At 55.7% G+C, this 115,343-nt stretch carries 111 protein-coding genes (2 of these 111 cut by a window edge); 83 read left to right on the forward strand and 28 right to left on the reverse strand.

All coding sequences use genetic code 11. From position 1 onward, the window contains the following. Positions 1-296 carry the 5' end (the start) of a septal ring lytic transglycosylase RlpA family protein gene (locus KP705_RS04375; RefSeq protein WP_308267186.1) on the reverse strand. The gene continues 322 nt to the left of window position 1, outside the view, so only the first 296 of its 618 coding nucleotides appear in the window; the start codon lies at positions 294-296; its stop codon lies off the left edge, out of view. Between the two features lie 155 nt (positions 297-451). Here KP705_RS04375 and aroQ point away from each other — a divergent pair, with 155 nt between their 5' ends. From aroQ to KP705_RS04395, 4 genes are read left to right on the forward strand one after another with little or no spacing between them, the layout of a single operon-like run. Continuing rightward, positions 452-901: a type II 3-dehydroquinate dehydratase gene (gene aroQ, locus KP705_RS04380; protein WP_023943307.1), complete on the forward strand. Its 450-nt coding sequence runs from the start codon at positions 452-454 to the stop codon at positions 899-901. Then, positions 898-1,353 carry an acetyl-CoA carboxylase biotin carboxyl carrier protein subunit gene (locus KP705_RS04385; RefSeq protein ID WP_203547725.1) on the forward strand — a complete coding sequence of 152 codons (456 nt, stop codon included), beginning with the start codon at positions 898-900 and terminating at the stop codon, positions 1,351-1,353. The genes aroQ and KP705_RS04385 overlap by 4 nt, the downstream gene beginning before the upstream one ends. Further along, on the forward strand, positions 1,353-2,702 hold the full coding sequence (gene accC, locus KP705_RS04390; RefSeq protein ID WP_046901132.1) for an acetyl-CoA carboxylase biotin carboxylase subunit: 1,350 nt from the start codon (positions 1,353-1,355) through the stop codon (positions 2,700-2,702). Before KP705_RS04385 ends, accC begins: the two co-directional genes overlap by 1 nt. Positions 2,703-2,717: 15 nt before the next feature. Beyond that, positions 2,718-3,287: an NIPSNAP family protein gene (locus KP705_RS04395; RefSeq protein WP_046901133.1), complete on the forward strand. Its 570-nt coding sequence runs from the start codon at positions 2,718-2,720 to the stop codon at positions 3,285-3,287. Between the two features lie 102 nt (positions 3,288-3,389). On the opposite strand, the gene KP705_RS04400 is transcribed toward KP705_RS04395, so the two are convergent. Beyond that, entirely contained in the window at positions 3,390-4,064 is a 675-nt protein-coding gene (locus tag KP705_RS04400; RefSeq protein WP_215764103.1) for a YfdX family protein, read from the reverse strand. Between the two features lie 438 nt (positions 4,065-4,502). Here KP705_RS04400 and edd point away from each other — a divergent pair, with 438 nt between their 5' ends. From edd to KP705_RS04470, 14 genes are all read left to right on the forward strand, one after another. Further along, positions 4,503-6,350, forward strand: a complete 1,848-nt coding sequence (edd, locus tag KP705_RS04405; RefSeq protein WP_046901135.1) for a phosphogluconate dehydratase — start codon at positions 4,503-4,505, stop codon at positions 6,348-6,350. Between the two features lie 12 nt (positions 6,351-6,362). Then, complete coding sequence (gene eda, locus KP705_RS04410; protein ID WP_099213145.1) at positions 6,363-6,986, forward strand: bifunctional 4-hydroxy-2-oxoglutarate aldolase/2-dehydro-3-deoxy-phosphogluconate aldolase; 624 nt, start codon at positions 6,363-6,365, stop codon at positions 6,984-6,986. 214 nt (positions 6,987-7,200) lie between these two features. Further along, positions 7,201-7,764, forward strand: a complete 564-nt coding sequence (locus tag KP705_RS04415) for a metal-dependent hydrolase (RefSeq protein WP_080951476.1) — start codon at positions 7,201-7,203, stop codon at positions 7,762-7,764. Continuing rightward, positions 7,761-9,338, forward strand: a complete 1,578-nt coding sequence (purH, locus tag KP705_RS04420; protein WP_046901137.1) for a bifunctional phosphoribosylaminoimidazolecarboxamide formyltransferase/IMP cyclohydrolase — start codon at positions 7,761-7,763, stop codon at positions 9,336-9,338. Before KP705_RS04415 ends, purH begins: the two co-directional genes overlap by 4 nt. Next, positions 9,335-9,688, forward strand: coding sequence for a hypothetical protein (locus KP705_RS04425; RefSeq protein WP_046901138.1), 354 nt, complete (start codon positions 9,335-9,337; stop codon positions 9,686-9,688). Before purH ends, KP705_RS04425 begins: the two co-directional genes overlap by 4 nt. Before the next feature lie 526 nt (positions 9,689-10,214). Further along, positions 10,215-11,069 (forward strand): hypothetical protein, encoded by an 855-nt coding sequence (locus KP705_RS04430; protein ID WP_152659238.1) that lies wholly within the window; start codon positions 10,215-10,217, stop codon positions 11,067-11,069. A 13-nt stretch (positions 11,070-11,082) separates the two neighbouring features. Then, positions 11,083-11,805 carry a flagellar hook assembly protein FlgD gene (locus KP705_RS04435; RefSeq protein ID WP_046901140.1) on the forward strand — a complete coding sequence of 241 codons (723 nt, stop codon included), beginning with the start codon at positions 11,083-11,085 and terminating at the stop codon, positions 11,803-11,805. A 164-nt stretch (positions 11,806-11,969) separates the two neighbouring features. Next, complete coding sequence (gene fliF / locus KP705_RS04440; RefSeq protein ID WP_046901141.1) at positions 11,970-13,637, forward strand: flagellar basal-body MS-ring/collar protein FliF; 1,668 nt, start codon at positions 11,970-11,972, stop codon at positions 13,635-13,637. Between the two features lie 2 nt (positions 13,638-13,639). Then, a complete protein-coding gene (locus KP705_RS04445; RefSeq protein ID WP_203547716.1) occupies positions 13,640-14,653 on the forward strand; it encodes a flagellar motor switch protein FliG in 1,014 nt (337 codons plus the stop codon). Beyond that, positions 14,650-15,321 (forward strand): hypothetical protein, encoded by a 672-nt coding sequence (locus KP705_RS04450; RefSeq protein WP_215764104.1) that lies wholly within the window; start codon positions 14,650-14,652, stop codon positions 15,319-15,321. Before KP705_RS04445 ends, KP705_RS04450 begins: the two co-directional genes overlap by 4 nt. 5 nt (positions 15,322-15,326) lie before the next feature. Further along, entirely contained in the window at positions 15,327-15,659 is a 333-nt protein-coding gene (gene fliN, locus KP705_RS04455) for a flagellar motor switch protein FliN (RefSeq protein ID WP_099213153.1), read from the forward strand. Between the two features lie 146 nt (positions 15,660-15,805). Further along, positions 15,806-17,887 carry a flagellar biosynthesis protein FlhA gene (flhA, locus tag KP705_RS04460; protein ID WP_374195551.1) on the forward strand — a complete coding sequence of 694 codons (2,082 nt, stop codon included), beginning with the start codon at positions 15,806-15,808 and terminating at the stop codon, positions 17,885-17,887. A gap of 125 nt (positions 17,888-18,012) precedes the next feature. Then, positions 18,013-18,855 (forward strand): carbon-nitrogen hydrolase family protein, encoded by an 843-nt coding sequence (locus KP705_RS04465; RefSeq protein ID WP_046901146.1) that lies wholly within the window; start codon positions 18,013-18,015, stop codon positions 18,853-18,855. Positions 18,856-18,860: 5 nt separating this feature from the next. Next, the gene (locus tag KP705_RS04470) at positions 18,861-19,619 is read left to right on the forward strand and encodes an NAD kinase (RefSeq protein ID WP_046901147.1); all 759 of its coding nucleotides are present in this window, start codon (positions 18,861-18,863) and stop codon (positions 19,617-19,619) included. A 5-nt stretch (positions 19,620-19,624) separates the two neighbouring features. On the opposite strand, the gene KP705_RS04475 is transcribed toward KP705_RS04470, so the two are convergent. From KP705_RS04475 to KP705_RS04485, 3 genes are read right to left on the reverse strand one after another with little or no spacing between them, the layout of a single operon-like run. Next, positions 19,625-20,557, reverse strand: coding sequence for a 2-hydroxyacid dehydrogenase (locus tag KP705_RS04475; RefSeq protein WP_215764106.1), 933 nt, complete (start codon positions 20,555-20,557; stop codon positions 19,625-19,627). A 17-nt stretch (positions 20,558-20,574) separates the two neighbouring features. After that, positions 20,575-21,066, reverse strand: a complete 492-nt coding sequence (locus KP705_RS04480; RefSeq protein WP_046901149.1) for a low molecular weight protein-tyrosine-phosphatase — start codon at positions 21,064-21,066, stop codon at positions 20,575-20,577. Further along, positions 21,048-22,028 (reverse strand): AEC family transporter, encoded by a 981-nt coding sequence (locus KP705_RS04485; RefSeq protein ID WP_046901150.1) that lies wholly within the window; start codon positions 22,026-22,028, stop codon positions 21,048-21,050. The genes KP705_RS04480 and KP705_RS04485 overlap by 19 nt, the downstream gene beginning before the upstream one ends. 160 nt (positions 22,029-22,188) lie before the next feature. Between KP705_RS04485 and KP705_RS04490 the strand changes: the two genes are divergently transcribed. Then, entirely contained in the window at positions 22,189-22,500 is a 312-nt protein-coding gene (locus KP705_RS04490) for a hypothetical protein (RefSeq protein ID WP_215764107.1), read from the forward strand. 302 nt (positions 22,501-22,802) lie between these two features. Here KP705_RS04490 and KP705_RS04495 read toward each other — a convergent pair whose 3' ends face one another. Next, on the reverse strand, positions 22,803-24,686 hold the full coding sequence (locus tag KP705_RS04495; RefSeq protein ID WP_152659239.1) for a hypothetical protein: 1,884 nt from the start codon (positions 24,684-24,686) through the stop codon (positions 22,803-22,805). 1,449 nt (positions 24,687-26,135) lie between these two features. Here KP705_RS04495 and KP705_RS04500 point away from each other — a divergent pair. The 5 genes from KP705_RS04500 to holA all read left to right on the forward strand — a co-directional run bounded on the left by KP705_RS04500 (position 26,136) and on the right by holA (position 33,195). Next, positions 26,136-28,274 carry a hypothetical protein gene (locus tag KP705_RS04500; RefSeq protein WP_215764108.1) on the forward strand — a complete coding sequence of 713 codons (2,139 nt, stop codon included), beginning with the start codon at positions 26,136-26,138 and terminating at the stop codon, positions 28,272-28,274. A gap of 74 nt (positions 28,275-28,348) precedes the next feature. Beyond that, on the forward strand, positions 28,349-28,930 hold the full coding sequence (locus KP705_RS04505) for a DUF3576 domain-containing protein (RefSeq protein ID WP_080951478.1): 582 nt from the start codon (positions 28,349-28,351) through the stop codon (positions 28,928-28,930). Positions 28,931-28,937: 7 nt separating this feature from the next. Next, positions 28,938-31,535 carry a leucine--tRNA ligase gene (gene leuS, locus KP705_RS04510; RefSeq protein WP_046901154.1) on the forward strand — a complete coding sequence of 866 codons (2,598 nt, stop codon included), beginning with the start codon at positions 28,938-28,940 and terminating at the stop codon, positions 31,533-31,535. A 2-nt stretch (positions 31,536-31,537) separates the two neighbouring features. After that, the gene (locus KP705_RS04515) at positions 31,538-32,194 is read left to right on the forward strand and encodes a lipoprotein (RefSeq protein ID WP_046901155.1); all 657 of its coding nucleotides are present in this window, start codon (positions 31,538-31,540) and stop codon (positions 32,192-32,194) included. Continuing rightward, positions 32,194-33,195, forward strand: coding sequence for a DNA polymerase III subunit delta (gene holA / locus KP705_RS04520; RefSeq protein WP_046901156.1), 1,002 nt, complete (start codon positions 32,194-32,196; stop codon positions 33,193-33,195). The genes KP705_RS04515 and holA overlap by 1 nt, the downstream gene beginning before the upstream one ends. A gap of 89 nt (positions 33,196-33,284) precedes the next feature. Here the strand turns inward: holA and KP705_RS04525 are convergent, their stop codons facing one another. Further along, on the reverse strand, positions 33,285-35,765 hold the full coding sequence (locus KP705_RS04525; RefSeq protein ID WP_046901157.1) for a TonB-dependent siderophore receptor: 2,481 nt from the start codon (positions 35,763-35,765) through the stop codon (positions 33,285-33,287). Between the two features lie 173 nt (positions 35,766-35,938). On the opposite strand from KP705_RS04525, the gene KP705_RS04530 reads away from it, so the two are divergent. Continuing rightward, complete coding sequence (locus tag KP705_RS04530; protein WP_046901158.1) at positions 35,939-37,156, forward strand: L-dopachrome tautomerase-related protein; 1,218 nt, start codon at positions 35,939-35,941, stop codon at positions 37,154-37,156. Positions 37,157-37,214: 58 nt separating this feature from the next. On the opposite strand, the gene KP705_RS04535 is transcribed toward KP705_RS04530, so the two are convergent. The 4 genes from KP705_RS04535 to minC form a co-directional block, all read right to left on the reverse strand. Further along, complete coding sequence (locus tag KP705_RS04535; RefSeq protein ID WP_046901159.1) at positions 37,215-37,577, reverse strand: YidB family protein; 363 nt, start codon at positions 37,575-37,577, stop codon at positions 37,215-37,217. 82 nt (positions 37,578-37,659) lie between these two features. Then, positions 37,660-37,944 carry a cell division topological specificity factor MinE gene (minE, locus tag KP705_RS04540; RefSeq protein ID WP_046901160.1) on the reverse strand — a complete coding sequence of 95 codons (285 nt, stop codon included), beginning with the start codon at positions 37,942-37,944 and terminating at the stop codon, positions 37,660-37,662. After that, positions 37,941-38,759: a septum site-determining protein MinD gene (gene minD, locus KP705_RS04545; RefSeq protein ID WP_046901161.1), complete on the reverse strand. Its 819-nt coding sequence runs from the start codon at positions 38,757-38,759 to the stop codon at positions 37,941-37,943. Before minD ends, minE begins: the two co-directional genes overlap by 4 nt. Positions 38,760-38,916: 157 nt before the next feature. Further along, positions 38,917-39,654, reverse strand: coding sequence for a septum site-determining protein MinC (minC, locus tag KP705_RS04550; protein ID WP_046901162.1), 738 nt, complete (start codon positions 39,652-39,654; stop codon positions 38,917-38,919). Positions 39,655-39,733: 79 nt separating this feature from the next. Between minC and KP705_RS04555 the strand changes: the two genes are divergently transcribed. The 48 genes from KP705_RS04555 (at position 39,734) to KP705_RS04790 (ending at position 82,038) form a co-directional block, all read left to right on the forward strand. After that, entirely contained in the window at positions 39,734-40,402 is a 669-nt protein-coding gene (locus KP705_RS04555) for a glutathione S-transferase family protein (RefSeq protein ID WP_046901163.1), read from the forward strand. Continuing rightward, positions 40,383-41,591 carry an aminoacetone oxidase family FAD-binding enzyme gene (locus KP705_RS04560; RefSeq protein ID WP_046901164.1) on the forward strand — a complete coding sequence of 403 codons (1,209 nt, stop codon included), beginning with the start codon at positions 40,383-40,385 and terminating at the stop codon, positions 41,589-41,591. Before KP705_RS04555 ends, KP705_RS04560 begins: the two co-directional genes overlap by 20 nt. 97 nt (positions 41,592-41,688) lie before the next feature. After that, positions 41,689-41,940 (forward strand): hypothetical protein, encoded by a 252-nt coding sequence (locus KP705_RS04565; RefSeq protein ID WP_232309210.1) that lies wholly within the window; start codon positions 41,689-41,691, stop codon positions 41,938-41,940. Positions 41,941-41,986: 46 nt separating this feature from the next. After that, on the forward strand, positions 41,987-43,213 hold the full coding sequence (locus KP705_RS04570; protein WP_046901165.1) for a DNA recombination protein RmuC: 1,227 nt from the start codon (positions 41,987-41,989) through the stop codon (positions 43,211-43,213). Positions 43,214-43,269: 56 nt separating this feature from the next. Continuing rightward, a complete protein-coding gene (locus tag KP705_RS04575) occupies positions 43,270-43,992 on the forward strand; it encodes a response regulator transcription factor (RefSeq protein ID WP_046902023.1) in 723 nt (240 codons plus the stop codon). Further along, entirely contained in the window at positions 43,979-45,403 is a 1,425-nt protein-coding gene (locus tag KP705_RS04580) for a HAMP domain-containing sensor histidine kinase (protein ID WP_046901166.1), read from the forward strand. Before KP705_RS04575 ends, KP705_RS04580 begins: the two co-directional genes overlap by 14 nt. Before the next feature lie 170 nt (positions 45,404-45,573). Beyond that, complete coding sequence (locus tag KP705_RS04585; RefSeq protein ID WP_046901167.1) at positions 45,574-48,741, forward strand: efflux RND transporter permease subunit; 3,168 nt, start codon at positions 45,574-45,576, stop codon at positions 48,739-48,741. 59 nt (positions 48,742-48,800) lie between these two features. After that, complete coding sequence (locus KP705_RS04590; RefSeq protein ID WP_046901168.1) at positions 48,801-50,027, forward strand: efflux RND transporter periplasmic adaptor subunit; 1,227 nt, start codon at positions 48,801-48,803, stop codon at positions 50,025-50,027. Further along, a complete protein-coding gene (locus tag KP705_RS04595) occupies positions 50,027-51,655 on the forward strand; it encodes an efflux transporter outer membrane subunit (RefSeq protein WP_200898347.1) in 1,629 nt (542 codons plus the stop codon). The genes KP705_RS04590 and KP705_RS04595 overlap by 1 nt, the downstream gene beginning before the upstream one ends. Before the next feature lie 107 nt (positions 51,656-51,762). Next, complete coding sequence (gene rplK, locus KP705_RS04600) at positions 51,763-52,197, forward strand: 50S ribosomal protein L11 (RefSeq protein ID WP_046901169.1); 435 nt, start codon at positions 51,763-51,765, stop codon at positions 52,195-52,197. Between the two features lie 4 nt (positions 52,198-52,201). Continuing rightward, entirely contained in the window at positions 52,202-52,894 is a 693-nt protein-coding gene (gene rplA, locus KP705_RS04605) for a 50S ribosomal protein L1 (protein ID WP_046901170.1), read from the forward strand. A gap of 312 nt (positions 52,895-53,206) precedes the next feature. Then, positions 53,207-53,725, forward strand: a complete 519-nt coding sequence (gene rplJ / locus KP705_RS04610; RefSeq protein ID WP_046901171.1) for a 50S ribosomal protein L10 — start codon at positions 53,207-53,209, stop codon at positions 53,723-53,725. 66 nt (positions 53,726-53,791) lie between these two features. Continuing rightward, entirely contained in the window at positions 53,792-54,163 is a 372-nt protein-coding gene (rplL, locus tag KP705_RS04615; protein WP_046901172.1) for a 50S ribosomal protein L7/L12, read from the forward strand. Between the two features lie 242 nt (positions 54,164-54,405). Next, on the forward strand, positions 54,406-58,578 hold the full coding sequence (gene rpoB, locus KP705_RS04620) for a DNA-directed RNA polymerase subunit beta (protein ID WP_046901173.1): 4,173 nt from the start codon (positions 54,406-54,408) through the stop codon (positions 58,576-58,578). Positions 58,579-58,658: 80 nt separating this feature from the next. Further along, positions 58,659-62,975, forward strand: coding sequence for a DNA-directed RNA polymerase subunit beta' (rpoC, locus tag KP705_RS04625; RefSeq protein WP_215764109.1), 4,317 nt, complete (start codon positions 58,659-58,661; stop codon positions 62,973-62,975). Between the two features lie 386 nt (positions 62,976-63,361). After that, positions 63,362-63,733: a 30S ribosomal protein S12 gene (rpsL, locus tag KP705_RS04630; RefSeq protein ID WP_010502158.1), complete on the forward strand. Its 372-nt coding sequence runs from the start codon at positions 63,362-63,364 to the stop codon at positions 63,731-63,733. Between the two features lie 12 nt (positions 63,734-63,745). Then, the gene (rpsG, locus tag KP705_RS04635) at positions 63,746-64,222 is read left to right on the forward strand and encodes a 30S ribosomal protein S7 (RefSeq protein ID WP_046901175.1); all 477 of its coding nucleotides are present in this window, start codon (positions 63,746-63,748) and stop codon (positions 64,220-64,222) included. Positions 64,223-64,334: 112 nt separating this feature from the next. Then, entirely contained in the window at positions 64,335-65,525 is a 1,191-nt protein-coding gene (gene tuf, locus KP705_RS04640; protein ID WP_046901176.1) for an elongation factor Tu, read from the forward strand. A 120-nt stretch (positions 65,526-65,645) separates the two neighbouring features. After that, the gene (gene rpsJ, locus KP705_RS04645) at positions 65,646-65,954 is read left to right on the forward strand and encodes a 30S ribosomal protein S10 (protein ID WP_007282720.1); all 309 of its coding nucleotides are present in this window, start codon (positions 65,646-65,648) and stop codon (positions 65,952-65,954) included. 10 nt (positions 65,955-65,964) lie between these two features. After that, a complete protein-coding gene (rplC, locus tag KP705_RS04650; RefSeq protein ID WP_046901177.1) occupies positions 65,965-66,648 on the forward strand; it encodes a 50S ribosomal protein L3 in 684 nt (227 codons plus the stop codon). Positions 66,649-66,659: 11 nt separating this feature from the next. Next, positions 66,660-67,274, forward strand: a complete 615-nt coding sequence (rplD, locus tag KP705_RS04655; protein WP_046901178.1) for a 50S ribosomal protein L4 — start codon at positions 66,660-66,662, stop codon at positions 67,272-67,274. 41 nt (positions 67,275-67,315) lie between these two features. Then, the gene (locus KP705_RS04660; protein WP_174694852.1) at positions 67,316-67,612 is read left to right on the forward strand and encodes a 50S ribosomal protein L23; all 297 of its coding nucleotides are present in this window, start codon (positions 67,316-67,318) and stop codon (positions 67,610-67,612) included. A 15-nt stretch (positions 67,613-67,627) separates the two neighbouring features. Beyond that, positions 67,628-68,458 (forward strand): 50S ribosomal protein L2, encoded by an 831-nt coding sequence (gene rplB, locus KP705_RS04665; protein ID WP_046901180.1) that lies wholly within the window; start codon positions 67,628-67,630, stop codon positions 68,456-68,458. Between the two features lie 16 nt (positions 68,459-68,474). Beyond that, positions 68,475-68,753 (forward strand): 30S ribosomal protein S19, encoded by a 279-nt coding sequence (gene rpsS / locus KP705_RS04670; RefSeq protein ID WP_007282725.1) that lies wholly within the window; start codon positions 68,475-68,477, stop codon positions 68,751-68,753. A gap of 2 nt (positions 68,754-68,755) precedes the next feature. Beyond that, a complete protein-coding gene (gene rplV, locus KP705_RS04675; RefSeq protein ID WP_046901181.1) occupies positions 68,756-69,163 on the forward strand; it encodes a 50S ribosomal protein L22 in 408 nt (135 codons plus the stop codon). A 3-nt stretch (positions 69,164-69,166) separates the two neighbouring features. Further along, a complete protein-coding gene (gene rpsC / locus KP705_RS04680; RefSeq protein ID WP_046901182.1) occupies positions 69,167-69,844 on the forward strand; it encodes a 30S ribosomal protein S3 in 678 nt (225 codons plus the stop codon). A gap of 55 nt (positions 69,845-69,899) precedes the next feature. Continuing rightward, the gene (rplP, locus tag KP705_RS04685) at positions 69,900-70,316 is read left to right on the forward strand and encodes a 50S ribosomal protein L16 (RefSeq protein WP_007282728.1); all 417 of its coding nucleotides are present in this window, start codon (positions 69,900-69,902) and stop codon (positions 70,314-70,316) included. Between the two features lies 1 nt (position 70,317). Next, complete coding sequence (gene rpmC / locus KP705_RS04690; protein ID WP_010502114.1) at positions 70,318-70,551, forward strand: 50S ribosomal protein L29; 234 nt, start codon at positions 70,318-70,320, stop codon at positions 70,549-70,551. Between the two features lie 13 nt (positions 70,552-70,564). Next, positions 70,565-70,837, forward strand: coding sequence for a 30S ribosomal protein S17 (rpsQ, locus tag KP705_RS04695; protein WP_010502113.1), 273 nt, complete (start codon positions 70,565-70,567; stop codon positions 70,835-70,837). A gap of 12 nt (positions 70,838-70,849) precedes the next feature. Beyond that, positions 70,850-71,218, forward strand: a complete 369-nt coding sequence (rplN, locus tag KP705_RS04700; RefSeq protein ID WP_007282731.1) for a 50S ribosomal protein L14 — start codon at positions 70,850-70,852, stop codon at positions 71,216-71,218. Then, positions 71,218-71,538, forward strand: coding sequence for a 50S ribosomal protein L24 (gene rplX / locus KP705_RS04705; RefSeq protein WP_046901183.1), 321 nt, complete (start codon positions 71,218-71,220; stop codon positions 71,536-71,538). Before rplN ends, rplX begins: the two co-directional genes overlap by 1 nt. Positions 71,539-71,549: 11 nt before the next feature. Next, on the forward strand, positions 71,550-72,113 hold the full coding sequence (gene rplE, locus KP705_RS04710; RefSeq protein WP_046901184.1) for a 50S ribosomal protein L5: 564 nt from the start codon (positions 71,550-71,552) through the stop codon (positions 72,111-72,113). A 134-nt stretch (positions 72,114-72,247) separates the two neighbouring features. Further along, the gene (gene rpsN / locus KP705_RS04715; protein ID WP_007282734.1) at positions 72,248-72,553 is read left to right on the forward strand and encodes a 30S ribosomal protein S14; all 306 of its coding nucleotides are present in this window, start codon (positions 72,248-72,250) and stop codon (positions 72,551-72,553) included. Between the two features lie 12 nt (positions 72,554-72,565). Beyond that, positions 72,566-72,964, forward strand: coding sequence for a 30S ribosomal protein S8 (gene rpsH, locus KP705_RS04720; RefSeq protein ID WP_010502111.1), 399 nt, complete (start codon positions 72,566-72,568; stop codon positions 72,962-72,964). 10 nt (positions 72,965-72,974) lie between these two features. Further along, the gene (rplF, locus tag KP705_RS04725; protein WP_046901185.1) at positions 72,975-73,511 is read left to right on the forward strand and encodes a 50S ribosomal protein L6; all 537 of its coding nucleotides are present in this window, start codon (positions 72,975-72,977) and stop codon (positions 73,509-73,511) included. Further along, entirely contained in the window at positions 73,511-73,873 is a 363-nt protein-coding gene (gene rplR, locus KP705_RS04730; RefSeq protein ID WP_046901186.1) for a 50S ribosomal protein L18, read from the forward strand. Before rplF ends, rplR begins: the two co-directional genes overlap by 1 nt. A 12-nt stretch (positions 73,874-73,885) precedes the next feature. Continuing rightward, positions 73,886-74,458: a 30S ribosomal protein S5 gene (gene rpsE / locus KP705_RS04735; protein WP_046901187.1), complete on the forward strand. Its 573-nt coding sequence runs from the start codon at positions 73,886-73,888 to the stop codon at positions 74,456-74,458. Next, on the forward strand, positions 74,451-74,639 hold the full coding sequence (gene rpmD, locus KP705_RS04740; RefSeq protein WP_046901188.1) for a 50S ribosomal protein L30: 189 nt from the start codon (positions 74,451-74,453) through the stop codon (positions 74,637-74,639). Before rpsE ends, rpmD begins: the two co-directional genes overlap by 8 nt. 1 nt (position 74,640) lies before the next feature. Further along, entirely contained in the window at positions 74,641-75,126 is a 486-nt protein-coding gene (gene rplO, locus KP705_RS04745; protein ID WP_046901189.1) for a 50S ribosomal protein L15, read from the forward strand. Positions 75,127-75,222: 96 nt separating this feature from the next. Beyond that, the gene (gene secY, locus KP705_RS04750; RefSeq protein WP_046901190.1) at positions 75,223-76,596 is read left to right on the forward strand and encodes a preprotein translocase subunit SecY; all 1,374 of its coding nucleotides are present in this window, start codon (positions 75,223-75,225) and stop codon (positions 76,594-76,596) included. Beyond that, positions 76,593-77,174, forward strand: a complete 582-nt coding sequence (locus tag KP705_RS04755; RefSeq protein WP_046901191.1) for an adenylate kinase — start codon at positions 76,593-76,595, stop codon at positions 77,172-77,174. The genes secY and KP705_RS04755 overlap by 4 nt, the downstream gene beginning before the upstream one ends. A 217-nt stretch (positions 77,175-77,391) precedes the next feature. Continuing rightward, positions 77,392-77,769, forward strand: a complete 378-nt coding sequence (gene rpsM / locus KP705_RS04760) for a 30S ribosomal protein S13 (protein WP_046901192.1) — start codon at positions 77,392-77,394, stop codon at positions 77,767-77,769. Between the two features lie 58 nt (positions 77,770-77,827). Next, positions 77,828-78,220 carry a 30S ribosomal protein S11 gene (gene rpsK / locus KP705_RS04765; RefSeq protein ID WP_007282744.1) on the forward strand — a complete coding sequence of 131 codons (393 nt, stop codon included), beginning with the start codon at positions 77,828-77,830 and terminating at the stop codon, positions 78,218-78,220. 130 nt (positions 78,221-78,350) lie between these two features. Next, positions 78,351-79,370: a DNA-directed RNA polymerase subunit alpha gene (locus KP705_RS04770; RefSeq protein ID WP_046901193.1), complete on the forward strand. Its 1,020-nt coding sequence runs from the start codon at positions 78,351-78,353 to the stop codon at positions 79,368-79,370. A gap of 28 nt (positions 79,371-79,398) precedes the next feature. Then, positions 79,399-79,818: a 50S ribosomal protein L17 gene (gene rplQ / locus KP705_RS04775; protein ID WP_046901194.1), complete on the forward strand. Its 420-nt coding sequence runs from the start codon at positions 79,399-79,401 to the stop codon at positions 79,816-79,818. A gap of 334 nt (positions 79,819-80,152) precedes the next feature. Next, positions 80,153-81,469: an MFS transporter gene (locus KP705_RS04780; protein ID WP_046901195.1), complete on the forward strand. Its 1,317-nt coding sequence runs from the start codon at positions 80,153-80,155 to the stop codon at positions 81,467-81,469. 112 nt (positions 81,470-81,581) lie between these two features. Next, entirely contained in the window at positions 81,582-81,815 is a 234-nt protein-coding gene (locus tag KP705_RS04785) for a hypothetical protein (RefSeq protein WP_046901196.1), read from the forward strand. 52 nt (positions 81,816-81,867) lie between these two features. Further along, positions 81,868-82,038 (forward strand): DUF1328 domain-containing protein, encoded by a 171-nt coding sequence (locus KP705_RS04790; RefSeq protein ID WP_007282750.1) that lies wholly within the window; start codon positions 81,868-81,870, stop codon positions 82,036-82,038. A gap of 70 nt (positions 82,039-82,108) precedes the next feature. On the opposite strand, the gene KP705_RS04795 is transcribed toward KP705_RS04790, so the two are convergent. From KP705_RS04795 to KP705_RS04810, 4 genes are read right to left on the reverse strand one after another with little or no spacing between them, the layout of a single operon-like run. Continuing rightward, a complete protein-coding gene (locus tag KP705_RS04795) occupies positions 82,109-83,644 on the reverse strand; it encodes an efflux transporter outer membrane subunit (RefSeq protein WP_046901197.1) in 1,536 nt (511 codons plus the stop codon). Beyond that, on the reverse strand, positions 83,644-86,922 hold the full coding sequence (locus tag KP705_RS04800) for an efflux RND transporter permease subunit (RefSeq protein WP_215764110.1): 3,279 nt from the start codon (positions 86,920-86,922) through the stop codon (positions 83,644-83,646). Before KP705_RS04800 ends, KP705_RS04795 begins: the two co-directional genes overlap by 1 nt. After that, on the reverse strand, positions 86,919-90,104 hold the full coding sequence (locus tag KP705_RS04805; RefSeq protein WP_215764111.1) for an efflux RND transporter permease subunit: 3,186 nt from the start codon (positions 90,102-90,104) through the stop codon (positions 86,919-86,921). Before KP705_RS04805 ends, KP705_RS04800 begins: the two co-directional genes overlap by 4 nt. A 24-nt stretch (positions 90,105-90,128) precedes the next feature. Further along, on the reverse strand, positions 90,129-91,472 hold the full coding sequence (locus tag KP705_RS04810; RefSeq protein WP_046902026.1) for an efflux RND transporter periplasmic adaptor subunit: 1,344 nt from the start codon (positions 91,470-91,472) through the stop codon (positions 90,129-90,131). Between the two features lie 290 nt (positions 91,473-91,762). Between KP705_RS04810 and KP705_RS04815 the strand changes: the two genes are divergently transcribed. The 4 genes from KP705_RS04815 (at position 91,763) to KP705_RS04830 (ending at position 94,592) form a co-directional block, all read left to right on the forward strand. Continuing rightward, complete coding sequence (locus KP705_RS04815; RefSeq protein WP_046901199.1) at positions 91,763-92,053, forward strand: CsbD family protein; 291 nt, start codon at positions 91,763-91,765, stop codon at positions 92,051-92,053. Positions 92,054-92,115: 62 nt separating this feature from the next. After that, the gene (locus KP705_RS04820) at positions 92,116-92,739 is read left to right on the forward strand and encodes a DUF4339 domain-containing protein (RefSeq protein WP_046901200.1); all 624 of its coding nucleotides are present in this window, start codon (positions 92,116-92,118) and stop codon (positions 92,737-92,739) included. Between the two features lie 147 nt (positions 92,740-92,886). Next, on the forward strand, positions 92,887-93,510 hold the full coding sequence (locus KP705_RS04825) for a ribonuclease HII (RefSeq protein WP_046901201.1): 624 nt from the start codon (positions 92,887-92,889) through the stop codon (positions 93,508-93,510). Next, on the forward strand, positions 93,507-94,592 hold the full coding sequence (locus KP705_RS04830) for a DNA methyltransferase (RefSeq protein ID WP_046901202.1): 1,086 nt from the start codon (positions 93,507-93,509) through the stop codon (positions 94,590-94,592). The genes KP705_RS04825 and KP705_RS04830 overlap by 4 nt, the downstream gene beginning before the upstream one ends. 82 nt (positions 94,593-94,674) lie before the next feature. Here the strand turns inward: KP705_RS04830 and KP705_RS04835 are convergent, their stop codons facing one another. The 5 genes from KP705_RS04835 to KP705_RS04855 all read right to left on the reverse strand — a co-directional run bounded on the left by KP705_RS04835 (position 94,675) and on the right by KP705_RS04855 (position 102,116). Continuing rightward, on the reverse strand, positions 94,675-95,286 hold the full coding sequence (locus KP705_RS04835; protein ID WP_046901203.1) for an ankyrin repeat domain-containing protein: 612 nt from the start codon (positions 95,284-95,286) through the stop codon (positions 94,675-94,677). Between the two features lie 77 nt (positions 95,287-95,363). After that, on the reverse strand, positions 95,364-97,412 hold the full coding sequence (locus KP705_RS04840; RefSeq protein WP_046901204.1) for a hypothetical protein: 2,049 nt from the start codon (positions 97,410-97,412) through the stop codon (positions 95,364-95,366). Continuing rightward, positions 97,409-100,159, reverse strand: coding sequence for a DUF4159 domain-containing protein (locus tag KP705_RS04845; RefSeq protein ID WP_215764112.1), 2,751 nt, complete (start codon positions 100,157-100,159; stop codon positions 97,409-97,411). The genes KP705_RS04840 and KP705_RS04845 overlap by 4 nt, the downstream gene beginning before the upstream one ends. Continuing rightward, complete coding sequence (locus KP705_RS04850) at positions 100,156-101,082, reverse strand: DUF58 domain-containing protein (protein WP_215764113.1); 927 nt, start codon at positions 101,080-101,082, stop codon at positions 100,156-100,158. The genes KP705_RS04845 and KP705_RS04850 overlap by 4 nt, the downstream gene beginning before the upstream one ends. 5 nt (positions 101,083-101,087) lie before the next feature. Continuing rightward, positions 101,088-102,116, reverse strand: a complete 1,029-nt coding sequence (locus KP705_RS04855; RefSeq protein ID WP_211503296.1) for a MoxR family ATPase — start codon at positions 102,114-102,116, stop codon at positions 101,088-101,090. Positions 102,117-102,210: 94 nt separating this feature from the next. Between KP705_RS04855 and KP705_RS04860 the strand changes: the two genes are divergently transcribed. Genes KP705_RS04860 through KP705_RS04870 form a run of 3 tightly spaced genes read left to right on the forward strand, consistent with a single transcriptional unit; the run spans position 102,211 to position 105,811 of the window. Next, positions 102,211-102,798, forward strand: coding sequence for a DUF1285 domain-containing protein (locus KP705_RS04860; protein ID WP_215764114.1), 588 nt, complete (start codon positions 102,211-102,213; stop codon positions 102,796-102,798). Further along, positions 102,795-104,000, forward strand: a complete 1,206-nt coding sequence (locus tag KP705_RS04865) for a CCA tRNA nucleotidyltransferase (RefSeq protein WP_215764151.1) — start codon at positions 102,795-102,797, stop codon at positions 103,998-104,000. Before KP705_RS04860 ends, KP705_RS04865 begins: the two co-directional genes overlap by 4 nt. A 56-nt stretch (positions 104,001-104,056) precedes the next feature. Continuing rightward, on the forward strand, positions 104,057-105,811 hold the full coding sequence (locus KP705_RS04870; protein ID WP_215764115.1) for an ABC transporter ATP-binding protein: 1,755 nt from the start codon (positions 104,057-104,059) through the stop codon (positions 105,809-105,811). On the opposite strand, the gene KP705_RS04875 is transcribed toward KP705_RS04870, so the two are convergent. From KP705_RS04875 to KP705_RS04900, 6 genes are all read right to left on the reverse strand, one after another. Further along, positions 105,769-106,281: an RNA pyrophosphohydrolase gene (locus tag KP705_RS04875; protein ID WP_211513419.1), complete on the reverse strand. Its 513-nt coding sequence runs from the start codon at positions 106,279-106,281 to the stop codon at positions 105,769-105,771. The two genes, KP705_RS04870 and KP705_RS04875, sit on opposite strands and share 43 nt — an antisense overlap. Then, positions 106,278-107,381, reverse strand: coding sequence for a divergent polysaccharide deacetylase family protein (locus KP705_RS19995; RefSeq protein ID WP_215764116.1), 1,104 nt, complete (start codon positions 107,379-107,381; stop codon positions 106,278-106,280). The genes KP705_RS04875 and KP705_RS19995 overlap by 4 nt, the downstream gene beginning before the upstream one ends. Positions 107,382-107,411: 30 nt before the next feature. Next, the gene (locus KP705_RS04885; RefSeq protein WP_099213195.1) at positions 107,412-108,878 is read right to left on the reverse strand and encodes a S41 family peptidase; all 1,467 of its coding nucleotides are present in this window, start codon (positions 108,876-108,878) and stop codon (positions 107,412-107,414) included. A gap of 125 nt (positions 108,879-109,003) precedes the next feature. Continuing rightward, complete coding sequence (locus tag KP705_RS04890; protein WP_046901214.1) at positions 109,004-110,293, reverse strand: murein hydrolase activator EnvC; 1,290 nt, start codon at positions 110,291-110,293, stop codon at positions 109,004-109,006. After that, positions 110,280-111,818 (reverse strand): 2,3-bisphosphoglycerate-independent phosphoglycerate mutase, encoded by a 1,539-nt coding sequence (gpmI, locus tag KP705_RS04895; protein ID WP_046901215.1) that lies wholly within the window; start codon positions 111,816-111,818, stop codon positions 110,280-110,282. The genes KP705_RS04890 and gpmI overlap by 14 nt, the downstream gene beginning before the upstream one ends. Positions 111,819-111,941: 123 nt before the next feature. Further along, positions 111,942-112,133 carry a CsbD family protein gene (locus KP705_RS04900; protein WP_046901216.1) on the reverse strand — a complete coding sequence of 64 codons (192 nt, stop codon included), beginning with the start codon at positions 112,131-112,133 and terminating at the stop codon, positions 111,942-111,944. A gap of 147 nt (positions 112,134-112,280) precedes the next feature. On the opposite strand from KP705_RS04900, the gene msrB reads away from it, so the two are divergent. From msrB to KP705_RS04915, 3 genes are all read left to right on the forward strand, one after another. Further along, positions 112,281-112,700, forward strand: a complete 420-nt coding sequence (msrB, locus tag KP705_RS04905; protein ID WP_046901217.1) for a peptide-methionine (R)-S-oxide reductase MsrB — start codon at positions 112,281-112,283, stop codon at positions 112,698-112,700. Further along, the gene (upp, locus tag KP705_RS04910) at positions 112,697-113,335 is read left to right on the forward strand and encodes a uracil phosphoribosyltransferase (RefSeq protein ID WP_046901218.1); all 639 of its coding nucleotides are present in this window, start codon (positions 112,697-112,699) and stop codon (positions 113,333-113,335) included. Before msrB ends, upp begins: the two co-directional genes overlap by 4 nt. Positions 113,336-113,430: 95 nt before the next feature. Beyond that, positions 113,431-113,718 (forward strand): DUF1330 domain-containing protein, encoded by a 288-nt coding sequence (locus KP705_RS04915; protein WP_046901219.1) that lies wholly within the window; start codon positions 113,431-113,433, stop codon positions 113,716-113,718. A 72-nt stretch (positions 113,719-113,790) separates the two neighbouring features. Here KP705_RS04915 and KP705_RS04920 read toward each other — a convergent pair whose 3' ends face one another. Then, positions 113,791-115,017 (reverse strand): threonine ammonia-lyase, encoded by a 1,227-nt coding sequence (locus KP705_RS04920; RefSeq protein WP_046901220.1) that lies wholly within the window; start codon positions 115,015-115,017, stop codon positions 113,791-113,793. Next, on the reverse strand, positions 115,017-115,343 hold the 3' portion of the coding sequence (gene greA / locus KP705_RS04925) for a transcription elongation factor GreA (RefSeq protein ID WP_046901221.1). It continues 147 nt past the right edge of the window; only the last 327 of its 474 coding nucleotides appear in the window; the start codon falls outside the window, past its right edge; it ends in the stop codon at positions 115,017-115,019. The genes KP705_RS04920 and greA overlap by 1 nt, the downstream gene beginning before the upstream one ends.

Raw genomic sequence — 115,343 nt, forward strand, 5'->3', positions numbered from 1 at the left:
TCATTTGTGTTGAAGATCGTCCCGCTACTGGTGCGACGTCCGTGGAAATGACGACCATACCAGCTCGCCATGCCATGCTGCGTCCAGGACGCGGCCTTGTGAGCCCGGTTTGCTAGCGCGGATCGAACAGAGGCTGCCCAGCTGGTCCGGACCGTCCCCGCTGCATCACCAGAAGAATCGTCTGCTGCATGGGCAGTCGTTCCACCTGCAATTCCGGCAAGCGCGAGTGCAAATGTCATGCTGCGCAGGGGAGACAGTCGACGGGATGAGCGAATGGCAGGCGGGGCAAATTTCACTAGACTGGTATCTTCTCCAGTGGACGAAAACGGGCTTGAGCCGTGCTTCCTAGCACAAAACCATGGGCCTGTCCCCCTTTTGAAGCCTGCGAAGACGGCAGGATTAGGGCGATGACGCTTTCATGACGGCTCCGAAAGTGCTATCGCGCGGCCAGATGAAACGTCCTCTCATTGCCGTTCTGAACGGTCCGAATCTCAATATGCTGGGTCTACGCCAGCCTGGAATCTACGGTCACGCTACGCTCGACGATGTCGAGCAGGTGTGTATTCAGGCTGCTGAACGCCTCGATGTCGCGATCGATTTTCGCCAGACAAACGGTGAGGGAGAACTTGTGTCCTGGGTGCAGGAGTGTCGCGGCCGCGCTGATGGAATCGTGATTAATCCTGCTGCTTATGGGCATACCTCGATTGCCCTGCTCGACGCGCTTCTTGCTGTTGAGTTGCCGATAGTTGAGGTTCATATTTCCAACATTCATCGCCGGGAGCCATTCCGCCATCATACCTACGTCTCGCAGGCCGCCATCGGTGTGATCTGCGGCCTCGGCGTCAGGGGATATGCGCATGCGCTTCAGGCAATAACCGACATGATCGAAGACGAAGGATGAGCCGCATGCTCGTGGACAAGGATGCCATTCGGGCATTGGCCGATATTCTGACGCAGACCGGCCTGACCGAAATCGAGATCTCCGAAGCTGATAGTCGCATTCGTGTGGCGCGCAACGTCAACGTGGTTCAGGCTGCTGCACCAGCCGTTGCGGCCGCTCCCGCCGCAGCACCAGCCGCTGCTCCTGTTGCGGCACCTCCGGCTGATCCTGCCAAGCATCCTGGTGCGGTTCCCAGCCCGATGGTGGGTGTCGCCTATCTGGCGCCGGATCCGGCTTCCCCGGCCTTCGTTCAGGAAGGTCAGACCGTTTCTGCCGGTCAGACGATCATGCTGATCGAAGCCATGAAAACCTTTAACCAGATCAAGGCTCCTCGCTCCGGTACCCTGACAAAGTTTTTTGTCGAGTCTGGGCAGCCTGTTGAATTTGGCGAAGCTCTGGCGATCATCGAGTAATGATTTCTAAAGTCCTTATTGCCAATCGAGGCGAGATCGCGCTGCGTATCCAGCGCGCCTGCCGTGAGATGGGCATCAAAACCGTGGCTGTGCATTCGACGGCAGACGCCGATGCAATGCATGTGCGTCTTGCCGATGAGGCCGTCTGCATCGGTCCGCCGAGTGCGCGCGATTCTTATCTGAATGTCGCTGCCATTCTGTCCGCCGCCATGATTACGGGCGCGGATGCCATTCATCCGGGTTATGGCTTTCTGTCAGAAAATGCCGAGTTCGCCGAGACCGTTGAAGAGCATGGTCTGGCGTTCATTGGCCCGACGGCGGAGCATATCCGCACGATGGGCGATAAGATCACGGCTAAGACGACCATGCGTGCGCTTGGCGTGCCGCTGGTGCCAGGCTCCGATGGAGCACTGGTCGATATTCAGGCCGCCCGTGAAGTCGCCGAGAAGGTCGGTTATCCGGTCCTGATCAAGGCCGCTGCCGGCGGTGGTGGTCGCGGCATGAAGGTTGCGCAGACGGCAGACGATATCGAGGAAGCCTGGTCGGTAGCTCGTGCAGAAGCCCGTGCCGCCTTCGGCAATGACGAGGTCTATCTCGAGAAGTATCTTGATCGCCCGCGTCATATCGAGCTTCAGATCCTTGGCGATGCCCATGGCAACGTGGTGCATTTCGGCGAGCGTGACTGCTCCCTCCAACGTCGTCACCAGAAGCTGCTTGAAGAAGCCGGTTCCCCGGCTCTGACGGATGCCGAACGTGAAGAAATCGGTCGGACCTCGACCGAGGCTCTGGCTCGCATGGGCTACCGGAATGCTGGCACGCTTGAGTTCCTGTATCAGGATGGCCAGTTCTGCTTCATCGAGATGAATACCCGCCTTCAGGTGGAACATCCGGTGACGGAAATGGTGTGCAGTGTCGATCTGGTGCGTGAGCAGATCCGTATCGCTGCTGGTGAGCAACTCGGTTATACGCAAAAGGACATCAAGATGTCCGGCCATGCGATCGAGTGCCGCATCAACGCCGAAAACCCGGAAACTTTTGCGCCGAGCCCGGGCACGGTCAATGTTTTCCATGCCCCAGGTGGCCTTGGTGTGCGAATGGACAGCGCCATTTACGCTGGCTATCGCATCCCGCCTTACTACGACAGCATGATTGCCAAGCTCATCGTTCATGCGCCGACGCGTCAGGAAGCCATTGCCCGCATGCAGCGTGCTCTGGATGAATGTGTGGTGGATGGAGTGGAAACGGTTATTCCGCTTCATCGGAAAATTCTGGCGGATCCGACTTTCCAGAAAGGTGACTACACAATTCACTGGCTGGAAAACTTTGTCGCCGCCCAGACCAAATCCTGAAGCGGAGATAACGTGATGAGTTATGTAGAGACCATCTTTCTGGACGTTCAGCCTGGGCATATCCCGCAGGTGGTCTCTGCTCTCTCAGGTTTTGAGGGGGTAGGGGCATGGGTGACCGAAATAGGTCGCCTGAACCGCATTACCCTTCTCAGGACAGCGCAGACCTACGAGGCGCTCTTGAATGGCCGTCCAGACGTCTTGTCTAGCCTGCCTCATGAGAACCTGGTTCGGGTGGAAGTGACGTCTTGGCGCGCCATCACGCCTGTCGCCAGCCCCGGCTCTTATGGAAGTGTCTATGAATGGCGCTGCTATGAGGCCAAGGCGGATGGCATGCCTGACGTTGAGGAGCGCTTCCTCGCTGCGGTGCCGGAAAGAGAAGCGGTCTCCCCGCTGACGTGCACACTCGTCTCTCTTGAGGGCACGCCGCGCATTGCGCATCTGTGGCCTTATGCAGACCTGAATGCACGATCAGAAAAGAGGGCCGCTGCTGTGGCTACCGGAAGCTGGCCGCCAAAAGTCGCGCCGTTTCTGACGCGAATGGAAAGCGAGATTCTGCTGCCATTGGCGATCTCTCTCTGGAACTGAAGTGTTCGGTCTTTAGTGTCCGTATTCAAAAAAGGCGGCCTGCAGAATATGCAGGCCGCCTTTTTTTGTTTCTGGTTCCGCGCGTTAGATGTGCGCGAGAGCTTACTTCTTGGTCGGATTTGCTGGGGCCAGTGTCGTAACGAAGTCTTCGGACACGAACACAATGGAATCCAGAGCTTCATCCAGAGCCTCTACGGCCTGTTGCGGATGGCGACCTTCCGTGAAGACAGTTGCCCGATTGATTGCACCCTGGAACGGAGCAATCGGGGCTAGGGCGAGAATGAAGTCCGCATTCTGGCCAACGACTTTCATTGTCTGGGCAGCTGAGTCCGTATCACCGTTCTTCAGCTGAGCATTTGCAGATGCGACGGCTGCTTTCTGCTCCGGGGCAAGGGTCTCGCTGGCAATGAACTCACCACCCACGGGTAGCCAGTCAACCTGGCCGGAGACCGCATGATGCGTTGAGGAAAGTGGGTGCTGTGGGGCTGCGTGCAGATCGTTCTCTGCGGCCTGGAACTTCTGACTGGCCGTTGTTGCGGCTGTCAGTCGCTTCTGGGCGTCGTAAAGAGCCGGAATGGCCGCATCTGTCTGTCCGGCACTCAGGATCTGACGTGCCTTGAGAATGTCCGTAACGGCGCGTTGTCCGTCAGCAGAGAGGTGATGGAATGCCCGGTGGGCTTTGAAAGATTCCCAGTCCTTATGAAGAGATCCGGCATGCGCTGGCATGGCGGAGAGTGTCAAAGCTGCTGATGCAAGGATGGGAAGTAGAATTCGCATGATGAGATCCTAGTGGATATAAAATCAATATCGAGAAACATAAAAACATAATTCAGAATCTATCAAATGAAAGTTGATTTATATTTCATCATTAATCCGGATCAATTTCGTTCTGATTTCCTGTGGCAGGAATTCATTTTGAGTATTTGCTCATCATCGCATCTGCGTATATGAAAATACATAATATTGAAAATACTGGGTAAATCTGAGTTTGTACTTTATTTTCATTTTTTCGAAAAAAAACGGTTTAAATGAAAAGATAAAAAGCCATTCTGAGAAATAAAAATAATAAATTTTCTCGGAAAGGCATTGTGAGGTGTTGCTGTTCCAGGTTCGGTTCCGTATGAAAGTAGCCCCTTCACGAGGCTGTGTCTTTCAGCGGAAAGAGCGTTTTTTCCGTCTGGCAGCGCGTGTGTCAGTCGAGCAGCGAGTGTTCCAATGTCTTTGAATTCCGTCGTCGAGAGCGTGACCGCCCGGATCATCGAGCGTTCGAAAGTCTCCCGTCGCCGTTATCTTGCTCTGATGGAGCGAAACCGGGCCAAAGGCGTCTCCCGCCCACGCCTGGCCTGCGGAAACCTCGCTCACGCCATTGCTGCGGCTGCGTCTGACAAGCCGGAGCTTATGCGTCCGGCCAGCACGAACCTCGGGATTGTGACAACCTACAACGACATGCTGTCGGCGCATCAGCCGTATGGACGTTACCCGGACCAGATGAAGCTGTTCGCCCGCGAAGTTGGGGCAACTGCTCAGATCGCCGGTGGTGCGCCAGCAATGTGTGATGGCGTGACGCAGGGACAGGAGGGAATGGAGCTTTCCCTGTTCTCCCGTGACGTTATTGCCATGTCCACGGCTGTCGGCCTGAGCCACGGCATGTTCGAAGGTGTCGCGCTTCTGGGGATCTGTGACAAGATTGTCCCGGGCCTCCTGATGGGGGCTCTGCGTTTCGGGCATCTGCCGACAATGCTGATCCCGGCCGGCCCTATGCCGTCAGGCCTTCCTAACAAGGAAAAGCAGCGGATCCGTCAGCTCTATGTGCAGGGCAAGGTCGGGCAGGACCGTCTGATGGAAGCGGAAAACGCGTCCTACCATAGCGCTGGCACATGCACCTTCTACGGCACGGCCAACACGAACCAGATGATGGTTGAGATCATGGGTCTCATGATGCCGGATTCTGCCTTCATCAATCCGAACACGCCGCTTCGGCAGGCCATGACGCGCGCAAGCGTGCATCGTCTGGCGGAAATCAGCCTGAATGGCGAAGATGTCCGCCCATTGGCGCAGTGTGTTGATGAAAAGGCCATTGTGAATGCGGCAGTCGGATTGCTGGCAACCGGCGGTTCGACCAATCACACCATCCACCTGCCTGCCATTGCCCGAGCTGCTGGTATCATCATTGACTGGGAAGATCTGAGCCGCCTCTCAGCCGCAGTTCCGCTGATGACGCGCGTTTACCCCAGTGGCTCTGAGGACGTGAACGCCTTCAATCATGTGGGTGGTATGCCGACACTGATTGCTGAGCTTTCCCGTGCCGGCCTTCTGCACACGGACATCATGACGGTCTCGCGCGGCGGATTTGCCGATTATGCCTGCCGTGCCAGCCTGCAGGATGACGAAGTCGTTTACACGCATGCCAAGCCATCGCTGGACCGTGACATTCTCCGGGACGTCAAAGAGCCGTTCAAGGCTGATGGTGGTATCAAGCTTATGCAGGGCAATGTCGGTCGTGGCATCTATAAAAGTAGTGCCATTGCTGAAGAATTCCTGACCATTGAAGCCCCGGCGCGCGTTTTCCATGATCAGCATGATGTCGCCACGGCGTTTCAGAATGGTGAGCTTGAGCGGGATGTCGTCGTTGTTGTGCGGTTCCAGGGGCCAGAAGCCAACGGTATGCCGGAACTGCACAAACTGACGCCAACGCTCGGCGTGTTGCAGGATCGGGGCTACAAGGTGGCTCTTCTGACAGACGGACGGATGTCAGGTGCGAGTGGTAAGGTGCCTGCTGCTATCCATGTCGGCCCGGAAGCTCAGGTTGGGGGCCCGATTGCCCGCGTTCGGGATGGTGACATGATCCGGGTGTGTGCCGTAACGGGGCAGATTGAGGTTCTCGTCGATCCAGCAGAATGGGAGGCACGCGAACCTGTTGCGCCGCCGCCGCCTGCTCTCGGAACCGGACGTGAGTTGTTTGCTCTTATGCGTTCGGTGCATGATCCGGCCGAAACCGGTGCATCGGCCATGCTGGCCCAAATGGATCAGGTAATCGAAGCCGTTGGCGACGCCATTCACTAAGGACCAAATTTCATGACTGATACTGCCAAACTTGATGCTGTCATGACCCGCTGCCCGGTTATTCCGGTGCTGGTGGTCAATGATGTTGCACAGGCTCGTCCCTTGGCTGAAGCGCTGGTCGCTGGTGGCCTGACCACTCTGGAAGTGACGCTGCGGACGCCTTGTGCGCTCGAAGTGATCGAGGAAATGTCCAAGGTTGAGGGTGCGTTTGTTGGTGCCGGCACTGTGTTGAACCCGACGGATCTGGAGCGTGCAGTGAAGGCTGGCTCCCGCTTTATCGTGAGCCCTGGCTTAACCGCACCGCTGGCTGACGCTGCCCGCGACCATGACATGCCTTTCCTTCCGGGCGTCGCAAATGCTGGTGACATCATGCGCGGTCTGGATCTGGGCCTGACACGCTTCAAGTTCTTCCCGGCTGTGACCAATGGTGGCATTCCGGCGCTGAAGAGCTTGGCCAGTGTATTTGGCAATGTCCGCTTCTGCCCGACGGGCGGCATCACTGAAGGGAGCGCTCCGGACTGGCTGGCACTTCCTTCTGTATCCTGTGTCGGCGGATCGTGGATTACGGCAGGTGAGTTCGACGCAAAGACGGTGACGCAGCGTGCTACCGCTGCTGCTCTTTTGCGCCAGAGCTAAGATCCCTTGTAAATTATTCGCTCCATTGAAAACAGGAAGGCGGTCTGGAAGTTATCCGGATCGCCTTTCTTTTTTTCATTGAGGGCCTGTTTCTCTGCTTGAGAACGGATAAAGAACATTCCCAGAAGAAGAGGGGATGGAATTTATGAATATCTTTGCAGGAAAAGGGGTTAGGGCCCTTTCCGATAATGTCCGAATCGGATCATAAGAGCCCGTGACTGGACGTTCTCATCTCCTGATTGGCGGATTTGCTGTTTTGTGTGCGATGCGCTGGCATGTCTTGTCACCTGAGCCTTTTTCGGTCTGTACAGGGTTGCTGGGTAGCCTGCTTCCAGACATTGATACGGAGCGCTCCATGCTTGGGGCCCGGGTCAAATTTCTGTCCCGTTTTCTGGCGCGGACGTTTGGTCATCGTGGGATAACGCATTCCGGTGTTGTATTGCTTTTGATCGCCGCTCTGGTTGGGACTTTTATGAGGGAAGGTGCGCTGCGAGGCCCGATTGGTGCTCTTTTACTGGGCGTTGCCACCCACATTGCGGCTGACCTGCCAACCGGTGGCTGCCAGCTTCTGGCGCCCCTTAGCCGGTCCAGACTGTCTTTCTGGCCCTATGTCCGCACAGGCGGTCTGGGCGAGATCATGCTTCTTCTGCCTACTCTTTTTCTATTAGGGTGGGCAGGGTTCGCGGGACGTGATCCATTTGGTGGTCACGCTCCTTACGTCGTGCATCACCAGCGGTTGCACGGACATGTTTTGAAGGATATTGCATTTCCATCATGACTGAGACCCGACTCCCCGTCCGTCGCGCCCTTCTCTCCGTTTCTGACAAGACGGGACTGATTGAACTGGGGCGCGCGCTTGCCGCCCACGGTGCAGAACTGCTTTCGACGGGGGGCTCGGCAAGGGCGCTGCGTGAGGCGGGTCTGACTGTCAAAGATGTTTCAGAACATACGGGCTTCCCCGAAATTCTTGACGGTCGTGTCAAGACGCTGGTGCCGCAGGTTCATGGCGGCATCCTTGCACGTCGTGACCTGCCGGCTCATCTGAGCCAGATGGAAGAGCACGGCATCGTGCCAATCGATCTGGTCTGCGTTAACCTGTATCCTTTCGCAGCTACGGTTGCATCCGGCGCGGGCGATGAAGACTGTATCGAGAATATCGATATTGGCGGCCCGGCCATGATCCGTGCTGCGGCCAAGAACTTCGATCATGTCACGATCCTGACGTCTCCTCAGCAATACGGTGATTTCGTTCAGTCTCTGGACGCGGGTGGAACGTATTTGAGCGAGCGTCGTGATTATGCCGGTGCTGCGTACGCCCATACGGCGTCTTATGACGGTATGATCTCCCGTTGGTTCGCGGAACGTGCTGGCGAATTGTTGCCTCCTGTTCTGACGCTCAGTGGCTCCCGCGACGAGCTTCTGCGTTATGGTGAAAATCCGCATCAGAAAGCTGCTTTCTACCGTGATGGCAGCACACGGGCGGGCATTGCCACGGCTCGCCAGGTGCAGGGCAAGGCGCTGAGCTACAACAATCTGAATGACACAGATGCAGCGTTCGAGGCTGTTGCCGAGTTTGATGCGCCGACTGTCGTGATCGTCAAGCACGCCAATCCATGCGGTGTGGCGTCTGCTGAAACGCTGGAACAGGCATGGATCGCGGCGCTGCGTTGTGATCCGGTTTCGGCATTTGGTGGCATCGTAGCTGTGAACAGAACGCTAGATGCAGAAACTGCTCAACGTATCAGTGCGATTTTCACGGAAGTGATTGTTGCCCCGGATGCGGACGCCCAGGCTATTGAAATTCTTTCTCGCAAGAAGAACCTGCGTCTATTGCTCACTGGCGGAATGCCTGATCCGGAAGCTGATGGGCTGGCTTTTCGCTCTGTCGCCGGTGGTTTTCTGGCGCAAAGCCGGGATGCAGGCCGCGTCCTTGAGAGCGATCTGAAGGTCGTCACCAAACGCGCGCCCACGGAAACGGAGATGAAAGATCTCTTGTTCGCGTTCCGAGTGGCCAAGCACGTGAAATCCAACGCGGTCATTTATGTTCGCAACAATGCGACTGTCGGGATTGGTGCGGGGCAGATGTCCCGTGTTGATAGTGCGCGCATTGCTGCTCGCAAAAGCGAAGATGCTGCAAATGTTGCGGGTGAGACTGCCCCGTTGACCAAGGGATCTGTGGCCGCATCGGATGCGTTCTTTCCGTTCGCAGATGGCCTTGAGAGTGTTGTTGCTGCTGGTGCTGTGGCTGTGATTCAGCCCGGTGGCTCAATCCGCGATCAGGAGGTGATCGACGCTGCAGATGCAGCTGGAATCGCCATGGTCTTCACTGGCATGAGGCATTTCCGGCATTGAAACCTTTCGCTCTCGCAAGCCTGCTTCTGGCTTTCTCCGCCCCGATGGTCGCCGAGGCCGCGCCATGTCTGTATGACATGTCACCGCTGCCCGTCACGAAAGGGATTGTTTCCCGTATTACGCCTACAGGTGTGATGCTGCGTGATGGGACGACTGTCATTCTTCCAGAGGAACTTCTGGCAGGTGTACGTCTGGCACAGCCTCTTGCGGTGAGGGGGCTCGTGGCAGCATCGACCCACACAGTGCAGGCTTTTGCACTTGATGGCGTTCCGCCAGTTTGCCCGGCGCCAGCAGCAGTTACGCGAGGGCCATTTCCTGGTTCTCCTGGATACGATCACATTCAGAACTGAGTTTTGTGCGCGGCCTCTTTGAAAGGGCCGCGTATAAACCTTTTATTTACGTCTGCCGTGCCACTCTCCTTACCGGTTGTTTCCCCGGGAACTGGAGGGCTTGTCATTGTCGCAGATTTTGTCCGCAGCAAAGCCGGGAATAACGACTGGTGGCAGCACGTTTCCTGTTGGTGCACCACTCGCCTCAGAAGAACGGTTTCAGGATTTTCTGAAAAGTTACGTTCATGAGAAGACTCCGTCCTCTGACTGTGCCGCTCTCTCTCGTAAAAATACGCCGCGGTTGCAGAGTGAAAAGAACGTCCAGATAAACAGAGGGTCTGAGTTCGCCAAGGATCAGCCTGTTTCAACAGAGAACCGCGAGGTCTCTCGAAGTTTAAAACCTTTGAGCTCAGCGACGAAGGTCTCTGCACAGCCTGTCCGTTCGAATTCACTTCCAGAAAAATCTTCGAAAATATCGAACCCGGTCAACATTGCTCGACGCGGATCAGAGCTATCCGCTCATAAATTTTCGACGGATGCATCCTTCATGGAAGCTCCCGAAGTGTCTTCATCGGTGCAGCAAAACGACGTCGTAGACGAGCCTGTGACGACAGAAGAACCTGATCTGGGCCAACACGCAGAACAATTCGCACAGTGTGCGTCGGATCTAGAAGGCGACAACGGCCAGAGTTCGATGTCTGATTTGTCTCTTGGTGTCGCCTCTTTTGATGGCGCGTCGAAATCCACGATAGACCCACTTGAGGTCAAGGAAGACAGGACAGTCTCTGAAATAGAGAGTGTGAATGTGGCGTCTCCCACGTCGGCAGAAAATATTCATGTCTTGCAGGCGTCGAATGCCGAGACTTCGGAATCACTCTTGGAGCTTCCATCCCCGGAATTACAGAATTCCGGCTCCGAACATACGAGCGTTTCAAGCTCCACACGGGACGAAGCCAGCCCGTCATCCTTGAATGGCCCTGTCATTACTCATCAGGCAACGGATCAGCGCCTCAATACCCAGATCGACATTTTCCTGGAACATGACGGCAAGATTCGGATGTCCGTTGCTGAGGACAAAGGGGGTGAACGCCACATCCATATTCTGGCTGAAAATTCGGAGGCGCTCCGTAGTCTTTCTACAAATAAAGAAAGCTTATTGTTGTCGCTGAACCAGAACCTCGTGTCGGCCTCCGCAGATCAGCCTGTGATATCTACAGAGGTCAGTTTTGGTTTACTGGGATCTTTCTCGCAGGACTATCCAACAAATTCCGGCCGGGATGAGGGTCAGAAACGGCCCTTCACGGCTTGTGGTTCCTCTGAGACTTCGTCTGAAGATCTCAGTGAGAACGCCTCTGTTTCTCCTCGAAAATTTTTGCGCGGTGTTGTTGATCTGACCGCTTAAAGGACGCTTTTTAATGGTCTCTTCTGTCACGTCATCATCGCTTCTGAACCAGGCTGTCTCGGCGGCCAAGTCAAGTGCGTCATCTCAGGCGTCGAGTGCATCAACATCCACAGCAAGTAGTGTGGGCAGCGCTGCACTGTCTTCCATGGCAGGGAATTTCAATCAGTTTTTAACACTTCTGACCACTCAACTTCAGCATCAAGACCCCAGTAATCCAACCAGCACGGACAGCTTCACCAGTGAGTTGGCGCAGTTTGCAGGCGTGCAGCAACAGGTTGAGACCAATACTAATCTTACCAGCCTGATTTCTGCCACGCAGGACACTCAGATCACGTCTGGTATTGCGCTAGTCGGTAAAACAACGACAGCCACGACGGCTTCGCTGCCCTTACAAAGCGGTAAGGCTAGCATGACATTTACAGCGGAGCAGGCTGGGCCTGTAGCCATTGCCGTGACCGATGCGAGCGGTCAGGTTGTCAAAACCGACACGATGACGGCCACTGCGGGGACAAATTCCTGGTCTTGGGACGGAAATGATAACAGCGGACAACAAATGTCTGATGGTCAGTATTTCGTAGCTGTTGAAGGGACCGGGACGAGTGGAGAAACGGCATCTTTCCCGACAACAGTTTCCGGTACTGTTACAGGTCTGACACGGACATCGAGCGGCGTTAACGTGCAGATGGGAAGTGCGACTGTTCCGCTGAGTGATCTGGACGGATTTTCAGGAGCCTGAACAGTCAGGGCGGAAAATTCTATCGTTTTAAGCGTCCGTTAACCTTTTCTGTCCACAATGTCTGTCAGTGATTGCAGCAGGACAGGGTGAACGCGCATGTGGGCAGGGCTTGAGGCATCTCCTGAAAAAGCTTGTACGCAGATGACCGTATGGTGGGCGATTAAGTGAAGGCTCTTCTCGCAAATCTGAAGCAGCTAGGCCTCCCACGGCTGGCTGCTCTGGGGGGAGTGGGGGCGGCGCTGCTTGTGTTGCTCGGAGTTCTGGTTATGCACGGGGCAAATTCCACTACTGGACTGCTCTATCGAGATCTGGACCCCAGAGAAGCTGGTGAGATCGTAGATCAGCTTGCTAAGGCGCATATTGCGTATCGCCTGCAGGATCAGGGGGCGACGATCATGGTCCCTGATGACGAGGTGGCAAAAGCACGCCTTCTTCTTGCGAAAAGTGGCCTGCCGTCTGGCGGGTCGGTCGGATACGAGATTTTCGATAAGGGAAACAGTTTTACAGCCACGCAGTTTGAGCAAACGATCAACGAGACGCGTGCGCTGGAAGGGGAATTGGAGCGATCAATCCGCTTGATCCACGGTGTTCGCAATGCTCGTGTTCACCTTGTTCTGCGGCACAGAGAGCTTTTCTCTACGAATGAGCAGGGCGCCCAGGCAAGTGTGCTTCTTTCAATGGAAGGCGCCCGCCGTTTGGATGAGGAAAGTATTGCGGCGGTCGTTAACCTGGTTTCTGCGGCGGTACCGGGGTTAGAGGCGCAGAATATCTCACTCGTAGACAATCGCGGGCATGTCCTGCTGCGCCAGGGCGCGGGAAGCGTCGATGGTAATCAAACGGCAGAAATGCAACGGCAGGCGTTGGAACAACGCATTTCCCGTGAAGTTGAGGACATGTTGGGAGCTTCTGTCGGCATAGGGCGTGTGCGGGTGGAAGCGACCGTGGCGATGAATAATGATCATGTGCGGGAAACTCAGGAAAGTTACGACCCTGACCAGCAGGTTCTTCGTTCTCAGCAAACCAAAAATGACAAAAGTATAAACACACAAGGAACAGCAAATACGACGGTCGGAAACAATCTACCGAATGCTAACGCCGGTCAGCCGCAGAACGGAAGTCAAAGCAGCAGGCAAGAGCAAACGGATAATTACGAGATTGGTAAAAAGGTTCGGACCCTAGTTCAGGATCAGCCGCGCATTTCTCGTATCAGTGTTGCTGTCATGGTTGACGGAGCCGTTCAGACGGACGTGAAAGGTCAACATGTCTGGCAGCCACGAAATACTCAGGAGTTGGAAAGACTAACGGCTCTGACCAAGACTGCCATTGGGTTCGATCAGGCTCGTGGCGATGTTGTTACCGTAATGTCGATGCAGTTTTCGGATATCGAAGCGACAATGCCCGCGCCCCAACAGACGTTTCTGAAGGGAATTTTGAGCCGCTCAAATGAAATGGAAGCTGCGCGTTTCGGTATTTTTGCTTTGTGTCTATTGATGGTGCTTTTCTTTGTCGTACGCCCCTTGTTGCGTCCCCCTGGGGGCGGGCTTCCGGCCGGGCAGCTTCTTTCTGAAGCAAGCAGTGGCGGAGTTTCTCTGCCTGAGTTGGGGGGCACACTGGCGACTGAGGCGGGGAACCCGACAGCTCTTTTGGCTGCTCCATATGATGCCACAGTGCCTCTAACAGAGAGTGACGAAGAGACGGTGGCCGTGAGTGGCGTTTCCGGCCGTATTCGAGCGTCCTCTGTTCAGCGGGTGGTAGACCTCGTGGAAACGCATCCTGCGGAAAGTATTGCACTGATGCGCAGTTGGCTGATGCCGAGACAGGAGGGGCACTAAAAATGATTGGGCTGGAAAAATCTGTCACGGGTGCGCAGAAGTCCGCCATTCTGATGATGGCATTAGGAGAAGAAAACTGCGCTCGCTTGTTTGAGCAGATGCACGAAGAAGAAATTCGAGAAATTTCTGCCGCCATGTCTCAGCTTGGAATGGTCTCGGCAGAAACTGTCGAAAGCGTCTGTCACGAATTCAGCCGGAGCCTCGGGTCTTCAGAAGTTTTGATTGGTGACATCGAAACAACAGAACGATTGCTCAAAAATACGCTCCCCGCTGGGCGAGCCGCGGCCATCATGGAAGAAATTCGTGGTCCTGCCGGGCGAACTATGTGGGACAAACTTGGAAACGTCTCAGAGGCAGTGCTCGCAAACTATTTAAAAAATGAATACCCGCAAACGGTCGCAGTTATTCTTAGCAGGATCAAGGCAGCGCATTCGGCGAAAGTTCTCGCCCTGCTTCCTGAAGAATTTTCGCTCGATGTCATGACGCGGATGCTGAAAATGGAAAATGTGCAGAAAGGTGTTTTGCACAGCGTGGAGCAGACATTAAGATCCGAGTTTGTCTCTAACCTTCCTCGTGGTTCGCATAGAGACAGCCACGAAGTTCTTGCAGACATCTTCAATAATTTTGATCGAAGACTTGAAGAACGCTTTATGACGGCCTTGGATGAACGCAGTCATGATGATGCGGAACGAATTAAAAGCCTCATGTTTACTTTTGAGGAATTGGCTCAGGTTCCTGTAGAGGGCCTTATGGTGTTGCTTAATCAGATTGCACGCGAAAGCTTGCCGATCGCTCTTAAGGGTGCAAGCGAGAAACTGCGAAGTGCATTTCTTGCGGCAATGTCTGAGCGTGCAGGGCGTATTCTTATAGATGAAGTTGAAGCATTAGGCCCTGTGCGCGTTAAGGACGTCGATGCGGCACAGAGTGATATTCTGCTTGTCGCCAAAGTTCTCCTTGATCGTGGGGAAATTGAACTTCTGGATCAAGAACAGGCCGCGAATGAGATGCTCGTATGAGTATTCCTGATTTCGACCGCCGCGATCAGGTGTCCAAAGTTCTTTACGCTGAAGATTTCGACATCCCGGTTTTGTCTCCAGCCGAACCGGAACCTGTCTCAAATCTGTCCTCTTCGGAAATAACCACACCTGAACTCTATACTGCCGAAGATTTAGATTTTGCGTGCAGGCAGGAAAAAGAACGAGTGTCTGCACTCGAACGAAATTTTTATGAAAAAGAAAAGTATGAATGGAAGAACTGTATTGAGAACAATTCTTTAAATATTATAAAAAAAATTTCTGATCAGATAAATCAATGTGCACAGCAAGCCGCTGAAGATTCTTCAATTGCCATTTTTTCTCATCTAGCTAAAATTTTTCCATCCCTTTTGGAGAATTATGGCCCCAGAGAACGGGATGTATTGATTGATAAAATCATGCCAACCCTCAGAGAGGCTGGGCGCATCCGAATAGAAGCTAAATCTCAGGAAATTCAGCATTTATTAACGTTGTGTGAGCGAGAAGGAGTGGAAGTGATTGATTGTCGTGCAGATGACACTTTGGCTTCGGGAGATTTTCGAATTTTTTGGGCGACAGGAAAGGCTTGCCGAGAGGCAGGAACCTTGGTGCAGGAAATTTTGAAAATATTTTCTCTAGATAAAGTTTTACCTGCAGTTAGCGCGGAATAATTGAAATGACTGATACACAGAATAATTTCGATCTTGACGACGTCGAAGCAGTATCGGCTCAGTCTGTAGAGCCGCCGCGCTTCGCTCATGACCTTGAAGCGATCTACGATATCCCTGTAACGGTCAGTGCAGTTCTGGGGCGTGCAAATATGCAGGTGAGCCAGTTATTACGCTTGGGGCGAGGGGCTGTTGTGGAGCTTGATCGAAAGGTTGGTGATTCGATCGACATTCTTGTAAATAATCGTCTGATAGCTCGTGGTGAAGTCGTGATGGTCGATGAGAATAGACTTGGTGTAACCATGACGGAAATTATCAAATCTGGAAAAGTTAAAAACTGAAAAAATTTCCTAATATTTAACTTATATGGATATATTTTCTCTCTAAGATAAAAATTTAATCAGGTAAGACTATTATTATGAACACATCAGAAGGGGTTCTTTCTTCCTTCGTGAAAAAGACCTCTCTCTCTGGTTATTTTCAGAAAATGCCCTTGCCTGCTTGGTTGCAAGGAGGGCAGCGCTGGCTGCCGGGAACGGATGTTGGATTGGCACTGGCTGTTGCCGGATTGCTTTCAGTTCTCGTTTTGCCGCTACCGACATTCATTCTGGATGTCGGGCTGGCCCTCTCAGTCACGGCGTCCGTACTTGTCCTGATGGTCGCTTTGTTTTTAACGCGACCACTCGATTTCACCTCTTTCCCGACATTGCTGCTTCTCACAACATTGCTCCGTCTGTCGCTGGAGGTTGCGACAACCAGACTTATTCTTAGTCACGGTTATGAGGGGATGTATGCGGCTGGCCATGTTGTAGCTGCCTTCGGAGGTTTTCTGATGGGAGGTGACGTCGTAATCGGCGCGATCCTGTTTGCAATCCTCCTAGTTGTGAATTTTATGGTGATCACAAAGGGGTCTGGGCGTATTGCTGAAGTGGCAGCACGCTTTTCGCTGGATGCCATGCCTGGAAAGCAGATGGCGATTGATGCTGAACTGTCTTCTGGCGCCATCAGTGACAAAATTGCGCGGCAGCGCCGTAAAGAACTCCAGGAAGAAAGTGGGTTCTATGGAGCGATGGATGGTGCGGCCAAGTTCGTCCGTGGAGATGCAATCGCGAGTTTGATCATTACGGCCATCAATATTGTCGGAGGGTTAGCCATCGGCATTGGGCGTCATGGGATGTCTGTGGCGGATGCTGCATCTGCGTTTACGACTTTGACGATCGGCGATGGCCTGGTTTCGCAAATTCCAGCTCTGCTTGTCTCTACGGCCTCGGGTATTGTGGTGACCAAGGGAGGTACTGAAGGTGCGGCGGACGTAGCATTGGTGCGGCAACTTGGTGGCAACCCCAAACCCCTTGCTCTGGCAGCTGGCTCAGCGGCTGTCCTGTCATTAATGCCCGGTTTGCCGACGCTTCCCTTTCTTGGTTTGGCAGCTCTTGCAGGAGGAGGGGCGTGGTTGCGACATCGCTCACCTGTTAAGGATCAAGCTGCTGAAGAGGATGCTGTCAGCCTTCCTGAAAACACGCAGTCTGGTGAGCCCCCCATTACCGAAAGCCTCCGCGTCGACCTGCTACGTTTAGAGTTGGGCTTTAATTTGCTCTCAATTGCGAGCGGTGATGGTGCCCGGTTGACTGAACAAATCAAGGTTCTCAGAAGAACAATTGCTGGAGAAATGGGATTTATTCTTCCCCCCGTCCGTATTCAGGACAATCTTCAGCTTTCATCTGACGCGTATGCTGTAAAAATTAAAGAAATCGAAATTGGACATGGAGAAGTACGGATTAGTCGAATTTTGGCGATGAATCCGAAAGGAGGTTTGCCAGACTTGCAGGGTGAGGAAACGCGAGAGCCGGCATTTAATCTCCCTGCATTGTGGATTGATCAAAGTGAACGAGAGAATGCGATTATCAAGGGATATACGGTCGTTGATCCAGCAAGCGTCATTATTACGCACCTAACTGAGTTGGTTCGGGAAAACATGGCTGACCTCCTGTCTTATTCCGAGACACAGAAACTGCTGGATGACATGCCAAGAGATCAGCAGAAACTGATTGTCGATCTTATTCCGTCTCAAGTGTCAGTGAGTGTTGTTCAGAGAGTTCTACAAAGTCTCCTTGCCGAACAGATTTCAATTCGTGATCTGTCGGGTATTTTAGAGGCGCTTCAGGAAGGCTGTGGGCAAGGTCTTAAATCTGTACTGGCGTTGACCTCACATGTTCGGACCCGTTTGGCGCGTCAGATCAGCTTCGCTGTTACCGGACCAAAGGGCTATATTCCTGTTTTGACACTAAGCCCCGATTGGGAAGTCGTGTTGTCAGAGAACATGATTGGTCCTGCAGATGATCGCCAGTTGGCGCTCCCGCCATCTCGCCTTAACGAACTGGTAGGAAAACTGAGGCAGGCTTTGGATGTAGCTTTGGGGCAGGGTGAAAACCCGGTTATTCTTGTCGCCGGGGGGATGCGTCGTCCTATACGAATGATTGTGGAACGCATTCGCCCAGCGACCATGGTTCTCTCGCAAACAGAAATTTCTACTCGCGCAAAGATACGGACCGTCGGGGTCATTCAGTAAGAACCCAAGAGTGCATGGCTCTCGTGGGTTGCAAGCTGCGATCTGAGTCTAAGGGTGTACGGGCTTACCTCGGACTTTGTGATCGCTTATGGTCTCTGGTCATTGCTAAAGGGAATGTACCGACCATGCGTGTTGCACTGATCCAAATGGCTCCTTCGGCTGACCGGGATGCAAATATTGCTCAGGCTCAGCATCTCGTGGCGGATGCAGTAAAAGCCGAAAATCCTGTCTTGGTGGTTTTGCCAGAGGTGTGGAGTTGCCTGGGCGGGACGGCTGAGACCAAGCATGCCAGCGCTGAGCAACTCCCTGCTCCGGGAGAGTCAGGTGGTCCGCTGTATGAGGCTTTGCGCACAATGGCCAAAGAGCATGGCATTTGGGTTCATGGTGGCTCAATCGGAGAAACCGTTTCGGGTGAGGGAAAAGATAAATTGGCGAATACATCGCTGATCTTTGACCCTCACGGCAATGAATGCGGACGGTACAGGAAAATTCACCTTTTTGATGTGGTCACGCCGAATGGGGATGGTTATCGGGAGAGTGATAACTATGTGCCAGGCGACAGCGTAGAGGTTGTAGATATTTCAGGCGTCCCGACAGGTCTCGCCATTTGCTACGATTTGCGTTTTGCTGAGCTGTTTCTTGCATTGCGGGCCGCAGATGTGGCGATGATCATCTTGCCTGCTGCGTTTACACAGCAGACAGGGGAAGCTCATTGGGAAATCCTGATCCGGGCACGTGCGATAGAAACGCAGGCCTGGGTCATTGCCTGTGGGACAGCCGGTTGGCATACGGATGCTGCTGGAAACGAGCGTCAGACGTATGGTCACTCCATGATTGTAAATCCATGGGGCGAGGTTGTTCTGAAACTGGGCGGCGAAGCCACTTGGGGAACTGCCGATCTCGATTTCGATCAGGTGCGTCAGGTGCGTGAACGTATGCCAATTCAGGCAAACAGGCAGTTGATCTGATCCGTATGAAAATTGCTTTTGTAGCGGCGTCAACAGACGCCGCCCAGGATGCACTCGCAGTTCTGGTCGCTCGCTATGGGAACGTTCCGCTTGAAAGCGCTGATGTGGCTGTCAGTCTGGGGGGCGATGGCTTTATGCTCGAAACGCTTCATCGTGTTCTTGGGCTTGAATTGGCCGTGTACGGTATGAATTACGGAACCATCGGGTTCCTTATGAATACGCCCAATGAGGATAATCTACCGGAACGCCTGTTAAATGCGCAGCCTTCCTTACTGCATCCGCTGCATATGACGGCGAGGACAGTTAATGGAGAGGTGTCTGAAGCGCGGGCGTTTAATGACGTGTTCCTCTTTCGCCAGACACGCCAGACATCCCGTATTCGTATTGAGGTTGATGGCAGGACAAGGCTGGAAGAGTTGATTTGTGACGGGGTCATTGTTGCGACCCCTGCGGGATCGACGGCGTACAATCTTTCCGCGCATGGCCCCATCGTGCCTCTGAGTGCGAACATCTTACCATTAACGCCAATTTCTGCTTTCCGCCCCAGACGTTGGCGGGGTGCTCTCCTGCCATCGACGGCTGTAGTCAGACTGACGTTGATGGACACAGACAAGCGACCGACGGCCGCAGTTGCAGATTTCAAGGAAATTCGTGATGTGGCTGAGGTGATTGTCAAAGAGGACCGCAAGCTGCATGCCACGGTCCTCTTCGATCCAGATCATGGGTTGTCCGAGCGTATTATCGCTGAACAGTTTCTGGAGTAGCTGTTTTACAGGATGGGTGTCAGTAACGGCTTACCGTCAAAGTGCGCGATGAGATTGTCGACCATCAGGTTGCCCATAATGGTTCGCGTTTCTACGGTTGCCGATGCTTGGTGAGCTTGTAGGACCGTATTATCAAGCTTGAAGAATTCGGGATTGATATTTGGTTCATTCTGGAACACATCCAGTCCTGCGCCTGCAATCCGATTTTCTTGCAAAGCTGACAGCAAAGCTGCCTCATCGACAACCGATCCGCGGGCAATGTTGATGAGAACGCCGTCTGGCCCGAGAGCTTCAAGAATTTCCGCATTAACCATATTGGCTGAGCGAGGGCCTCCCGAGACTGCCAGAACGAGAATATCGCTCCACTCAGCCAGTTTCTTCAGATCACTTTCGAAGCGTACTGCGCTTTCAGGACGTGGTTTGGAATTGAAATAGGCCAGTTCCATACCGAATGCTGCTGCACGATGGGCAATTGCTTGCCCTATCTGGCCAAAACCAGCGATGCCCATCCGCTTTCCGGTTACGCTGCGGGACAGCGGCAGCGAATTTTTTGACCACTCACCGGAACGAACTAAACGGTCATTCAAGACCGTGTCACGCATGACTGATAGCGTCAGGACAATGGCCATGTCTGCGACATCATCGGTGAGGGTGCCGAGCGTTGTTGCAACACCAATTTTGCGGCGGCGTGCTTCGTCAAGGTCGATCTGATCTGTCCCGACGCCGTTAACGGCGATGACTTCTAACGCAGGAAGCGCGTCCATGAGGGGGCGCGGAAGTCCTGAACCGCCACCAGTGGCCACCCCCCGGACTTTATCGGCGATTGGTTTGAGCTGATCGAGGTCACTGTATTGGTGCAGGTTAAAATGCTCTTCAAGTCGCGCTACGATCCCGGCTGGGAAAGGGTCGATCATGAGCAGGTCAGGTTTGGTAGACAAGTCGGTTCTCCTGTTGATCAGTGACGGGAGGGAAGGGTGTCGAGCTCTTTGTCGGCAAGGGCGCGGCATGCATGTTCAACGTCGTTCCAGGTGATCGTAAAGCCGCTTTCTGGGCCATAATAAGGATCGTCGACGTCTTCACCTTCTCGGCCAGGAATATGATCGAGCATAAGGGAGAGGCGCGCTCTACTGTCCGAGGGCTGCATATTTTGCAGGTGGGTCAGATGTGAGTGATCGAGCGCAATGATGTGGTCAAAACGGTAAAAATCATCTTCGCAGATGAGGCGTGATCTAAGTGCCGAAGCGTCTAGGCCGTGTTGGCTTGCTACCTTGCAGGCTCTCGGATCTGGTGGATACCCGAGGTGCCAATGCCCAATAGCGGCTGAATCAATATCGAGGTCAAGTTCTCGCTTCTCAGCCTCTCGACGCATGGCAAGTTCAGCGAGTGGAGAGCGGCAGATATTGCCAGTGCAAACAAACAGAAAGCTACTTAAGCGCCGGTTAACCATATGAAAAATGCCATTGTTGCAATGGAAGTGAGTGTTCCGAAAAACAGGACGGAAGCGATTTCGCGTTCCAGAACGTGATACCGCATCGCCAGAATAACGTTGATGGAGGCACTTGGGATTGCCATCGTCAACACACTTTCCTGAAGGGCCTGCGGGGGAAGGTGCCAGGCGCGCGCCAGAGCATAGACTATACCTGGAATGACAAGGTTGCGGATTCCCACAATCGTGCCCACCAGAGGACTAAAACGAACCTGCCGTGTAAACAGGACCACCCCGGATGCGAACAGAGCTGCTCCTCCGGTCGTATGGCCGAGCAGAAGAAAAGAGCCTTTCAGGAACACAGGCAGGAAGGCGCCAGCACTGACCAGCACAAGAGCTAACAGGGGTGCCCAGACCACGGGCTCACGGCATGAATGAAGAAGATGTCCTACCAGTTCTCTGAATTCGTTACGCCTTTCCATAGCGGTATCGCGGGCTGGTCGATTTCCGTGATCATGACCCATAAGAATAAGGGTGATTGGCAGTTGGATCAGATTCATGGCCAGAGCCGCGATTGAAATCGGCACCCCGCTGGCGGCTCCGAAAATCTGCCCTAAAACTGGGATCCCAATAAACGGAACCGAGGGACCGGTGATTGTCATGGCAATGATGGCGGCTTCGCTAAGCCGGCGCTTCAGTGCAAAACGGAATACACTGAAAACCGCTGCATACCCCCCGACCATTGCAAGAAGAATGAGCGCAGCTACAGGGCCAGCAGATAGAACCTGAGCTTTCGGCGTACTGAGGATAGATACGAAGAGTTCAAGCGGAAGGGCGTAAAGCATGACCAGTCGCGTTAGAACGCCTGCCTGCTGGGCATCGAAATCTTTACGGTATGCGGCGAAATAGCCGAAGCCCAGTGTGACCAGAATGGGCAAAATAGCCTGGATGATCGTGAGCAGCAGGTTGGGCGAAGAGGTCATGAAATGCTCATAGAAAGGCTGATGTTCCAGGTGTTGCTATTCTCTTTCGTAATGACATCGTTATCATCCGTCCATCCCTGCCGCTGGAAGCGATTGACCAAAAAGAGCGGGTGATGTCTTTGTAGAATGTTTTTGCGTCAATTCTTGCTCTGGGCGAACCATGCAATCCATTTTTGACACCTTGCTCAGTTTCATCCTGATGCTGATGGGCTTTATTGTCGCGGCTGTAGCTTTTGTGGAAGTCGCTGCGCGTGCCGTACTGAGTAGCATCGGGATACATGGGCAGTTTCAGACGGTTCTCCTGCTATGCCTGTTATGCGCTCTGATTGTTGTGGCATTTCGTATTTTCGGACGCTTATTGGCAGTGCTGCTAACCGCTGCCTTTGTCGTGTATTTATTGCATGCGTTGTTAGGGATTTCTCATAATATTCCTGTCAAAGAAAACGCTCCGGAGAAGGTTATTAATTTGTAGGTATATGTTTTCCGTTATATAAAATGGATTTTCATATAATGACTATTTATAGGTAGATTTTATAATATTTTTAAATTATTTTTCATTTCTGTTTAATCAATTGTTTGTTCGGAATGCGTTTATTTCAATTTTTGAAAATTGTCGGTTTGAGGACTTAAAATATTATGGACCACTTGCAGGCAAAGTGCTGCGCATTCCGCCACGACGCTTGCAGAATGTGGTAGCTCCCCATTCGTCAGGGACGTTTCTAAAGCTCAACTGAGGCCAAGGACGGAAGTCTGGAGCGTTGTTTCCCACAGCCGTTAAGGTCCCAAAGGCGCACCGAGGAGGATGGGGGCCCATTGCCCCCGGGAATATATCACTGGCTGTGCACTTCCCCCGGCACAGTCTGAACATAGGGCCATGCCGCCCTCCACGCCTTTCACCTTCGAAAGGAGTGTTGATTTTGTATAAGACTGCATGAACAACAGGCCACCATATGTAGTGGCGGCTGTTGCATCCCCAATCGAGATATTATGGGTTATAGGATCTGCGTTGACATATGCGAGACGGGCATAGAATGCGGGTGCAGTTTTTGTTGCAGGCACTGAGTTTCCCAGAACAAGGGATTTAGCTTGCAATGTCGTTTTTACCGTCGCTAAGCCATTGATATAAAATGCGCCATTGGGAGGCGTTACCGACGTTATCGCTTCATTTGTAGTATTGCTGAGGTTCACTGTTGTCGGAGAACCTACAGAAGCATTGTAAATATTGTTATTGCCATTCCATCCGCCAAAAATGCTGATCGTACCAGATTGCCAGCAGTTATTATTAGATATCGTAGTTTGGGATACTGTATCTTCCGGGGTGGTGATAGTCATGCAGGTGCCATGCCAGATGCCAGACGTCTGATTTCCAGTCACAATTGAACCGTCTGAAACGTATAATTGGTAGACAGGTGTTGTCTGCGTTGGTTGCCCACCCAGAGAATTCGCACCATTGTCCGTAATCACGGAATATACGCTCGAAGCCGTCGCGCTACCGATTGAGTAGCCGATAAAAGACGGGTGAGCCGCGGCCTGCAAGTTATTTCGTGAGACGGTATTTAAGCCGCCCTGAATCCAGATACCGCCATATTTCACATTCAGGCCGTTATCTACAATCTCCATACCTTCGGATCCAGTATGATCTGCTGGAGCCATGTACACCCCGTACCCGAATTTCAGGAACCTGTTTCGAGAAACGAAGATGCCTTGGACATGATCGTGAATGCGTACGGCAACTGATCCCTGCGTATAAACGCCTTGAACGCTGTTATCGTAGACATCAGAATCAGATGAGTACTGGTCTGCGTCGGTTGTTCCTACTGCTTTCGCCACGCCCGTGAACTCGGTGAAAGCCCGAGAAAAGGAGCCGTAGTTTCTATAAATACTGAAATGGCCGACATTCTGTCCGTAGAATAATGACCCTGCACCCGCAGGCACAACAGAAGCATTGGGGTCACGTGGGTCTTTGTTGGGAACCGACATGCCGTGAATGCTGGACTGGAAATATCCGAAAAATTCTTTCGTGTTCTGGACGGTCACGAATTTCGCTTTTCCGGCCGTATCAAAAAATATGCCATCATGAATGTTGAAGCCGGACATCTTGGGAACATTTGATCCATCGAAGACCAGAAAATCTGATCCGGTCGTCGTTACGACGCCTCCGCTGTTGAAATTAATATCAACAATATTGCCGGCCCCGCTTGAAATGTGAATTGGCGCATTATTGACGCAATACTGACCGGAGGGAAACGTCAGCGAATTGCCCGTGGCCATAGCATAGGCAAAGGCGGTCGAGAGCGCGACATGGTCATCTGTGGTGGCGTTACATTTGGCCCCGAAATCCAGAGGACTGAGAATGCGTCCCAGATGATTGGCAAGTGTATGCGCTACCGCAGCTCCATTTGCTTTAGCCATTGAGGTGGTGACATCAAGGCCTGAAGCTGAAGCACCCTGAATATCGGGGTTTTGTATCTGCCTGCTTAGGGCATCAACACTCTTGCCAATATCCGCCGCCATCGTACCAGACTTGGCAAGCTCTCCCGGATTTCGAGTTTGAGTAAAAGATTGCCCCTTGGGCGCTGAGTTGATGGGATCGGCCACTGCGTGTCTCGTGCAAGGCAGTAATGAAACGGCGATGAAAATTGTCTTCGCAAGCTTCATGTCTCAGGGTCTCCCAATGCATTAATCGCTAATTTATAATGCAGGCGGATGTCACGCTTGTTGCCTTAATAAACCAAACACGCTTTTGGGGGCATGACATTGGGGCAAACCTTTCCACGTCAGTGTTTGACCCCGAGCGCGCTGTTTAATGAGGGGTTAGTCAGCCCAATGGCGTCCGTAGTCACCAGTGGTTAGGGCGTCGAATGGTAAAACTGGCCCTTTACCGACACAGTTTCCAGAGTGGGGTATGTATAAGTGCCATAAGAGAAAACTGGCTTCTTCGAGGTCGTTGGAAGTGGATTGATAGAGAAATTTCTAACCTGCCCTGTATTATGGCTTGCCGAAGTGATGCGATATACAGGCACCGATGAACATAAAAATTATTATAGAAATACGATGGATAGAAATATGGGTAAATTGTAAAACATTACTCAGTAGCGGAAAGGGAGTGCCTATGTGGTGTCCGCGAGAGGATTCGAACCTCCGGCCCCAGGATTCATACCACTTCGACTTTCGCCGCCATGCCCGTGGGCATGTTCGTGGTCTGGACTGTCTCTTCACCACGGCCCCTTAAGCGACCAAGGTGTCACCCGTACAGTCTCTACACCTTCTTTCCGACCAATGCGGAAAGCTTGGCTCGGGATTGGCACGGCCCAAGTGAACCAGAGCGTTCCCCGAATTTGAGTGAATCCACCATGAAGTTTCCTGCCATGGCGCCCAATTCATACCTTAGGAATCCTGTGCTCTATCCTGCTGAGCTACGCGGACACACGGAGAGCTAGTTATCCTAAGATGCTTTCACCTGCAAGCATTGCTCTGCTGAGGATTAATACCGAAAAAAATTGTTATTATTTTTTAAACTAAATATGATATCAGTAGGGCGGAAACGTTACTTATTCTGTAATTTAATTACAAGATTAATATAAAATAGTAAATCATATTTCGAATTGCAGGGTTTTTGGCTTATTTATATGTCTGAATTTGGAGGTAAAAATGTAAGAACATTCTTGCGCTTTCGTTTTGTCTGTGGTTCCAGTCATCTCTGTCTACATAGTTTTTTGATATCAAACTTTCAGAAGTGTCTGTGTCAAAAGCTGTCTCTGATGAAGTGCCATAGTCTCGGCTTATCCTGTGGATAGGTTGAGAAAGTAGTACGTAACTGGGTGGTATATCTTCGCCTCAATGTATGGGCGCGAAGAATTGCTATCCTCGAAATAGACCCCTCCATAAAGATTTCAAGAAATCTTCTGATGGGGTGCGGTTGCTGGACATTATCAGCGCCTGGGTAGGGAGGATGGTAATGCTACAGCCTGTTCCTACAGCGAGCGTTTTGAAACGCCTGTTTCAGGGCTGTCAGGGTTGAGGGTTGCTTGCCATGGTTTCGCATCGAATATCTGATCGAGATAGTCTGCGTCCTTTTCATGCGTTTCGGTCTGACTGCGGGTATTGATGGGTATGACTAAGATGCTTTCAAGTTCAGTGCGCCAGGCCCGCGAAGCAGACCCCACACTTTTACGTCTCAAGTTAATCGGGCAAATGGAAGCGCGAACTCTAACGGGGGAAAGTGTTCTTCCTGTTGGAGGTAAAACACGTGCACTTCTGGCCATTCTGGCCCTGTCTGACAGAAAGCCCGTCCTGCGCTCCCGATTGGCTGAGCTGCTATGGAGTCGCAGGCCAGAAGATATGGCGCGCGCTTCGTTGCGACAGGAAATTCACCGCCTTTTGGATGCTCTGAGTCCCCTGGGTGTCGAGATCATAGACGTGCAGCGGCATTCTCTTATGCTGAAGCCTGCTCTGACGTCTGTGGACGCTGAACGTATCCTCACCGCCAGTGTCAGGACCATCGACAGTATCCCCGCGCCGGAGGAGGTACTGCTTGGGGAACTTAGCGGAATCGATGTAGCGCTTGATGAGTGGCTTAGTCAGCAGCGTGCGCGGCTCTCACATCATCTTCTAGGGCTCTATGAAGGCTGCTTGCGCGAGTTAACTGACCCAGAGCAGGTGGATGACGTCACGGATCGTCTTCTCAAGGTCGATCCCCTGAATGAAGCCGCATGGCGGGCCAAAATTCAAAGTGCTTTGCGTCGCGGTGAACAGGCAAGGGCTGTTCTCTTGGCAGAGCAGGCCGTGCGCGCCTTTGGGCAGGAAGAGGGGCATGTTGCAGGCCCTGTCACCCAGGCGCTGATTTCGAGTGTCCTCAAGGCAGCAGGGCTTGAACCGAGTATTGGGGCTGCCGGTATTGCTGAACTGGATAGCGCCTCGGCGCTGTTTTCAGGAACCGACGATACTCTTGCTGTTCCTGCAGGCGCGCAGCGTACAGATCCGATGCTGGCATTGCCGCTTCACCTTTCGCAGATAGCAGCGGGGCAATCCCGAAAGATTTCTCTGCTCGTACTTTCTCCATTCTCTGCAGATGGACTGAAAGACGCCGAGTTAAAATGTGCAACCAGCTTGAGCGACCAGTTTGAACTCCTGTTCGTTCATGTTGATACTTTTGACATTGTGGCAAAGCCTGAAGGCTTCGTTCCAGACCCGGCGAACCCCCTTGCATCGTATCGTGGGCTCGGCGCCGATTATGTAGTGACTGGGGCGGTCCGGGCCGGTGCCTCGGATAATGCTTTCCGGCTCATTCTGAAGGTTCTGGATGTTCGGGCCGGCGGGTTTATTGTCTGGGGCACCTATTACGATCTCCCGGATCTGGATCCGATGTCAGTCAGCAACGGGCTGATAGGGCCTGCTACGGCAATGCAGTGGGGCCTTCTCCTTGCAGAGGCACGCCGCACGGCGAACCGTGCAGACAGTGAACTCTCCGCTCTGGGTAAAGCGACCCGGGTTTTCATGTTGCTACTGAAGCGGGACAATGCCCTGTTCCCGAGAATTAGTCAGCTTCTGGATGCTGCAGGGCTTGAAGATCCGCGGGAAGGTACCGTGGCCGTGATGCAGGTGCTGTACTGCCTGATCCGCTACGAAAATGATTGGAGTGCGGCGGGAACAGCGCTGCTCGCGCGCGGTATTGAGTTCGCGCGCCTGTTGGTAAATCTCAAGCCAGATGCGCCGGGCATGGCCATTTTGTTGTCCACGCTGCTAATGCACGATCCGGCATCTGTGCCTCTGGCACGTTCCATCATGCGAATGTGTGAGAAGTCTATGGCCGGGGCTTCAGGCACACATAACATGCACGATGTGCTGCTGTGCCGCGTCCTGTTACATGTTCTGGATGGGAACCTGGCTGAGGCGGCGGCGGTAGCCGGAAAGTTGCGTCACAATCCGTATCATTCTCCACTTTCAACGCTGATCCGACCGTTTTTCATGATGTTCATGATGTTGGGCGGGGAGCGTCAGGACGTCATTGAAATGGGGCGTCTGATGGCTGGGTTGCACCCCAATTATTCGAGCACGCTGGTTTATTATCTGGCAGCTTTGGTGCTTGAGGGTGAAAGTGCTGAGGAAATCCAGCAGGTTCGACAGCATTTGCACCGTCTGGTTCCGGACCTGACAATTGAGAAGATTCTGAGTCGTTTTCCGTATCTGAGTGCGTCTAAAAAGGCGGAGCTGAGGCAGGCTTTCAGCTCAACAGGTCTTTTATAAAGCGCTCATGTGGAGGTAGGGCGCTTGGCCTTACCCGATGAGCGCGATATGAACACGGAATTGATGTTGCCCGGATTCAGGTTTCGCCAGTCTGTCTCCATGCCCGTGACGGCCCTGGCCCGGCCCGCAGGACCACCATGATGTCTCGTATGCAGATGATTGTTTCCAGCTCTTCCCGCCGTTCAGCGCTTCGGACGGCCGTGGGCATTCTTGCCCTCGGTACAGTTGCTGCCTGTGGCGGCGCTCGTGATCCCAGCAGTCTAACTGCGCCACGTAATCATCTGCTAGGCGTTGATCGCGGGGCAGAAGGCGGCGCTGACCAGCTCAAGGGCGGCGTTAATGCCTATCTGTGGCGTGGCGCGATCGACACGCTTTCGTTTATGCCGCTGGCTTCCGCCGACGCAGTCGGTGGTGTCATTCTGACGGACTGGTATCAGCCGCCATCCAGCAAGGGCGAGCGCTTCAAGATTGCTGCGTATGTGCTTGACCGCCGTATGCGTTCTGACGCGCTTCGCGTGTCGGTATTCCGGCAGGTGTTTCAGGACGGCGAATGGCAGGATACTCCGGTTTCAGCCACGACCACGTCTGACATTACGACCCGCATCCTGACCCGCGCCCGCCAGTTGCGTGCAGAAAACGGCGAACAGGGTAACTGAGTTAGACATGAGCGACACGACACATACGGCTTTCGATTTTCAGTCCCGGGAGCCGTTCTGGCAGGCAGAGTGGAAACAGCGGAATGTATTTGCTGTTCCAGATGTGCCTCCGGCTGATCGGCCAAAATATTACGTTCTGGAGATGTTTCCGTACCCCTCCGGCCAACTGCATGTTGGTCATGTGCGGAATTATACGCTCGGAGACGTCGTAGCGCGTTATAAGCGCGCACGAGGGTTTTCGGTCCTTCATCCTATGGGATGGGATGCTTTTGGGCTGCCCGCTGAGAATGCCGCGCGGGAACGTAATGTGCATCCTGGCAAGTGGACGATGGAAAACATCGCCACAATGCGCGGCACACTGCAACGTCTCGGCTTTTCCTTGGACTGGGATCGCGAAATCGCAACCTGTCTTCCGGAATATTACGGCAAGCAGCAGAAATTGTTTCTGGATATGCTCGCTGGCGGCCTGGTTGAACGCCGGGATTCGTCTGTAAATTGGGATCCGGTCGATGAGACGGTTCTTGCCAATGAGCAGGTGGTCGAGGGACGCGGATGGCGGTCCGGAGCGCTGATTGAGAAGAAAGTTCTTTCTCAGTGGTTCCTGAAAATCACCAAATTTGCTCAGCCGCTCCTCGATACGCTGGGGCAACTGGATCGCTGGCCGGAGCGCGTGCGGACGATGCAGGAACGCTGGATTGGGCGTTCAGAAGGTGCACGTGTCCGTTTCGCTCTTCATAGCCCGCCGTCGGGCTTCGACATTGATCTGGATGGTATCGAAGTCTTCACGACCAGGCCGGATACGCTGTTCGGATTGAGCTTCGTTGGTATTGCCGCGGACCATCCGCTGGCAGCCAAGGTCGCCCGGACCAATCCCGCTGCGGCTGAATTTATTGAAGAATGCCGTCGTCTTGGAACATCCGAAGAGGTGATTGAGGCTGCTGAAAAGCGTGGCTTCGATACGGGTCTTCGCGTCAGCAATCCTTTGAATCCAGATCAAACGGCGCCTGTCTGGATCGCCAATTTCGTGTTGATGGATTATGGCACGGGGGCGGTCTTTGGGTGCCCGTGTGGCGACCAGCGTGATCTTGATTTTGCTCACAAGTATGATCTCGCCGTGCCGCAGGTTCTGCTGCCCGCTGGTGAAGATGCTGAGACATTCCGCGTTGGCCGGAAGGCTGTGTCGGGCGAAGCTACGCTCTACAATTCGGGATTCCTTGACGGTCTGGCTGTTGCAGTCGCCAAAAAAACAGTCATCGAGCGCCTTGAAGGCATGGGCGTTGGGCATGGCGTCGTAAACTGGCGTCTGCGGGACTGGGGAATTTCCCGGCAGCGTTACTGGGGCTGCCCGATCCCCATTATTCACTGTGAGAAGTGTGGTGCAGTTCCGGTTCCGGATGATCAGCTGCCAGTTGTCCTGCCAGAAGATGTGACATTTGATCGGCCGGGCAATCCGCTGGATCATCATCCGACCTGGAAGCACGTTTCCTGCCCAAGCTGCGGGTCTGCCGCCACGCGTGAGACAGACACGTTTGACACGTTTGTCGACAGTTCCTGGTACTTCGCCCGCTTTACCAGCCCGCATGCAGTGACGCCGACCGTACCGGCTGCGGCTGATGGCTGGCTGCCCGTCGATCAGTATATCGGCGGCATTGAACATGCGATCCTCCATCTGCTCTATGCGCGCTTCTTTACCCGCGCCATGCATGAGACGGGGCACCTGGGTCTGGATGAGCCGTTTGACGGCCTCTTCACTCAGGGCATGGTCACGCACGAAAGCTACAAGGACGGGGCAAACTGGCTCTATCCGGAAGAAGTCGAGCGTCGAGGTGATGTGGTTGTCCGACGCGACACGGGAACGCCCATTCAGGTCGGACGCTCTGAAAAGATGTCCAAGTCCAAGCGCAATACGGTCTCTCCGGTAGAGATTATTGAGCGTTTTGGTGCTGATACGGCGCGGTGGTTTGTTCTGTCTGACAGTCCGCCAGAGCGTGACATGGAGTGGACCGCGTCCGGCGTGGCTGCTGCGGCCCGGTTTGGGCAGCGCTTGCATCGTCTGGTTTCCGCTGTGGCTGCGGCTGATCCAATTGACAGTGTGCATGGCTCGGCTGGAGATGATCTGCGCCGTGCTACGCATCGTGCGATTGCAGCTGTCACAGAAGCGTTGGAAGCCTTCACGCCTAACGTCGCAGTGGCTCGATTGCATGAACTGACTTCTGCTTTGGCAGAGGCTCAGGGCAAAGAGGGAGCGGGGCTTGCGGCAGCCCGTCGTGAAGCTGCGTCCACGCTTTGCCTGCTGTCTGCGCCAATGATGCCGCATCTGGCTGAAGACATGATGGCGGTTCTCGAACCTGGCGGTGAACTCGTTGTGGATCGGGCATGGCCTGAGGCGCAGGATGAGTGGCTTGCAGTTCAGAGCGTCACAATTGGTGTGCAGGTACTAGGCAAGCTGCGTGGAACGATCCAGGTGCCGCCAGATGCACCAAAGGATGACGTTCTCGCTGCGGCTAAGGCTGAGCCTAATGTTGCCCGGGCCCTTGAGGGCAAACGTCTGGTGAAGGAAATCCACGTTCCCAACCGGATCGTCAATTTTGTGGTAGCAGGCTGATCGTGAAACGTCGCAGTTCCCTGACCCTTTCTGCGTTCCTTCTACTGGGAGGGTGTGGTTTCACCCCTCTCTACGGCAAGATGGACACGAAAACCGATATTTCGGCCGAACTCGCACAGGTTTACGTCGCGAATATTCCGGGAAGATATGGTCAGGAACTGCGACTGGCCCTGCAAAAAAATCTTGCAGGCTCTGGTCCGGAAAATCCTCAGCGTTATACGTTACGGGTCAACTCGGGCGCTAACAGTGAAGCCATTGATATTCACCAGGATAACACTGCAGGGCGTATTCGCGTTTCCGGTTCTGCGCACTGGCAGTTGTTCACGGTGGAACAGTCTCCACAGTTGATCACTCAGGGAGATGCAACAACGTTGGACGGTTACAATGCCAGTTTTGAACAGTATTTTGCTCAAACGCTGAATGACGAAACGACCAAAGGGCGTGTTGCGGACACATTGGCTCAGAGCCTCACGCAGCAACTCGCAGTCTGGTTTCGCTCTCATAACATGCCGTCCAATGCAGCACCTGTTGATATGCCGCGGTATATCAATACGGACAGGATGCCTTCCGATAACGGGTCTGCTACAGATCGCGTTGGCGTGGATGGCTTCCCGGCTTCTGCGACGGGACGTCTCTCTCAGGGCACGACAAGTAATTAATGAAAATTGAGGCCCGTAATATTGGCCGTGCCCTGTCCGACGCCGGAACATGGCGCGCCATTCTTTTGCATGGCGAAGACACGGGGCTAATACGGGAAAGAGCAGCTCAGGCCGTTCGGCTCGTTGCAGAGACGCTGGACGATCCATTTCGCGTCTCCCAACTTGATCGCGAGACGCATGATCGTCTTGAGGAAGAGGGCACTGCCCTTTCGTTGATCGGTGGTCGGCGTGTCGTGTGGGTTCGGAGCGGCACGGATGCCCTGACGCCCATGCTGACGCGTGCTCTGGAAGTCTCGACGGACACGTTGATTGTGATTGAGGCACCCGGCCTGACGTCACGATCCACGCTGCGTGCTTTCGCCGAGCGGCACAAAGAAATAGCCTCTATTGCCTGCTATCCTGAGGAAGGCCGGGCGTTATCCCAGACGGTGACAGATGCTTTGTCCCAGGCCGCAGTTTCCATTGACCGGGATGCTTTGACCTGGCTTATGGGACGGCTTGGGGCAGATCGAAGCGGTGTTCGCGGGGAGATCGAGAAGCTTGTTCTCTATGCAGGGCCAAACGGTCGACTTGATCTTGACGCTGTTCAGGACTGCGTGGGTGATGCGGGGGGGAGCTCTCTCGAAGATGCGGTCTTTGCCGCATTGTCCGGCCATCGGGCAGAGGCAGATCAGGCTCTGGAGCGCGCTTTGGCCGACGGGGCTAATCCCGTAGCGGTTGCGCGTGCGGTACTAAGCGTGTTGACGCGGCTTCAGAAAGTGGCACTTGCGGTGAAGGCTGGCCAAGGCCGCGCAGAAGCCATGAAAGCGCTCAAGCCGCCAATCTTCTTTAAACGAACCGCTTCTTTTAATCAGGCTCTGGACCGTTGGTCTGTCTCGGCTCTGAGCCGGGCTGCACGCGAAACGCAGGCTTTTGAACTGGCCTGCAAGCAGAGTGGTGCACCCGATCTGGCACTTTGCCGCCGTCATATCTCGGCGTTGTGTGGTATCTGGAAAGTCTGACTTTCCCGCGTCTGCATTAAGTGGATGGGTTGTCAGTATTGTGGTTATGGAAAACGGCGGAGTTCAGCTCCGCCGTTTTGCGTTCTGGCTTAGAAGCGCGCAGACACATCCAGATAGTAATAGCCACCAGCAATACCAAGCTGGTTGGTGCTCATGTAGTACTTGGGCGCACCAAGATAGCGGTTTTCCTTTGGCACGACGGAGGGGTAAGCAGCGAAAATGTTGTTGCCGCCAATCGTCGCACTCCAGCGCGTGTTGATGTTGTAGGTTACAGACGCATTGGTGGTCCATTTAGGTGCGTTCTGGAACTCGCGATAGTTCGTGGTCGAGAACGCGTTCGGGCCAGTGTAATAGGTCAGGTTTGATGTCGTCTGACCGTAGCGGATTTCATGAATGGCGACGGCCCATGTGTTGTTGGGCGAGTGCCAGCGACCGCCAAAGATGATCTTAGAGCGCGGGTAGGCTGTCGTCAGATAGGCGAGAGTAGGGATGGTCAGCAGGTTTGCACCGCTGGTGGTCGTGCCTTGGTGACGCAGGCGCGTCCGGTTTAGGTTAATGGCAATGTCCCAGTCCACATGACCGAAGCGGCCGAACTCGCTTGGGTAAGTTGCATTGATGTCCAAGCCCTGTGTGCGGGTCGTGGCCACGTTAGCAAACCAGTAAGCTGACAGCTGGCCAGCGCCCCAGTTTTCGGAACCTGATGGCAGCGGGAAACCGTTCGTGTAGAGGGCCTTATAAGCTTGCGAACCGTAGATTGTTCCGCCTGGCTGGATACGGTCACGGAGGTCAATTTGGTAGGCATCGACAGTGACGTGCAGCTTGCGGATCGGTTCTACGATAATGCCACCTTCGACGCTTGTGGCCTGCTCCGGCTTCATCTGGGAAGCACCATTCTCCAATGCCCCTGGAGAATTGGCTGCAATCAGGCCGCGTGCTGCAGTTGGGGAGACAGCCAGCGCGGAGTAATGCTGCTGGGCCAGTGTCGGGGCATGGAAGCCACTGCTGAATGTCCCGCGAACAGCAAACCGTGGGCTGAAATCATAGCGTGTAGAGACCTTGCCGGTTTTGGCATTTCCAACATCTGTATAGTGCTCGATGCGGCCTGCCAGATCGACCTGCCAGTTCTTCATCAAGTGGGTAGAAATATCGACGTATCCAGACGCGACATCACGGGACCAGTTGCCTGCGTTGTAAGTTGTCGTACCGGGGATGCCGTCAGCGCCTGTGCCTGCAATGCTGTCTGCGGAGCCAGTGCCCATTGAATAGGATTCATAGCGATACGCTGCGCCACCGGCGACGTTGATGCTATGGGGCCAGAAAGAGAAGTTGAACTTCCGGGACAGATCGAAACTGCTCGTCCACTGGGAATTGTTATAGCCCTGCGCATTGTAGAAGTTTGTTGGCGTACGACCTGAGGCTGTATAGACGGCGCTGTTAATCGTGCTCAGCGCATCAAACCGATCATAGTCACGGCCATACACTGTGGAAAGGTCCCAGTGCCAGCCTGCAAGCATGCCTTTCAAACCAGCTGTCAGTTCATAATCGTTTTCTTCCAGTCCCAGGATCGGCGAATAGCCATATGGGTATTTTGCGGCGTATCCGGGATAGGCGCTCAGGGTCGAGGGCAGGCGATAATTCTGGTAGGATTCCGCATGCCGATGGGCATAGGTGGCACTGGCATAGGCCTGAACAGTCTCGGTGATGTCGTAACCAGCAGTAATGGCTACGCTCTCACGTGTCTGCTCGGGCTGGCTCAGCACCTGATTGGTATATTGGTTGGTACGATTGTCTTTGCCGGACCGGAACGCGTGGTCCTGATGCACGAAATCGCCACCGATATGCACATAGCCGCGGTTATTCAGATTGAACCCGCCATCCAGATACACACCCTGCTGGAAGCCATCACCCTCGCTCGTGATCCCGGTGTTAGAACGCATGCTTAGACCGTGGTCCTGCTTCTTTGTGATGATGTTCACCACGCCAGCGATCGCGTCGGAGCCGTACTGGGCTGATGCGCCGTCACGCAGAACTTCGATGTGGTCGATCATGGACATGGGCAGCATGTCGATATCAACCGGGGTTGCGCCCTGAGACGGCCCTGGATCGGCATAAATATTGGCCGTCGTATGACGACGCTTGCCATCCACAAGTACAAGGGTTTCATTCGGGTTCAGGCCACGCAGGGCGATGGTGTCCGTAAGGGCGCCAGCGTCGAAGCCTGCTGTCGGGACTGTCAGGGACGGTAGCAGGAGGGAGAGCGCATCGCGAAGGGTTGGCTGACCCGTTGACGTGATCTGGCGGCTCGAAACAACATCGATCGGGGAAATGGAATCCCGCGCTTTCTTGCCGAACTCACGCGTTCCCGTGACAATCACAGCCTCAGTGCCGCCAGAGACGTCCCTGGCGTGTGCGGGAGCGGCATTGCGGACTGTCTGACTCTTGGTTTTCTTGTGATGGGTGTCCGTTGTCGGGACGGCTGCGCATAGTCCTGCAACCGGCATCATGAGGGAGGAGCCAAGAAGTGTGGTACCAAGGAGTCCCAGATGTCGGGAAGAAAAGCGTACAGCCACGATTTAACGATCTCACGAGAGTGTATTGATAATTCGACAATCTGATGTCGTGTATCGTTTTGGTCAACGCAATTTCTTGCAGTTTGATAACATTCCCGAAAATTGTGTCCTGGTGTTGCTTCATTCCCTCAGTTGGAGCGTTGCTCTTTGACTGACCACTTGGAGCTTTAACAGTGAAGCGTCGTCATTTTCTGCGTGCAGCATCGGTTGCGCCCGCCTCTCTCGCTGCATCCTCTCTGGTATCCCAACCTGCCTGGGCTGATGGAAACGAAGACCGGGGAACAGGCCCTTCCGGGGTATTCGAAGTAGTGGCCCGGTTTGATGGACCAGGGCCTTCGGGCGTCGTGGTTCTGCCAGATGGTCGCATTTTCGTTGGTTTTCCACGTCATGCGGTTGACCATAAGGGCGCGACACTGGGTGAGCTCGTGAAGGGGAGAGTGGTTCCTTATCCCTCGGTCGAGGAAAGTATGCCCGGCAGCCGCGCGGCCGCGGACTGCCTTGTGTCCATTCATGGCATGACGCTGGACGCAAAAGGCAGGATCTGGGCGATTGATGATGGCAAAAGAGCCGGTCACCCGCTGGCGCCAGGGGCCGCCAAGATCATTTGTATCGACCCACAGACCAACACCATTGTTCACAGGCTTATCCTGAAAGCGCCGGCGCTTCTGTCAGACAGTCATATGAATGATCTGCGTGTGTCCTTGTCTCATGGCGCGCAAGGCACAGTGTTCGTGACGGATTCTTCATTCGGAACGAAGCCGGGACTTGTGGTGGTGGATGTCGCGACGGGGCAGGCGCGTCGTGTGCTGACGCAAAGCAAGGCCATTCTGGCGGAGCAGGGCTTTCTGGCAATTGTGGAGGGTGAGCCTCGCCGATACATTCCCGATAAGCCCCAGCTTGTTTCGGGCGGTGTGGATGGTATCGCCATCACAAAGGACGAGCAGCGTCTGTACTTCTCGCCTCTGACAAGTCGCCGTCTTTACAGCTTGCCCGTTAGTCTGCTCGCAGATGTCTCCTCGGATGATGCAACGCTTGAGCCGGCAATCAGGGATGAAGGTGAGAAAGGGGTGGCTGATGGCCTCGATTTCGACCGGCACGATCGTCTTTACACGACCAACTACGAACACGACTGTATCTTACGACGTGAGCCGGATGGCAGTTTCAAGCTGATGCTGCGGGACCCGCGCGCGCTCTCACCGGATGGTATTTTTGCATCCGACAAATATGTGTACTGCACGTTTGGTCAGTGGAACCGACTGGCGTCTTTCAATGAAGGCAAAGACCGGCGCGTTCCGCCCTATCTGCTGGTCAGGTTCCCGATTGAAGAGCCGGAAGCCTACAATGCCCTGCCCGAAGGTGCACCATCCAAAGCCGGGACACCGGGTGATTAAAAACGAAAAAGCCCTCGACCAGAGGACTGGGTCGAGGGCTTTTTCGGGCTAGGAGCCTTCAGGCTGTCTGCTGCGGAGGCAGCTGGTCTTCTGTCGTGTGCTTGTCCACTGCTGCAGGAAGCAGCTGGGCAATAGCCGGAAGAATGGTTGCTGCCGGAAGACCTGTCTTTGCGACAATCATCTGGATCTGCTCGTTCGTCAGCAGGTTGCGGAGTTCATCCGTGGTGATGGGAAGGTTCTCACCATTGCCAATCCAGGAATGGATCTTTTCATCAAGGCCTGCACTCTTGGCCTGTGCGATGAGCATGTTCAGGCCTTCGCCTTTGAGCATATCCCCAAAGCTACCGCCCAGCTTGTCGCCGAGTTGGCCGCCAAGGGCGCCCATGGCCTGATTCACGATGTTACCGAAAAAGCCGCTCATGGCGCATGTTCCGTTTTTGATGCGGCCTGAACGCCGCTAGGAGAAAAAAGGGCCGAGCCAAAACGATCGGCCCGGCTTTAAATCAGGACGCCCGTTTTTTGTTCAGTTCCTGAGGAACTTCGACGTCAATTTCGAGCATTGAACAGCCACTGCCACGATCGACCTTGATCTTGACCTTGTCCTGATCGACGGCGACGTGGCGTGCGATGACTTCCATGATTTCTTTGTGAAGCTGCTTGATCAGGTCTGACTCACCTTCTTCACCTGCGCCACGTTCGTGAGCGAGAAGAATCTGGAGGCGATCCCGTGCGACAGCGCTACTGGACGTCTGCTGACGTTTTGCGAAGAGGTTTGCGAGGAAGCTCATGCCGCACCCTTCTTGCCAAGGAGCCAGTCAAAGAAGCCACGCTTCTCGACCGGGACTGAAACTTCAATCTTCTCACCAGCCAGACGGCGTGCGGCTTCGAAATAGGCGCGCGCCGGGAGGCTTTCCGGAGAGGACAGGGTGACAGGAGCGCCAACGTTGGACGCCTTCAGAACATCATCGCTTTCCGGCACAATACCAACCAGCGGGATGGACAGGATTTCCAGAACGTCTTCAACGCTCAGCATCTCCTTGCGGGCAGCGCGGATCGGGTCATAGCGCGTGATGAGAAGGTGCTTTTCAATCTTCTCGCCGCGTTCGGCCTTTTCAGTTTTGCTATCCAGCAGGCCGATAATGCGGTCCGAGTCACGTACGGAGCTGACTTCAGGGTTCGTCACGATGACCGCAGCGTCGGCATGGTACATGGCGAGTTGCGCGCCGCGTTCAATGCCGGCCGGGCTGTCACAGATGACCCAGTCAAACTTCTCGCGAAGTTCTTCCATGACGCGGGCTACGCCTTCTGACGTCAGCGCGTCTTTGTCACGCGTCTGCGATGCCGGAAGAATGGAAAGAGTTTCGCAGCGTTTATCGCGGATCAGGGCCTGGGACAGTCTTGCGTCGCCCTGCACCACGTTGATGAGGTCAAACACAACGCGACGTTCTGCACCCATCACCAGATCAAGGTTACGCAGGCCAACGTCAAAATCCACCACAACGACGTTCTGGCCGCTCTGCGCGAGTGCGGCGCCGAGAGCGGCGGTCGATGTCGTCTTGCCGACGCCACCCTTGCCTGAGGTGACAACCAGAACCTTGGCCATGAATACTCCAAAAACTGCTTCTGTGACGTAATGCCGCCCGTTGTGCGGAACCCGCGCCTGATGCCTTATCCTATGGGATAGTAAAGCCTTACGGCAACACGGGAATAAGGGCTGTTTCGTGGCATGAGGTCACTTTCTTGCAGTTCCCGCCTCCGGATCAGCGCGGAAGAGGCAAAACGCGGACCCGGTCCTCATCCAGAAGGACCTGTGCGGGCTGGCCGAAAATAGCAGCGTCAATGTCTTCCGTAACGGCGTAAAAGCCATCCAGAGCAAGGAGTTCGGCCTCCATTCTGGACGCAAAAATCCGCGCTTCAGACTTGCCGCCGACACCGGCAATCGCGCGACCACGTAACGAACCGTAAACGTGGATAGAACCTGCCGCGACGATCTCCGCTCCTGATGAAACGGAGCCGATAATGATCACGTCGCCTTGCATGTGCTGGATGCACTGTCCTGAGCGGATGGCGCCGTCGAGGATCAGCGTTTGCCCGCCTGCGGGCGCCGCGACGGCTGTTGCATCCGCTGTGGCCCCTTGATCGGGAAGCTCCACTTCGCCGGAAGGGCGGCCGCCTTCGAAGGAGGCGGGCCAGTCCCACCCCGCGACAGCTGGCCATGAACGATCTCCACCTTCAATGCTGATAACTCGCACGCCACGACTGCGGATATCTTCCAGAAGGGTTGGCAGGCCCGGTGTTTCTTCCGAGAGAAGTCCAAGGTCCAGAATCACCGGCTTTCCGCTGAAAAGACCGCCGGAACGGACGACCTGTTGATCCAGGCCAGCCAGCCAGAGGTTCAGGGGTGCCTCCGGTGACAGGACCAGAGCCAGAAAAGAGCGGCCGCGGGCACGGATGCGCATCGGGGAGGAGGCGTGGGAAGCGGATGCGGTGTCTGACATCGGAAAATTCGTTGGCCCTGTATGGAAGCAATGACGGAGGCTCTTGTGAGCGCGTAATGGCTGACTTAGAACATGAAGAATGCGTATCCTGCATCACCTTCCACTCTCCCCGCAATGCCGTCTTGTCCGGCTTGTGCTTGGCGAGAAGAGACTGCCCTGTGAACTCGTGATCGAACGGGTGTGGGAACAGCGCGAGGAATTCCTTGCTCTGAACCCTGCTGGTGAGGTTCCGGTTCTTGTTGAAGAGAACGGGCTGGCTGTACCTGGCGCCCGCGTCATCTGCGAATATCTGGATGAAGCCTATCCGGATACACCCCTGCTTGGCCGTACGCTTGCCGAACGTGTCGAAGTCCGCCGATTGATGGACTGGTTTGAGACCCGTTTCGGGCAGGAAGTGACGCGCAACCTGCTGGGCGAAAAAGTTGACAAGCGGTTGTATGGCCGTGGTCACCCAGACGGAAACGTCCTGCGGGCCGGTTACGGCAACATGCGCTTCCATCTGGATTATATCGGCTGGCTGGCAGAAACGCGGTCCTGGCTTGCAGGACCGTCTATTTCGATGGCTGACTTCGCTGCTGCTGCGCATCTCTCGGCGCTGGACTTCATTGGGGATGTGAACTGGGCAAAAGCGCCGGCCGCCAAGGACTGGTATGCTCGGGTGAAGTCCCGCCCGTGTTTCCGCGGCCTTCTGACTGACCGGATGAGTGGCATTACGCCGCCCGGTCATTATGCGAATCTGGATTTCTGAGCGGGAGCTGTCCGTGACATTTGATGTGGTGGTCCTTGGGGCTGGTGCGGCTGGCCTCATGGCTGCTGCAACAGCGGGACGTGGTGGTGCGCGTGTACTGGTTCTGGATCACGGGTCCGAACCCGGACGCAAGATTCTGATTTCGGGCGGTGGACGCTGTAACTTCACGCATCTGGAGACGGGGCCAAACTGTTTCCTGTCCCAGAACAAGCATTTTGCGCGCTCGGCGCTGGCGCGCTACACGCCGCGTGATTTCGTGAAGTTGGTGGATCGCTATCAGATTGCCTGGCACGAAAAGGCCAAGGGGCAGTTGTTCTGCGATGGGTCTGCCCGTCAGATCGTGGATATGCTGGTGTCTGAATGTCAGGATGCTGGTTGTGAAGCGCGGATGGAGACACGGATCACGGATGTCGAGTCCGATGCGGACGGCTTTGTCGTTCGCACGGATGCCGGGGATGTTCGAAGCCGTTCTGTGATTTTGGCGACCGGCGGTCTGTCCATTCCCAAACTGGGCGCTACGGACCTTTCCCTGCGGATCGCACGATCCTTCGGTTTGAAAATTGTCCCGACTGCTCCCGCTTTGGTGCCGTTGGTCCTGGATGATGCGGACCCTTCTCTGGCGGGTGTGTCTCTGGATGTCGTGACAACTTGTGGGAAAAAAGGGCCTCGCTTTGCCGACGGGATGGTTTTCACCCATCGTGGGCTGTCAGGGCCTGCCATCCTCCAGATTTCCTCTTATCTTGAGGCAGGTAGCACGGCTCATATTGACCTGATGCCAGGGCGAAATGCGTTGGAGGTTTTGCTGGCGATCAAGAAGGCACGTCCGCGCGCGCTTCCTCCCAGCCTGCTTGAAGCGCTCCCCGCGCGTCTGGCGAAAGAGCTGGCTGCCGGGCTTGGAGACGTCATGCTGGCCAATCAGCCGGACAAGAATATCAAAGCGCTCGCAGAACGTCTGTCCCGATGGGAAGTCCGTCCTTCTGGAACGGAAGGGTACGCGAAGGCCGAAGTTATGCGCGGAGGGATCGATACGAGCGGTCTGTCGTCCCAGACAATGGAAGTGCGGGACGTCCCGGGGCTGTATGCGATTGGTGAAGCAGTGGATGTCACGGGATGGCTGGGTGGCCACAATTTCCAGTGGGCCTGGTCCAGCGGTGTTGCTGCAGGGCAGGCTGCTGCTGCTCGTGTATAGGCTGGGGCGCCACAGGATTGCCATATCGGCATAGGATGCCCGCAACTGATGAGCGGAAGATCCGTTTTGCGCTCACATGAATTGTTTTGAGAGGGTCATGTTGATGTCTGGTTCTATTCGCCGTTCAGCCCTGCGTGCTGTTGCAGGCCTTTCATTCCTTGGACTGGGTGCATGCGTCGGAACGGCCGCGCCGGGCCCTGTTAACCCGTCAGCGCCGGTCGCCGGGTATGGCTATACCTGCAAGGCCGGGATCTACACCTGCAAGATGCCTACGCAGGTTCCTTTGGGTACCTCTTGTTCCTGCCCCGGGCTGGGCGCTGCAAGCTACGGCAACATCCATCAGCCCTGAGGCTGCCAGGATTGGACATGAGCTCCTAAGGGGATAGAACCGCGCCATGCAGGATGGGAGTTCCGGTATGGTGCAGTTCGTTCCATGGATTATTGCAGCAGCGGCTCTCGTGGTGGCTGCCTTGGCGTTGTTGCGTGGTAATAGCAGGGACGTCGCCCGCCTGCTGGACCGTGAAGCCGATGAGCGTGCGCGGGACGCGGACTATCAGCGTGCGCATCTGGCCGAAGTTGAGCGTGTCCTGTCCGGTCGGATGGATGCTCTTCGGCTTGAAACCAGCGAAAAACTTGGTGATCTCGCGCGTCGCGTTGGGCAGGATCAGGCTGAAGGGCGCGTTCTGCTCTCTGATGCGTTGCGTGACATGGCGCAGAGTCAGAATGAACAAATCGAGCGGATCCGTCTGGCCGTAAATGAACAGTTGCACGGTGCTGTCGAAAAGCAGATGCAAACCAGCTTTCAGCGCGTGGTTGAGCAGTTCAGTGCGATGCAGAAAGCTCTCGGTGAGGTCACAAGCGTGACAGCCCAGATCGGCGACCTCAAGCGTCTGTTCTCGAACGTCAAAACGCGCGGTGGCTGGGGCGAGGCGCAGTGCCGGGCTATTCTGGACGATATTCTTCCAGAAGGGAGTTATGACACTAACTTCCGACTGGGAGACAGCGGAGAGTCGGTAGAGTTTGCCATTCGAATGCCTGTGAAAGGGCATGTCGCCCCTCGACTGGCGATTGACAGCAAATTTCCTACGGAGGCCTACGAGCGCCTTTTGAATGCATCAGAGCTTTCGGATGCATCGGCTGAAAAGGCTGCAAGGCGCGAGCTTGAAATGGCGATCAAATTCGAGGCGCGCAAGATCGCGTCCAAGTATATCCGGCCACCTGTAACGGTTGAATTTGCTGTTCTGTATCTGCCGACGGACGGTCTTTATACCGAAATTGCCCGGATGCCCGGCGTTATTGATGAAATTGGGCGGTTGTATCGGGTGATTGTCATGGGGCCGTCATTGCTGCCCGCCATGCTGCGTACGGTTCATCTCGGTTATGTGACGCTTGCGTTGGAAGAGCGGACAGAAACCATTGCAAGCTTGCTGGGCGCGACACGGCAGGAAATGCTTCGGATGGATCAGGTTCTTGAACGGTTGCAGCGGAATGCCGGTACGATGGGAAACACGATCGAAGAGGCGCGCCGCCGGACCCGTGTTCTTGGGCGTCGCCTGAGATCGCTGGATGGTATTGATAAAACGGATGAGGAGCAGGACGAGATTGATAGTCTGGAAGCTTAAGACTGATTTTAATTGGATGACAGGATATATTCCCGCATGTGACAGTCATGAGTATGATGACCGTACCTGAGCACGAGGCGGCCTCCCGCCCGATTGAGCCTGTCATTCGTCTCCTGCTGGTTGAGGACGATGAAAGTATTGCGTCGGAAGTCTCCGAGGAGTTGAAGACGCGCGGTTATGATGTGACGTGGGTCGATAACGGCATTCTGGGCCTCGAAGCTGCGCAGTCCGGTCAATACGACTTGATGGTCGTTGATCGTATGTTGCCTGAGATGGACGGCCTGAGTGTTATCGAGGCCCTGCGCCGCCAGAAGATCACACTTCCTGTTCTGGTTCTTTCCGCATTGTCCGCAGTTGATGACCGTGTGAATGGCCTGAAGGCGGGCGGTGACGACTACCTTACAAAGCCGTTCGCTATGGAAGAGCTTGCTGCCCGATTGGAGGCTTTACTGCGGCGTCCTACGGATAGCCGTGTAACGGTTCTGCGTGTTGGTCCGCTTGAAATGGACCTGATTGAACGCAAGGTATCTCGCAGTGGCCGGGACGTTGAGCTTCTGCCACGTGAGTTCCGTCTTCTGGAATACATGATGCGTCGCCCGGGCACTGTTCTGACCCGAACGATGCTGCTTGAGGACGTCTGGAACTACCGTTTTGTGCCACAGACCAATCTGGTGGACGTGCATATCGGCAAGTTGCGCAGAAAGATTGATCTTCACGGCGAAACGCCGCTGATCCATAGCATCCGGGGCGCGGGGTTCAGTCTGCGTGTATCGGACTGACATTTTCCGGACAGCCACGTTCCGGCTGACACTGGCATTCGTGGTGGCGATGATCGGCGGCATCACGATGCAGTTCCTGCTCGTCTATGCTCAGATGAACGGTTACGAAAGTGCTCGTTCCAGCGATCTGCTTAGGCGTGAGGCTGCACTTCTCGTTCAGGAGACACCTGAGCGTCTGGAAGATGTCGTGCGGGAACGAAGCAAGACGGACCTGCGCGTCATTTTGAATGGTGCTGGCCTGTTCGACCTGAATCACAACCGTATTGTTGGTGACATTCGGCGTTGGCCTGAAGGGCTGGAGGTCTCCAACCGGACGCGTCGGCTCAAAGTCGCGCCTCCGGGGGATACGCCGTATGAGATGCGATATCTGGCGATAGAAGTTCCGGGGCCGGGTGGCGGAGTAGGGGATCGGATTCTGGTCCTTGCCCGCTCCATGCATATGGCGGATGAGCTTCGGTACATTATCAAGCGAGCTGCGCTGATTTCACTGGTGCCAATGGTGCTGTTTGCGCTGCTGGCGGGATTGTTTCTCAGTCATCGGGCCTTGGCGCGGGTCAAAGAGATGCGACAGGCCATTGAACGGATCATGGCGGGCGATCTGCATGAGCGTTTGCCCGCCGGGCGCGAATGGGATGATATCGAGCGTCTTGCAGGCGCCGTGAACCGGATGCTGGATCGGCTTGAACATCTGCTTGATGAAATTCGGGATGTTGGCAACGATATTGCGCACGATCTTAGGACCCCGCTGGCACGTGTGCGGGCGCGGTTGGAGCGAGCACTCTCGTCGTCAGATGATCCTGTTCACCTCAAGTCCATCATCCTGCGGGCCACGCAGGATCTGGATCAGTGCTTTTCCGTGATTACGGCGCTGCTGCGTATCGGTGAAATTGAGAACGGACGCCGGCAGGCTGGATTCACAACGATGGATCTGTCGGAGCTGGTTGCGGGTATCGCAGATCTCTATGAGCCAATTGCCGAGGCTGGCGGGTTGGCTCTGAGTGTGGAAGGCGCAGATCGCGCAATCCCACTCTATGGAGATATGGATCTTCTGAACGAGGTTCTGGCAAATCTCGTGGACAACGCCATCAAGTTCACCCCTCCAGGCGGGGATGTTGGGTTGATGGTCGGGCAGGACGAGCAGGGCTGCGCCTGGCTTCAGGTTCATGACACGGGCATCGGGATTGCGGAGGAAGAGCGGGGCGCCGTACTGGGGCGATTCTACCGTTCAGACAAAAGTCGTCACATTCCGGGAAGTGGTCTTGGTTTGAGTCTTGTATCTGCAATTCTGCATTTGCATGGGGCAACGCTGAAAATCAGTGCGTTCCGGCCCAATCAGGAACTGGCAGGATCAGTATTTACGATTCATTTTTCAGGGCGCAGTGGCTCCGATCGTAGTGCCAGTATTACATGACATTTCTGTTTCATGCCTGAATCCGGTCTTTCTTAAATTCAATTTTGCTTGTCGCACTTCCTGTGTCCGGTATGACTTGTCTCAATTTAAAGGGGACGCCCGTTGAGACTGAAAAAGACTGACGTAATCGCGCAGCTCCGATCATCCAGGAACGGGAGCATCGCAGACGCATGAATGCCATCGTCGTAACGGCCCTCAAACGGCCTTATACGTTCGTTGTTCTTTCGATCATGATCCTTATTTTTGGGGTCAGGGCGATTGTTTCGACGCCGACGGACGTTTTTCCTTCAATCAAGATCCCTATTGTTGCGATTGTCTGGTCCTATACTGGGCTCATGCCAGACGACATGTCGGGTCGTATTGTTTATTATTACGAAAGATCGCTAACAGCGACTGTTAGTAATATTGAGCATATTGAGAGTTCGTCTTACTACGGCCGTGGCATCGTCAAGGTCTTCTTCCAGCCCGGAACGAATACTGCGGTTGCGCAAACGCAGATTACGTCTGTTTCCCAGACGGTCATCAAGCAGATGCCGACCGGTGCGACACCGCCGTTGATCATCGCGCTGGATGCGTCTTCCGTCCCGGTTCTGACATTGCAGGTCAACAATTCGACCATGTCCGGGTCGGAAATCTACAACATGGCGTCCAACCTGATTCGCCCGGCGCTTGTGCCGGTCGCGGGGGCGGCTATTCCGAATCCATATGGTGGTCTTGCGCCGGACATCATGGTCGATATCGACCCGATCAAACTTCAGGCTCACCGTCTTTCACCTGAGGACGTTGCGAATGCGCTGAACCGCCAGAACATTGTTCTGCCAGCAGGTGATCAGAAGGTCGGTTCCATTGACTGGATGGTGAAGACCAACTCGACCCCGCTTGATCTTTCGGTCTTCAATAAAATGCCCATCAAGCAGGTGGGGAACTCCGTTATCTACCTGCGCGATGTCGCGTGGGTGCATCGAGGAGGGCCTCCCCAGATCAACGCTGTTCTGGTGAAGGGGCAGCAGGCTGTTCTGATCGTCATCCTGAAAAGTGGTGACGCCTCGACCCTGTCTGTCGTCGCCGGCGTGAAGGCGCTTCTGCCTCAGATCAAGGCTACGTTGCCCGCTGGCACCACTCTGAACGTACTGACGGACGCGTCAGGCTTCGTGAAAGAGTCGGTTTTTGACGTGGTGCGTGAGATGATCACCGCTGCGATCCTGACCAGTCTGACAGTTCTGCTCTTCCTTGGTTCCTGGCGCTCTACCGTCATCGTTGCGACGTCCATTCCGCTGGCCATGCTCTGTTCGTTGATCGGCCTCAGTATTGCGGGGCAGTCGATTAACGTCATGACACTGGGTGGTCTTGCTCTGGCTGTCGGTATTCTCGTGGATGACGCGACCGTCATGATTGAGAATATTGATGCCCATCTTGAGATGGGGAAAGAGCTTGAAGACGCCATCATTGATGCAGCCAATCAGATCGTCATCCCGACATTCGTATCGACAACCTGTATCTGTATCGTCTGGCTGCCGCTTTTCGAGCTGACGGGTGTTTCCGGCTGGCTCTTCATGCCAATGGCCGAGGCCATCATCTTCGCGATGATTGCGTCCTTCATTCTCTCACGAACCCTCGTCCCGACAATGGCGAACTGGCTGCTTCCGGCACAGGTGAAGATGCACCGCGATCCGGAGTGGCATCATCGTAAGCCAGGCTTTTTCGGGCGGTTCCAGAGAGGCTTTGAAGCCCGGTTTACGAGCTTCCGCGAGCATTACAAAGGCATCCTGTCGGGCCTGATTGCTATCCGTGGCCGATTTGTCGCCATGTTCCTTCTGGCGGCTGTGGCGTCCATGGCTCTGCTGTTGTTCGTCGGGCAGGATTTCTTCCCGGAAATCAAATCCGGTACGCTTCAGATGCATATGCGCGCACCGGTTGGCACGCGTATTGAAGAGACAGGCAAAATCGCTGGACTCGCAGAAAAGCGCCTGCGGGAGATCCTGCCGGGTCAGGTCGAGAATGTCGTAAATAACTGTGGCTTGCCGTTCAGTCAGTTGAACCAGGCCATGGTGCCGTCACCGACAACGGGTGCGCAGGATTGCGACATCACGATCCAGCTCAAGAATGATGAGAGCCCTATCCCGGAATATCGTCAGAAAGTCCGTAAGGGGCTGACAGATGCGTTTCCTGGAACAATCTTCACGTTCCAGCCGGGTGACATGACTGCCAAGATCCTGAACTTCGGCCTGCCAGCGCCGATTGACGTTCAGATTTCGGGCCGTGATCTGCAGAACAATTTTGCCTTTGCAACGCATCTGGCCAAAAAGCTGCGTCATATTCCGGGTATCACGGACGTATCCGTTCAGCAGCCGATGACGCAGCCAACGTTGCTGATTAACAACCGTCGAAGCTTTGCACTGGGAACAGGCATTACACAGCGGGACGTTGCGTTGAATGCTCTTGTCACGCTGTCTGGTAGTGCGCAGGTGGGGCAGACCTACTACCTGAATGCTCAGGGGACGTCTCAGCTTATCGATGTGCAGACACCTGCGAACTATCTTCAGACCATGAATGATCTGGAAATTGTTCCAATCGACAAGGGCGACGGTAACCCGACCAACCAGAATCCGCAGATGTTGGGTGCTCTGAGCGAACTGGTTCAGACCGGTACGCCTGCGGAAATCTCACATTACAACATCATGCCGGTCTTCGACATTTACGCTGCCCCAGAAGGGACGGACCTTGGAACCCTGTCGCGCGCGGTGAACCGTGTGGTTGAAGGAGAGCGCAAGGATCTGCCGCATGGATCTACCCTTGTGGTGCGTGGTCAGGCCGTGACCATGAATGATGCCTATGTGCAGCTGATCGGCGGCCTCGCCCTGTCCATTGTTCTTGTTTACCTGATCATCGTGGTGAATTTTCAGTCCTGGCTTGATCCGTTCGTGATCATCACGGCGTTGCCGGGTGCGCTTGGTGGTATTTCCTGGAGCCTGTTCCTGACCCACACGCCATTGTCTGTGCCTGCATTGACCGGTGCGATCATGTGTATGGGAACGGCTACGGCCAATGCCATTCTTGTCGTCTCGTTTGCGCGAGAGCGGCTGGATCACCATGGTGATGTTCTGCTGGCGTCTCTGGAGGCGGGATATGAGCGTATCCGCCCGGTTCTGATGACAGCGCTTGCCATGATGATCGGCATGATTCCGATGTCGATCAGTAATTCTTCGAACGCTCCGCTGGGTAAGGCCGTGATTGGTGGCCTGCTCATCGCAACAGTGGCAACGTTGCTGTTCGTTCCCTGTGTCTTTGCCCTAATGCATTACAAGCGGCCTGCTGGGCCTGAAGGAGACCGCGCGTGACCCACCCGACACAACAGGGGCAGACGCCTCAGGGAAACCGACAGGAAAGTGGATCACCCGTGCGGAACAGACTGATTCTTCTTGGTGTCGTGGTGGTTGCCATTGTGCTGGCTGCCTGGGGTATCGTTGAAAGAGGCGTGCACTATCATTCGCTTAGCGGTGTGACTGAAGAAGCGGCCATTCCGCCGGTAACACTGATTTCTCCGCAGCCTGGGCCGAAAACGCGTCAGGTTGATCTGCCTGCCAATCTGGCGGCCTGGTATGAAGCGCCGATTTACGCTCAGGTCTCCGGCTATGTGAAGATGTGGTACAAGGACTACGGCGCGCATGTGAAGCGTGGCGATGTTCTGGCTGAAATCAATACGCCAAGCATTGATGCCCAGTTCCAGGCGGCCAAGGCGCAATATAACGTCAAACTGGCGCGCTATAATCTGGCCGTTATCACGACTCAGCGCTGGACTGCTCTGAAGGGGACGCAGGCTGTTTCCCGGCAGGAAGTGGACGTGCAGGCTGCAAATGCGGCGGCACAGAAAGCTGAGCTGGAAGCTGCCGAGCATGAAGTCGAGCGTTTTCAGGCGCTGGAAGACTTCAAGAAAATTGTCGCTCCATTCGATGGAATCGTGACGTCACGTCTGGTGAACGTTGGTGACTATGTGAATGCAGGGGGTGGAAACGTGAACTCACGCGGAACAGCTTCAGAGCTGTTTTCGGTGGCGGATGTTCATCGGATGCGCGTTTTTGTCTCTGTCCCGCAGGATTTTGCGAGCGTTATCTCGCCTAAAATTACGGCTGATCTGTCTGTTCCGCAGTATCCAGGGCGCCGCTTCCGCGCCACATTCCTGGCAACGGCAAATGCGTTCAATGCGTCTACGCGAACTGTGACGACAGAACTGACGATCGGGAATGAGGACAATCTTCTCTGGCCGAATTCTTACGCAACGGCTCATATCGCTGCTCCCGGCAATCCTGACATTTTGATTCTTCCTGAGGGCGCTATCATTTTCCGGGCCCAGGGAATGCAGGTTGCCAAAGTTATCAACGGACATGTCCATCTGGTCAGCGTGACCGTTGGCATCAATTTTGGGACGACTGTGCAGATCCTGAGTGGTGTGACGAAGGATGACCAGCTTATTGCCAACCCGACCGCTGATCTGCTGGAAGGGGATGAGGTTCGTGTTGTGCCAACGACACCGGGCTATAACATTCCGACCAAGGCTCAGCAGGAAGAGGACCAGAAATCTGTGCGTTCGCATGATGCCAATCCGGATGAGGCTGGATCCCGTTGATGAGATTGACTGATAGCAAGCGCGGATATTTTTCCAGGCCTCGCCGTCATGTGGTGACAGCTTTGGCTGGTGTCCTGTCCATCGGTCTGGCGTCCTGCAATCTGGCGCCAGAGTATCATCCTCAGAAATTCCTCTATCCGGAAGGCTGGGAAGGGAAGGGGGTCATGGGGAACGCCCATCCTGCGGATGACGCACTCCGCAGTGACTGGTGGACGATGTTCAAGGACCCGATCCTGAACGAGATGGAAACGCGGATGCTGCAGGTCAATCCGGACCTGCAAGCCGCAGCGGAAGCCTTTACCCAGGCCCGGGATGTTGCGCGAGAGGCGGAGAGTAAGCTCTATCCGCAGCTCACCGGTGCAGCCCATATGAGCTATAACAAGGGCTCAGTCGGGCGGTTGTATAACAACCCGAGAACCAGTTCGTCGCTCGTGTATGAGTCAAATCAGGCTTATAGCGGTGCAGCAACCTGGGAGCCTGATTTTTGGGACTCCATCCGTAATTCAACACGGATGGAGAAAAATCTCGCTCAGGCGACGGCCGCAGAATATGCGTCAGCCAAGCTGAGTCTGGAGGCGGAGCTCGCTAGCGATTACATCGCGTTGCGGGGACTTGATGCCCAGAATGCGGTTTATGAAGACTCAATCCGTTACTTCAGGGCTGCTGTAGAAATTACGGAGCTGCGTCAGGCCGGTGCAATTGGCGCCGGGCTTGACGTTTCTCGTGCCCAGAATCAGCTTTTTTCAGCCATGGCAGCTCAGAGCACTCTGGTTGCGGATCGCCGGGTGATGGAAAATGCGATCGCAGTGCTTTTGAACACCGCGCCTGCGGGTTTCCACATTGCGCCAGTCCGTGATGTGAAAATGCGGTTTGGTGTTGTGAAGGTGAATCCGGGTCTTCCATCATCTCTGTTGGAGCGGCGCCCGGATATTGCATCCGCTGAAAGGCGTATGGCCGCGGCCTCACGGGCTATCGGTGTGTCACGGGCAGCTTTCTACCCGCATATTACGCTGAGTGCAGACGGTGGCTTTGAAGATGGCGGCTTTGATCTTGCCAGTATTTCCCGGGCATTCTGGAAAATTGCCGTTCAGGCTGTGGAGCCAGCATTTACGGGTGGGTTAAGGCGTGCTGCATTGCAGCGGGCCTGGTCTCAGTACCGAGCCTCGGTGGACGATTACCGTGGTGTTGTTTTATCAGCATTCCAGGACGTGGAAAACGGCCTGACCCAAAGTGGGCAATACAAAATTGCTCAGGACCAGCAGCAGAGAGCTGTTGAGGCCGCGCTGCGGACGCAAAGCATGACCATGGCGCTCTACACAGGTGGATTGTCGAATTACCTGGATGCTCTCGTAGCGCAGCAGGATGCGCTTCAGGCGCGGCTTGGGCTGGTTCAGACGCAGACTTCACAGATACAGGCGACAGTCCGTCTTGTGCGCTCTCTGGGCGGCGGATGGGATGTCAGTGAGCTTCCGGGTGTGAAGCAGATCGATCCGTTTGGTGCGTTCCAGTATGAAGGGTTGCACAAGCCGGCACCTGTGGCGGGAATTGATGCCCATGAGTCTGCAGCTGATAATGATCTGAGTGGCGACAAAGGGACGAAAAATACTCGTGGAGGGTTGACGCACTAGGCTGAACCAGTCTAGGGGACCGCCTCACTTCGAACGCGGGAGGGGGCGGCTGTGTCCGACTCCGTTGTCACCGCGGTTCGGGAACGACAAACAGGGGAGTCCCGGATATGGCCAAAAAAGTTGTTGGCTACATCAAGCTTCAGATCCCGGCTGGTAAAGCCAACCCGTCTCCGCCGGTAGGTCCGGCACTGGGTCAGCGCGGCCTGAACATCATGCAGTTCTGCAAAGAGTTCAACGCGAAGACGCAGCAGCTTGAACCAGGTATGCCGATCCCGGTGGTTATCACCGCGTATGCAGACCGTACGTTCTCCTTCATCACGAAGACCCCGCCGAACACGTACTTCCTTCTGAAGGCCGCCAAGATTTCCAAGGGCAGCCAGACGGTTGGTAAGGCTGCGGCTGTTGGTTCCGTGACGACGTCTCAGCTTCGCGAGATTGCTGAAACGAAGTTCAAGGACATGAACGCCAATGATCTCGATGGTGCCGTGCGTATGCTCGCAGGCTCCGCGAAGTCGATGGGCCTGAACGTGGTGGAGGGCTGATATCATGGCCAAGAACAAGCGTCTGAATGCTGCGCAGGCTACTGTCGAGCGCAACAAGCCATATGCCCTTTCCGAAGCTGTTGCTCTGGTGAAGAGCAACGCCAAGGCAAAGTTCGATGAGACCATCGAAATCTCCCTGAACCTTGGCATTGATCCGCGTCATGCTGATCAGATGGTTCGTGGTCTGATCTCCCTGCCGAACGGCACGGGCAAGACACTTCGCGTTGGCGTGTTCGCACGTGGCGCCAAGGCTGAAGAAGCTCTGGCAGCCGGTGCAGAAGTTGTTGGTGCAGAAGACCTGGCTGAAAAGATCCAGGCTGGCGAAATCGCTTTCGACCGCTGCATTGCAACGCCTGACATGATGGCTCTCGTTGGTCGTCTCGGTAAGGTTCTTGGTCCGCGTGGCCTGATGCCGAACCCGCGTCTCGGCACGGTAACGATGGACGTCAAGGGTGCGATCACGGCTGCCAAGTCCGGTCAGGTTGAGTATCGCGCTGAAAAAGCCGGTATCATCCACGCTGGCGTTGGTAAGGCTTCTTTCGATGAAGCCAAGCTGGTCGAGAACATCAAGGCTCTGGTGGATGCCGTTCAGAAGGCTCGTCCGTCTGGCGCCAAGGGTACCTACATGAAGAAGGCAGCGCTGTCTTCCACGATGGGTCCGGGCGTCCGCGTTGACGTGTCCTCCTTCGAGGCTTGATTGAATTGAGGGCTTTCTGTAGAAAGCCCTCAACAAGGAATGACGCCATGTTTCGGCATGGTGGCGTAGGGGTAATTCGTTCGCGAATTGCTTCCAAACCTGTCCAAGACCGCACGTAGCGCCTCTGGTGCTTTAAATGCTCCTCTCATGGAGTGGCGAGCGTCAGGCGGGGCGCCAGTGTTTCAGTGGCTTTGCCAGGATGCACTGGGTTCGCTCACTTCTGTGGACAGGCGAGCGGGATATTTTCCGGAAACGGGGGTATCCCATGGGTAACTTGGTCCGGATCGTTCCGGACTGACGAGGAGACAGGTTTTGGACCGTACGGAAAAGCGGGCCTTTGTCGAGTTCCTCGCCGATGTGTTCAACAGCACGTCCATGGTTGTCGTCACCCAGAACAAGGGTCTGACGGTTGCCGATGTGACGGAGCTGCGTCGACGCATTCGTGCGGCAGGTGCGACATATAAGGTTGCGAAGAACCGGCTGGCCAGCCGCGCTCTGGATGGGACCCAATTCGACGGCATCGCGCCGCTGCTCAAGGGGCCAACGGCCCTGGCTTGGTCTGAAGACCCGGTTGCAGTTGCAAAGGTGATCGTCGAGTTCGCCAAGACGAATGACAAGCTTGTAGTGCTCGGTGGCTCCCTTGGTTCCCAGACGCTTGACGTCGCTGGAATCAAGACACTTGCCGAGCTGCCGTCTCTGGACGAACTGCGTGCGAAGCTGGTGGGTATGATTCAGACCCCCGCTACGCGTATCGCAGGTGTTGTTCAGGCTCCGGCAGGCCAGCTTGCTCGCGTCTTCGGCGCCTATGCCAAGACCGGCGAAGCCGCCTAAGAGTAAAATCAACGCTGCGGCGTAGATTTGAACCCAATCAAACAGTGCATCACGTAGGATAAGACCATGGCCGATCTGGCAAAGATTGTTGAAGAGCTATCCGCTCTTACCGTTCTCGAAGCTGCTGAGCTTTCCAAGCTTCTCGAAGAGAAGTGGGGCGTTTCCGCTGCTGCTCCAGTGGCTGTTGCTGCTGGCCCGGCTGCTGCAGCAGCTCCTGCTGAAGAGCAGACCGAGTTCACTGTTGTTCTGGCCGCTGCTGGCGACAAGAAGATCAACGTGATTAAGGAAATCCGTGGCATCACGGGTCTGGGTCTGAAGGAAGCTAAGGACCTGGTGGAAGGCGCACCGAAGACCGTCAAGGAAGGCGCGTCCAAGGACGAAGCCGAGAAGATCAAGAAGACCCTGGAAGACAACGGCGCCAAGGTCGAAATCAAGTAATCAACTTGATCGGGTCGTTTCCTCTCTGAGGGGGCGGCCTCTGCGAAAGCAGACGGATAGGGCGGGGATCGCATGCGGTTCCCGCCCGATTTGCCGTTGGTGGAAATAAGAGTATAATACGCGGCTCGCTACGTATTGAAATTACTGAAAGCCGGTCGTTCCGGTCGTCCGTGTCGTGTCAGGCGTTCGTCTGACAATGAAATCCCGGGCGACTCGAAGGTCTGGTGCAGAGGGCAAGATAGATGAACGCGATCACCAAATCGTTCACGGGACGCAAGAGGATCCGCAAAAGCTTCGGGCGCATTCCCGAAATTGCGCCGATGCCCAATCTGATCGATGTGCAGCGCGCGTCCTACGAAGCGTTCCTGCAAATGAACGTGAGTCCTGACAGCCGTCAGAACTCCGGTCTGCAGGAAGTCTTCCGTTCGGTTTTTCCAATCAATGACTTTGCTGGTCGCGGTCGTCTGGACTTCGTGTCTTACGAGTTCGAAGAGCCGAAGTATGACGTTGAAGAGTGCATTCAGCGCGGTCTGACATTTGCAGCTCCGCTGAAGGTTATCCTCCGTCTTACGACTTGGGATATCGATGAAGACACAGGTTCACGCTCCATTCATGATCTGAAGGAACAGCCGGTCTATATGGGCGACATGCCGCTCATGACCAATAATGGCACCTTTATTATCAATGGTACCGAGCGTGTCATCGTTTCTCAGATGCATCGTAGCCCGGGCGTCTTCTTCGATCATGATAAGGGCAAGACGCATTCTTCGGGCAAGTATCTTTTTGCTGCCCGTGTGATTCCGTATCGTGGTTCATGGCTGGACTTCGAATTCGATGCAAAGGACCTGATTTACGTCCGCATCGATCGCAAGCGTAAGCTTCCCGTCACGACGCTGCTTTATGCTCTTGAGGGCGCGAACTATATCGCCCAGCGCGAAGAGAAGATTGCAGAGGGCGGTGATGTCGAAGGTCTCGACATCCGGGGTATGGATCAGGATGAAATCCTGTCCTACTTCTACGACATGGTCACGTTCACTCGTATGGGTGACGGTTGGGCACGTCCGTTTGAACCTGATGCGTTCCGTGGCCAGAAGCTGCTGAGCCCACTGGTTGACGCTGATACCGGTGAAGTGGTCGCAGAGGCTGACGCCAAGCTGACGGCGCGCATGGTTCGCAAGATTGCTGAAAAGACCCGTGTGGTCCAGGTTGGGCGTCTCGACGTTCTTGGTTGCTACCTTGCCCATGATCTCGTTAACGAGAACACTGGCGAAATTTACGGTGAAGCGGGTGAAGAGCTGACGGAAGACCGTCTTGCAGCACTTGAAGAGCTGGGAATTGCAGAGCTTCCAACGCTTTCTATCGACGGTTCGCACGGTCCCTGGATCCGCAACACGCTCTCAGTTGACAAGAACACGAGCCGTGACGAAGCACTGATCGATATCTATCGTATCATGCGTCCGGGCGAGCCGCCGACCAAGGAAACCGCTGAAGCGATGTTCCGCGGTCTGTTCTTTGACCAGGATCGCTACGACCTTTCGTCTGTTGGTCGTGTCAAGATGAACATGCGTCTTGATGTAGACGCTCCGGATACCCTGCGCGTTTTGCGCAAGGAAGATATCCTGCGCACCATCAAGATCATGTGCGATCTGAAGGATGGTCGTGGCCAGATCGACGATATCGATAACCTTGGTAACCGTCGTGTTCGTTCTGTGGGCGAACTGATGGAAAACCAGTATCGCGTTGGCTTGCTTCGTATGGAGCGTGCCATCCGTGAACGTATGGGCTCTGTCGACATCGACACGGTCATGCCGCATGATCTGATTAACGCCAAGCCTGCGGCTGCGGCCGTACGTGAGTTCTTCGGGTCGTCGCAGCTGAGCCAGTTCATGGATCAGACGAACCCGCTTTCCGAAGTGACGCACAAGCGTCGTCTCTCGGCGCTTGGCCCGGGCGGTCTGACCCGTGAGCGCGCAGGCTTCGAAGTTCGTGACGTCCATCCGACGCATTATGGTCGTATCTGCCCAATTGAAACGCCTGAAGGCCCGAACATTGGTCTGATCAATTCGCTTTCGACCTATGCTAAGGTTAACAAGTACGGTTTCATTGAGACACCGTATCGTCTTGTAAAGGACGGTATTCTTCAGGATGGCTGGAAATATCTTTCCGCCATGGAAGAAGAGAAGCTTGTTGTTGCTCAGGCCGATGCGAAGCAGAGCGCCGACGGCCATCTGACGGACGAACTGGTCTCGGTTCGTAAGTCTGGTGACTTCCGCGTTGTTCCGCCTGAGCAGGTTACGGCTTGCGACGTCTCACCGAAGCAGCTTGTGTCCGTTGCCGCAGCTCTCATTCCGTTCCTTGAGAACGATGACGCGAACCGCGCCCTGATGGGTGCGAACATGCAGCGTCAGGCCGTTCCGCTGGTGAAGGCTGATGCCCCACTGGTTGGTACGGGCATGGAAGCGGCTGTTGCGCGTGACTCTGGTGCGACAATCGTCGCCAAGCGTGACGGTATTATCGACCAGATCGATGGTGCTCGTATCGTTGTCCGCGCGACCGACGATGCCGGTGCAACTCAGGGCGTCGATATCTATCGCCTTCGCAAGTACATGCGTTCGAACCAGTCGACCTGCATCAACCAGCGCCCGCTGGTGAAGGTTGGTGATACGGTTCATGCTGGCGACATCATTGCTGATGGTCCGTCCACGGAACTGGGTGAACTGGCTCTGGGTCGTAACGTGCTCGTCGCGTTCATGCCTTGGAACGGTTACAACTTCGAAGACTCCATCCTGATTTCTGAGCGTATTGCTCGTGATGACGTGTTCACCTCGATTCATATCGAGGAATTCGAAGTCATGGCGCGTGATACGAAGCTGGGTCAGGAAGAAATTACGCGCGATATTCCTAATGTCGGCGAAGAAGCTCTTCGTAACCTTGACGAAGCTGGCATTGTTTATGTCGGTGCAGAGGTTAATCCAGGTGACATTCTTGTTGGTAAGGTGACGCCAAAGGGCGAAAGCCCGATGACGCCAGAAGAGAAGCTTCTGCGGGCCATCTTTGGTGAAAAGGCTTCTGACGTTCGTGATACGTCTCTAAAGCTTCCACCTGGAACGACCGGAACGATCGTTGATGTTCGTGTCTTCTCGCGCCGCGGCGTGGACAAGGACGAGCGTGCCATGGCCATCGAACGCGCCGAAATCGAGCGTCTGACGAAGGACCGTGATGACGAGCGTTCCATTCAGGAGCGTAGCTTCCACAACCGTCTGCGAGAGCGTCTGGTTGGTGAAGTGGCAGGAGCAGGCTTCAAGGGGATCCGTGCAGGAACGCCGATCACAGTAGAGGTGCTTGATGAGCATCCTCGCGCTGCATGGCGGAACGTCACGGTTGCTTCGGATGAAGTCACCGCCGAGCTTGAGACCCTGCGTTCAGAGTTCGACGAAGCTGTTCGCCTCATTAACTCTCGCTTTGAGAACAAGGTCGAGAAGCTTCAGCGTGGTGATGAACTGCCGCCTGGCGTGATGAAGATGGTCAAGGTCTTCGTTGCTGTGAAGCGTAAGCTTCAGCCTGGCGATAAGATGGCCGGTCGTCATGGTAACAAGGGTGTTGTCTCCCGCGTTGTGCCAGTCGAGGACATGCCGTTCCTGGAGAACGGTCAGGCGGTTGATATCGTTCTGAACCCGCTGGGTGTGCCGTCTCGTATGAACATCGGTCAGATCCTTGAAACCCATCTGGGCTGGGCATGTGCCAATATTGGCGCAAGCATCGGGGAAATGGTCGACGAGTATCAGCGCTCTGGCGAGCGTAAGCAGGAACTGCTTGATCGCCTGCGTGATGTCTACGGCGACGAAGTGTTCGAGACGGATGTGGCAACGCTTCCTAACGAGCAACTTGTTGAGCTGGCCAATAACCTCCGCAAGGGGCTGCCAATTGCTACCCCTGTTTTCGATGGGGCTTCCATCCCTGATATCGAAAACATGCTGGAGAAGGCTGGCGTTGATAAGTCTGGCCAGTCCCAGCTGATCGATGGTCGTACAGGCGAGCTGTTCGAGCGTAAGACGACAGTTGGCTACATCTACATGCTGAAGCTGCATCACCTTGTCGACGACAAGATCCATGCACGTTCGATCGGTCCTTACTCGCTTGTTACGCAGCAGCCGCTGGGTGGTAAGGCGCAGTTCGGTGGTCAGCGCTTCGGTGAGATGGAAGTGTGGGCACTTGAGGCGTATGGCGCAGCATATACGCTGCAGGAAATGCTGACGGTGAAGTCGGATGACGTGTCCGGCCGTACCAAGGTTTATGAGGCGATCGTGCGTGAGCAGGATGACTTCGAGGCCGGTATTCCTGAGAGCTTCAACGTTCTGATCAAGGAACTGAAGTCGCTCGGTCTGAATGTCGAACTTGAGCAGGGCGCCGCTTAATTGGCGTCTCTGCTGCTCGCTTTACGGTTCAATTTTGACGCGCCCGCAGGACGCTGCGGCGCGCATTGGGGTTTCGGCGCATGAACGAACTCATGAAGATCCTGGGTCAGGCTGGCCAGTCGGTAGCCTTCGATCAGATCAAGATCCAGCTTGCTTCCAGCGAGCAGATCCGTTCCTGGTCTTACGGTGAAATCAAAAAGCCGGAGACCATTAATTACCGGACGTTCAAGCCTGAGCGTGACGGCCTTTTCTGTGCGCGTATTTTTGGTCCGATCAAGGACTACGAATGCCTGTGTGGAAAATACAAGCGGATGAAGTTCCGCGGCATTGTCTGTGAAAAGTGCGGTGTTGAAGTTACGCTGGCGAAGGTTCGCCGTGAGCGTATGGGCCATATCGAGCTCGCTTCACCTGTTGCCCATATCTGGTTCCTGAAGTCGCTTCCTAGCCGTATTGCCACGATGATGGACATGGCGCTCAAGGATGTTGAGCCAGTTCTGTACTTCGAGAAGTTCCTGGTACTCGATAAGGGTGTCTGTGACTCCGATCAGATTGAGTCTTACAAGAACGGCAAGAAGCGCGACCAGTACCTTCTGGACGAAGTGCGATGTGAAGATCTTCTGGATGAATATCCGGATGCAGGCATCGACGTTGGTATCGGCGCTGAGGCTATCAAGCGTGCGCTTTCCACGTATGACTGGGGTATTCCAAATGCCCAGGAGCGTGAGCTGAGCCTTGCCGCCAAGGCGAAGGGCCTGCCGGATCCGTTTGACTATGACGCTGAAGTCATGGAAGGCGATTCTGAAAAGACGATGATGCGCAAGAAGCTGCGCAAGGCAACGTCTGAGGCTGCTCGTAAGAAGCTGGTCAAGCGTCTGAAGCTCGTTGAGGCATTCGTTGAGAGTGGTTCACGTCCGGACTGGATGATCATGGACATTATTCCGGTGATCCCGCCGGAACTGCGTCCTCTGGTCCCGCTGGATGGCGGCCGTTTCGCCACGTCAGATCTGAATGACCTGTATCGTCGCGTTATCAACCGTAATAACCGTCTGAAGCGTTTGATCGAACTTCGTGCGCCGGACATTATTGTTCGCAACGAAAAGCGTATGCTTCAGGAATCTGTCGATGCGCTGTTCGATAACGGTCGTCGTGGACGTGCCATCACGGGTGCCAACAAGCGTCCACTGAAGTCTCTGTCCGACATGCTCAAAGGCAAGCAGGGCCGTTTCCGTCAGAACCTTCTTGGTAAGCGCGTTGACTACTCTGGCCGTTCGGTCATCGTGGTTGGCCCGGAGCTGAAGCTGCACCAGTGCGGTCTTCCGAAGAAGATGGCGCTGGAGCTTTTCAAGCCTTTCATCTACTCGAAGCTTGAGAAGTACGGTCACGCTACTACCATTAAGGCTGCAAAGCGCATGGTGGAGAAAGAGCGTCCGGAGGTTTGGGATATCCTCGAAGAGGTGATCCGCGAGCATCCTGTGATGCTGAACCGTGCACCGACGCTTCACCGTCTTGGTATTCAGGCATTTGAGCCAACGCTGATCGAAGGGAAGGCTATCCAGCTTCACCCGCTGGTTTGCACCGCGTTCAATGCTGACTTTGATGGCGATCAGATGGCCGTACACGTTCCGCTGTCGCTTGAAGCGCAGCTGGAAGCCCGTGTGCTGATGATGTCCACAAACAACATCCTTAGCCCGGCTAACGGTAAGCCGATTATCGTGCCATCTCAGGATATTGTTCTGGGCCTCTATTACCTGAGCCTTGAAGTTCCTGAATATCGTGCAACGCCAGACGAAGCCGTTATTGAAGATGGCAAGGTCGTTAAGGCTGCGCCGCCAGCTTACTCGGATGTTGCAGAAATCGAGAGCGCAATGCTCGCAGGTTCTCTGCAGCTTCATGATAAGATTCGTTTGCGTCTGCCGACCGTTGATGAAAACGGAAAGCCAATCCGCCAGACGATCCTGACGACGCCAGGGCGTGCGCTTATTGCGCAGATACTGCCGAAGCATCCTGCAATTCCGTTCAGCCTGATCAATAAGCAGCTGACGAAAAAGAATGTGTCTGACGTGATTGACACGGTCTATCGTCACTGTGGTCAGAAGGAGGCAGTGATCTTCTGTGACCGTCTCATGGGCCTTGGTTTTAAGCACGCTGCCCGTGCAGGTATTTCCTTCGGCAAGGATGACATGATCATTCCGGCAGAGAAGGCGCCGTTGGTTGCCAAGACGTCGGAGGAGGTCAAGGAGTTCGAGCAGCAGTATCAGGATGGTCTGATCACCGCTGGCGAGCGCTATAACAAGGTGGTTGACGCATGGTCACGCTGCACGGACGAGGTCCAGGCAGCCATGCTGAAGGAAATCTCCAAGCAGGTTATCGGTCAGCCGACCAACTCTGTCTGGATGATGAGCCACTCCGGTGCTCGTGGGTCGCCAGCCCAGATGAAGCAGCTCGCTGGTATGCGTGGTCTGATGGTGAAGCCTTCAGGCGAAATTATCGAACAGCCGATTATCGCGAACTTCAAAGAAGGTCTGTCGGTTCTCGATTACTTCACGTCCAGCCACGGTGCTCGTAAGGGCCTCGCGGATACGGCTCTGAAGACTGCAAACTCGGGTTATCTGACGCGTCGTCTCGTTGACGTTGCCCAGGATTGCATCATTGTTGAGCCGGATTGCGGTACTGAACGCGGCCTGACGGTTCGTGCGGTTATGGATAGTGGTGAAGTCGTCGCTTCGCTGTCTGAGCGTATTCTGGGACGTACGACGTCCAAGGATGTGCTGCATCCGGTGACGCATGAAGTCCTGCTTCCGCGCAACACCCTGATCGAGGAGCCCGAAGCAGAGCTCATCGAGAAGGCCGGCGTCGAGAGCATGGAGATCCGCTCGGTTCTGACATGCGATAGCCGCGTTGGTATCTGTGCGCACTGCTATGGTCGTGATCTGGCTCGCGGTACGCCAGTGAACATCGGTGAAGCTGTCGGCGTTATTGCCGCTCAGTCCATCGGTGAGCCTGGTACACAGCTGACGATGCGTACCTTCCATATTGGTGGTGCGGCAACGCGTGGCGCCGAGCAGTCTATGGTCGAAGCCTCTCGTGATGGGCGTGTGACGATCAAGAACCGCAACGTGGTTGAGAACTCTCAGAAGGTTCTGGTTGTGATGTCGCGTAACTGCGAAATCCTGCTGACCGATGAGAACGGTGTCGAGCGTGCTCGTTACCGTGTTCCATACGGTGCACGTCTGATGGTGGGCGAGGGTGAGGCAGTTGCACGTGGTCAGAAGATGGCCGAGTGGGACCCGTACACCCTTCCGATCATCACCGAGCAGGCAGGTACGGTTGAATACCTCGACCTGATCGACAGCATCACGCTTGTCGAACGTATGGATGAGGTCACAGGCCTGAGCTCCAAGGTTGTGGTTGACTACAAGCAGGCTTCTAAGGGTGTTGATCTTCGTCCACGTCTGCAGCTCAAGGATGCTGCGGGTAATGTGGTCAAGCTCGCCAATGGCAATGATGCTCGCTACTTCCTCTCACCAGACAGTATTCTGTCGATTGAGAATGGTGCCGAAGTTCATGCTGGTGACGTGCTGGCGCGTATTCCGCGTGAAGGTTCCAAGACCCGTGACATTACCGGTGGTCTGCCGCGTGTTGCCGAACTGTTCGAAGCGCGCCGTCCGAAGGATCATGCGATTATTGCCGAAGGCGATGGCCGTATTGAGTTCGGGAAGGATTACAAGTCGAAGCGTTGCGTTATCGTGAAAAACGACGAGACCAGCGAAGAGACGCAGTATCTCATCCCGAAGGGCAAGCACGTTTCTGTTCAGGAAGGTGACTTTGTTCAGAAGGGTGATCCGCTGGTCGATGGACCGCGTGTGCCGCATGACATCCTGAAAGTTATGGGTGTCGAGGCGCTTTCGGATTATCTGGTCAACGAAATTCAGGACGTCTATCGACTGCAGGGCGTGAAGATCAATGACAAGCACATCGAGGTCATTGTTCGTCAGATGCTGCAGAAGGTCGAAATTCTGGAGCCAGGGGATTCGACCTATCTGATCGGCGAGACCGTGGATCGGATTGAGTACGAGATCGAGAACCAGCGCCTTCAGGAAAATGGTGATACCCCAGCAGTGGCTATGCCGGTGCTGCAGGGCATTACCAAAGCCTCCCTGCAGACGCAGTCCTTTATCTCGGCAGCATCCTTCCAGGAGACGACGCGCGTACTTACGGACGCTGCGACGTCTGGTAAGGTCGACACACTGAACGGTCTCAAGGAGAATGTGATCGTGGGTCGTCTGATCCCGGCCGGCACGGGTAGCGTTATGAATCGTCTGCGTGGCATTGCTGCCAGCCAGGATCGTCATCGCGTTGGCCGTTCAGCGGCCGAAGTGAAAGACGCGGCAGAATAATGAAACCCCCCTCTGTTCCTCTTTCAGAAGAAGAGCAGAGGGGAAATTGTAGCGATTTGAAAAACTCTCTCTTTAGAATCGCTTCAATTTCAGCCGAAACACTTGACTCAACGCGGAACCCTTCGTAGGTTCCGCGCCCTCGGCTACTCCCGTCTAATTAGGCGAAAAAAAGCCGTCGAAGACAAAGAATCGCATGTGGTGCCGCTACCTCGGATTCGGGGGATGCCAAGGCCGCACGCTACAAAAGGAGGGAAATGGCTTTTGCTGTTTCTCTTTCCAAATGTGGGATAGGCAGGCGGTTCAGCCGCATGTCGATTTGAATAAAATGTCATGGCAGAAAGTCTGGTGCTTTCTGTCCGGAATAGGACAAGGATTGGGAAGGGCGCATGCCGACCATCAACCAGTTGATCGCGAACGGCCGTGAGCCGGCCGCAAAGCGGAATAAGGTCCCTGCACTACAGGGATGCCCCCAGAAGCGTGGCGTATGCACGCGCGTGTACACGGTAACGCCAAAGAAGCCGAACTCCGCTCTGCGTAAGGTCGCCAAGGTGCGTCTGACCAACGGGTACGAGGTCGTAAGCTACATTCCGGGTGAAGGTCATAACCTTCAGGAACACAGTGTTGTTCTTATCCGTGGTGGGCGAGTGAAGGATCTTCCTGGTGTGCGTTATCACATCCTGCGAGGCGTGCTTGACACGCAGGGCATCGCTAAGCGTCGTCAGCGTCGTTCGCTGTATGGCGCGAAGCGTCCGAAGTAAGAGGTATTTGGAATGAGTCGCCGTCACCGCGCTGTAAAGCGTGAGATCCTTCCCGATCCGAAGTTCGGAGACATCGTCATTACGCGCTTCATGAATGCGCTGATGTATGATGGAAAGAAATCCACCGCCGAAGGCATCGTTTACGGTGCTCTCGAGGTTCTGCGTCACCGTGGTGGTGCAACTGCTGACCCGGTGGCCATGTTCCACTCGGCTCTGGACAACGTGAAGCCGGCTGTCGAAGTCCGTTCACGTCGTGTTGGTGGTGCTACCTATCAGGTGCCTGTCGAAGTGCGCACCGAGCGCCGTCAGGCTCTGGCGATCCGGTGGTTGATCGATGCCTCCCGCAAGCGCGGTGAGAACACGATGCAGGAGCGCTTGTCCAACGAACTGATGGACGCGGTTAACAATCGTGGCGCTGCTGTAAAGAAGCGCGAAGACACCCACCGTATGGCTGAAGCTAACAAGGCATTCAGTCACTATCGCTGGTAATCAGAACCCGCTAAAGGGCTTCCGGCAGTATCTGGGAATCTAACAGATACTGACTGGATGAACTTTCAGTCTTATCTCTGCCTCGTGGAAGGCAGGGTTTTGGAGAAAGACGATGGCAAAGGCTAAATTCGAGCGGAACAAGCCGCACTGCAACATTGGTACGATCGGTCACGTCGATCACGGCAAGACCTCGCTGACTGCTGCGATCACCAAGGTGCTGGCAAAGACTGGTGGCGCAACGTTCAGCGCATATGATCAGATCGACAAGGCTCCTGAAGAGCGCGCTCGTGGTATCACCATCTCCACGGCTCACGTTGAGTACGAGACGAAGAACCGTCACTACGCTCACGTCGATTGCCCGGGCCATGCTGACTACGTCAAGAACATGATCACCGGTGCCGCTCAGATGGACGGCGCAATCCTGGTTGTGTCCGCTGCTGATGGCCCAATGCCGCAGACGCGTGAGCACATCCTGCTTGCTCGTCAGGTTGGTGTTCCTGCTCTGGTTGTGTTCCTGAATAAGGTTGACCAGGTTGACGACGCTGAGCTGCTTGAGCTCGTGGAAATGGAAGTTCGTGAGCTTCTGTCCTCCTACCAGTTCCCAGGCGACGATATCCCCATCGTCAAGGGTTCTGCTCTTGTGACCCTTGAAGATGGTGACGCCACCATCGGTGAAGATCGCGTTCTTGAGCTGATGGAAGCTGTAGACACCTACATTCCGCAGCCTGAGCGTCCGGTTGACCGTCCGTTCCTGATGCCGATCGAAGACGTGTTCTCGATCTCGGGTCGTGGTACGGTTGTCACGGGTCGTGTTGAGCGTGGCGTTGTGAACGTCGGCGACGAAGTTGAGATCGTTGGTCTGAAGGATACCATCAAGACGACCGTTACGGGTGTTGAGATGTTCCGTAAGCTTCTCGATCGTGGTGAAGCCGGTGACAACATCGGTGCACTGGTTCGTGGCACGAAGCGTGAAGACGTTGAGCGTGGTCAGGTTCTTGCAAAGCCAGGTTCCATTACGCCGCACAAGACGTTCAAGGCTGAGGCTTACATCCTCACGAAGGAAGAAGGTGGTCGTCATACGCCGTTCTTCACGAACTACCGCCCGCAGTTCTATTTCCGTACGACCGACGTCACTGGCGTCGTAACGCTGCCGGAAGGCACGGAAATGGTCATGCCGGGTGATAACGTAGCCATGGATGTCGAGCTGATTGCTCCGATCGCCATGGACGAAGGCCTCCGCTTCGCAATTCGCGAAGGTGGCCGCACCGTGGGTGCAGGCGTGGTTTCTTCAATCAGCGCCTAAGTCCTGCGTTTCGCCGTTGATATGGAAGCCCCGGCCAGATTTATTTCTGGCCGGGGTTCCCTTTCAGATGCAATGGCAGTAGGACGAGACCCGAATTTTTGAGTTGGACGAATTAAGACTATGGACAACCAGAACATCCGCATTCGCCTTAAGGCGTACGATCATCGAGTGCTGGACAACAGCACCAAAGAGATCGTAAACACGGCGAAGCGTACGGGTGCGCGGGTTCGGGGTCCGATCCCGCTGCCGACGCATATCGAACGTTTCACGGTGAACCGTTCGCCACACGTGGATAAGAAAAGCCGCGAGCAGTTCGAAATTCGGACTCACCGCCGGCTGCTCGACATTGTCGAGCCGACACCGCAGACCGTGGACGCCCTCATGAAGCTCGACCTCGCCGCTGGCGTTGATGTCGAGATCAAACTCTAAGGTCCAGACGATGCGTACCGGATTGATTGCAAAAAAGCTGGGGATGACCCGGCTGTTTAAAGAAGACGGCACTCATGTGCCTGTGACGGTCCTGCACCTTGACGAAGTTCAGGTTGTAGATACCCGCACGAATGAGCGTGATGGCTATACAGCCGTTCAGCTCGGTCTTGGTAATGCCAAGGTGAAGAATGTCACCAAGGCAAATCGTGGCCACTTTGCCCGTACCAAGGTTGAGCCGAAGAAGCACCTCGTAGAGTTCCGCGTTGCGGAAGACGCTCTGCTTGAGGCCGGCGCAAAGCTCTCCGCTAACCATTTCGTGGTTGGGCAGAAAGTTGATGTCACGGGCCAGAGTAAGGGTAAAGGCTTTGCAGGTGTTATGAAGCGTCATAACTTCGCTGGCCTTGAAGCCTCTCACGGCGTTTCCATTAGCCACCGTTCTCATGGTTCTACGGGCCAGCGCCAGGATCCTGGCAAGGTCTTCAAGGGCAAGAAGATGGCAGGTCATATGGGTGACGAGCGTGTTACAACGCTGAACCTGGAAGTGGCAGCCGTGGATGAAGAGCGTAACCTGATCATGGTCAGGGGTGCGATTCCTGGTGCGAAGAATAGCCTTGTGCTGATTCGCGATGCAATCAAGAAGGCTCGCCACGCCGATGCGCCGTACCCGGCTGCAGTCGTAGCGGCCGCCGGTTGAGGACGAGGGGCATGGAATACGATATCAAGACCCTCGATAATGGCAGCGCTGGCTCAGTCGCGCTTCCAGAAGAGATTTTCGCGGTTTCTCCGCGTGCCGACATCATGGCGCGAGTTGTTCACTGGCAGCTGGCTAAGCGCCGCGCTGGCACGCATCGCACCAAAGGCATGGGTGAAGTTTCTGGTACGACGAAGAAGCCGTTCCGCCAGAAGGGTACCGGTTCTGCACGTCAGGGCTCGCTGCGTGCGCCGCAGTTCCGTACGGGTGGCGTTGTTCATGGTCCGGTTGTCCGTGACCACGGATACGATCTGCCAAAGAAGGTTCGTCGTCTCGGCCTGATTTCTGCGCTGTCGCAGAAGGCTGCTGCTGGCAAGCTGGTTGTGCTCGATACCGCCAATGGCGTGAGCAAGACCCGTGAAGCTGCTGCTAAGCTCAAGGTTCTCGGCTGGTCCTCCGCGTTGATCGTGGATGGTGCGGTTGATGAGCAGTTTGCTCGTGCGGTTGCGAACCTGCCGAAGATTGACGTCCTGCCGACCATCGGCGCGAACGTCTATGACATCCTCAACCACGATGTACTGGTTATTACCCGTGCGGGTCTTGAGGGTCTTAAGGAGCGTCTGGCATGACCATCTCTATCGTCATGAACGCACGTAAGACAGCTGAGAACATGTCTCAGGAAGCTCTTTACGATGTGGTCCGTTCGCCGCTGATCACGGAAAAGGCTACGCTTCTTTCGGAGCGTAATCAGGTTGTTTTCAAGGTCTCCACGACTGCAACCAAGCCGCAGATCAAGGCCGCTGTCGAAAAGCTCTTCAACGTTAAGGTTTCTGGCGTGAACACGCTGGTCCAGAAGGGTAAGACGAAGCGCGTCAAGGGTCGTCCTGGTCGCCGCTCTGACATCAAGAAGGCGTATGTACAGCTTGCAGAAGGTCAATCCATTGACCTTACAGCGAAGCTGGGCTGACGCGGGGTAATAACCATGGCACTAAAGCACTTTAATCCCACGACGCCGAGCACACGCGGCACCGTGCTGATTGATCGTAGCGAGCTCTGGAAGGGCAAGCCGGTCAAGCAGCTGACGGAAGGTAAGAACAAGTCTGGCGGTCGTAACAACCACGGCCGTACGACAGTTCGGTTCCGTGGCGGCGGGCACAAGCAGTCCTATCGTTACGTCGATTTCAAGCGTCGTAAGTTCGATGTGGGTGCAACGATTGAGCGCCTTGAGTACGATCCAAATCGTACGGCGTTTATCGCACTCATCAAGTACGATGACGGCGAGCTTGCTTACATTCTGGCTCCGCAGCGCATCAAGGTTGGCGATCGCGTCATCTCTGGCGCCCATACGGACGTGAAGCCGGGCAATGCGATGTCTCTCGGCGCTATGCCGGTTGGTACGATTGTTCACAACATTGAACTGAAGCCAGGTGCTGGCGGCAAGATGGCACGTTCCGCTGGAACGTATGCTCAGCTCGTCGGTAAAGATGCGGGCTACGCCCAGATCAAGCTTCAGTCTGGTGAACTACGTCTTGTTCGCGGCGAATGCATGGCAACGGTTGGTGCTGTCTCTAACCCAGACAACATGAACCAGCACATGGGTAAAGCTGGACGTTCCCGTTGGCTCGGACGTCGTCCGCACAACCGTGGCGTTGTCATGAACCCGGTCGATCACCCGCATGGTGGTGGTGAAGGTCGTACCTCTGGTGGCCGTCACCCGGTTACGCCTTGGGGCGTTCCGACGAAGGGTTACAAGACGCGTGTTAACAAAAAGACGGATAGCTTGATCATCCGTCGCCGTAAGTCCGGCAAGTAAGAGGGGGCAAACAGAGATGGCACGTTCCGTCTGGAAGGGCCCGTTCGTTGACGGGTATCTGTTCGGCAAAGCAGAAGCAGCTCGTGCTTCTGGTCGTAACGAAGTGATCAAGATCTGGTCACGTCGTTCCACGATTCTGCCGCAGTTCGTCGGGCTTACGTTCGGCGTCTATAATGGTCACAAGTTCCTGCCTGTGCAGGTCACGGAGAACATGGTCGGTCACAAGTTTGGTGAATTCTCACCGACACGGACCTACACCGGTCATGGCTCTGACAAGAAGTCGAAGCGGGGCTGAAAATGAGCAAGCCGAAGCACATCCGCACGCTTGCTGATACGGAAGCGCAAGCAATTACGCGTAACATCCGTGTTAGCCCGCGTAAGCTGAACTTGGTTGCGGCAATGATCCGTAACCAGCCAGCTGACAAGGCTATTGCCGCTCTGACCTTCTCGCGTCGTCGTATCGCGCAGCAGGTTAAGAAGACTCTTGAGAGCGCCGTGGCCAACGCTGAGAACAATCATCAGCTGGACGTTGATCGTCTGGTTGTGAAGACGGCTGAAGTCGGCAAGTCCATCGTCATGAAGCGTTTTCACGCTCGTGGCCGTGGTCGCTCGGCTCGCGTTGAAAAGTTCTTCAGCCACCTGAAGATTGTTGTGGCCGAAGCTGCAGAAGCGTCGGAAACCAGCGAAGAGCAGAAGGCAGCTTGATCCATGGGACATAAGGTCAATCCAATCGGGCTTCGGCTCGGTGTTAACCGTACCTGGGATAGCCGCTGGTACGCAGGTGCAGACTATGCACGTCTTCTTCATGAAGACCTTAAGCTGCGTGCATTCCTGCGTCGCAAGCTGTCTGGTGCTGGCGTCTCTCGTGTTGTTATCGAGCGTCCGGCAAAGAAGCCCCGCGTAACGATCTACGCTGCCCGACCGGGTGTCGTGATTGGTAAGAAGGGTCAGGACATCGATGCACTGCGTAAGGAACTGAGCCGTATGGCGAAGACCGACGTGGCGCTGAACATCGTTGAGATCCGTAAGCCGGAAATCGACGCAACTCTGGTTGCTGAAAACATTGCTCAGCAGCTTGAGCGTCGCGTTGCTTTCCGCCGCGCCATGAAGCGCGCAATCCAGTCTGCAATGCGTCTGGGCGCCCAGGGCATCCGTATTACTTGCAGCGGACGTCTGGGTGGTGCCGAAATCGCACGTGACGAGAAGTATCGTGAGGGACGTGTGCCGTTGCATACGCTCCGCGCTGATATCGACTATGGCACGGCGACGGCCAAGACGACTTATGGAACCTGCGGTGTGAAAGTCTGGATCTTCAAGGGTGAGATCCTGGCTCATGACCCCCTGGCACAAGACCGTCGTGCCGCGGAGCAGGCTCCGCAACGTTGAATTGTAGGCGAAAGCCTACAGTTCCATTGCTGGTGCTGATTGAGGATTTAACAACATGCTTTCCCCAAAGCGGACAAAGTTTCGTAAAGCTCACAAAGGCCGTATCCACGGTCTTGCGAAAAGCGGAACGCAGCTGAACTTCGGTGCATATGGTCTGAAGGCTCTTGAGCCAGAGCGGATCACGGCCCGTCAGATCGAAGCGTCCCGTCGTGCTATTACTCGTGCGATGAAGCGTGCCGGTCGCGTCTGGATTCGTATTTTTCCTGACCTTCCGGTCTCGACAAAGCCTGCAGAAGTGCGTATGGGCTCGGGCAAGGGTTCCCCAGAGTACTGGGCAGCTCGTGTCAAGCCAGGTCGCATCCTGTTTGAGATCGAAGGCGTTCCGCCGGAAGTCGCTCGCTTGGCACTGAGCCTGGGAGCTGCAAAGCTTCCGATCAAGACCAAGTTCGTTCAGCGTATCGGAGACGCGTAAGATGGCCGACACGTACAAGCCTGCAGATCTGCGCGCGAAGAGCGAGGACGAGCTGAACGCTCTGCTCATCGATCTGAAGCGCGAACAGATCAATCACCGTTTTGCGGCTGCCACCGGGCAGTCGGAAAACACAAGCCGTGTTAAAGTCGTGCGTCGTGCTGTCGCGCGCATCAAGACACTGGCTCATCAATCGAAGAACCGTGCGGGCGCCCAAACGTCCGCCGCAAAGTCCTGAGAGGAGACGGACGATGCCAAGGCGCGTCCTGACAGGGCGAGTAACGAGCGACAAGATGGACAAGACGGTTACCGTTCTTGTTGATCGTCGTATCATGCACCCGCTCTATAAGAAATTCATCCGCCGCTCCAAAAAGTATGCGGCTCATGATGAAGCCAACGTCTGCCAAATTGGCGATCTGGTTCGCATTGAAGAATGCGCACCGATTTCCAAGCGCAAGACTTGGTCTGTCGTCGCACGCAACGGAGAGGACATGGCTTCGGCTTCCTCTTCCGTCAGCGCATAAGGGGGTAGGCACATGATTCATCCCGAGACCAACCTTGACGTCGCCGATAATTCCGGTGCGCGTCGGGTGCAGTGCATCAAGGTGCTGGGCGGCTCCAAGCGGAAGACTGCCTCGGTCGGCGACATCATTGTCGTATCCGTTAAGGAAGCCATTCCCCGCGGTAAGGTGAAGAAGGGTGACGTCCATCAGGCCGTTATCGTTCGTACGTCTTATCCGGTACGTCGTGCAGACGGATCTGCGATCCGTTTTGACAAGAATGCTGCTGTGCTGATTAACAAGCAGCAGGAGCCGATTGGCACGCGTATCTTTGGCCCGGTCGTTCGTGAACTGCGTGCTCGCAAGTTCATGAAGATTATCTCCCTGGCGCCGGAGGTGCTGTAATGGCTGCACGTATTAAAAAAGGCGATCAGGTCCTCGTTCTTTCCGGTAAGTCCCGGGGCGTTCGTGGCGAAGTCCTCTCAGTGATGCCGAAGGCTGAGAAAGCTGTCGTTCGCGGCGTAGCTATCGCTAAGCGTCACACGAAGCCCAACCGCGCAGGTGGAGAAGGTGGTATCATCGAGCAGGAAATGCCGATCCATCTGTCAAACCTGAAGCTGGTTGATCCCAAGAGCGGTAAGCCGACACGCGTTGGCTTTCGGGTTCTTGAAGACGGTCGCAAAGTTCGTGTTGCCAAGGCAACCGGCGAAGTGATCGAAGGCTGAGGAACGCAAAAATGAGCGATAACAACACCGCTTTGCCGCGTATGCAGCAGCGCTACGAAGAAATTCTTCGTAAACAGCTTCTTGAGCAGTTCGGCTACGCAAACCCGATGCAGGTTCCTAAGCTCGAGAAGATCGTGCTGAACATGGGCGTCGGTGAAGCAGCTGGCGACCAGAAGAAGCTGGATGCAGCAGTTGCTGAAATGGCAGCGATCTCCGGTCAAAAGCCGGTTAAGACGCTGGCACGCAAGGCTATTGCTGGCTTCAAGATCCGTGAAGGTCTTCCGATCGGTTGTAAGGTTACTCTGCGTCGTCAGCGTATGTATGAGTTCCTTGACCGTCTCGTGACGATCGCAATGCCTCGCATTCGTGATTTCCGTGGTCTTCCGGCAAACAAGGGTTTTGATGGTCGTGGCAACTTCGCCATGGGCATCAAGGAACAGATTGTTTTCCCGGAAATCGAATATGACAAGATCGATGCCGTTCGCGGTATGGACATCATCTTCGTGACCACTGCAAAGACCGATGCCGAAGCAAAGGCTCTGCTGAAGGCCTTCGATCTGCCGTTCGCAGGTTGATCAGGTAATTTTTCAGACCGATCGCGACTAAAAATAAGGATTCGGCCTTCCATTGGAAGGCCGCTTTCCTTTATAGACACGCAGATTGGAAAACCGTCGGGATAGGCCTGACAGGTTCCGGGAGAAAATTCGAGATGGCGAAGATCTCAGCGGTTAACCGTAATAACCATCGCGCAGCTCTTGCGAAGCGCGATAAGGAAAAGCGGACCGCTCTTAAAAACATCATCAAGGATCGTTCCCTTTCGGTTGAAGACCGATTTGAAGCGACTCTTAAGCTGGCACAGATGCCACGTAACGGATCCGCAACGCGCGTCCGTCTTCGTTGTAAGCTGACCGGTCGTCCCCGTGCTAACTACCGTAAGTTCGAGCTTTGCCGTATCGCTCTGCGTGATCTTGCGTCCGCCGGCCAGATTCCTGGCATGGTCAAGTCGAGCTGGTAAGGGATAGATCGAATGTCGTTGTCTGATCCACTGGGTGATATGCTTACCCGGATCCGTAATGCTCAGCGTGCTCGTCATGCTGCCTGCGTTGCGCCCGCTTCCAAGCTTCGCACGAACGTGCTTGAGGCTCTGAAGCGTGAAGGTTACATCCGTGGTTTTTCCACGGAAGAAGTCCGTAAGGGCGTATCGCAGCTCCGTATTGAGCTGAAGTACGTTGAAGGGCAGCCGGTCATTAAGGAAATCCATAGGGTCTCCAAGCCTGGCCGTCGTGTCTATTCGAAGATCAAGGAACTTCCGCGCGTTTATGCCGGCCTTGGTGTGTCGATCCTGTCCACCCCGCGTGGCGTCCTTTCGGACGTCGAGGCCCGCGCTGCCAATGTTGGCGGCGAGGTTCTCTGCCGCGTCTTCTGAGGAGGGTCGCATGTCTCGCGTAGGTAAATATCCCGTAGAAGTTCCGGCAGGTGTGCAGGTCGCAGTTGCCAACGGTGTCTTCACGGCCAAAGGCAAGCTTGGTGAACTGAGCTTCCCGGTTTCTCGTCACGTGGACGTGAAAATCGAAGACAACTCAGTTGCAGTTGCTCCGATTGGTCGTCGCTCCCGTGAAAACTGGACGATGTGGGGAACGACGCGCGCTCTGATCGCAAATATGGTCAAGGGTGTGTCTGTTGGTTTCACCAAGGGTCTTGAAATTCAGGGTACGGGTTTCCGTGCTGCTGTTCAGGGATCCAATCTGGTGATGAACCTCGGCTTCTCGCACGATGTCGTTTATCCGATTCCGGCCGGTATCAAGATCACCACGCCGCGTCCGACCGCTATTGTTGTTGAAGGCAACGACAAGCAGCGCGTTGGTCAGGTCGCTCTCGATATTCGCAGCTTCCGCAAGCCTGAGCCATACAAGGGCAAGGGCGTTCGTTATGACACGGAAGTTCTGCGTCGCAAGGAAGGTAAGAAGAAGTAATGGCATCGCAGCAAGGATTGCAGGAACGTCGCCGTCAGCGGCTGCGTTTCCAGCTTCGTCGCAAGAGCGGCGGCCGGCCGCGTTTGTCGGTCTTCCGTTCCAGCAAGCACATTCACGCCCAGATCATCGACGATGCACAGGGTCGTACTCTTGCCAGCGCATCTACGCTGGAAAAAGAGCTTCGCGACAATGGCAACACCGGTGCTAACGTGGACGCAGCTTCGGCGATCGGCAAGCTGATCGCGGAACGTGGCTTGGCAGCTGGCGTGACGGCCGTCGTGTTTGATCGCGGCGCTTATGTCTATCATGGCCGGGTCAAGGCCCTGGCAGAGGCTGCCCGTGAGGGCGGACTCTCGTTCTAAGGAGGATCACACATGGCACGTGAGCCAAGAGAAGGCGGCCGTGGTGGTCGTGAGCGCGAGCAGGGCGACGATCTGGTCGACAAGCTCGTAACCATCAATCGTGTTGCCAAGGTTGTTAAGGGTGGCCGTCGCTTTGCTTTCGCAGCGCTGGTTGTCGTTGGCGATCAGAAGGGACGCGTTGGTTACGGTGCGGGTAAAGCTCGTGAAGTGCCCGAAGCTATCCGTAAGGCTACCGAGCGCGCCAAGCGTACGATGATCCGCGTACCAATGAAGGAGGGTCGTACCCTTCATCATGATACGTCAGGTCACTACGGCGCTGGTAAGGTTGTTGTTCGTGCGGCTGAAGCCGGTACGGGTATCATCGCCGGTGGTCCGATGCGTGCGGTTTTCGAGAGCCTGGGTGTTAACGACGTTGTCGCTAAAAGCCTTGGAACGCGTAACCCGCACAACATGATCAAGGCTACGTTCGCTGCCCTTGAAAAGGCAAGCAGCCCTCGCAACGTCGCTTCGCGTCGTGGCAAGAAGGCCGCTGAACTTTTCGGTAAGCGCGAGCAGGCTCAGACCGAGGAGACTGCAAATGTCTGAAAACGGTAAGACCGTTCAGGTAAAGCAGATTGCTTCTGTCATTGGTCGCAAACCGGGCCAGGCTGAGACCCTTGTTGGTCTTGGTCTGCGCGGTATCGGTTCCACCCGTACGCTGGAAGATACTCCGGCTGTGCGTGGGATGATCCGCAAGGTTGCCCACCTCATCCAGGTGGAGGGTTGAAATGAACCTCAACGAATTGCGCGATAACGAGGGCTCTCGTTATCGCAAGAAGCGCCTAGGACGTGGCATTGGTTCCGGTAAGGGTAAGACCTCCGGACGCGGTGTTAAGGGTCAGAAGGCTCGTGAAGGCGTCTCGCTGAATGGCTTTGAAGGTGGTCAGCTCCCGCTGTATCGCCGTATGCCTAAGCGTGGCTTCGTGAACATCTTCCGCAAGGAATATGCTCCGGTGAACCTTGGCGCGATTTCGAAGGCTATCGAAGCAGGCAAGCTGGATAAGTCGGCTCCTGTTACGGAAGCAACACTTCGCGCTGCTGGGCTTGTCAATGGCAAGACCCATGGTGTTCGTCTTCTTGCGAAGGGTGAACTTTCGCATGGCGTAACCATCGAAGTCGACGGTGCTTCCGCAGCAGCTCTTGCTGCTGTTGAGAAGGCTGGCGGCTCCGTTAAGGTGCTTGCACCGAAGAAGGAAGTTCAGGCTGAAGCCTGAGTTCTCCTCTCCCAGATTTATCTGGGGTATGGTTAGATAGTGAACAGCGTCCCGTGCAGATGTGCGGCGACGCTGTTTTCATGAAAGGACAGGTGGATGGCTTCCGCAGCAGAGCAGCTCGCCGCCAATCTCAATATGAGTTCCTTTGCCAAGGCGACTGAACTCAAGAAGCGTATCTGGTTTACGCTTTTGGCCCTTATCGTTTATCGCCTCGGAACATACATCCCTGTTCCTGGTGTTGATGCGACAGTCATGGGTCAGCTGCTGGCACAGCATCAGGGTGGCATTCTGGGCATGTTCGACATGTTCACGGGTGGTGCTCTCGGACGCATGACTGTGTTCGCCCTGAACATCATGCCGTACATCAGTGCATCGATTATCATTCAGCTTCTTTCAACTGCTCTTCCGTCTATGGAAGCAATGAAGAAAGAGGGTGAGGCGGGGCGCAAAAAGCTTAACCAGTATACCCGCTACCTCACTGTTTTCATCGCACTCTTCCAAGCATACGGCATAGCTGTTGGGCTGGAGAACATGACGTCTCATGGCGCAAGCGCTGTGGTGATGCCGGGTGTCTTCTTCCTCGCGTCGTGTGTCGTAACGCTGGTTGGTGGCACGATGTTCCTGATGTGGCTTGGCGAGCAGATCACATCACGGGGTGTCGGTAACGGTATTTCGCTGATTATTTTTGCAGGTATTGTCGCCAATCTTCCTCATGCGCTGGCTAGTCTGTTTGAACTGGGTCGCACCGGAGCTTTGTCGCCAATCTTCGTGATGATCTTTCTGGTTATGGCGATTGCCGTCATTGCCTTTATCGTCTTTATGGAGCAGGCGCAGCGTCGTGTTGTGATCCAGTATCCGAAGCGTCAGATTGGCAATCGCATGTTTGGTGGTGACTCCACTCACATGCCGTTGAAGGTCAATACGGCAGGCGTAATCCCTCCCATTTTTGCCTCTTCCGTGTTGCTGATTCCTGTGACGATTTCAGGGTTCATGAACGGGCATAATATGCCGGGTTGGCTTTCCGTTCTCGGGCAGCAGCTTGGTCAGGGACAGCCTCTTTACATGCTGTTCTATGCCGCAATGATCCTGTTTTTCTCATACTTCTACGCGGCTGTGACATTCAATCCTGAAGAAACGGCTGAGAACCTGCGGAAGCAGGGGGGCTTTATTCCGGGTATCCGTCCGGGGGCAAGCACGGCGTCGTATTTTGATCGCATCCTGTCGAGACTGACCACAATCGGTGCTCTGTATCTGGTTGTTGTTTGTCTTCTGCCGCAGATTTTGATCAGCAAGTACAACGTGCCATTTTATTTTGGCGGTACGAGCCTCATCATTATCGTGTCTGTAACGATCGATACCGTGACGCAGGTTCAGTCCCACCTTGTTGCACATCAGTATCAGGGGCTGATCCGCAAGCAGCGTAGCCGCGGTTCCAGGAATGGCGTTTCGGGAGGAAACAAGCGTCGATGAATATTATTCTTCTTGGCCCTCCTGGGGCAGGTAAGGGGACGCAGGCAAAGCGTCTTGAGCAGCTTTATGGCCTTAAGCAAATCTCCACTGGAGACATGCTGCGCGCTGAAGTTGCTGCTGGCACGCCTATCGGACAGGAGGCTAAGGCCATTATGGAAAGGGGAGAATTCCTTCCTGATCCTATCATGGTAAAGATGATCCAGGGGCGTATAGCGCAGCGCGACTGTGCTCAGGGGTTTATTCTCGACGGCTTTCCAAGAACGGAAAGCCAGGCGGAAGCACTTGATGCCATGTTGGACACCGATGGGTTGAAGATTGACGCCGTCATTCTTCTGGATGTCGCGGAAGATCAGCTTGTCGAGCGTATTGCCAGTCGGACTGCGGAAGATGGTACACGCCGGCCAGATGACAATCCTGAGGTGGTGAGATCTCGTCTTGATATCTATCGCCGTCAGACTGCACCAATCCTTCCTTATTATGAGAAGGCTGGTCGTTTAAAGCATGTTGATGGAATGCTGGGCGTTGACGAAGTGGGTGCAGAGATCGATGCACTCATCGGAAAGACTGCAAAAAATTGAAGAAATGAGAATGATCACGAAGAAGTGATCATTCTCATTTGACTCAAGGGGGGTGCCCGGTATATTGCGCGCCCTCGACATATCTGTGGCGTGAAGGTGGCCCTGGGTTCCGGAATCGGACTGGGAGCTGACATGCCTGCGATGCAAACGATCCGGTTTCGACCGGACATGAAACAGGCTGACGCGGTCAATTGATCGCGTCGATGGGAGAATTGGCGTGGCACGTATTGCCGGCGTAAACATTCCGACCAACAAGCGGGTGGTCATCAGCCTGCGCTATGTCTACGGCATTGGCCCGTCGACCGCGCAGGCAATCTGCAGCAAGCTCGGTATCCCCGATGCGAAGCGCGTCAACGAACTGTCTGATGACGAGATCGTAAAGATCCGTGAACTGATCGACGGTGAGCACCGGGTTGAAGGCGACCTGCGTCGCGAAACCGCTATGAACATCAAGCGTCTGATGGATCTGGGCTGCTATCGCGGTCTGCGTCATCGTCGCGGCCTTCCGGTCCGCGGTCAGCGTACGCACACGAATGCACGTACCCGTAAGGGTAAGGCAGTGGCGATTGCTGGCAAGAAGAAGGTCACGCGCTAATTCGCGCCTGACTGCTTCACTCTGACGCTTCTCGCTAACTTTTAGGACGACCTCTATTATGGCTAAGGCCGCAGCACCGCGCATTCGTAAGAAAGAGCGCAAGAATATCATCTCTGGCGTTGCTCACGTGCTTTCCACGTTCAACAACACCATGATCACGATCTCCGATGCGCAGGGTAATGCAATTGCATGGTCCTCCTCGGGTGCACAGGGCTTCAAGGGCTCGCGTAAGTCCACACCGTACGCTGCACAGGTTGCTGCAGAAGACGCAGGCCGCAAGGCTCGCGAGCACGGCATGGAAACGCTTGAGATCGAAGTGTCCGGCCCGGGTTCGGGGCGTGAAAGCGCTCTTCGCGCGCTGCAGGCTGTTGGCTTCACGATTACGTCCATTCGTGACATGACGCCGGTGCCCCATAACGGCTGCCGTCCGCGCAAGCGTCGTCGCGTTTGAGTGATGCCATGCCGCGCGTTCGTGAGAATGCGCGGCATGTGTAGTGATTGCATCTCCCTCCGCACGATTTGTGCGGGCCAGGTGCCGCCAATTTTTGTTGGCGGGCTTCGTTGTTTGAAAGGCCACGACCTTGGTTCTCCAGAAAAACTGGCAGTCCCTCATCAAGCCGGAGAAGCTTGAAGTCGAGCCCGGCCCGGTTGCCTCGCGCATCGCCACAGTCGTGGCGGAGCCGCTGGAGCGCGGTTTCGGTATGACGCTCGGTAATGCGCTGCGTCGTATTCTTCTGTCCTCACTACAGGGCGCTGCAGTAACAGCCATTCAGATTGATGGCGTTCTGCATGAGTTCTCGGCTGTTCCAGGTGTGCGCGAAGACGTTACGGACATCGTCCTGAACGTTAAGCAGCTCGCTCTGCGTATGCACAGTGAGGGACCGAAGCGCATGATTCTCACGGCGACTGGTCCGGGAGAAGTGACGGCAGGACAGATTCAGGCTGGGCATGATATTGAAATCATGAACCCTGATCTCGTGATCTGCACTCTTGATGATGGTGTGAAGCTCGGAATGGAGTTCACCGTCAACATGGGCAAGGGTTACGTTGCTGCTGTTGCAAACCGTCCGGAAGATGCTCCGATTGGTATGATTCCGATCGATGCAATCTACTCGCCGGTTCGTCGCGTGTCTTACAAGGTCGAGCAGACCCGCGTTGGTCAGGTTACTGACTACGACAAGCTGCTGCTGACAGTTGAGACGAACGGTGCTGTGACGCCGGAAGACAGTCTGGCTCTTGCTGCGCGTATTCTTCAGGATCAGCTTCAGCTGTTCATCAACTTTGATGAGCCGCGTCCAGTCCAGCATGAAGAGCCGCAGGACGACCTGCCGTTCAACCGCAATCTTCTTCGCAAGGTTGACGAGCTCGAGCTTTCGGTGCGTAGCGCCAACTGCCTCAAGAACGACAACATTGTTTACATTGGCGATCTGGTGCAGAAGTCCGAACAGGAAATGCTCCGTACGCCAAACTTCGGGCGTAAATCGCTCAACGAGATCAAGGAAGTTCTCACCGGTATGGGGCTGTCGCTCGGCATGAGCGTCCCGGCCTGGCCGCCCGAGAACATCGAGGATCTGGCCAAGCGTCTCGACGAGACGTTTTGAGAACTTCTTAGGGTAAGGAAAACTAGCAATGCGTCATGGTGTGAGCGGGCGTAAGCTCAATGTCACCTCTTCTCACCGCGCTGCCATGTTCCGCAACATGGCCGTCGCACTCATCAAGCACGAGCAGATCACGACGACTCTGCCAAAGGCGAAAGAACTTCGCCCGGTTGTTGAGAAGCTGATCACTCTCGGTAAGCGCGGTGACCTGCACGCTCGTCGTCAGGCATTCGCTCAGCTGCGTGATGACACGGTTGTCAGCAAGCTCTTCAGCACGGTTGCAGAGCGCTACAAGGCTCGTGCCGGTGGCTACTCCCGCGTTCTGAAGGCTGGCGTACGCTACGGCGACAATGCCGACATGGCAGTCATCGAACTCGTAGAGCGCGATGTTGATGCCAAGGGCCAGGACAGCGGTCCGAAGCCAGTTGCAGAAGAGCAGGAAGCCGCCTGAGGCTTCTCGTTTTGAGACGAAAAAAAGGCCGGTGCAGCAATGCACCGGCCTTTTTTTTATTCTGCGGTTCACATTGCTGTGCAGAGTGTGTAGTTTTGCCACATCTCTTGCAGGACGATTCCCGTCTGGTTTCTTAACCGGCTGTTTTTCTCCCGCCCTTCAGGGCGGGGAGGGTGTCTCTTTTCCTGAAGGTCGACAATCTGTTGGCCTCGCTGTCCTGCATAATTTTGAGAAACGGGTCCGAGCACTCTCGTAGGGCCCGCAACGACGCCTCCCATATCTGTTTCGGCAATGAGGTCGAAGCAGGTTCGTGACGCGCCTATGCCTGGAGAGCATGAAAATGTCCGAAACAGCCGCACCTAAACGCGGACTAGCGGAAATTCTTGGCATCCCACGCGCCCTTTTCTGGGCTTTTGTTGGTCAGCTTTTATTCATGGTGGGAGATGGTGTCGAAGCCGGATATCTCGACACCTACATGCTGCACCACGGCCACTCCCAAGGGTTCGTCAACGAACTCTTCACTCTTTACGGCATCACGGTTATGATTGCCGCTTGGTTTTCCGGGCCTCTGTCTGATCTGATGGGTCCTAAGAAAGTCATGTGGATCGGCCTGATCCTATGGTCTCTTTTGGAAGTCTGCTTCCTGACATTCGGGCTGGGTCCGAATAGCGGCCCTATGATCCTTCTCTTTTATGCGCTGCGTGGATTTGCCTATCCGCTGTTCGCATACGGTTTCCTCGTGTGGATCGCTGCCGCTACCCCGGCTGCCATGCTTGGATCGGCTGCTGGATGGTTCTGGTTCTCTTTCTCTGCGGGTCTGCCGACACTTGGCTCCCAGTTTGCACGCTATACGATTCCATATCTTGGTGAACTCAAGACGTTCTGGTGTTCACTGGGTTTGGTAATTATTGGTGGCCTCGTGGCATTGCTGTTTACGCACGAGCCTACAGGCAAGAAGCGTCTTCTGCCGGATCACGTGCCCACCAAAGATATTTTCTTTGGCTCACTCAGCATCATGTGGCGTGAACCCAAGACGACGATTGCTGGCATTGTCCGTATTATCGATACGTCTTCGGAATACGCTTTCCTGGCCATCATGCCAGCGTTTTTTGTGGACCAGCTACACTTCAGCCTCGAACAATGGCTCAACCTGCTGTCGCTGATTTTCCTCAGCAACATCCTGTTTAACCTTGTCTCCGGCATGATTGCTGACACGTTGGGGCATCGTTTCGTGGTGTCGGTCTTCGGTGGTATCGGCGGCTTCATTGCCATTCCGCTGTTCTACTATGTGCCAATCTGGTACCCGGGGAATTTCTGGGCGGTTGCTGCAGCGGGCATTTTCTATGGTGCAACGGTCGCTGCCTTCGTGCCGCTTTCAGGCCTGATGCCGCAGATTTGCCCACGTGAAAAAGCTGCAGCTCTGTCCATTCTGGGCCTCGGCGCAGGTGCCTCGACATGGGTTGGTCCGGCAATCGTCTCGTTCTGTGGAGCGGTTTTCGGTCCGGGCATGAGCTATGTGATCTGGACATTTGCTGTGATCTACCTTGCGTCTGCTGGTATGACGCTTGCCCTCAAGATTTCTCCTGAGGCTCGTCGTTACACAGAAGAAGCTACGGCCCGGGGCGAAGTGAGCACGACTGTCGGTCACTAAGAGCGACCCGTCACATCTTCGTTGTTAAGCTGTAAAAGAGCAGGGGTGGTTCGTTATCGAGCTGCCCCTGTTTTTGTATGTCGTGGATGAAATGGTTTTGGAGTTGAAGACTATGGATGCGGATCTGGCGTCATATCTGGATGAGAGCGTGCCGTCCTTGCAGGATGGGGCTGGGCGGGTTGTCGATTGCACCCGTGCAAAGAAAAATATTTGCTCGTTCTTAAAAGAAAGTCGGGCAGTTGTGGCCGATCTGATGGTGGATCAGCCGTTGTTCTTATTGTTTTCCGCATTTCTCAGTGGTCTGTTGTTGGCACGTACTCTTTTTTCAGGAAAGAAACCTTCCTGAGGCGCATGACGTTACGACATGACCACGACCTATAATTCAAGGATCATGTCCCATGCTGCACTATGCTATCGTTTTCTTTATCATTTCCATCATTGCTGGCGTGTTCGGCTTCTCGGGCATTTCTGCCGCGACCGCAGGTATCGCCAAGCTGTTTTTCATTATCTTCCTGGTGCTGGCCGTTCTGGCGATTTTGGCCGGTGTTGCCGGACTGCATGCGCTCTAAGAGCCGCATCCTCTGCCTGAAGAGGGCATAAAAAAGGGCGGGATCTTTAAGATCCCGCCCTTTTTGTTTTTCAGCGCCCATTCTTGTCTTTTTGGATGAATGACGGGAGCAACGGATTGTCTGTCTGAAGAGAGGCTTTCGTCGGCAGGTTTTTGGAATTCCAGCCGCCACCAAGATCTGTCAGCAGAGCAACTTCCGCATTGAATTGCTGCTGACGGATGCTCAGCTGACTCTCTTCATATTGAAGGGCAGTCTGCTGTGCCGTGATGACGGTCGTATAAATCTGGGTCCCGGCGAGATATTCGTTCATGGACACTCGTACGGCGGCCTCGGCACTCGCAACAGCCTGGTTCTGAAGTCCTAGCTGCTGATCGAGATAGTGCAGGTTGGACATCTGGTCTTCCGTGTCCTGCATGGCAGCCAGAACGGTCTGGCGATAGGTGGCGACCGCATTATCGTAGTCTGCCTCGGCTTCACGGACAGCCGCTGTTCGAGCTCCGCCCTGGAAGATCGTTTCCGTGGCAGCAGCCCCCAGGCCCCAGGTGCGTGTGGCTGTTTGGATCAGCTGCTGGAGTGGGTTGCCGCTATATCCATACGATGCAGAGAGCGTGATTTCCGGGAAGAACGCGCCAATCGCATATCCGATCTCTGCGTTATAGGCTTCCATGTTCCGCTCAGCCTGGGCGACATCTGGCCGGCGTTCAAGGATCATGGACGGAACGGCTACAGGTGCTGCTGGAATCTGCTTGGGCAGAAGTGCCGCAGCGATAGTGACATCTGCCGGTGCGCGACCGGTCAGCATTGCAATGGCATGTTCATACTGCGCGCGAGCGATATGAGCATTTGCAAGACTGGCTTCGGTGGATTGCAGCAGATACCGAGCCTGGAGAACGCTTGTTGGATCTGCGACACCAGCTTCAAGCTGGTTCTCCAAAATTTTGAGATTATCCCGGTATAGACCCACGTTGCGCGTGTAGAGATCAATCAGGCTGTCCTGATAGCGCATGCTGAAATAGTCTTGCGCCAGCGTCAGCTGGTAGGACAACCGCATACTGGCAACCAGTGCGGCGTCGCCTTGCGTCGCGGCGACCTGTTGCTGCACCTGCCGACGTATCTTGCCCCAGACGTCAACCGTCCAGCTTGCAGATGGGCCAGTTGCCCAGGTGTTGCTCGTGTAGGACTGCGATGAGGTGTACGTGAAGCCTCCACTCGTGCTTGAGGCACTGCTTCCCTGTGAATTTCTGTTGAAGCTGAAATTTCCGCTCAGTGTGGGGTAGAGGCTTGCCTTGATGGAATCGATTGTCGCAGCGGCTTTGCGATACTGCGCTTCGTATTCCTTCAGGCTCTGATTGGACGTTGAGACCCGTTCTTCCAGATCATTGAGAAGCGGATCATTGAAAATTGTCCACCAGTCGCCTTTGGGCATCTGCGCCAGGTCCGGGCGCGCCTTGTTCCATCCAGCCGGGGGAGGAACTTCCTTGAAATGCGGAGAAATGACTGCCGAAGGACGATGGTAATTCGGTCCGACCATGCACCCACTCAGGAAAGGCAGGGCTGCGGCTCCCAGCAGAAGAGTACGCAGGGAAGGCATACGAAGGACGGTCATCAGATTTCCGTTTCCCGGGGCGAGATGTGAAGCAGAATGGCAAAGTGATGTCGGGCACGGCCGAGCATTTTTCCGAAACGATCGAGATAGAGGAACACGACGGGCGTGCTGTAGAGTGTGAGAAGCTGGCTGACCATCAGGCCCCCCAGAATGGCGATGCCAAGCGGACGGCGGAGTTCGCAGCCGTATCCATTCCCGAAGACGAGAGGTACGGCACCAAAGGCTGCGGCCAGAGACGTCATGAGGATCGGGCGGAACCGCAGAACGCTCGCCTGCTGGATAGCCTCAAAAGCTGTCGCGCCCTCACGTTGCGCTACCAGCGCAAAATCGATCAGCATGATGGCGTTCTTTTTGACGATGCCAATCAGAAGAATGACACCAATCATCGCCATGAGTGAGAACTCCTGCCCAAACAACTGAAGGGCGAGAAGGGCGCCGACGCCAGCGGAAGGTAACGTGGACAGGATCGTCAGGGGATGAATGAGGCTCTCATAAAGCATACCCAGAACAATGTAGACCGCAGCAAGAGCCGCAAGGATCAGCAGAGGCTCATCACTGACAGACTTCTGGAAGGCAGCGGCGTTGCCAGCAAACCCACCGTGAATGGTCGGTGGAACATGCAGTTTGACCATAGCGGCTTCAACGGCCTGCACGGCAGGCCCGAGGGACGCTCCTGGGGCAAGATTGAAAGACACGGTCGTTGCAACCGAGAGGCCATCATGGTTGACCGTCAGGGCCGTGTTTGTTGCGCGCTGGTATCCAAGCACCGATAGCGGCACCATGTTGGAAACGCTTGTTGCGACGGCGGCACCACTGGACGCAGATTTTCCACCAGCCAGAGCATTGGCCACAGAGTTAATGTAGGACTGCTCGCTTTGCGAGAGCGTGCTGGTTGTCGTGTCGGCTCGAACACGCAGGTTGTTCGAAGACGTGCCACCTGCGGCTGTTCCGCCAGAGGCACTCACCCACATCTGTTTCAGCGTTTCTGGGCTTTCCCAGTATCGCGGAGCGACTTCCATCACCACATGATACTGGTTCAGATTTCCGTAAATAACAGAAGCTGAGCGCTGTCCGAACGCATCGTAGAGTGTATTGGCAATGAGCTGGGGCGTGATGGAATACCGGGAAGACATATCGCGGTTGATCGCAATGGCAATGGCCTGACCGCCTTCTTCCACGTTGGATGAAACATCCATCAGCAGAGGAATTTTTGAGAGTGCCGAGACAATCTTCGGCGTCCATTCATAGAGATCTTCGGCCGACGGGCCTTCCAGCGAATACTGATAGGCCGCGTCACCTGAGCGCGCACCTATACGGACGGCACCAGGGGCCATCAGACGGAGCTGCGCGCCTGGAACGTTGGAAAAGGCCCGGTTGATGCGTTGCACCGTGGCAGCCAGATCGTCCTTACGTTCCTCTTTAGACTTCAGAGCAACGAAAAGATTGGCAGAGTTGGCCGAACGCCCGCCGGCGCCGCCCATAACGCCTGCGACATCCCTGTCTGCGGCGACAACCTTCATGGCGTGAGCTGTGATGTCTTTAAGAGACTGAAAGGACACGGACTGGTCGGCGACCAGACGCCCCATCAACTGACCAGTGTCTTCAGAGGGAAAGAAGCCTTTGGGCATTTTCACAAAGAGAACACCAGCCAAAATCAGGGTGGCCGGCAGAGACATAACGATCAGGAACGGATGTCGGAGGCTCCATCCTAGCGACTGCTCGTAGCCTTTCGCGACGCGGTCGATCATGCGTTCGAGCAGGGAACCAATTCTGCCCCAGAAACCCTGTGAGGCGGCTGGCGCAGAGGTGAGGATTAGTGCGCTGAGCATCGGGGTGAGGGAGAGGGACAGGACCATGGAGATGGTCAGGGTAATGACCATTACCATCGCGAATTCATGGAATAGCCGACCCGCAATGCCCCCCATGAACATGATGGGAGCGAAAACCACAATCAGGGACACGGTGATGGAGAGAACCGTGAAGGCAACTTCGCTGGCCCCAAAGATGGCGGCTTCCATCCGCTCATGACCCATTTCCATGTAGCGGGTGATGTTCTCAAGAACGACGATGGCATCGTCCACAACGAAACCGGTGGAGATTGTCAGGGCCATCAGAGACATATTGTCGAGCTGATAACCCAGTAGTGACATCACCCCGAATGTTCCGATGATCGAGATGGGGACGACAATCGCTGGAATGAGAATGGCGGACAGACTGCGCAGAAACAGCAGCACCACGACGACCACCAGCACCACGGCTATGATGAGGGTCTGTTTCGTATCATTCAGGGACGCGCGGATTGTCTTGGATCGGTCAATCAGGACGTTGATATGAGTGTTGCCCGGCATTGCCGACTGGAGAATAGGAAGGCGCTTGCGAATACCATCAACCGTCTTGATGACGTTGGCGCCGCCCTGTGTGAACACCGTACAGATGATGGCGCGCTGACCATTGAGGAAGCCTGTCTGGCGTAGATCTTCAACGCTGTCATTGACTTCCGCGACATCTGTCAGGCGGACGGGTTGGCTGTCACGATAGGCGACGACCAGCCCACGATAATCAACGGCTTTGCTGGCCTGATCGTTGGTGGACAGCATGAGGCGCGTGCCATGAGAGTCAATGAAACCCTTCGGCGTGTGAGCGTTGGCCGATGCAAGTGCTGCACGAACATCTTCGAATCCGATGCCATAACGGAACAGGCGGAGAGGATTCAGTTCTACGCGAACCGCTGGGAGCGAACTGCCACGGATTTCGACTTCGCCCACGCCCTCAACCTGACTGAGCTGCTGAATCAGAACGTTGCTGGCAAACTCATAAAGCTCCTGTGGCGTCCGTGTGCTGGACGTCAGCGTCAGTGCAACAACCGGGGGGCCGTTGGAGTTGGCTTTGTCGTAAGTCGGGTTTGTACGCAGAGTGGAGGGAAGATCCTGGCGTGCGCCCTGGAGTGCAGCTTCGACGTCTCGTGCGGCGCCATTGATGTCGCGGGAGAGGTCAAACTGAAGAGTAATGCGCGTCTGATTGACCGTTGATTCAGACGTCATCTCCGTCACGCCTGAAATCGCGCCCAGATGTCGCTCCAGCGGTGCTGCGACTGTACTGGCGATCTCGGACGGAGAACCGCCAGGCTGGTTTGCCATCACCATGATGACCGGGAAGTCCACGTTCGGCAGATCGGCGACGGGTAGGCTGAAATAGCCCAGGATGCCGCCGATCAGGAGCGCGACGGCCAGAAGGATCGTTCCAACTGGCCGCATGACGAAAAGGCGGATCAGCTTCACGGGTTGCTGTGCGTGCTTGGAGTTTGCGCCCGGCCTGCATGATAGCGCTGCATAAGCGTCCTTGTCTTACGACCGATGCCGTCCATGAACAGATAGATGACCGGAGTGGTAAACAGGGTCAGCATCTGTGACAGCATCAGGCCACACACAATCGCCACGCCGAGGGGGCGGCGCAGTTCGGAGCCGACGCCATGGCTCAGCATGAGGGGCAGGGCACCAAAGAGGGCGGCCAGTGTCGTCATGAGGATTGGACGGAAACGCAGGAGAGCTGCCTGGCGAATGGCTTCGAGCGGTGTGTGCCCTTCCAGTCGCTCGGCTTCGAGTGCGAAGTCGATCATCATGATGGCATTCTTTTTCACAATGCCGATCAGCAGCACGATGCCGATGATCCCCATGATGTCGAGGTCCATACCAAACAGGTACAGGCCAATCAGTGCGCCGATAGCAGCGGATGGCAGCGTGGACAGAATGGTGATGGGGTGGATGAAGCTCTCATAGAGAATACCCAGCACGATATAGACCGCGATGACCGCAGCCATAACAAGCCAGACTTCGTTCGTCAGAGACGAGCGGAAAGCTGCGGCTGTGCCTTGGAACGCAGTTTCAAATGCTGGGGGAAGGCCAAGCTGCTTCTCAACCCGTTCAATGGCACTGGTTGCCGCACCGAGCGAATACCCTTTCGAGACGTTGAAAGAGATCGTCGTGGCTGGGAACTGGCCGTAATGACTGATGAGGAGGGGGGCAAGGCTATGACTGATTGTCGTAACCTGCTTCAGCGGGACCAATCCGGAAGTCGGCTGACGTGTCGGGCCGGAGGTGCTGCTGCCTGCTTCGGATGAAATCCCCGGCAGATACAACTGGTTAAGGGATGTCAGGTCGTTCTGAAGATCCGGCAGCGCTTCCAGAATGACGCGGTACTGGTTGGCCTGCGTGTAGATCGTTGAGATCTGACGCTGGCCATAACTGTCATACAGAAGGTTATCAACCGTCTGCGGTGTGATGGAATAACGAGCACCCGTGGCACGGTCGAGCGAGAGCTGGGCAACCAGACCTTCAGCCTGCAGATCGGACGTGACATCCGACAGGGAAGGCTCCTGTTTCAGCGCGTCGACAATTTTTGGAACCCAGGTTTTGAAGGTGTCGTAATCCGGGTTCTCAAGCATGAACTGGTATTGTGTGGCCGAAATCGAGGAATCCAGAGACAGATCCTGAATCGGCTGAACAAACAGCTGCGTTCCGATAACATTCTGGCCGACCTGACCCAGTCGCTGAAGAATGGTTGTAAGGTCAGAGGTGCGCTCGTCCCGTGCCTTGAGATTAATCAGAAAACGGCCGACGTTCAGCGTCATGTTCTGGCCGTCAATTCCCACAAAAGAGGAAATGCTGGCTACATCCGGATCCTTAAGGATCTCGGCGCCCAAAGCGGCCTGACGCTCCTTCATGCCATTAAAGGAAATCGCCTGCGACATGACGGAAATACCCTGCACAACGCCAGTATCCTGCGTTGGGAAGAAGCCTTTCGGGATTGTGTAGGCCAGTGCGCCCGTCAGGATAATTGTTCCGAGCGTGACCAGAAGCGTCAGGCCACGGAACCGTAGAACCACGTCCAGCCAGCGGCCATACAGGGCAATCATGCCATTGATGCCACGTTCGGTGCCGTCGGAGAGGCGACCCCAGATTCCACGGCTCTTGGACGGAGCGTGCGTATCCGTCAGCATCCGCGCGCACATCATTGGAACCAGCGTAATGGACACAATGGCCGAGATGACGATCGTGATGGAGAGCGTCATGGCGAATTCGTGGAACAGGCGTCCCACGACATCCTTCATGAACAGCAGTGGGATGAGCACTGCGATCAGCGAAACCGTTAGCGAGATGATGGTAAAGCCGATTTCGCCGGCACCCTTCAGGGCAGCGGTGTAACGGTCTTCGCCAGCTTCCACGTAGCGGGCAATGTTCTCGATCACCACGATGGCGTCATCCACCACAAAGCCTGTGGCAATGGTGAGGGACATCAGCGACAGGTTATCGAGCGAGAACCCGAGCAGGTACATTGCCGCCATGGTGCCCACCAGCGAAAGCGGGACCGAGAGGCTGGGAATGATCGTGGCAGGGACATTGCGCAGGAAGACGAAAATGACGCCGACCACGAGCAGCATGGACAGACCCAGCTCGTATTCAACATCGTCAACAGAGGCGCGGATGGTTGTTGTCCGGTCTGTCAGCGGTGTGATTTCGATGCCAGGGGGTAGGTCCTGCTTAAGCTGGGGCAGGATGCGAAGAACATTGTCCACCACGCCAATCACGTTGGCGCCGGGCTGACGCTGGACATTCAGGATCAGGGCAGGGGTTTTGTTCGACCATGCCGCCAACTGAGTGTTCTCAGCACCTTCGACGACCGTAGCCACATCACGAACGCGGATCGGGCCGCTGTTCTGATAGGCAATGATTTGGTCCATCAACTGATCGACGGACTTGATCTGCCCATCAATACGCAGGGACGTAGAGCGCTTGGGGCCGTCAAATGTGCCCGTTGGGGAATTGACGTTCACCGTTGTGATGATGGTCCGCAAGGTATCGATCGCGATGCCGTATGATGTCAGCTTCGGGATGTTGACCTGAATGCGGTATGCTTTGCGATTACCACCAGACAGCGTGACAAGGCCCACACCGGAAATCTGGCTGATCTTCTGCTCAAGACGCGTGTTGACGTAATCTTCCACTTCCGGAAGCGGCAGGGTTTTCGACGTGATACCCAGTGTCAGGACCGGAGTATCCGCCGGATTGACCTTCGCATAAATCGGAGGTGCTGGCAGATCCGTTGGTAGCAACGATGTCGCGTTGTTGATAGCGGCCTGAACTTCCTGCTCGGCCACGTCCATAGACATGTCGAGGCCAAAGCGCAGAGTGATGACCGACGCACCGCCAGAAGACTGAGACGTCATCTGGTCAAGGCCCGGCATCTGGCCAAGCTGCGTTTCAAGCGGAGCGGTGATGGACGTGCTCATCACGTCCGGTCCGGCGCCCGGGTAATAGGTCGATACCGTAATGGTTGGATATTCAACCTGTGGCAGTGCTGAGACTGCCAGGAAGTGGTAGCCGAGCAGTCCGCTCAGCAGGATGGCGAACATCAGGAGGCTGGTGGCAACCGGACGCTCGATGAACAGGCGGGACGGATTCACGGTCTTGCTGTTCCCTGTGAGCGGTCAGTGATTGCCGGTGACATCGGCTGCGGACGGATCATTGCCACGCTTGGCGGCATCAGTGCTTTGCTGACCATTGCTATGGCGATGATGGGTCTCGGCCGTCTTGGCTTCAGCTGCAGCATTTTGTGTCGTGGGCGCGGAAGTGTCAGGGATCGAGATTTTCTGACCCGGGCGCAGATGGCTCACGCCATCAGTCACGACACGATCACCAGCTTTCACACCGGACAGGATGACGGCGTTGCTGTCGTCCGTTTCGCCAACCTTGACCGGAAGATCCTTCACCGTCATGTCCGGCTGCACAACATAAAGGAACTGTCCGTCCGGGCCTGTCTGAAGCGCATTACCCGGCACGATAAGAACGTTGTGCAGTGTGTTCACGAGCAGGCGGGCATTCACGAATTCATTCGGGAACAGCCGTTCGTCTTCATTGGCGAAAATGCCACGCATACGGACCGTGCCGGTGGACGTGTCAATTTGGCTGTCCAGCGCCTTCACGGTGCCGGCGGCGATTTTCTGGGTGTTATCGCTGTTCCAGGCTTCGACCGGAAGTTCCTGAACTTCACGCAGACGGTCAGCAACCGGGCCAATCTGATTCTGCGGCACAGTAAAGATAACGGAGATTGGCTCCATCTGTGTCAGGATTGTCAGGCCGCCGGACTGGCCGGCAGAGACATAGTTGCCCTTATCGAGCACACGGATACCGACGCGGCCATCAACCGGGGCAATGATGTGACAGTACATCACGTTCAGTTCGGCATTATGGACGTTGGCTTCGTCGAACTTCACAGTGCCTTCAAGTTGCTGAACCGTGAATTCCTGATCTCGGGCTGTCATCGCGGATGTCGAGTTCTGACGAATCAGCTTCTGGTAACGGGCATTATCCACGCGGGCCTTTTCAAGCTGGGCACGGTCGGCTGCAAGTGTTCCTTTGTACTGGGCAAGAATTGCTTCGTACGGACGTGGATCAATCAGCTCCAGTTCATCGCCTTTTTTAACGTGCTGGCCTTCCTGATAATAAACATCAAGAATATGGCCATCCACGCGGGGTGTAATCGTTACGTTCGTTATGGGAACGACGGTGCCAATCAGTTGCAGGATCACAGGCATGTCGCCTGTATGCACCGTGGCAACAGCAACGGGCTGCGTATCGCCCGCTGCGCCGTTTTTGCGCGATTTTCCGGAATGAGATCCATGCGTCCGCAGGACTGCAAAAAGGATCAGCAGAATCACCAGAACAATTGTGCCCCATAGCAGCCAGCGACGGCGGGGGCGTCGGGCTGGTGTGGGGGACTGGGCGTTGATGCTCTGGTGGCGGTCGCTGGGTCCGGCCGTCTGCTCGTCCATAGTGGTCCTGTCTTTCCCGTACAGCTTTTTGGCATAGATGCGCCTGAGAAACGGCATCCTTCCGTCAGTTGTTCTCTTATAGTGCAGCGAATGCAATGCTGCCATGACGGGACCTTAAATCCTGTTCAGGTTCAGCAACGAATTTGAAACATGGAAGGCTAAGAGATTGCTTTTCAAGGCAATCTCTCTCTTGCTTCATTTCACGCTCGCACCATATCCTTATGGAAACCCGATGGTCCGTGAGCCGTTTAAGGCAGGAACGGATCACATCCGGATAAGGAGATACAGACATGGCTGATACGACAGGTACAAAGGCCGAGGGCCTTCTTGATGAAGTCAAGGGCAAGGTCAAGGACGGCGTTGGTGGCCTGACGGGTGACACGGCCACGCAGGCAGAGGGCAAGTTTGACCAGCTTTCGGGTATGGCTCAGCAGGAATTCGCTGATCTTTATGACGAAGGCGAAACGAAGCTTGAAGCTGCTACGGCGTTTGTTCAGGACCGTCCGCTTATCTCCATCGTCATTGCCACCGTCGTTGGCATGATTGTTGGCGGCCTGCTGTTCGGTCGCAAGAGCAGCTGATTTCACACACGCATTACTTCGTGTGCTAGAAGCCTCCCGGAGTAATCCGGGAGGCTTTTTCTATGGAATGGTTTTACGAGAATAACGGGCAGCAGACAGGGCCCGTATCCCGTGAAGAAATTCTGCGTCTGATCATGCAGCAGCGGATTCGTCCGGAGACGCTGGTCTGGACGTCAACCTTTGGGGATTCCTGGCGTCCGGCGTCTTCCGCCGGGCTGGTATCGCCATTGACCGGACTTGTGCGTCCTTCCGCGGAAATTTCAGAGCACTGGGCCTGGGCGCTGCTTGTTGGCCCTTGGATCATGGGACGTGTAACGCTCTACATCATGGACTGGCGGCACGTGGCAGAAGCCGACCGCATGAACACGATGTCCGTAGTTAGTCTTCTGGTGCTAGGTCTGTTCTTTACGGCATTTTTTATGGATCGGAACTCGATCCGGGAAACAGGCGCGACACCGCCGGGGTTCTGGTGGTGGCTTTTCCTGCCTGGTTATTTCTGGCGCCGCCGTCAGATCACTGGACGAGGCCGATCGCTTCTTGTCGTGAGCCTGGTGCTGCTCGTGTTCAACATCGGTGATACCCTCAGCCGTTGGCCGGAAATACAGCAACAGGTGAAGCATGGTCACCATGTGACCAGTGTTCCTCAGGACCCCGCGGAAGGCGACGGCGAACAGGAAAACCTCTGAAAGGCATGAGAAAGAGTCTTTCGAGGCACACTTGACAACTTATTCTGAAAAATAACCCATTTTTGGGCTTCCCTTTCGAGTCGCCATGATTCAAAACCGATTCGGTAGTCAGTTGATTGACCGGATTGGTCAGGGAGAAGTTCAGGAATGCCAGATTACGCCCTTGAAGCGGCCCATGGCGGGCTGGTCGTCGGGATCGACGAAGTCGGGCGTGGTCCTCTGGCTGGACCTGTCGTTGCAGCAGCCGTTGCGTTCACCTCTCCCCCCGATGAAACGCTGTCGCGCCTTCTTGATGATTCCAAGAAACTGACAGCGAAGCGTCGTATGGTTGCCTATGACCTGCTGATGCGGGCGTCGAACATCCTGATTGGGGTGGGCGCAGCATCCGTCACGGAAATTGAACAGATCAACATTGCGCAGGCTTGCCACCTAGCCATGAGACGAGCGTTGGACCGGTTGGGTCGTATGCCGGATCTCGCGCTGGTTGATGGCAAGCACGCACCCAAGCTGCCCTGTCCCATTCAGATGGTGATTGGTGGAGATGGCATCAGCCTCTCCATCGCGGCAGCCTCTATTATCGCAAAAATTACACGAGACCGCCTGATGGCCCGTCTTGCCGTTCGGCATGATGCCTATGGATGGGAGCGCAATGCCGGATACGGCACTGCTGTTCATATGAGCGGCCTGAAAACACAGGGTGTGACACCCCATCACAGGCGCGGATTTGCGCCTATTCGAAACATGATTGAAGCAGAGGCACACGCAGCATGACCGGCGAACTCCCAGTGGACCAGATCCTGCGTGGTGAATGCGTGGAGACGATGAAGACCCTGCCGGATGGCAGCGTGGACTGCATCTTTGCCGATCCGCCATATAATCTTCAGCTTCGTGGCGAACTGCGGCGCCCGGACGAAACTGTCGTTGATGGCGTTGATGATGCCTGGGACAAGTTCGACGATTACTCGGCGTACGACAAATTCACGCGTGAGTGGCTGTCAGAAGCACATCGTATTCTGGACAAGGATGGCACGATCTGGGTTATTGGCTCCTATCATAACGTGTTTCGTCTCGGTGCCATTCTTCAGGATCTTGGGTTCTGGATCCTGAACGATATCATCTGGCGCAAATCCAACCCGATGCCGAATTTCCGTGGACGCCGGTTTACGAATGCTCATGAAACGATGATCTGGGCGGCCAAGAGCCCGCAGAGCCGTTATCGCTTCAATTATCAAGCTATGAAAGCGCTGAACGACGACCTTCAGATGCGATCAGACTGGTACTTACCGTTGTGCACGGGGAACGAGCGCCTCAAGAACGAGCACGGTTTGAAGCTGCATCCAACGCAGAAGCCGGAAAGCCTTCTGCATCGTGTGCTTGTGGCGTCCACGAATGTTGAGGATGTCGTGCTTGACCCATTCTGTGGCAGTGGCACGACACCTGCGGTGGCCAAACGACTGGGGCGTCACTACGTCGGAATTGAACGTCACCCGGATTATGTGAAGGCGGCGCGTGAGCGGGTTGCCCGCGAGGAACGTCTGACGTCCGAGCATGTTGCTGTTACTCCCGCCAAACGCGATATTCCACGGATTCCGTTTGGGAGCTTTGTGGAAACAGGTGTCTTGCCTGCGGGAACGGCGCTTTACGATCGTCAAAAGCGTCTGAAGGCAACGGTTACGCCAGATGGCACGCTGGTATCGGGCAATCAGCGTGGTTCCATTCACAAGTTGGGCGCAATGCTGACCAATGCGCCTTCGTGCAATGGGTGGACGTTCTGGTTCTTTGAGCGGGACGGAGAAATGGTGCCGATTGATATTCTGCGTCAGGAAAGCGTTGCCCTGCGAAACGTGGGCTAAGCGCTCTTCCGCTCTGGGAAACAGAAAAGGCCGGAAGGAGAATTCTCCTTCCGGCCTTTTCTGTTTCTAAAACGTTAGGAAATTAGCGTCCTGCAAATCCAAGGAAGCCGGATGCCGGATCAGCGGTACCGCCCTTTTCATCGAAATGAGGAGAAGGCGCCGCACGCGTTGCTGTCGAGGCTTTGCCGCCGATTGTCAGGTGACCACTGCCACCTTTCATCTGCACGCCGCTGTCCTTAACGCTCGTTTCCAGACGCCCATCCGGATTGTAGGTCCGCATGGAAAGCAGCAGGAACATGATATCCTTGCGGTTGAGGTCAATCGCCATGTCCAGCGGGGTCTGATCGAGAATGTTGTGGCCATTCATATCAGCGCCACGATTCAAGGCTTCCTTGGACGCATTCAGCGAACCGCGATTGATGGCATCGAAGAGAGCCGTCGTCGGGTTGGTGTCCACACGTGCATGGCCTGCATCATCATCTGCGGCTTCTGCGCCTGGTAGTGCTGAAGGCGGGGCTGCACGTTTGGCGGCCTTGCGGGCTTCTGCCTTTTTGGCAGATTCTTCAGCTTCCTGTTCAGCTTCCGCGTCATCGGCATCCTGCGCATGGGCAGAGTGCCAGGGCACGAAGATTGTCGGTGTGGCTGCCAAAGCGGCAATCAGCAGAAGGCGGGGCAGAGTGAGGGGCAGTCGCATAGGGTCAATATACTGCGATCTGAAGTCCTGTGCGAGTCTCCAGAATCGTCGTCCGCAACTTGTCACATGCTGCAATATCAACGTCCTTCCCGCCACCAGCCCACGCCAAGGAATATCAGAGCCAGAACCAGTGCCAGCCATGCAGGAACAAGGTCCTGTGTACGCGTCTCTCCTGCGACCGCAGCCTGACTTACAGGCAGGCCAATCCACCCGGAGCCGGAGAGATCTTGACCAGCTGTGACCTGGCGCAGGTGAGGAATACCGATTCCTGCCCAGTTCTGGCTTCCGCCAGATGCCTGAACAGTTGCGCCCATGACGGTTGCGGTCGCGCGGAGGTCCTGCCGTTCAAGAATATCCTGTGCGGCAGGGCTGGCGAAGGCCACGAGGCCATCTTGCCGGATGGTCCAGATCCCGCTGCCTGTTACAGGCACTGTTCCATGCCAAAGGCCTTTTCCGCCTGTCATGGAGAGGGGCTGGGTGTGTCCGTCCGGAAAAGTGACAATGGCGTGAGGGGTTATTGTTGTCTGACCCAGTGCGTGACGGTCCACCACAAGCTGACCATTTTCAATGCGGGCACTCAGTCGGTTTTCTTCGAGATCCGGCTCCTTCATGAGCCAGTGCGAAAGACGGCGCAGCAATTCAGCCTGTGGACCGCCTCCGCCCTCATTGCGGGACCAGAGCCAGAGCTGATCAGACAGCAGCATCGCCACGCGCCCCTGGTCCACTCGGTCAAGCAGAAGGAGAGGTGAGCCATTGGGGCCGCTCATTAAATTCTGGCCGTGGGACTGATCCACCTTCGCTGAACGGTACCAAGGGCCCCAGTCAGCGCTGTTTCCCAGTCCCGCAGTGACCGGATGAGCTTTGCCAAGGTCTGTCAGGGCCGGACGAAAAGCCTGCGTTACGAGGCCATCGGTTGGGACATGTGCTGGAAAAACCTGAGCCAGTGTCGTGTCCTGCAAGGAGCCATCCTGCACGAATTCCGGCCCCGCCGTGACAAGCAGGCCACCACCACGGCGAACATAGTCCGCGATGTTCGTCAGATACTCTTCCGGCAGGATGTTGCTGTTACGAAATCCATCCAGAATGATGAGATCAAAGCTGCGGATTTTTTCCTGAAACAGTTCCCTGATCGGGAAAGGTATCAGCGCCAGATCCGAAAGAGGGGTGCCATCATCTGTGCTCGGGGAGCGGAGAATGGTGAAGTGGACCAGATCGACCGACGGGTCCGCTTTCAGCAGGCGGCGCCAAACGCGCTCACTTTGGTTCGGGACGCCAGAAACCAGCAGAACGCGCAGCCGGTCCCGAACACCGCGAATGCGAATAACGTCGTTGTTGTTCAGCGTAGAGGCCTCGCCCGGGAGGGGGGAGACGGAGAGACCAACCAGTGTTTCACCTGGGTGTTGGACAGGAACGGTAATATCCTGCGGCTGGCCTGTTTGGATTGTGCGGGTCGTTGCAGGAGCATCTCCCGCACGGACAGTCAGGGTTGCTGTCGCCGGGGCAGGCGTTCCCAGATCGTCCACTTGAAGGCGAATGGTCGCGTTTTGACCGACAATAGCATACGGCGGAGTGCTCAGAATGCGCAGACGACGGTCCGTTTCTTCGCCCTTCGCTGCCAGAACCAGATGGAGCGGTAGTCTCTGTCCGTTCGGGCGCTGAAAGCGAGCTGGAAGCCGTGATGGGACGTCATGATCCATGCCATCCGTGACAACGATGGCGCCGGCAAAACGACCTTGTGGCAGATCCGCATGATCCATCGCGTCAAACAGGCGCGTTCCGTGGCCGGAGCCTCCCGGCACATCAATGCGATGAAGTGTCAGGCCCGGTAGATGCGTTGCATCCTGCGTGATCTGATTGGCTGTCTGATCTGCGAGAGATGCACGCTGCCCAACCTGCATGGACGGAGAATGATCCACGATCAGGAGGGCATCCTGTGGAACTGGCCGAAGAACCGGGTGCAGAGAGCGCGGTCCAGCCATCCAGGCCAGAAGCATCAGAACGGCCAACGCACGCCAGCCCATCCCGCGTGCACCACGCAGCAGACCGTAAAGGGCGCCTAGAATAATGAGTGCGCCCACAGTAGCCAGAAGCCAAAGTGGAAGCATAGGGGCAAGGTCGAACGTCATGGTGCGTCCTCCTCGTCTTCGTCTGTGCCGACGGAGGGGCTTTGCGTGTCAGGATTGTCCTGCCCCAGGCGATGGAGCATTTCCGGGTAATGGGCCTGATCGCTCTTGTAGTTTCCGGTCAGGGCGTAGAGCACCATGTTGACGCCAAAACGATAGGCTTGTGTGCGCTGATCATCGCCACCGGGGAGAACGGCGTATGGGTGGTTGCCGGACGCATCGACAGCCCATGCATGGGCCCAGTCTCCGTTGCCGATGATGACGGGGCTGACATCATCGTTCGCTTCATCTCCGTTGCGAGCCACATAAACGGGCTGCCCATTGACGCGCCCCGGGAAGCCGCTGTGAAGCAGATAGAACGTGTGCCCCAGAACGTGCTTGTCCGTGAGTTTGGCAAGAGGAGGAATGGTCAGTCCGTCCGTGACACGCTTCAGAGCGGCTCTCACAGCGCCTCCTGATCCTGCATCCATATCCGTGCCAGCACCCTGCTGATCAATCAGCAGAATCCCGCCGTGATCCATGAAGGCGTTGAGGGCTTTGGTACGAGCGGCATCCGGTTGTGCATCTGCTGTAATGGGCCAGTAGATGAGTGGATAGAACGCCAGATCATCTTTCCCGGGAACAACACCGTCAGGGTGCCCAAGAAGGGCAGAGCTTCGGGCACTTGTATAGTCAGACAGTCCCTGAAGTCCTTCGCGAGAGGCTGTATCCACATCGTCATTGCCCGTGACGATGTAAGCCAGCCGGGTCTCCAATGCGGCCTGCGGCACCGTTGTCGGGAGTGTTGAGGGGACTGGTTGCTGAGCCCGGGCATGTTGGAACGAAAGTACAACAAGTGCGCCACACAGAGGGCCAAGCAGGCCGCGCTGTCGCAGGGACAATGCAAAATCCACAAGCAGGACCAGCAGCCCGGTGGCCAGAAGCCATGGGCCAAGGGGCCGGTCTGGTGATGCACCCTCGGGCGTAAGCTGCGTTCCCATGAGCGCCTCTTCACGAAGCGGAGGGGCATGGTCTGCCAGGTTCAGTGGGCGTGTTCCATGAGCAGGACCATAGAGCCCTGCTGGGTGAGTGACGCTGACTTCTGTGGTGGCAAGAGCATTGGCTTTGACGGCCCTGGCTGCTGCGGGAGGCATCGTGAGACCGCCGGTACTGTCCAGCGTGCGCCAAGGGGCAAGATCGGTAGGGCTCGTGCCAGTCACGCCTGCGGAGCGCTCGATCAGACGCTCAAGCATCTGTGGGAACAGGCCGGAAATGGGAAGATTGGACCAGTCAGGAGAGGCCGTGATGTGGAACAGGACAATTTCTCCATTGCCTTCCGACCGTGCCGTGACCAGCGGCGTCCCGTCTGCCAAGGCGGCCCAGACGTGATCCTGCAAACCCGTTTCCGGCTTCGCAAGAACCTGTCGTGAGACTGTCACGTCTGGCGGAATGGCGAGGTCAGCAAAAGGCGACGTGGCAGGGAAAGTTTCCAGAGCCTGAGGCTTGCCCCAGGACATCGGCCCCCCAAGCTGGCGCATACCGCTCATCAGGGGAACGGGCAGCAGAGCATCCGGTGCGTCGTCGGTCGCGTTATCCTGTTGCGAAGACTGAGCGGCTGCAAGGCCCGGCCCAGCAAAGCGGATAAGCATCCCACCATGGCGGACCCACTCCAGAACGCGGTTGCGGGTCTGGTCGCCAGAGAGGGAACCATCGGTGGCCACCAAGACGGAAAGTGATGAACCGAGCAGAGCACTCGCGTCACCGGTTCGGCGTTCCGAGTGTGTATCGAGCGCATGGTTAAGGAAGAATGCTGAACCAATGAGCGGTGTGTTGTCGCCGGGCGTCTGAAGGAGACCAACAGGGCGACGATGCCCGGCGTCTCCTCTCAGCACTGTTGTCGCTGGGCCTGCCAGGCCTTCTACAGCGAAATGATCCAGCTGGTTACGAAGCAGCGCAGGTAGCGGAAGTATTTTGTCTTCGCCAACCTGAACCGGATATGCTGCCAAGGTCCCGCCATTCCCTGCAACGGCACGAACCGTAACTGTCCGGCTGGGGCAGGAAAACCCTTCGATCTTCGCATGAAGAGTGCCGTTTGCCTCCTGATTGGCACTCAGGCGTAGAACATCGCAGGGGTTCCAGCGCATATCCTGCACGGATTCTGCTTTGCTCAGGGCGTTTTGCAGAGCTTCGTCATGAGGGGCGGCGACCCCGTCAGATAGTAGAGTAATATGTTGGTTCGACAGATCCATATGCCCAAGCTCGTCAGCCAGCCCTGCGCGATCAACCGGCCAGGGCTGAGGGCGCATGTGCTCAAGGCGTTCCGAAAGAGCGTGGCTGTCTCTCGTGACAAAAGGCTCCGGCATCGCCCCATCGGGGGAGCGGGCTGCACGAACAAGTGTTACCGGGTTTCCGCTGCGGAGAGCCGATTGTCCAAGGGAAAGAGCCGCTGCAACGCGTTCATTCCAGTGCGGGATTGCGGCCCATCCGTCATCCATAACAATGAGGACGGGACCGTTAGTCTTCCCAGAACTGTGTGGAATGAGGACGGGACGGGAAAGGCCGAAAATAACCAGTGCAACTGCGGCAATCCGCAGAATCAGGAGCCACAGAGGCGAACGGGCTGCATCCGCCCGTTGCGCCGTCAGGCGGCGGAGCAGCAGCAGTGATGGAAAGGACTTCTCCTGCGGGGCAGGAGGTGTCGCGCGGACAAGCCACCACAGCGCTGGAAGTGCCAGCAGACCAAGCAGAAGAAGAGGCGAGAGAAAAATCATCGTCCGCTTCCCATGGCGAGGTGAAGTGCCAGCAACGCAGGGAGCGGATCCTGCGATGTTTCATGCACAATGCAGTCGGCATGCAGGTTTGCTGCACTTGCTTTCAACGCATCCAGATGCGCTGCGACTGCGTGTTCATAGGCTGAATTGAGACTTTCCACGGCGGGAAGGGTCAGAACACCGCCCTCCAGACCGGAAAAGCGGATTCGTCCTGTCTGGTTAAGGGAACGCTCGCCGGGATCCAGAATGCAGAGCAGATGGACGCGGACAGGCCGACTGGCACAATGTTTGAGAACGGCTTCGATCCGGTCTTCTTCCCAAAGAAAGTCACTAATGAGAACCAGATCTGTCTGAGGTGACAGCGCATTTAGTGGTGGAAGTTCTGGTTCATCCGTCGAAGAGTGAAGGAGAGCCTCGCCGAGACGGCTGAGCACCTGAGCTCCACCAAAAACGCGTCCGGCTTCTGGCCCTGTCAAAAGGCCAGCCTGTTCACCACCACGGAGAGCCGCACCGGCCAGTGCCAGTGTACAGAGCTGAGCACGCTCCCGTTTGGTGGGGAACTGGTTGGAAGACCGCCAGTCCATGGATGCAGAAGGATCACACCACACGAGCAGAGACTGCGCGTTTTCCCGCTCCCGTTCCCGCACCCAGAAGCTATTTTCGATGGGAGAGCGTGCGGACTGCCGCCAATCAATGGCCGTTGCCGGTTCCCCAGAGTGATAGGGGCGGAACTGCCAGAAGTCTTCCCCGCCTCCGGAGCGTCGGCGGCCATGTGTGCCGGCCTGAAGGCTGGCTGCAATCTTTTCGGCCTGAAGCAGCAGAGCCGGCAGGGCGAGCCGCTCGGCTGGTGCCGTAAGAGAGGCGGGAGAGTGCCTGTTCTGGGAAGAGAACAGGCCTCGGAGCGTTTCAATCGGACTTTTCACAGGGTTCAGAGAATCGTTTGAGCCTGTGCGCGGATCAGGGCTTCGACTGTTACGCCGGAGGCCCGCGCACCGAAGCCAAGACCGATACGGTGTGAGAGGACAGGTTCTGCCAGCGCGATGACATCATCTAGGCTGGGGGCAAGACGGCCGTTCAGCAGGGCGCGGGCACGGGTCGCAATCATCAGGGCCTGCGCGGCGCGAGGACCTGGGCCGAAAGAAACGGCATCCCGGACTTCGGAAGAAGCAGACGGGTCTTCTGGACGAAGGGCGCGCGTCAGGCTCAGGATTGCGTCAACGATTTTATCGCCAACAGGAAGCCGACGAACGAGGGCCTGTGCTGCCAGCAGGGATTCGGCGTTCAGAAGCATCGGTGCCTGTGCCGTTGTGGCGCCCGTTGTTTGCAGGAGCATCTGGCGCTCTGCGTCCCGGTTGGGGAAATCCAGCGGAATGCGAAGCATGAATCGATCGAGCTGGGCTTCTGGCAGCGGGTAGGTGCCTTCCTGCTCGATCGGGTTCTGTGTTGCGAGAACGTGGAAGGGGCTTGGAAGAATGTAATCCTTGCCACCCTGCGTAACGCGGTGCTCTGCCATGGCCTGCAACAGGGCTGACTGCGTGCGGGGGCTCGCGCGGTTGATTTCATCCGCCAGCACAAGCTGTCCGAAGATCGGGCCAGGAAGGAATCGGAACGCCCGCTGTCCATTGACGTCCTGATCCAGGATTTCAGCACCCGTGATGTCTGACGGCATCAGATCAGGCGTAAACTGGATACGCGTGGCATCCAGTCCCAGTACGCGTGAGGCCGTGTTGACGAGAAGGGTTTTGCCGAGGCCCGGCGCACCCATCAGAAGTGCGTGACCGCCAGACAGGATCGTGACGAGAACCTGCTCGATCACCCGGTCTTGTCCCAGCACGATACTGCCGATAGCTGTGTGGACATCGCGGAGAACAGGGGCCAGACGATCGGCCTCGGCCACATCTGCTTCGCCCCGGAGGGTTCCGGCGGAGGCGCCGGTAGAATAATGCTGCTCGCTCATATCACCAGTCTGACAGGTGTGGGGGTTTCATCAAGGCTCGATTGCACCCAACTTGGTGTGAGAAGAGAAGTTTTCATTTTAACCGGAGGGAAAATTGAGCGCTCATGATTGTCGGGATGTCTCCCCATCTGACGTTTTCCCCGCGACGGGATCTGCTGATGCGGCTCCAGCACCGGCTACCGGTGTCCGGAAAATTCCATTTCTGATTCGTCGGGATGGCACCTGGCTGTATCGGGGGGCTCCCGTGACGCGCAAGGCGATGCTTTGCATGTTTTCGTCCATGCTGACACGCGATAGCGAAGGCACGTACTGGCTGAAAACGCCCATGGAAAGCGGGGTTATTCAGGTCGAGGACGTCCCCTACATCGCCGTTGAAATGGACTTTCGGGGAAGCTGTGGGCGCCACCAGACGCTCTGTTTCCGCACCAATATGGACGAACTCGTTTGCGTGGGGCCGGAACACCCTATCGCGTGTGACTGGGACCGGCCGCTCGATGAGTGTGGCGCCATTCCTTACGTCCATTTGAGAAACGGGGAAGGTGATTTCCCGATCCAGGCGCGAATCAGCCGGTCCGTCCATTTTGAGCTCGCGGCTCTTGCCGTGCAGGGCCATGTTGAGGGTAAGCCGTGTCTGGGCGTCTGGAGTCAGGACTGTTTCTTCCCGTTATCCCGCCAGCCATGACGGAGACATCCGGACTTCTGGCCCGTCTGGACGACCGGAGTGGTCTGGATGTTCTGTGGAGGCTCCTGCCAGAGGCGCGCCTGGTGGGCGGGTCCGTCAGAGATCTGCTGCGCGGTGTCTCCGTGCACGATCTGGATATGGCAACGCCGGAGCCTCCTGAAATCGTACAGGACATTCTAGAGGCCGACGGAGTCCGGGTTATTCCGACCGGATTATCTCATGGCACTGTGACGGCTGTGATCCGGGGGGTGCCGTACGAAATTACAACCCTGCGACGTGACGAGCAGACAGATGGTCGGCATGCTGTTGTTGCCTGGACGCAAAGCTGGGAAGAAGACGCCGCACGCCGCGACTTTACCATCAACGCGATGTCTCTGGATCGGCATGATCGGCTGCATGACTATTTCCAGGGCAGCCAGGATCTTGAAGCCCATCACGTTCGATTTGTTGGAAACTCCGGGCGCCGCATTGAGGAAGATGCTTTGCGGGCGCTCAGATTTTTTCGCTTCGATGCGCGCTATGGCAGGGGAACACCCGATCATGAGGCTTGCACGGCGATCGCGGAACGGCTTGATCTGATTGATGGCTTGTCTGCCGAACGGATTGCCTCAGAACTCCTGCGGATTCTGACGGGACCAAGAATACAGGAAACGTTGCAGGCTATGCAGGACGTTGGCCTTTTGGCTCGGATTGTCCCTGCACCCAATCTGGTCCTGTTACAGCGGCTTCTGATGTGTGAAGCGCCAGAAGATCCAGTGTTGCGGCTATCGGCTCTCGGTCATGCGCAAGGTGAATTGTTGGCAGAGCGTCTAAGGCTCTCCAATGCGGATCGTGACCGGCTGCGTTTGTTTGATTCTGGTCAGCCAGATCTGGCACCCGCAATGTCTGCCGACGATATCCGGCGGGCACGTGTAGAACAAAACCTTTGTGTTTTGCTGGACAGAAGCTGGCTGTTGCAGGCTGCTCTCATTGGTGCCCCGAGCATTGAATGGAACAGGCTGCGAGATCGTCTGAAGCAGGAACCGCAACCTGTGTTCCCGCTTGGAGGCAAAGAGGCCAGAGACGCCGGGATTATGCCGGGCCCAGGTATGGGGCAGTGGTTGGCAAAGGGGCGTTTGTGGTGGATGAGCCATGGGTGCCTTCCGAGCCGAGAGGCGTGCATGGCGTATCTTCTGGATGAGATGGGCGACGCGTCAGAGTAGGCTCATGGCGTCGTCGCGGTTTCGTGCTTTTGCAGAGGCCTGCTAAACCCCCTCGAATGAGCAGAAAGACAGCCCTTGATACAGACAGCCAGATTCTGATTCGACGGATCTGGCGTGATGAAATGCGTCATCACGTGCGCCAGATTGGGAGCGTGGTTGTGCTGACAGTTCTGATGGCAGGACTGACGGCGCTCTATCCAGTGGTGATCAAACGCGCTGTAGACATGTTTGCGGCTCAGGACCCGCGTATTCTTTACCAGGTGCCGGCACTCGTTGTGATTGTGACCACTCTCAAGGCTGCCTCCCAATATGGGCAGACAATTGCCGTTCAGGGGCTGGTACTAACTGTTATCCGTGGGCTTCAGTCGCGGATGTTCGCACATGCCCTGCAAACAGACATTTCGCGCATTGAGCGCGAAGCGCCTGCTCAGTGGGCCGCACGTTTCACGACAGACGCTGTTTCGATCCGTGAAGCCATGGTTCGGGTCGTGAATGCGCTGGGCGACGCTGTTACTGTGGTCGGGCTTGTAGCAGCCATGATCTGGGCTGACTGGGAGCTTAGCCTGATTGCTCTGGTGCTTTATCCCGTCGCAGCAGTGCCAATTCAGAAGCTTGGTAAAAAGGTTCGTCGGGCTTCGGGGGGAATGCAGGAGCAGATTGGCGAGACTTCTGCGCTCCTCAATGAGAGCTTTGCCCTGGCGCGTCAGGTGCGCATTTACCGGATGGAAAGTCGGGAAAGCGAGCGCGTCGATCATTCTCTGGATCTGTTGCACACTGCTTTTCTGCGGATTGCGAAGGGACGTGCACGCGTCGATCCCGTTCTGGAAGTTCTGGGTGGAACAGCTGTCGCCGTTGTGCTGGGCTTCGCGGGGTGGCGTGCCGCAATGGGTGGCGCCACGCTTGGCGATTTCACAGCTTTCATCACAGCGCTGCTGACCGCGGCGCGCCCCATTCGGGCTCTGGGCTCTCTCAATACGGCGATGCAGGAGGGATTGGCCGGACTGTCTCGTGTCTTTGCAGTGATTGATGAGCCTCCTGCGGTTGTCGAACGGACGGACGCGCTGGCGGTCCCAACTGGGACAGGGCATCTGGTTTTCGAAGAGGCGTCCTACGAATACGAAGATGGGCGTGTCGGACTGGCCGGTCTGACCTTGGATGTTCAACCAGGGCAAACAGTCGCGCTTGTGGGCCCTAGTGGTGCGGGAAAATCAACTGCACTTTCCCTAATCCCACGTCTGCATGACGTGACGGCAGGGCGTATTCTGCTGGAGGGCGTAGATATCCGGGATGTGCGCGTATCGTCCCTGCGTGATGCGATTGCGTATGTCAGTCAGGACACGACGCTTTTCGATATGTCTCTCATGGAGAATATCTGGATTGGCCGTCCGGATGCGAGCAGGGAAGAAGTCGAGAACGCCTGTCGGATGGCGGCCGTTGATTTTCTCGGTAATCTTCCACATGGACTGGAAACGCGTGTTGGGCCGGGGGGACGGCGCCTTTCAGGGGGACAGCGACAGCGTGTTGCTCTCGCGCGGGCTCTTCTGCGTAACCCGCGCGTGCTGTTGCTGGACGAAGCAACAAGTGCGCTGGATTCCGAGAGTGAATCTCGTGTTCAGGAAGCTCTCGGTACGCTTCGCACAGGTCGCACCACTGTTATTGTGGCGCACCGACTTTCAACTGTGCAGGCTGCCGACGTTATCGTTGTGATGGATGGAGGCAAGGCCGTTGAATCTGGGTCTCATGCTGAGCTGCTCAAGAAGAACGGCCTCTACGCCCGATTGGTCCGAAGCCAGTCTCTTGAAGCGGCCTGATAGAGGTTTTTGAGTTCAGGCAGGAGCGTTTCATAAAGCTCTCGCTTGAACCCCAGATTGCGCTGAAGAAGATCCTCAGGGGCAATCCATTCCCATGTATCGAACTCGGGCGGGAGATGAAGATCCAGACGGATATCCCCGTCCTCCCCATCAAATCCGAGAACGAACCATTTCTGTGTCTGGCCTCTAAATTTTCCGCCTAGCGCACGACCAATCAGGGGGGCAGGAAGATCGTAGGACAGCCAGTCTGGCCGTTCCGCGAGCAGTGTCGCCTTCGTGCACCCAGTTTCTTCTTCAAGTTCACGGAAGGCCGCAGTTCGCGGGTCTTCTCCGTCATCAATACCCCCCTGGGGACATTGCCAGATATCCCCAGGAAGATCGGCGCGACGGGCGACGAAGAGCTCTCCATGACGATTGAACAACGCCACGCCAACATTGGGGCGGTAGGGCAGGTCTAAAAAATCGGTCATAGGGGTGCCGTCTGGATGTTTGTTGACTGGATGGATGCCTGATGATCCGTCGTGCCGTTATCGGCAAGTGCGGAGGGTGGGACCAGAATGAAACGCTCTGCCGCCGGGCTTTTCAACCATGCTTCAAGGCGGTCGATTGCGACGGGTGTCAGCGGCCCCATCATCAACAGAACATGGGTGGGCTTGGCCCCCTCCGGGACTAGGGCGGAAAATTCTGTGTCAAGCGTTTTGGCATCTGTGTCACCATTGATCCACGTGGACGCTGTCATACCCCGGATACGACGGTCTTCCTGCGAGGATCTGCTGATGTACAGAAAGCCACGGCTGGAAATCATATCTGCAAGAGATTGAAATGCAGGCGTAGTTGCGTAGCCGTCTGCCGGTTGGCTGTCTCCGGCTTCGGAAGCATCTGTTAGACCTGTGGCTCCTTTAGCCTGCGAGAGGCACCAGTCCAGTTCCTGTCGGTCTTCCGCTTCCGAATTGCCGTAGCCTAACGCATGAGGGCCTTCGTCAACCTGCTCTGGATGAGCGCTTTGCATGGGGAGTGTGACATAAATTTCGCGATGGGCAGCGTGTGCTCGGGACAGGACGTCTGTCAGGTTGCCAAGATAGGGTGACACACCGACAGCAACAGGCTCAGGGATACGGGAAAGGACGTCATATGTCATGGCGTCTGAATACCCGAAACCTTCGAGCACGATGGCCACAACGCTTTTGCCCGAAGCTGTAATTGTTGTCAGATCAGTATGGGCTGTCTGCGCAATCGGGGGCGGCATTTCCGACGTTTTTATAGCTGATGCAGATTGCACTGGTAAGGCCGATGAATTTGCGTTGAGAGCAGCTTTGGAATTCTGATTTACCGGCGTAGCCGGGGGGGATGTCTTTTCACCGGAAGCAGTGTTTTCTGGCGGGTGTGACGGTATCGCCAGAGTAGTTTCGGTTTTTTGTGGTGGCACGTCAGCAGGTGTATGATGCCGAAGCATCAGGGCTGCTGACGTGCCACCAACCAAGACGACACCCCAGAACACGATCAGAAGACGCCCGATAACGGGGAGGCGGCTCCAGAGCCCAGAGCGGGATGAAGCGGGACGGTTCTGCACGGTCTGGGCTGTCCTGTATCGTTTTACGGGTTAGTGCGTCGGCGCCGGTGCAGGGGCGGCCTTTTTGTCTGCTGGAGGCGCTTTGACTTCCGTAGCCTGCTCCACTGCGGGTGCAGGATTGGAAATTCCAGCCATGGCGTTGACGACCTTGATGGCCTGCTGCAGCTGGAAGTCCGTTGCCGGTTTGGTCAGATCAAATTTCGGCCAGTCTGCCGGCGGAGCTTTCGGAATGGACTTTGAGATCGGGGGCAGGTCAGTCCGAGGCGTTTCTGCTGTTCGGTTTCCACCAACATTGGTCAGAATGTGGGACAGGTCTGCTTCCCGATAACCATAGGCGTCATCGTCCTTGGTTTCCGCAACGGGGATGTCAGGCGTGATGCCCAGTCCCTGGATGGAACGGCCAGATGGCGTGTAATAACGCGCCGTTGTCAGGCGAACAGCACCCTGATCTCCAATAGGAATCAGCGTTTGGACAGACCCCTTACCAAACGTCTTTTCACCCAGAATGACAGCCCGACGATGGTCTTTCAGCGCTCCGGCCACGATTTCACTGGCAGACGCAGAGCCGCCATTGGTCAGGACGACAATCGGGAGGCCATTTGTGATGTCCGTGCCGCGCGCATCCCAGCGCTGGTTGTTTTCAGCATGCCGCCCGCGGATGGAGACGATTTCTCCTTCCTTAATGAAGTCATCAGAGACGGCAATAGCCTGATCGAGCTTGCCTCCCGGATTGGACCGCAGATCAAGGATGATACCTGTCAGCTTGTGGGCTGGACTCTTGGCAGCTTCAGCTTTCAGCTTGTCAAAAGCGGCATGCATTGCGCCTTCGAGATCATCGTCGAACTCTGTCAGGCGAATATATGCAGTGCTGCCGTACAGAGCGGACCTTACGATCTGGACGTGAACGATTTCGCGCTTCATGTCGAACGTGAGTGTCTTGCCCGTTTTCGGGCGAACCACGGTCAGGCTGATGGATGTTCCCGGATCGCCGCGCATCTTGCGAACAGCTTGATCGAGCGTCAGGCCATCAATGCTTTTGTGATCCACCATGGTGATGAAATCACCAGTCTGAATACCAGCCCGTGCGGCGGGCGTGCCATCAATTGGAGACACAACGCGCACATGGCCGGATTCAGCCTGCACCTGAAGGCCCAGACCGCCGAACTTGCCGGAAATCTCGGTCTGCATGTCCTTGAATTGGGCGGCGGTCATGTAAGACGAGTGGGGATCAAGTTCGCCAACCATGCCGTCCAGGGCATTGTTGATGAGGTCTTTGTCCGTCACGGGATGGACGTATTCGGCTTTCACGACATCCATGACCGTGCCGAGCAGGGTCAGGAGGCGAACGGTTTCAGCGCTGTTGTCGTGAGAGACGTCGCGAGCGATGGCGGCGGTGGGGAAACTGCCAGCGGACCCGACGAGACGCAGTGCGCCCGGTCCGACAGCCAGTCCGGCCAGAAAGGCGGTGCCCAGCAACAGGCCAGTACGGAACTTCATGTGATCTCCATCCTCGGGAACGGGCGTGCTTCCGGCGTCTCTTGCAGTGTGTGAACTAGCGCGAAACGGGTTGCCGAAATGTTAAGACGTGATCTTACAGTGTCCTGCCCTGTCAGAAAACAGGGTCACAGAAACGGAGCAGGGCTGACGATCTGGGCGCCGTGGCGCAATTGGACAAAGAGCAGCCCTTCAGCAGACGGCATTTGCCCGAGTGCGGCAGCTTTCCTGACACTTTGCCCGCTGGAGACACCCAATGACCCCAGCCCAGAGAGAACAAAGCGGTAATTCTGTCCGCAATCCAGAATCAACATCTGTCCAAAAGAGCGGAACGGACCGGAAAAGACGATTCGGCCACTGCACGGAGCTTGAACGGATGCAGAAGGTGCGGCGGCATAGGTGATGCCTGTTGACGGACCGGCTTCCGTATCCTGTCCCCACCGAACCGCAATACGCCCGGTTACAGGTGCGTGGCCGCTCCCGGAAGAAACACCATTCCCGGCGGAAAGAGCTTTGACCTGAGCACGGGCTTTGCGCGCCTGTTCCATCTGATGGCTCTTTGCGAGCGCACGGGCTTCGGCTTCCAGTGTTGCCTTGGCCTGAGCTTCCTGTCGGGCGATTGCGTCGATTTCCGCGGAAAGGTCGGCAGACGCCTTCATGGCTTCGGCAACTGCTGATTTCGCACGGCGTGCGGCCTGGTCCGAGACGTTTTCCTGCTTGGCCGCAATCCGGGTTCTGGCGGCCGCGATATCACGTTGATGCGTCTGTGACTGAAGGAGGCCATCGAGCTCTTTCTGGCGGGCTTCCAGAGTGGCCCCGATTTCCTGAAGCTCATCTTCCTTCGTTTGCAAGTTTGCAGCCCGCTGCTGGGTCAGGCGGGAGAAACCTCCTAAAATGGAAAGTGCGGTAATGCTCTCAGTTGCAGTCGTCGGGGAGGCTAGCAGAGCAGCATCGGGCGCTATCGAAAGTCTCGCTGCAACGGGCAGGAGCGGTTGGAGCGCTTGGTTTTCGTGGGCGATATCCTGCCGCACGTTTGCTTGCCGACTGGTGAGATCTGCGATTTCGGTATTTAAAGCCGCGATACGGGAACGCGTGGTCTGTACCATGGTCTGGGCCGTATGGGTTTGAGCGGCCAATGCATCTTTGCGCGCGCTATCCTGCAGGGCCTTTTGCTGTGCGGCAACTGCAGCAGCCTGTCTGGCACGGAGTGTGGCGGCTTCCTGGGCCTGCTGTGTCTCAAGCGCTTTCCGGGCAGCCTGAGCTCGGGCGAGTGCTTGTTGTCCCGCGCTCAGGGCATGCGCCGGGTGGGCGTGGGCAGTGGTATGATGCCCATGAGGCGTGGACGCAGTCGCGGCCACCAGCAATGGCGAGAACGCCAAAACCAGTGGCAGAACGACGGCTGGGTCAGGCGTTTTCAAGCAGGGAGACGCCTGTCATCGCTGGGGGCTGAGCAAGACCCAGAAGTGCCAGAAGCGTCGGGGCCAGGTCTGCCAGACGTCCGTCGTGAATCGTTTTGCCATCAGCATGGGCGAGAATGACCGGAACGACGTTGAGGGTGTGGGCCGTATGAACGCCGCCCGTCTCAGGGTCGCGCATGGTTTCGCAGTTTCCGTGATCGGCGGTGACAATCAGTGTGCCACCTGCGCGGACAAGTGCGTCATTGATGCGGCCCAGCCCCTGATCCACGGTTTCGCAGGCCTTGATGGCAGCGGGCAGGGAGCCTGTGTGGCCAACCATATCCGGGTTTGCGAAGTTCAGAATGATCATGTCGAAGCGGCCGGAATCAATGGCTTCTACGGCACGATCTGTCAGCTCAGGAGCGGACATTTCTGGTTGCAGGTCATAAGTGGCGACTTTGGGAGACGGCACGAGAATGCGCTCTTCGCCCTGAAGCTGAACCTCGCGACCACCATTCAGGAAGTATGTGACATGAGGGAATTTCTCAGTTTCGGCCATACGAAGCTGAGTTTTGTTAGCCTTGGCCACAACCTCACCCAGAAGATCTTCCAAAGGAATTTTTGGGAACAGGACTGTCATGTAGGGCGATAGGTGATCCGAGTAGCGCGTCATGCCGCTAATGGCAGCAAACTTGATGCGGCGGCCACTGTCGTATCCATCGAAGTCTGGAGCCACGAGAACGTCCAGCAACTGACGGATACGATCGGCACGGAAATTACAGGAGAGAATGCCGTCGCCATCCTTCATGCCTGCATACTGTCCGAGTACGGTTGGAAGAACGAACTCGTCTCCCTTGTCTTCCGCATAGCTGGCTTTGAGTACAGAAAGGGCGTTATCTGCGTGAGGGCCTTGGCCATCACGGATCGCATCAACGGCCAGCTTGACGCGCTCCCAACGGCGATCGCGGTCCATGGCGTAGTAGCGGCCACTGATCGTGGCGACCTGTACGGTCTCTGGCAGGTCTCGAAGGAGCGCCGAGATGAATTCCTCGCCGGAGCGCGGGGGAGTATCACGGCCGTCACTGAAGATGTGTAGAGCGACAGGCACTCCTGCTGCGCTGACGATTTTTGCGAGCGCCAGAATATGGTCCTGGTGTGCATGAACACCGCCGGGAGAGACGAGGCCCATCAGGTGGCAGGTTCCGCCTGAAACCTTCAGCGCATGAATATATTCTTTGAGGGCTGTATTCTCGGCGAGCGAACCGTCACGGGCACTGCGGGAAATGCGAGGCAGTTCCTGCATCACGACCCGGCCTGCACCAATATTCAGATGGCCGACTTCGGAGTTTCCCATCTGGCCTTCAGGAAGTCCGACATCTTCTCCGCATGTTTTAAGGAAAGCATGCGGGTTATTCGCCCAAAGTCCGTCAAACGTTGGGGTGTTTGCCAGTCTTACCGCGTTATCGGAGTTTTCTTCACGCCAGCCGAACCCGTCCAGAATGACAAGCATGACAGGGCGGCGTGGAGAAGAAGCGGTATGGGACATGATTGGACTTCCTGTCTCGCATTAAGGAGGAAAAGACTGTTGGGCATTATGCCACCTCTCCTCCAAAATGCGAACGCCCGCCAGATGGCGGGCGTTACAGGTGACATGACAGTCGCGTGAGCGTCAGATCTTGTCGATGCCGCCTTTGACGGCGTCCTTGACGTCACCCTTGGCGGTCTGGGCCTGTCCCTTTAGATTTTGGACAACGCCTTCACCTTCAAGCTTTTCATCGTCGGTGACACGACCAACTTCTTCCTTGATCTTGCCGACGACTTTGTTGGTGGCGCCTTTGATCTTGTCTTCAATGGAGCTCATGACATTACCTCCTGAAACAGGGTTGCCGAACATAAACGGCTGGTGAGACAGGAAGTTTCGTGTCTTGCGCTCAGATATGCGTGACAAAGCCGCGTGTGGCTTCCATATATCCAAGACTGAAAACCTCAGATTTTCTGGAGATTGACCATGACCCAAAGCTGCGGTCCCGTTTCGGGAACCAATAGCGGGGGGTGTGGCGTCGGCCTTACGCCGGAACAGCGCCGTATCCTGCTCGAGCATGGCACCGAATATCCCGGTTCCAGCCCGCTGAATGATGAAAAGCGGGCGGGAATTTATGCCTGCGCAGGATGTGGGCGTGAACTTTTTTCATCCTCCACGAAATACGAAAGTGGAAGTGGCTGGCCGTCTTTTTTCGCGCCTTTGGAAAACGGTGTCGGGACGACGCAGGATGCCAGCCACGGAATGGTTCGGACGGAAGTGCACTGTGCGGGTTGTCATGGGCATCTGGGGCATGTTTTTCCTGATGGGCCACCGCCCACAGGCTTACGGTATTGCATGAACGGTCTGGCACTCGATTTTCGCCCGGCCGAAGGAGAAAAAGCATGAGTCAGGCGCTGCCGCCTATCGTTCTCACCCATCCGCTGGTGCGCCACAAGCTGACCCGTCTGCGTGATAAGAATACGTCTACAGCAGGCTTTCGTCGGCTGACCCGTGAGCTCAGTCTGCTTCTGGCCTATGAAGCAACGCGCGGGCTTTCTCTGGCATCTCGCCATATCGAAGCCCCGAGCGGGCCAATGGAAGGTGAGGAACTGGACGGCAAGAAGCTCTGCTTCGTCTCCATTCTACGCGCCGGAAACGGCCTTCTGGACGGAATGCTGGATCTGGTTCCGTCTGCGCGTGTGGGACATATTGGTCTGCGCCGCGACCATGAAACGCTGGAAGTCAGCGAATACTATTTCAATATGCCAAGCGACGTTCCCGGGCGGACATGTATTGTTCTGGACCCGATGCTCGCCACGGGACATTCCGCTGCCGCGGCTGTTGCGCGTGTCAAGGAAGCCGGTGCAATTTCACCTGTTTTCGCCTGCCTGCTCGCGGCACCGGAAGGCATTGATTACATGACGAAGCTGCACCCTGATGTGCAGATCGTAACGTGTTGCGTGGATCAAAAGCTTGATGAACACGGATACATCGTCCCTGGTCTGGGCGATGCCGGCGATCGTCTTTTCGGTACGCGCTAAAAGAGATCGAATGTTCAGCACACGCGCTTGTGTGCTGAACAATCAGCCGTTTTGTGGCCGGTTATGCATCACCCCCGTTCAGGAGATGAAATGCCATGACTGCTTACGCTATTTTCATTCGTGACAAATTGACCGACCCAGCCGAATTTGAGGCTTACTCAAATGGTGTTGGCGAAACCTTCAAAGGGCATCCTGCCAAAATTCTTGCTGCCTATGGAAAGCAGGAAAAACTAGAAGGTATCGAGCCAGATGGTGTCGTTGTTATTGAATTTCCGGATATTGCTGCTGCCCGGGCCTGGTATGACAGCCCAGCCTATCAAACGGTCGCGAAGCATCGCTGGAAAGCCGCTTCTTACAACGTGGTGATTGTAGAAGGCGTCTGAATTTCGGAAATTAGATTGCAATTGCCTTGTGTTCGACGCTGGGAGACCAGTTCGAACACAAGGTATGCAGTATCAGTCCCGTCGAACGATGTAATGACGGGCAAGATCGGTTTCGATCTGCGTGGCGTGCTGAGTGTCACGGGCTTCGATCATCACAACCAACTCGGCTGTCTGAACCGACGGCGAAGCAAAAAGGCGATGATGGGACACCTCGATGATGTTTCCGCCGTAGTTGCCAATACGCGCGGAAATGTCAGCCAGCATTCCAGGGCGGTCGGGAATTTGGAAGATCAGGCGAAGAATTCTTCCGTCCCGGAGGAGGGAGCGAAGGATCGTATTGGCCAGAATACGAGCATTGATATTGCCACCCGACAAGGGAAGGGCAACCTTGCGGCCCTTGAACATCTCAGGGTTGGCCAGAACCGCAGCCAGACCCGTCGCGCCAGCGCCTTCGCAGACCTGCTTGGCCTTTTCCGCCAGCGTCGTGATAGCGCTTTCGACCTGAAGTTCATTCACTACAAGAATTTTGGAAATCCGGTGACGAAATGCCCTGAGGCAATGATCGCCCAACTGCGTCACGGCAATGCCTTCAGCAATTGTCGAGCCACCGAGAGTGGCGCCACCTTCGGTCGGAAATGCGGCTAGAGAGGCATAAGCCTCGACCTGAACGCCAATGATTTCCACATCGGGGCGAAGTGCAGCCATGACGGTTGCAAAACCACCGATCAGGCCGCCGCCGCCGACAGGGACGACGACCGTATCAATATCGGGCGCATCTTCGAGAAGCTCGAGTGCCGCAGTCCCCTGGCCTGCAATGACGGCAGGGTCATTGAACGGATGGACGAGGACCCGGCCTTCTTTATTCTGAATCTCTTCCGCCGTGACGCATGCAGCAGCAAAGTCGTCACCTGCGAGGACAACATTTGCTCCCCATGCCTGCGTCGCTGCAACTTTGGTTGCTGGCGTAAAGCGGGGCATGACGATCGTGGCATCAATGCCAAGGAGGCTGGCCTGACGAGCCACACCCTGTGCGTGATTGCCTGCCGAGACTGTAATAACGCCGCGGGCGCGTTCCTTGGGCGTCAGGAGCGCCATTTTGTTGGCTGCTCCCCGTTCCTTGAACGAGCCGATAGCCTGAAGATTTTCAAGCTTGAGCGTAATTTCAGCACCTGTCAGGCGGGAAAGGGCCGGGCAGGCAATCGTCGGCGTTCGAACTACCGTGGACGCAATACGCTTCTGAGCGTTTTCGATGTCCAGGAGGGTCACGACAGGGGCGACGGACGTCAGGACGTCAGACATTAGCGGTATGTGACTTTCAGGATCTCGTAGCTGCGGTCACCACCGGGAGCGGGAACGGAGATGGTGTCGCCCACATCTTTGCCAATCAGCGCCTTCGCCAAAGGAGACGAGATTGAAATCAGGCCCTGCTTGATGTCGGCTTCATGGACGCCAACGATCTGATAGGCATTTTCCTTGTCAGTCTCTTCGTCCACGACTTCGATGTGTGCACCGAAACGCACTCTCGTGCCGGTCAGGGTCGAGGGGTCAATGACTTCTGCCGAGGAGATGATGCTTTCCAGTTCAAGCACGCGGCCTTCAATAAAGGACTGGCGGTCTCGGGCAGC

Source organism: Gluconobacter sp. P1D12_c, from assembly GCF_018812105.1.
GTDB lineage: Bacteria > Pseudomonadota > Alphaproteobacteria > Acetobacterales > Acetobacteraceae > Gluconobacter > Gluconobacter oxydans_A.

What these genes read in the sequence shown, in the direction of transcription:
- KP705_RS04815 (WP_046901199.1), top strand. Translation starts at nt 91,763, where the DNA reads ATGGCTGATACGACAGGTACAAAGGCCGAGGGCCTTCTTGATGAAGTC.
- KP705_RS04820 (WP_046901200.1), top strand. Translation starts at nt 92,116, where the DNA reads ATGGAATGGTTTTACGAGAATAACGGGCAGCAGACAGGGCCCGTATCC.
- rplL (WP_046901172.1), top strand. Translation starts at nt 53,792, where the DNA reads ATGGCCGATCTGGCAAAGATTGTTGAAGAGCTATCCGCTCTTACCGTT.
- rpsC (WP_046901182.1), top strand. Translation starts at nt 69,167, where the DNA reads ATGGGACATAAGGTCAATCCAATCGGGCTTCGGCTCGGTGTTAACCGT.
- KP705_RS04500 (WP_215764108.1), top strand. Translation starts at nt 26,136, where the DNA reads ATGGGTATGACTAAGATGCTTTCAAGTTCAGTGCGCCAGGCCCGCGAA.
- rplE (WP_046901184.1), top strand. Translation starts at nt 71,550, where the DNA reads ATGAGCGATAACAACACCGCTTTGCCGCGTATGCAGCAGCGCTACGAA.
- rplA (WP_046901170.1), top strand. Translation starts at nt 52,202, where the DNA reads ATGGCCAAGAACAAGCGTCTGAATGCTGCGCAGGCTACTGTCGAGCGC.
- KP705_RS04875 (WP_211513419.1), bottom strand. Translation starts at nt 106,281, where the DNA reads ATGACCGATTTTTTAGACCTGCCCTACCGCCCCAATGTTGGCGTGGCG.
- KP705_RS04810 (WP_046902026.1), bottom strand. Translation starts at nt 91,472, where the DNA reads ATGGACGAGCAGACGGCCGGACCCAGCGACCGCCACCAGAGCATCAAC.
- KP705_RS04430 (WP_152659238.1), top strand. Translation starts at nt 10,215, where the DNA reads ATGGAAGCTCCCGAAGTGTCTTCATCGGTGCAGCAAAACGACGTCGTA.
- rpoC (WP_215764109.1), top strand. Translation starts at nt 58,659, where the DNA reads ATGAACGAACTCATGAAGATCCTGGGTCAGGCTGGCCAGTCGGTAGCC.
- rplN (WP_007282731.1), top strand. Translation starts at nt 70,850, where the DNA reads ATGATTCATCCCGAGACCAACCTTGACGTCGCCGATAATTCCGGTGCG.
- gpmI (WP_046901215.1), bottom strand. Translation starts at nt 111,818, where the DNA reads ATGTCCCATACCGCTTCTTCTCCACGCCGCCCTGTCATGCTTGTCATT.
- KP705_RS04915 (WP_046901219.1), top strand. Translation starts at nt 113,431, where the DNA reads ATGACTGCTTACGCTATTTTCATTCGTGACAAATTGACCGACCCAGCC.
- rpsH (WP_010502111.1), top strand. Translation starts at nt 72,566, where the DNA reads ATGTCGTTGTCTGATCCACTGGGTGATATGCTTACCCGGATCCGTAAT.
- minE (WP_046901160.1), bottom strand. Translation starts at nt 37,944, where the DNA reads ATGAGCTTCCTCGCAAACCTCTTCGCAAAACGTCAGCAGACGTCCAGT.
- KP705_RS04470 (WP_046901147.1), top strand. Translation starts at nt 18,861, where the DNA reads ATGAAAATTGCTTTTGTAGCGGCGTCAACAGACGCCGCCCAGGATGCA.
- accC (WP_046901132.1), top strand. Translation starts at nt 1,353, where the DNA reads ATGATTTCTAAAGTCCTTATTGCCAATCGAGGCGAGATCGCGCTGCGT.
- KP705_RS04855 (WP_211503296.1), bottom strand. Translation starts at nt 102,116, where the DNA reads ATGAGCGAGCAGCATTATTCTACCGGCGCCTCCGCCGGAACCCTCCGG.
- KP705_RS04920 (WP_046901220.1), bottom strand. Translation starts at nt 115,017, where the DNA reads ATGTCTGACGTCCTGACGTCCGTCGCCCCTGTCGTGACCCTCCTGGAC.
- minD (WP_046901161.1), bottom strand. Translation starts at nt 38,759, where the DNA reads ATGGCCAAGGTTCTGGTTGTCACCTCAGGCAAGGGTGGCGTCGGCAAG.
- KP705_RS04485 (WP_046901150.1), bottom strand. Translation starts at nt 22,028, where the DNA reads ATGACCTCTTCGCCCAACCTGCTGCTCACGATCATCCAGGCTATTTTG.
- KP705_RS04565 (WP_232309210.1), top strand. Translation starts at nt 41,689, where the DNA reads ATGTTGATGTCTGGTTCTATTCGCCGTTCAGCCCTGCGTGCTGTTGCA.
- rplK (WP_046901169.1), top strand. Translation starts at nt 51,763, where the DNA reads ATGGCCAAAAAAGTTGTTGGCTACATCAAGCTTCAGATCCCGGCTGGT.
- msrB (WP_046901217.1), top strand. Translation starts at nt 112,281, where the DNA reads ATGACCCAAAGCTGCGGTCCCGTTTCGGGAACCAATAGCGGGGGGTGT.
- fliN (WP_099213153.1), top strand. Translation starts at nt 15,327, where the DNA reads ATGACTGATACACAGAATAATTTCGATCTTGACGACGTCGAAGCAGTA.
- KP705_RS04835 (WP_046901203.1), bottom strand. Translation starts at nt 95,286, where the DNA reads ATGCGACTGCCCCTCACTCTGCCCCGCCTTCTGCTGATTGCCGCTTTG.
- KP705_RS04780 (WP_046901195.1), top strand. Translation starts at nt 80,153, where the DNA reads ATGAAAATGTCCGAAACAGCCGCACCTAAACGCGGACTAGCGGAAATT.
- rpsG (WP_046901175.1), top strand. Translation starts at nt 63,746, where the DNA reads ATGAGTCGCCGTCACCGCGCTGTAAAGCGTGAGATCCTTCCCGATCCG.
- aroQ (WP_023943307.1), top strand. Translation starts at nt 452, where the DNA reads ATGAAACGTCCTCTCATTGCCGTTCTGAACGGTCCGAATCTCAATATG.
- KP705_RS04660 (WP_174694852.1), top strand. Translation starts at nt 67,316, where the DNA reads ATGTCTCAGGAAGCTCTTTACGATGTGGTCCGTTCGCCGCTGATCACG.
- rplC (WP_046901177.1), top strand. Translation starts at nt 65,965, where the DNA reads ATGCGTACCGGATTGATTGCAAAAAAGCTGGGGATGACCCGGCTGTTT.
- rplB (WP_046901180.1), top strand. Translation starts at nt 67,628, where the DNA reads ATGGCACTAAAGCACTTTAATCCCACGACGCCGAGCACACGCGGCACC.
- rpsN (WP_007282734.1), top strand. Translation starts at nt 72,248, where the DNA reads ATGGCGAAGATCTCAGCGGTTAACCGTAATAACCATCGCGCAGCTCTT.
- flhA (WP_374195551.1), top strand. Translation starts at nt 15,806, where the DNA reads ATGCCCTTGCCTGCTTGGTTGCAAGGAGGGCAGCGCTGGCTGCCGGGA.
- upp (WP_046901218.1), top strand. Translation starts at nt 112,697, where the DNA reads ATGAGTCAGGCGCTGCCGCCTATCGTTCTCACCCATCCGCTGGTGCGC.
- rpsE (WP_046901187.1), top strand. Translation starts at nt 73,886, where the DNA reads ATGGCACGTGAGCCAAGAGAAGGCGGCCGTGGTGGTCGTGAGCGCGAG.
- KP705_RS04790 (WP_007282750.1), top strand. Translation starts at nt 81,868, where the DNA reads ATGCTGCACTATGCTATCGTTTTCTTTATCATTTCCATCATTGCTGGC.
- rpsQ (WP_010502113.1), top strand. Translation starts at nt 70,565, where the DNA reads ATGCCAAGGCGCGTCCTGACAGGGCGAGTAACGAGCGACAAGATGGAC.
- rplP (WP_007282728.1), top strand. Translation starts at nt 69,900, where the DNA reads ATGCTTTCCCCAAAGCGGACAAAGTTTCGTAAAGCTCACAAAGGCCGT.
- KP705_RS04885 (WP_099213195.1), bottom strand. Translation starts at nt 108,878, where the DNA reads ATGAAGTTCCGTACTGGCCTGTTGCTGGGCACCGCCTTTCTGGCCGGA.
- KP705_RS04840 (WP_046901204.1), bottom strand. Translation starts at nt 97,412, where the DNA reads ATGACGTTCGACCTTGCCCCTATGCTTCCACTTTGGCTTCTGGCTACT.
- KP705_RS04465 (WP_046901146.1), top strand. Translation starts at nt 18,013, where the DNA reads ATGCGTGTTGCACTGATCCAAATGGCTCCTTCGGCTGACCGGGATGCA.
- eda (WP_099213145.1), top strand. Translation starts at nt 6,363, where the DNA reads ATGACTGATACTGCCAAACTTGATGCTGTCATGACCCGCTGCCCGGTT.
- KP705_RS04555 (WP_046901163.1), top strand. Translation starts at nt 39,734, where the DNA reads ATGCGTATCCTGCATCACCTTCCACTCTCCCCGCAATGCCGTCTTGTC.
- KP705_RS04595 (WP_200898347.1), top strand. Translation starts at nt 50,027, where the DNA reads ATGAGATTGACTGATAGCAAGCGCGGATATTTTTCCAGGCCTCGCCGT.
- rplV (WP_046901181.1), top strand. Translation starts at nt 68,756, where the DNA reads ATGAGCAAGCCGAAGCACATCCGCACGCTTGCTGATACGGAAGCGCAA.
- rpsK (WP_007282744.1), top strand. Translation starts at nt 77,828, where the DNA reads ATGGCTAAGGCCGCAGCACCGCGCATTCGTAAGAAAGAGCGCAAGAAT.
- KP705_RS04535 (WP_046901159.1), bottom strand. Translation starts at nt 37,577, where the DNA reads ATGAGCGGCTTTTTCGGTAACATCGTGAATCAGGCCATGGGCGCCCTT.
- rplD (WP_046901178.1), top strand. Translation starts at nt 66,660, where the DNA reads ATGGAATACGATATCAAGACCCTCGATAATGGCAGCGCTGGCTCAGTC.
- KP705_RS04395 (WP_046901133.1), top strand. Translation starts at nt 2,718, where the DNA reads ATGAGTTATGTAGAGACCATCTTTCTGGACGTTCAGCCTGGGCATATC.
- KP705_RS04450 (WP_215764104.1), top strand. Translation starts at nt 14,650, where the DNA reads ATGAGTATTCCTGATTTCGACCGCCGCGATCAGGTGTCCAAAGTTCTT.
- tuf (WP_046901176.1), top strand. Translation starts at nt 64,335, where the DNA reads ATGGCAAAGGCTAAATTCGAGCGGAACAAGCCGCACTGCAACATTGGT.
- holA (WP_046901156.1), top strand. Translation starts at nt 32,194, where the DNA reads ATGAAAATTGAGGCCCGTAATATTGGCCGTGCCCTGTCCGACGCCGGA.
- KP705_RS04490 (WP_215764107.1), top strand. Translation starts at nt 22,189, where the DNA reads ATGCAATCCATTTTTGACACCTTGCTCAGTTTCATCCTGATGCTGATG.
- KP705_RS04400 (WP_215764103.1), bottom strand. Translation starts at nt 4,064, where the DNA reads ATGCGAATTCTACTTCCCATCCTTGCATCAGCAGCTTTGACACTCTCC.
- rpmC (WP_010502114.1), top strand. Translation starts at nt 70,318, where the DNA reads ATGGCCGACACGTACAAGCCTGCAGATCTGCGCGCGAAGAGCGAGGAC.
- KP705_RS04560 (WP_046901164.1), top strand. Translation starts at nt 40,383, where the DNA reads ATGCGAATCTGGATTTCTGAGCGGGAGCTGTCCGTGACATTTGATGTG.
- KP705_RS04870 (WP_215764115.1), top strand. Translation starts at nt 104,057, where the DNA reads ATGAGCAGAAAGACAGCCCTTGATACAGACAGCCAGATTCTGATTCGA.
- rpsS (WP_007282725.1), top strand. Translation starts at nt 68,475, where the DNA reads ATGGCACGTTCCGTCTGGAAGGGCCCGTTCGTTGACGGGTATCTGTTC.
- KP705_RS04480 (WP_046901149.1), bottom strand. Translation starts at nt 21,066, where the DNA reads ATGGTTAACCGGCGCTTAAGTAGCTTTCTGTTTGTTTGCACTGGCAAT.
- KP705_RS04900 (WP_046901216.1), bottom strand. Translation starts at nt 112,133, where the DNA reads ATGAGCTCCATTGAAGACAAGATCAAAGGCGCCACCAACAAAGTCGTC.
- KP705_RS04445 (WP_203547716.1), top strand. Translation starts at nt 13,640, where the DNA reads ATGATTGGGCTGGAAAAATCTGTCACGGGTGCGCAGAAGTCCGCCATT.
- KP705_RS04755 (WP_046901191.1), top strand. Translation starts at nt 76,593, where the DNA reads ATGAATATTATTCTTCTTGGCCCTCCTGGGGCAGGTAAGGGGACGCAG.
- secY (WP_046901190.1), top strand. Translation starts at nt 75,223, where the DNA reads ATGGCTTCCGCAGCAGAGCAGCTCGCCGCCAATCTCAATATGAGTTCC.
- purH (WP_046901137.1), top strand. Translation starts at nt 7,761, where the DNA reads ATGACTGAGACCCGACTCCCCGTCCGTCGCGCCCTTCTCTCCGTTTCT.
- rpmD (WP_046901188.1), top strand. Translation starts at nt 74,451, where the DNA reads ATGTCTGAAAACGGTAAGACCGTTCAGGTAAAGCAGATTGCTTCTGTC.
- rpoB (WP_046901173.1), top strand. Translation starts at nt 54,406, where the DNA reads ATGAACGCGATCACCAAATCGTTCACGGGACGCAAGAGGATCCGCAAA.
- KP705_RS04865 (WP_215764151.1), top strand. Translation starts at nt 102,795, where the DNA reads ATGACGGAGACATCCGGACTTCTGGCCCGTCTGGACGACCGGAGTGGT.
- rpsL (WP_010502158.1), top strand. Translation starts at nt 63,362, where the DNA reads ATGCCGACCATCAACCAGTTGATCGCGAACGGCCGTGAGCCGGCCGCA.
- KP705_RS04830 (WP_046901202.1), top strand. Translation starts at nt 93,507, where the DNA reads ATGACCGGCGAACTCCCAGTGGACCAGATCCTGCGTGGTGAATGCGTG.
- rpsJ (WP_007282720.1), top strand. Translation starts at nt 65,646, where the DNA reads ATGGACAACCAGAACATCCGCATTCGCCTTAAGGCGTACGATCATCGA.
- rplX (WP_046901183.1), top strand. Translation starts at nt 71,218, where the DNA reads ATGGCTGCACGTATTAAAAAAGGCGATCAGGTCCTCGTTCTTTCCGGT.
- KP705_RS04495 (WP_152659239.1), bottom strand. Translation starts at nt 24,686, where the DNA reads ATGAAGCTTGCGAAGACAATTTTCATCGCCGTTTCATTACTGCCTTGC.
- KP705_RS04585 (WP_046901167.1), top strand. Translation starts at nt 45,574, where the DNA reads ATGAATGCCATCGTCGTAACGGCCCTCAAACGGCCTTATACGTTCGTT.
- KP705_RS04845 (WP_215764112.1), bottom strand. Translation starts at nt 100,159, where the DNA reads ATGATTTTTCTCTCGCCTCTTCTTCTGCTTGGTCTGCTGGCACTTCCA.
- KP705_RS04435 (WP_046901140.1), top strand. Translation starts at nt 11,083, where the DNA reads ATGGTCTCTTCTGTCACGTCATCATCGCTTCTGAACCAGGCTGTCTCG.
- edd (WP_046901135.1), top strand. Translation starts at nt 4,503, where the DNA reads ATGTCTTTGAATTCCGTCGTCGAGAGCGTGACCGCCCGGATCATCGAG.
- rplO (WP_046901189.1), top strand. Translation starts at nt 74,641, where the DNA reads ATGAACCTCAACGAATTGCGCGATAACGAGGGCTCTCGTTATCGCAAG.
- rplQ (WP_046901194.1), top strand. Translation starts at nt 79,399, where the DNA reads ATGCGTCATGGTGTGAGCGGGCGTAAGCTCAATGTCACCTCTTCTCAC.
- KP705_RS04795 (WP_046901197.1), bottom strand. Translation starts at nt 83,644, where the DNA reads ATGACCGTCCTTCGTATGCCTTCCCTGCGTACTCTTCTGCTGGGAGCC.
- KP705_RS04385 (WP_203547725.1), top strand. Translation starts at nt 898, where the DNA reads ATGAGCCGCATGCTCGTGGACAAGGATGCCATTCGGGCATTGGCCGAT.
- minC (WP_046901162.1), bottom strand. Translation starts at nt 39,654, where the DNA reads ATGTCAGACACCGCATCCGCTTCCCACGCCTCCTCCCCGATGCGCATC.
- rplR (WP_046901186.1), top strand. Translation starts at nt 73,511, where the DNA reads ATGGCATCGCAGCAAGGATTGCAGGAACGTCGCCGTCAGCGGCTGCGT.
- KP705_RS04575 (WP_046902023.1), top strand. Translation starts at nt 43,270, where the DNA reads ATGACCGTACCTGAGCACGAGGCGGCCTCCCGCCCGATTGAGCCTGTC.
- leuS (WP_046901154.1), top strand. Translation starts at nt 28,938, where the DNA reads ATGAGCGACACGACACATACGGCTTTCGATTTTCAGTCCCGGGAGCCG.
- KP705_RS04825 (WP_046901201.1), top strand. Translation starts at nt 92,887, where the DNA reads ATGCCAGATTACGCCCTTGAAGCGGCCCATGGCGGGCTGGTCGTCGGG.
- KP705_RS04785 (WP_046901196.1), top strand. Translation starts at nt 81,582, where the DNA reads ATGGATGCGGATCTGGCGTCATATCTGGATGAGAGCGTGCCGTCCTTG.
- KP705_RS04570 (WP_046901165.1), top strand. Translation starts at nt 41,987, where the DNA reads ATGCAGGATGGGAGTTCCGGTATGGTGCAGTTCGTTCCATGGATTATT.
- rplF (WP_046901185.1), top strand. Translation starts at nt 72,975, where the DNA reads ATGTCTCGCGTAGGTAAATATCCCGTAGAAGTTCCGGCAGGTGTGCAG.